This is a genomic window from Halorubrum sodomense (assembly GCF_900111935.1).
Classification (GTDB): Archaea; Halobacteriota; Halobacteria; order Halobacteriales; family Haloferacaceae; genus Halorubrum; species Halorubrum sodomense.
The window spans coordinates 531,111-643,304 of the sequence record NZ_FOYN01000003.1 but is presented as its reverse complement, the minus strand read 5'-3'; the positions used below and the strand labels follow the sequence as shown (position 1 = coordinate 643,304).

General features: G+C 69.9%; 108 protein-coding genes and 1 tRNA gene (1 of these 109 cut by a window edge). 65 read left to right on the top strand and 44 right to left on the bottom strand.

The annotated features are described in order from the left end of the window. A protein-coding gene (locus tag BM286_RS12570) for a glycoside hydrolase family 10 protein (RefSeq protein ID WP_092922856.1) crosses the window boundary here: on the top strand, nt 1-632 show its 3' portion. The gene continues 229 nt to the left of window position 1, outside the view; the window shows 632 of its 861 coding nt (coding positions 230-861); the start codon falls outside the window, past its left edge; the stop codon is at nt 630-632. A 180-nt stretch (nt 633-812) separates the two neighbouring features. Here BM286_RS12570 and BM286_RS12565 read toward each other — a convergent pair whose 3' ends face one another. Next, nucleotides 813-2,642, bottom strand: coding sequence for a cation:proton antiporter domain-containing protein (locus tag BM286_RS12565; protein ID WP_092923292.1), 1,830 nt, complete (start codon nt 2,640-2,642; stop codon nt 813-815). Between the two features lie 305 nt (nt 2,643-2,947). Here BM286_RS12565 and BM286_RS15870 point away from each other — a divergent pair, with 305 nt between their 5' ends. Then, on the top strand, nt 2,948-3,124 hold the full coding sequence (locus BM286_RS15870; RefSeq protein WP_245779355.1) for a helix-turn-helix domain-containing protein: 177 nt from the start codon (nt 2,948-2,950) through the stop codon (nt 3,122-3,124). Between the two features lie 101 nt (nt 3,125-3,225). Here the strand turns inward: BM286_RS15870 and BM286_RS12555 are convergent, their stop codons facing one another. Continuing rightward, nucleotides 3,226-3,969, bottom strand: a complete 744-nt coding sequence (locus tag BM286_RS12555; protein WP_092922853.1) for a ThuA domain-containing protein — start codon at nt 3,967-3,969, stop codon at nt 3,226-3,228. A 131-nt stretch (nt 3,970-4,100) separates the two neighbouring features. On the opposite strand from BM286_RS12555, the gene BM286_RS12550 reads away from it, so the two are divergent. Then, on the top strand, nt 4,101-4,319 hold the full coding sequence (locus BM286_RS12550) for a hypothetical protein (protein ID WP_092922850.1): 219 nt from the start codon (nt 4,101-4,103) through the stop codon (nt 4,317-4,319). Nucleotides 4,320-4,334: 15 nt separating this feature from the next. On the opposite strand, the gene BM286_RS12545 is transcribed toward BM286_RS12550, so the two are convergent. Further along, a complete protein-coding gene (locus tag BM286_RS12545) occupies nt 4,335-4,721 on the bottom strand; it encodes a TlpA family protein disulfide reductase (protein ID WP_092922847.1) in 387 nt (128 codons plus the stop codon). A 441-nt stretch (nt 4,722-5,162) separates the two neighbouring features. Between BM286_RS12545 and BM286_RS12540 the strand changes: the two genes are divergently transcribed. The 4 genes from BM286_RS12540 to BM286_RS12520 all read left to right on the top strand — a co-directional run bounded on the left by BM286_RS12540 (nt 5,163) and on the right by BM286_RS12520 (nt 9,343). After that, the gene (locus BM286_RS12540) at nt 5,163-6,080 is read left to right on the top strand and encodes a PLP-dependent cysteine synthase family protein (protein WP_092922844.1); all 918 of its coding nucleotides are present in this window, start codon (nt 5,163-5,165) and stop codon (nt 6,078-6,080) included. Continuing rightward, nucleotides 6,077-6,628, top strand: coding sequence for an MOSC domain-containing protein (locus BM286_RS12535; protein WP_092922841.1), 552 nt, complete (start codon nt 6,077-6,079; stop codon nt 6,626-6,628). The genes BM286_RS12540 and BM286_RS12535 overlap by 4 nt, the downstream gene beginning before the upstream one ends. Nucleotides 6,629-6,827: 199 nt before the next feature. Then, entirely contained in the window at nt 6,828-8,045 is a 1,218-nt protein-coding gene (locus tag BM286_RS12530; RefSeq protein ID WP_092923287.1) for an MFS transporter, read from the top strand. Between the two features lie 512 nt (nt 8,046-8,557). Further along, complete coding sequence (locus tag BM286_RS12520; RefSeq protein ID WP_092922838.1) at nt 8,558-9,343, top strand: PHP domain-containing protein; 786 nt, start codon at nt 8,558-8,560, stop codon at nt 9,341-9,343. Nucleotides 9,344-9,509: 166 nt separating this feature from the next. Here BM286_RS12520 and BM286_RS15865 read toward each other — a convergent pair whose 3' ends face one another. Together BM286_RS15865 and BM286_RS12510 are read right to left on the bottom strand one after the other, a co-directional pair. Continuing rightward, a complete protein-coding gene (locus BM286_RS15865; protein WP_245779354.1) occupies nt 9,510-10,157 on the bottom strand; it encodes a hypothetical protein in 648 nt (215 codons plus the stop codon). Nucleotides 10,158-10,402: 245 nt separating this feature from the next. Further along, on the bottom strand, nt 10,403-11,641 hold the full coding sequence (locus tag BM286_RS12510) for a mandelate racemase/muconate lactonizing enzyme family protein (RefSeq protein WP_092922832.1): 1,239 nt from the start codon (nt 11,639-11,641) through the stop codon (nt 10,403-10,405). A 95-nt stretch (nt 11,642-11,736) separates the two neighbouring features. Between BM286_RS12510 and BM286_RS12505 the strand changes: the two genes are divergently transcribed. Beyond that, on the top strand, nt 11,737-12,219 hold the full coding sequence (locus tag BM286_RS12505) for a TRAM domain-containing protein (RefSeq protein WP_092922829.1): 483 nt from the start codon (nt 11,737-11,739) through the stop codon (nt 12,217-12,219). Nucleotides 12,220-12,262: 43 nt separating this feature from the next. Here BM286_RS12505 and BM286_RS12500 read toward each other — a convergent pair whose 3' ends face one another. Further along, nucleotides 12,263-13,363, bottom strand: a complete 1,101-nt coding sequence (locus BM286_RS12500; protein WP_092922826.1) for a geranylgeranyl reductase family protein — start codon at nt 13,361-13,363, stop codon at nt 12,263-12,265. Nucleotides 13,364-13,460: 97 nt separating this feature from the next. Beyond that, on the bottom strand, nt 13,461-15,689 hold the full coding sequence (locus BM286_RS12495) for a thioredoxin domain-containing protein (protein WP_092922823.1): 2,229 nt from the start codon (nt 15,687-15,689) through the stop codon (nt 13,461-13,463). A gap of 153 nt (nt 15,690-15,842) precedes the next feature. Between BM286_RS12495 and purD the strand changes: the two genes are divergently transcribed. Together purD and BM286_RS12485 are read left to right on the top strand one after the other, a co-directional pair. Further along, complete coding sequence (gene purD, locus BM286_RS12490) at nt 15,843-17,126, top strand: phosphoribosylamine--glycine ligase (RefSeq protein WP_092922820.1); 1,284 nt, start codon at nt 15,843-15,845, stop codon at nt 17,124-17,126. Nucleotides 17,127-17,210: 84 nt separating this feature from the next. Then, entirely contained in the window at nt 17,211-17,792 is a 582-nt protein-coding gene (locus BM286_RS12485; RefSeq protein ID WP_092922817.1) for an acyltransferase, read from the top strand. On the opposite strand, the gene BM286_RS12480 is transcribed toward BM286_RS12485, so the two are convergent. Next, the gene (locus BM286_RS12480) at nt 17,789-18,136 is read right to left on the bottom strand and encodes a DUF5798 family protein (RefSeq protein ID WP_092922814.1); all 348 of its coding nucleotides are present in this window, start codon (nt 18,134-18,136) and stop codon (nt 17,789-17,791) included. The genes BM286_RS12485 and BM286_RS12480 overlap by 4 nt on opposite strands. A 134-nt stretch (nt 18,137-18,270) precedes the next feature. Between BM286_RS12480 and surE the strand changes: the two genes are divergently transcribed. Next, entirely contained in the window at nt 18,271-19,065 is a 795-nt protein-coding gene (gene surE / locus BM286_RS12475; RefSeq protein WP_092922811.1) for a 5'/3'-nucleotidase SurE, read from the top strand. A 58-nt stretch (nt 19,066-19,123) separates the two neighbouring features. Here surE and BM286_RS12470 read toward each other — a convergent pair whose 3' ends face one another. Continuing rightward, nucleotides 19,124-19,828, bottom strand: coding sequence for a nucleotide exchange factor GrpE (locus BM286_RS12470; protein ID WP_092922808.1), 705 nt, complete (start codon nt 19,826-19,828; stop codon nt 19,124-19,126). A gap of 120 nt (nt 19,829-19,948) precedes the next feature. On the opposite strand from BM286_RS12470, the gene BM286_RS12465 reads away from it, so the two are divergent. From BM286_RS12465 to BM286_RS12455, 3 genes are all read left to right on the top strand, one after another. Beyond that, entirely contained in the window at nt 19,949-20,887 is a 939-nt protein-coding gene (locus BM286_RS12465; RefSeq protein WP_092922805.1) for a DUF1028 domain-containing protein, read from the top strand. A gap of 84 nt (nt 20,888-20,971) precedes the next feature. Further along, complete coding sequence (locus BM286_RS12460; RefSeq protein WP_092922802.1) at nt 20,972-21,568, top strand: class I SAM-dependent methyltransferase; 597 nt, start codon at nt 20,972-20,974, stop codon at nt 21,566-21,568. An 86-nt stretch (nt 21,569-21,654) separates the two neighbouring features. Continuing rightward, on the top strand, nt 21,655-21,978 hold the full coding sequence (locus BM286_RS12455; protein WP_092922799.1) for a BolA family protein: 324 nt from the start codon (nt 21,655-21,657) through the stop codon (nt 21,976-21,978). A 146-nt stretch (nt 21,979-22,124) separates the two neighbouring features. Here BM286_RS12455 and BM286_RS12450 read toward each other — a convergent pair whose 3' ends face one another. Beyond that, on the bottom strand, nt 22,125-22,715 hold the full coding sequence (locus BM286_RS12450) for a hypothetical protein (RefSeq protein ID WP_092922796.1): 591 nt from the start codon (nt 22,713-22,715) through the stop codon (nt 22,125-22,127). A gap of 194 nt (nt 22,716-22,909) precedes the next feature. On the opposite strand from BM286_RS12450, the gene BM286_RS12445 reads away from it, so the two are divergent. From BM286_RS12445 to BM286_RS12420, 6 genes are all read left to right on the top strand, one after another. After that, nucleotides 22,910-24,319 (top strand): class II fumarate hydratase, encoded by a 1,410-nt coding sequence (locus tag BM286_RS12445; RefSeq protein WP_092922793.1) that lies wholly within the window; start codon nt 22,910-22,912, stop codon nt 24,317-24,319. Between the two features lie 95 nt (nt 24,320-24,414). Continuing rightward, complete coding sequence (sucC, locus tag BM286_RS12440; RefSeq protein WP_092922790.1) at nt 24,415-25,560, top strand: ADP-forming succinate--CoA ligase subunit beta; 1,146 nt, start codon at nt 24,415-24,417, stop codon at nt 25,558-25,560. A gap of 79 nt (nt 25,561-25,639) precedes the next feature. Next, on the top strand, nt 25,640-26,509 hold the full coding sequence (gene sucD / locus BM286_RS12435) for a succinate--CoA ligase subunit alpha (protein ID WP_092922787.1): 870 nt from the start codon (nt 25,640-25,642) through the stop codon (nt 26,507-26,509). A 115-nt stretch (nt 26,510-26,624) separates the two neighbouring features. Further along, entirely contained in the window at nt 26,625-29,222 is a 2,598-nt protein-coding gene (locus tag BM286_RS12430) for a hybrid sensor histidine kinase/response regulator (RefSeq protein WP_092922784.1), read from the top strand. Between the two features lie 85 nt (nt 29,223-29,307). Continuing rightward, a complete protein-coding gene (locus tag BM286_RS12425) occupies nt 29,308-29,634 on the top strand; it encodes a helix-turn-helix domain-containing protein (protein ID WP_092922781.1) in 327 nt (108 codons plus the stop codon). Between the two features lie 114 nt (nt 29,635-29,748). Continuing rightward, nucleotides 29,749-31,059, top strand: a complete 1,311-nt coding sequence (locus BM286_RS12420; RefSeq protein WP_092922778.1) for a tRNA (N(6)-L-threonylcarbamoyladenosine(37)-C(2))-methylthiotransferase — start codon at nt 29,749-29,751, stop codon at nt 31,057-31,059. A gap of 33 nt (nt 31,060-31,092) precedes the next feature. Here the strand turns inward: BM286_RS12420 and BM286_RS12415 are convergent, their stop codons facing one another. The 4 genes from BM286_RS12415 to BM286_RS12400 all read right to left on the bottom strand — a co-directional run bounded on the left by BM286_RS12415 (nt 31,093) and on the right by BM286_RS12400 (nt 36,161). Further along, nucleotides 31,093-33,171, bottom strand: coding sequence for an AMP-dependent synthetase/ligase (locus BM286_RS12415; protein ID WP_092922775.1), 2,079 nt, complete (start codon nt 33,169-33,171; stop codon nt 31,093-31,095). Between the two features lie 194 nt (nt 33,172-33,365). Further along, on the bottom strand, nt 33,366-34,349 hold the full coding sequence (locus BM286_RS12410; RefSeq protein ID WP_092922772.1) for a DUF7260 family protein: 984 nt from the start codon (nt 34,347-34,349) through the stop codon (nt 33,366-33,368). Nucleotides 34,350-34,477: 128 nt separating this feature from the next. Continuing rightward, nucleotides 34,478-35,320: a translation initiation factor eIF-2B gene (locus tag BM286_RS12405; protein WP_092922769.1), complete on the bottom strand. Its 843-nt coding sequence runs from the start codon at nt 35,318-35,320 to the stop codon at nt 34,478-34,480. A gap of 85 nt (nt 35,321-35,405) precedes the next feature. Beyond that, complete coding sequence (locus tag BM286_RS12400) at nt 35,406-36,161, bottom strand: DUF726 domain-containing protein (protein ID WP_092922766.1); 756 nt, start codon at nt 36,159-36,161, stop codon at nt 35,406-35,408. Nucleotides 36,162-36,422: 261 nt separating this feature from the next. On the opposite strand from BM286_RS12400, the gene BM286_RS12395 reads away from it, so the two are divergent. From BM286_RS12395 to BM286_RS12375, 5 genes are all read left to right on the top strand, one after another. Further along, nucleotides 36,423-36,920 (top strand): hypothetical protein, encoded by a 498-nt coding sequence (locus tag BM286_RS12395; RefSeq protein WP_092922763.1) that lies wholly within the window; start codon nt 36,423-36,425, stop codon nt 36,918-36,920. A gap of 241 nt (nt 36,921-37,161) precedes the next feature. Continuing rightward, complete coding sequence (gene mch / locus BM286_RS12390) at nt 37,162-38,100, top strand: methenyltetrahydromethanopterin cyclohydrolase (RefSeq protein ID WP_092922760.1); 939 nt, start codon at nt 37,162-37,164, stop codon at nt 38,098-38,100. Between the two features lie 45 nt (nt 38,101-38,145). After that, complete coding sequence (locus tag BM286_RS12385) at nt 38,146-38,673, top strand: hypothetical protein (RefSeq protein WP_092922757.1); 528 nt, start codon at nt 38,146-38,148, stop codon at nt 38,671-38,673. Nucleotides 38,674-38,773: 100 nt separating this feature from the next. Further along, nucleotides 38,774-39,967 (top strand): potassium channel family protein, encoded by a 1,194-nt coding sequence (locus tag BM286_RS12380; RefSeq protein WP_092922754.1) that lies wholly within the window; start codon nt 38,774-38,776, stop codon nt 39,965-39,967. Next, entirely contained in the window at nt 39,951-40,334 is a 384-nt protein-coding gene (locus BM286_RS12375; RefSeq protein ID WP_092922752.1) for a nuclear transport factor 2 family protein, read from the top strand. Before BM286_RS12380 ends, BM286_RS12375 begins: the two co-directional genes overlap by 17 nt. A gap of 37 nt (nt 40,335-40,371) precedes the next feature. Here BM286_RS12375 and BM286_RS12370 read toward each other — a convergent pair whose 3' ends face one another. Further along, on the bottom strand, nt 40,372-41,583 hold the full coding sequence (locus BM286_RS12370; protein WP_092922749.1) for an iron-containing alcohol dehydrogenase family protein: 1,212 nt from the start codon (nt 41,581-41,583) through the stop codon (nt 40,372-40,374). Nucleotides 41,584-41,758: 175 nt separating this feature from the next. On the opposite strand from BM286_RS12370, the gene gyrB reads away from it, so the two are divergent. From gyrB to BM286_RS12350, 4 genes are all read left to right on the top strand, one after another. Continuing rightward, a complete protein-coding gene (gene gyrB / locus BM286_RS12365) occupies nt 41,759-43,675 on the top strand; it encodes a DNA topoisomerase (ATP-hydrolyzing) subunit B (protein ID WP_092922746.1) in 1,917 nt (638 codons plus the stop codon). Beyond that, complete coding sequence (gene gyrA, locus BM286_RS12360) at nt 43,672-46,170, top strand: DNA gyrase subunit A (protein WP_092922743.1); 2,499 nt, start codon at nt 43,672-43,674, stop codon at nt 46,168-46,170. Before gyrB ends, gyrA begins: the two co-directional genes overlap by 4 nt. Nucleotides 46,171-46,257: 87 nt before the next feature. Next, nucleotides 46,258-46,638: a hypothetical protein gene (locus BM286_RS12355; protein WP_092922740.1), complete on the top strand. Its 381-nt coding sequence runs from the start codon at nt 46,258-46,260 to the stop codon at nt 46,636-46,638. Nucleotides 46,639-46,686: 48 nt separating this feature from the next. Then, nucleotides 46,687-48,786, top strand: a complete 2,100-nt coding sequence (locus tag BM286_RS12350) for an AMP-binding protein (protein WP_092922737.1) — start codon at nt 46,687-46,689, stop codon at nt 48,784-48,786. A gap of 38 nt (nt 48,787-48,824) precedes the next feature. On the opposite strand, the gene BM286_RS12345 is transcribed toward BM286_RS12350, so the two are convergent. Continuing rightward, the gene (locus BM286_RS12345) at nt 48,825-49,295 is read right to left on the bottom strand and encodes a redoxin domain-containing protein (protein WP_092922734.1); all 471 of its coding nucleotides are present in this window, start codon (nt 49,293-49,295) and stop codon (nt 48,825-48,827) included. A gap of 183 nt (nt 49,296-49,478) precedes the next feature. Between BM286_RS12345 and BM286_RS12340 the strand changes: the two genes are divergently transcribed. From BM286_RS12340 to BM286_RS12330, 3 genes are all read left to right on the top strand, one after another. Next, complete coding sequence (locus BM286_RS12340; RefSeq protein WP_241989406.1) at nt 49,479-50,360, top strand: hypothetical protein; 882 nt, start codon at nt 49,479-49,481, stop codon at nt 50,358-50,360. Nucleotides 50,361-50,441: 81 nt separating this feature from the next. Beyond that, nucleotides 50,442-50,717 carry a Sec-independent protein translocase subunit TatA/TatB gene (locus BM286_RS12335; protein ID WP_092922728.1) on the top strand — a complete coding sequence of 92 codons (276 nt, stop codon included), beginning with the start codon at nt 50,442-50,444 and terminating at the stop codon, nt 50,715-50,717. Nucleotides 50,718-50,768: 51 nt separating this feature from the next. After that, nucleotides 50,769-50,841, top strand: a tRNA-Arg gene (locus BM286_RS12330). 248 nt (nt 50,842-51,089) lie between these two features. On the opposite strand, the gene BM286_RS12325 is transcribed toward BM286_RS12330, so the two are convergent. Both BM286_RS12325 and BM286_RS12320 read right to left on the bottom strand, forming a co-directional pair. Then, nucleotides 51,090-51,404: a nucleoside triphosphate pyrophosphohydrolase gene (locus BM286_RS12325; RefSeq protein WP_092922725.1), complete on the bottom strand. Its 315-nt coding sequence runs from the start codon at nt 51,402-51,404 to the stop codon at nt 51,090-51,092. 50 nt (nt 51,405-51,454) lie between these two features. Beyond that, nucleotides 51,455-52,153 carry a DUF1405 domain-containing protein gene (locus BM286_RS12320; protein WP_092922722.1) on the bottom strand — a complete coding sequence of 233 codons (699 nt, stop codon included), beginning with the start codon at nt 52,151-52,153 and terminating at the stop codon, nt 51,455-51,457. Between the two features lie 107 nt (nt 52,154-52,260). On the opposite strand from BM286_RS12320, the gene BM286_RS12315 reads away from it, so the two are divergent. Genes BM286_RS12315 through BM286_RS12285 form a run of 7 tightly spaced genes read left to right on the top strand, consistent with a single transcriptional unit; the run spans nt 52,261 to nt 61,648 of the window. Beyond that, nucleotides 52,261-56,220, top strand: a complete 3,960-nt coding sequence (locus BM286_RS12315) for an ATPase, T2SS/T4P/T4SS family (protein WP_092922719.1) — start codon at nt 52,261-52,263, stop codon at nt 56,218-56,220. 27 nt (nt 56,221-56,247) lie between these two features. Continuing rightward, the gene (locus BM286_RS12310) at nt 56,248-58,275 is read left to right on the top strand and encodes a type II secretion system F family protein (protein WP_092922716.1); all 2,028 of its coding nucleotides are present in this window, start codon (nt 56,248-56,250) and stop codon (nt 58,273-58,275) included. Continuing rightward, nucleotides 58,265-58,792 carry a DUF7287 family protein gene (locus tag BM286_RS12305; RefSeq protein WP_092922713.1) on the top strand — a complete coding sequence of 176 codons (528 nt, stop codon included), beginning with the start codon at nt 58,265-58,267 and terminating at the stop codon, nt 58,790-58,792. Before BM286_RS12310 ends, BM286_RS12305 begins: the two co-directional genes overlap by 11 nt. Before the next feature lies 1 nt (nt 58,793). Next, nucleotides 58,794-59,408 (top strand): DUF7288 family protein, encoded by a 615-nt coding sequence (locus tag BM286_RS12300; RefSeq protein WP_092922710.1) that lies wholly within the window; start codon nt 58,794-58,796, stop codon nt 59,406-59,408. Next, nucleotides 59,396-60,400, top strand: coding sequence for a DUF7261 family protein (locus BM286_RS12295; protein ID WP_092922707.1), 1,005 nt, complete (start codon nt 59,396-59,398; stop codon nt 60,398-60,400). Before BM286_RS12300 ends, BM286_RS12295 begins: the two co-directional genes overlap by 13 nt. Continuing rightward, nucleotides 60,393-60,878 carry a DUF7266 family protein gene (locus tag BM286_RS12290; RefSeq protein WP_092922704.1) on the top strand — a complete coding sequence of 162 codons (486 nt, stop codon included), beginning with the start codon at nt 60,393-60,395 and terminating at the stop codon, nt 60,876-60,878. Before BM286_RS12295 ends, BM286_RS12290 begins: the two co-directional genes overlap by 8 nt. Then, the gene (locus tag BM286_RS12285; protein ID WP_092922701.1) at nt 60,875-61,648 is read left to right on the top strand and encodes a DUF7289 family protein; all 774 of its coding nucleotides are present in this window, start codon (nt 60,875-60,877) and stop codon (nt 61,646-61,648) included. Before BM286_RS12290 ends, BM286_RS12285 begins: the two co-directional genes overlap by 4 nt. A 32-nt stretch (nt 61,649-61,680) precedes the next feature. On the opposite strand, the gene BM286_RS12280 is transcribed toward BM286_RS12285, so the two are convergent. Beyond that, nucleotides 61,681-63,519, bottom strand: coding sequence for a DUF7289 family protein (locus BM286_RS12280; protein ID WP_092922698.1), 1,839 nt, complete (start codon nt 63,517-63,519; stop codon nt 61,681-61,683). A gap of 165 nt (nt 63,520-63,684) precedes the next feature. Between BM286_RS12280 and BM286_RS12275 the strand changes: the two genes are divergently transcribed. The 3 genes from BM286_RS12275 to BM286_RS12265 all read left to right on the top strand — a co-directional run bounded on the left by BM286_RS12275 (nt 63,685) and on the right by BM286_RS12265 (nt 65,491). Continuing rightward, the gene (locus BM286_RS12275; protein ID WP_092922695.1) at nt 63,685-64,485 is read left to right on the top strand and encodes an alanyl-tRNA editing protein; all 801 of its coding nucleotides are present in this window, start codon (nt 63,685-63,687) and stop codon (nt 64,483-64,485) included. Nucleotides 64,486-64,553: 68 nt separating this feature from the next. After that, nucleotides 64,554-64,874 (top strand): transcription factor S, encoded by a 321-nt coding sequence (locus BM286_RS12270; protein ID WP_092922692.1) that lies wholly within the window; start codon nt 64,554-64,556, stop codon nt 64,872-64,874. 74 nt (nt 64,875-64,948) lie between these two features. Beyond that, nucleotides 64,949-65,491, top strand: coding sequence for a hypothetical protein (locus BM286_RS12265; RefSeq protein ID WP_092922689.1), 543 nt, complete (start codon nt 64,949-64,951; stop codon nt 65,489-65,491). Nucleotides 65,492-65,495: 4 nt separating this feature from the next. Here the strand turns inward: BM286_RS12265 and BM286_RS12260 are convergent, their stop codons facing one another. The 3 genes from BM286_RS12260 to BM286_RS12250 form a co-directional block, all read right to left on the bottom strand. After that, nucleotides 65,496-66,035 (bottom strand): DUF7332 family protein, encoded by a 540-nt coding sequence (locus BM286_RS12260; RefSeq protein ID WP_092922686.1) that lies wholly within the window; start codon nt 66,033-66,035, stop codon nt 65,496-65,498. Between the two features lie 50 nt (nt 66,036-66,085). Further along, nucleotides 66,086-66,466 carry a methylglyoxal synthase gene (locus BM286_RS12255; RefSeq protein ID WP_092922683.1) on the bottom strand — a complete coding sequence of 127 codons (381 nt, stop codon included), beginning with the start codon at nt 66,464-66,466 and terminating at the stop codon, nt 66,086-66,088. A gap of 113 nt (nt 66,467-66,579) precedes the next feature. Next, nucleotides 66,580-67,920, bottom strand: a complete 1,341-nt coding sequence (locus BM286_RS12250; RefSeq protein ID WP_092923284.1) for a hypothetical protein — start codon at nt 67,918-67,920, stop codon at nt 66,580-66,582. A 231-nt stretch (nt 67,921-68,151) separates the two neighbouring features. Here BM286_RS12250 and BM286_RS12245 point away from each other — a divergent pair, with 231 nt between their 5' ends. From BM286_RS12245 to BM286_RS12235, 3 genes are all read left to right on the top strand, one after another. Next, entirely contained in the window at nt 68,152-68,526 is a 375-nt protein-coding gene (locus tag BM286_RS12245; RefSeq protein ID WP_092922680.1) for a cupin domain-containing protein, read from the top strand. 123 nt (nt 68,527-68,649) lie between these two features. Next, entirely contained in the window at nt 68,650-70,758 is a 2,109-nt protein-coding gene (locus BM286_RS12240; protein WP_245779353.1) for a hydantoinase/oxoprolinase family protein, read from the top strand. Then, nucleotides 70,755-72,365, top strand: coding sequence for a hydantoinase B/oxoprolinase family protein (locus BM286_RS12235; protein WP_092922677.1), 1,611 nt, complete (start codon nt 70,755-70,757; stop codon nt 72,363-72,365). The genes BM286_RS12240 and BM286_RS12235 overlap by 4 nt, the downstream gene beginning before the upstream one ends. A 30-nt stretch (nt 72,366-72,395) precedes the next feature. Here the strand turns inward: BM286_RS12235 and BM286_RS12230 are convergent, their stop codons facing one another. Next, the gene (locus tag BM286_RS12230; protein WP_092922674.1) at nt 72,396-74,321 is read right to left on the bottom strand and encodes a beta-CASP ribonuclease aCPSF1; all 1,926 of its coding nucleotides are present in this window, start codon (nt 74,319-74,321) and stop codon (nt 72,396-72,398) included. 228 nt (nt 74,322-74,549) lie between these two features. On the opposite strand from BM286_RS12230, the gene BM286_RS12225 reads away from it, so the two are divergent. Then, nucleotides 74,550-75,104 (top strand): hypothetical protein, encoded by a 555-nt coding sequence (locus tag BM286_RS12225; RefSeq protein ID WP_092922671.1) that lies wholly within the window; start codon nt 74,550-74,552, stop codon nt 75,102-75,104. Between the two features lie 13 nt (nt 75,105-75,117). On the opposite strand, the gene BM286_RS12220 is transcribed toward BM286_RS12225, so the two are convergent. From BM286_RS12220 to BM286_RS12200, 5 genes are read right to left on the bottom strand one after another with little or no spacing between them, the layout of a single operon-like run. Continuing rightward, the gene (locus BM286_RS12220) at nt 75,118-76,023 is read right to left on the bottom strand and encodes an SDR family oxidoreductase (protein ID WP_092922668.1); all 906 of its coding nucleotides are present in this window, start codon (nt 76,021-76,023) and stop codon (nt 75,118-75,120) included. A gap of 53 nt (nt 76,024-76,076) precedes the next feature. Continuing rightward, complete coding sequence (gene psmA / locus BM286_RS12215) at nt 76,077-76,847, bottom strand: archaeal proteasome endopeptidase complex subunit alpha (protein ID WP_092922665.1); 771 nt, start codon at nt 76,845-76,847, stop codon at nt 76,077-76,079. Nucleotides 76,848-76,851: 4 nt separating this feature from the next. Further along, complete coding sequence (locus BM286_RS12210) at nt 76,852-77,331, bottom strand: Rpp14/Pop5 family protein (protein ID WP_092922662.1); 480 nt, start codon at nt 77,329-77,331, stop codon at nt 76,852-76,854. 10 nt (nt 77,332-77,341) lie between these two features. Beyond that, entirely contained in the window at nt 77,342-77,965 is a 624-nt protein-coding gene (locus BM286_RS12205; RefSeq protein WP_092922659.1) for a class I SAM-dependent methyltransferase, read from the bottom strand. Continuing rightward, a complete protein-coding gene (locus BM286_RS12200; RefSeq protein ID WP_092922656.1) occupies nt 77,949-78,719 on the bottom strand; it encodes an RNase P subunit p30 family protein in 771 nt (256 codons plus the stop codon). Before BM286_RS12200 ends, BM286_RS12205 begins: the two co-directional genes overlap by 17 nt. A gap of 112 nt (nt 78,720-78,831) precedes the next feature. Between BM286_RS12200 and BM286_RS12195 the strand changes: the two genes are divergently transcribed. The 10 genes from BM286_RS12195 to ftsY all read left to right on the top strand — a co-directional run bounded on the left by BM286_RS12195 (nt 78,832) and on the right by ftsY (nt 85,288). Continuing rightward, nucleotides 78,832-79,116, top strand: a complete 285-nt coding sequence (locus BM286_RS12195; RefSeq protein ID WP_092922653.1) for a DUF357 domain-containing protein — start codon at nt 78,832-78,834, stop codon at nt 79,114-79,116. Nucleotides 79,117-79,225: 109 nt separating this feature from the next. Further along, nucleotides 79,226-80,344 (top strand): M20 family metallopeptidase, encoded by a 1,119-nt coding sequence (locus tag BM286_RS12190; RefSeq protein ID WP_092922650.1) that lies wholly within the window; start codon nt 79,226-79,228, stop codon nt 80,342-80,344. A gap of 93 nt (nt 80,345-80,437) precedes the next feature. Next, nucleotides 80,438-80,590: a 50S ribosomal protein L39e gene (locus tag BM286_RS12185; protein WP_004050128.1), complete on the top strand. Its 153-nt coding sequence runs from the start codon at nt 80,438-80,440 to the stop codon at nt 80,588-80,590. Continuing rightward, entirely contained in the window at nt 80,591-80,869 is a 279-nt protein-coding gene (locus BM286_RS12180) for a 50S ribosomal protein L31e (RefSeq protein ID WP_092922647.1), read from the top strand. Nucleotide 80,870: 1 nt separating this feature from the next. After that, the gene (locus tag BM286_RS12175) at nt 80,871-81,536 is read left to right on the top strand and encodes a translation initiation factor IF-6 (protein WP_092922644.1); all 666 of its coding nucleotides are present in this window, start codon (nt 80,871-80,873) and stop codon (nt 81,534-81,536) included. A 76-nt stretch (nt 81,537-81,612) separates the two neighbouring features. Then, nucleotides 81,613-82,587 (top strand): ABC transporter ATP-binding protein, encoded by a 975-nt coding sequence (locus BM286_RS12170; RefSeq protein WP_092922641.1) that lies wholly within the window; start codon nt 81,613-81,615, stop codon nt 82,585-82,587. Continuing rightward, on the top strand, nt 82,584-83,399 hold the full coding sequence (locus tag BM286_RS12165; RefSeq protein WP_092922638.1) for an ABC transporter permease: 816 nt from the start codon (nt 82,584-82,586) through the stop codon (nt 83,397-83,399). Before BM286_RS12170 ends, BM286_RS12165 begins: the two co-directional genes overlap by 4 nt. 144 nt (nt 83,400-83,543) lie before the next feature. Then, nucleotides 83,544-83,720: a 50S ribosomal protein L18Ae gene (rpl18a, locus tag BM286_RS12160; RefSeq protein ID WP_092922635.1), complete on the top strand. Its 177-nt coding sequence runs from the start codon at nt 83,544-83,546 to the stop codon at nt 83,718-83,720. Further along, nucleotides 83,720-84,175 carry a prefoldin subunit alpha gene (pfdA, locus tag BM286_RS12155; protein WP_092922632.1) on the top strand — a complete coding sequence of 152 codons (456 nt, stop codon included), beginning with the start codon at nt 83,720-83,722 and terminating at the stop codon, nt 84,173-84,175. Before rpl18a ends, pfdA begins: the two co-directional genes overlap by 1 nt. A gap of 15 nt (nt 84,176-84,190) precedes the next feature. After that, entirely contained in the window at nt 84,191-85,288 is a 1,098-nt protein-coding gene (ftsY, locus tag BM286_RS12150; protein WP_092922629.1) for a signal recognition particle-docking protein FtsY, read from the top strand. A gap of 164 nt (nt 85,289-85,452) precedes the next feature. Here the strand turns inward: ftsY and BM286_RS12145 are convergent, their stop codons facing one another. From BM286_RS12145 to BM286_RS12120, 6 genes are all read right to left on the bottom strand, one after another. Further along, nucleotides 85,453-86,313, bottom strand: coding sequence for a phosphatase PAP2 family protein (locus BM286_RS12145; RefSeq protein WP_092922626.1), 861 nt, complete (start codon nt 86,311-86,313; stop codon nt 85,453-85,455). 211 nt (nt 86,314-86,524) lie between these two features. Next, nucleotides 86,525-87,556: a tyrosine-type recombinase/integrase gene (locus tag BM286_RS12140; RefSeq protein WP_092922623.1), complete on the bottom strand. Its 1,032-nt coding sequence runs from the start codon at nt 87,554-87,556 to the stop codon at nt 86,525-86,527. Beyond that, the gene (locus BM286_RS12135) at nt 87,549-87,929 is read right to left on the bottom strand and encodes a DUF5805 domain-containing protein (protein ID WP_092922620.1); all 381 of its coding nucleotides are present in this window, start codon (nt 87,927-87,929) and stop codon (nt 87,549-87,551) included. Before BM286_RS12135 ends, BM286_RS12140 begins: the two co-directional genes overlap by 8 nt. Nucleotides 87,930-88,289: 360 nt before the next feature. Beyond that, nucleotides 88,290-89,195, bottom strand: a complete 906-nt coding sequence (locus BM286_RS12130; protein WP_092922617.1) for a hypothetical protein — start codon at nt 89,193-89,195, stop codon at nt 88,290-88,292. A 98-nt stretch (nt 89,196-89,293) separates the two neighbouring features. Beyond that, on the bottom strand, nt 89,294-91,054 hold the full coding sequence (locus BM286_RS12125; RefSeq protein WP_092922614.1) for an alanine-zipper protein: 1,761 nt from the start codon (nt 91,052-91,054) through the stop codon (nt 89,294-89,296). A gap of 94 nt (nt 91,055-91,148) precedes the next feature. Next, complete coding sequence (locus tag BM286_RS12120) at nt 91,149-91,982, bottom strand: MBL fold metallo-hydrolase (RefSeq protein ID WP_092922611.1); 834 nt, start codon at nt 91,980-91,982, stop codon at nt 91,149-91,151. Between the two features lie 354 nt (nt 91,983-92,336). Between BM286_RS12120 and BM286_RS12115 the strand changes: the two genes are divergently transcribed. The 4 genes from BM286_RS12115 to BM286_RS12100 all read left to right on the top strand — a co-directional run bounded on the left by BM286_RS12115 (nt 92,337) and on the right by BM286_RS12100 (nt 96,891). Continuing rightward, entirely contained in the window at nt 92,337-94,436 is a 2,100-nt protein-coding gene (locus BM286_RS12115) for a NosD domain-containing protein (RefSeq protein ID WP_092922608.1), read from the top strand. Beyond that, nucleotides 94,433-95,305: an ABC transporter ATP-binding protein gene (locus BM286_RS12110; protein ID WP_092922605.1), complete on the top strand. Its 873-nt coding sequence runs from the start codon at nt 94,433-94,435 to the stop codon at nt 95,303-95,305. Before BM286_RS12115 ends, BM286_RS12110 begins: the two co-directional genes overlap by 4 nt. 14 nt (nt 95,306-95,319) lie before the next feature. Continuing rightward, nucleotides 95,320-96,183, top strand: a complete 864-nt coding sequence (locus tag BM286_RS12105) for a copper ABC transporter permease (RefSeq protein ID WP_092923277.1) — start codon at nt 95,320-95,322, stop codon at nt 96,181-96,183. 135 nt (nt 96,184-96,318) lie between these two features. Beyond that, nucleotides 96,319-96,891, top strand: coding sequence for a nitrous oxide reductase accessory protein NosL (locus BM286_RS12100; protein ID WP_092922602.1), 573 nt, complete (start codon nt 96,319-96,321; stop codon nt 96,889-96,891). 81 nt (nt 96,892-96,972) lie between these two features. Here the strand turns inward: BM286_RS12100 and BM286_RS12095 are convergent, their stop codons facing one another. After that, the gene (locus tag BM286_RS12095; protein WP_394327280.1) at nt 96,973-97,332 is read right to left on the bottom strand and encodes a DUF7471 family protein; all 360 of its coding nucleotides are present in this window, start codon (nt 97,330-97,332) and stop codon (nt 96,973-96,975) included. Between the two features lie 113 nt (nt 97,333-97,445). Here BM286_RS12095 and BM286_RS12090 point away from each other — a divergent pair, with 113 nt between their 5' ends. Next, entirely contained in the window at nt 97,446-97,949 is a 504-nt protein-coding gene (locus BM286_RS12090) for a winged helix-turn-helix transcriptional regulator (RefSeq protein WP_092922599.1), read from the top strand. Nucleotides 97,950-98,045: 96 nt separating this feature from the next. Further along, nucleotides 98,046-98,732: an SCO family protein gene (locus BM286_RS12085; protein ID WP_092922596.1), complete on the top strand. Its 687-nt coding sequence runs from the start codon at nt 98,046-98,048 to the stop codon at nt 98,730-98,732. Nucleotides 98,733-98,837: 105 nt separating this feature from the next. Here the strand turns inward: BM286_RS12085 and BM286_RS12080 are convergent, their stop codons facing one another. Both BM286_RS12080 and BM286_RS12075 read right to left on the bottom strand, forming a co-directional pair. Beyond that, nucleotides 98,838-99,638, bottom strand: a complete 801-nt coding sequence (locus BM286_RS12080; protein WP_092922593.1) for a sulfite exporter TauE/SafE family protein — start codon at nt 99,636-99,638, stop codon at nt 98,838-98,840. A gap of 186 nt (nt 99,639-99,824) precedes the next feature. Further along, on the bottom strand, nt 99,825-100,478 hold the full coding sequence (locus BM286_RS12075) for a potassium channel family protein (protein ID WP_092922590.1): 654 nt from the start codon (nt 100,476-100,478) through the stop codon (nt 99,825-99,827). Between the two features lie 207 nt (nt 100,479-100,685). Here BM286_RS12075 and BM286_RS12070 point away from each other — a divergent pair, with 207 nt between their 5' ends. Continuing rightward, nucleotides 100,686-102,140 carry an APC family permease gene (locus tag BM286_RS12070; protein WP_092922587.1) on the top strand — a complete coding sequence of 485 codons (1,455 nt, stop codon included), beginning with the start codon at nt 100,686-100,688 and terminating at the stop codon, nt 102,138-102,140. 4 nt (nt 102,141-102,144) lie between these two features. After that, complete coding sequence (locus BM286_RS12065; RefSeq protein WP_092922584.1) at nt 102,145-102,798, top strand: potassium channel family protein; 654 nt, start codon at nt 102,145-102,147, stop codon at nt 102,796-102,798. Between the two features lie 27 nt (nt 102,799-102,825). On the opposite strand, the gene BM286_RS12060 is transcribed toward BM286_RS12065, so the two are convergent. The 5 genes from BM286_RS12060 to BM286_RS12040 all read right to left on the bottom strand — a co-directional run bounded on the left by BM286_RS12060 (nt 102,826) and on the right by BM286_RS12040 (nt 107,863). Then, nucleotides 102,826-104,187, bottom strand: coding sequence for a glutamate-5-semialdehyde dehydrogenase (locus tag BM286_RS12060; protein WP_092922581.1), 1,362 nt, complete (start codon nt 104,185-104,187; stop codon nt 102,826-102,828). Beyond that, complete coding sequence (proB, locus tag BM286_RS12055) at nt 104,171-105,046, bottom strand: glutamate 5-kinase (protein WP_092922578.1); 876 nt, start codon at nt 105,044-105,046, stop codon at nt 104,171-104,173. The genes BM286_RS12060 and proB overlap by 17 nt, the downstream gene beginning before the upstream one ends. Next, complete coding sequence (gene proC, locus BM286_RS12050) at nt 105,039-105,815, bottom strand: pyrroline-5-carboxylate reductase (RefSeq protein ID WP_092922575.1); 777 nt, start codon at nt 105,813-105,815, stop codon at nt 105,039-105,041. The genes proB and proC overlap by 8 nt, the downstream gene beginning before the upstream one ends. Nucleotides 105,816-105,903: 88 nt before the next feature. Then, entirely contained in the window at nt 105,904-106,941 is a 1,038-nt protein-coding gene (locus BM286_RS12045) for a glycosyltransferase family 4 protein (RefSeq protein ID WP_092922574.1), read from the bottom strand. Between the two features lie 58 nt (nt 106,942-106,999). After that, complete coding sequence (locus tag BM286_RS12040) at nt 107,000-107,863, bottom strand: hypothetical protein (RefSeq protein ID WP_092922570.1); 864 nt, start codon at nt 107,861-107,863, stop codon at nt 107,000-107,002. Nucleotides 107,864-108,011: 148 nt separating this feature from the next. On the opposite strand from BM286_RS12040, the gene BM286_RS12035 reads away from it, so the two are divergent. Then, a complete protein-coding gene (locus BM286_RS12035) occupies nt 108,012-109,025 on the top strand; it encodes a lysylphosphatidylglycerol synthase transmembrane domain-containing protein (protein WP_092923270.1) in 1,014 nt (337 codons plus the stop codon). Between the two features lie 158 nt (nt 109,026-109,183). Here the strand turns inward: BM286_RS12035 and BM286_RS12030 are convergent, their stop codons facing one another. Together BM286_RS12030 and BM286_RS12025 are read right to left on the bottom strand one after the other, a co-directional pair. Beyond that, the gene (locus BM286_RS12030; RefSeq protein ID WP_092922567.1) at nt 109,184-110,950 is read right to left on the bottom strand and encodes a DUF2070 family protein; all 1,767 of its coding nucleotides are present in this window, start codon (nt 110,948-110,950) and stop codon (nt 109,184-109,186) included. Next, entirely contained in the window at nt 110,951-112,015 is a 1,065-nt protein-coding gene (locus BM286_RS12025; RefSeq protein ID WP_092922564.1) for a glycosyltransferase, read from the bottom strand. Nucleotides 112,016-112,194: the final 179 nt, after the last annotated feature.

Here is a 112,194-nt window from a genome sequence, read left to right as displayed (position 1 = left end):
CGTACATCTGTCCGACGCACCCGGAGTACCGCGAGGGCTTACTGGAGATCATCGCGGACTGCGCGGCCGAAAATGGGGACGTCCGGCTCGACGACGTGGGGTTCCCCCGCGAGGGGTTCTGTCACTGCGACCGCTGCGAGCGCCTGTTCGCCGAGAGCGACCGCGACGACTTCGCCGACTGGCGCGCTGACGTCATCACCGAGTTCGTCGCGGAGGCGGCCGAGCTGGTCCCCGGACGGCTCCTGCTCACGCTGTACCCCGACCCCTACCCCGACCACCTCCGCGAGCGTGCCGGTCTCGACCTCGACCGGCTGGCCGATCACGTCGACGAGTTCGTCGTCCCGCTGTACGACACCGAGTACGCGACGACGTACTGGGTGGAGACGATCGCTCGCGGCTTCCGGTCTCGGCTCGGCGGCGACTACGACCTCCACGGCGCGCCGCCGGAGCCGCCGTTCTCGCTGGAGCTGTACGCGGTCGACATCGACGTCGACGACCTGATCCACGCGACCGAGGTCGCCGAGACGTACGCGAAGGACGTGTTCTTCGGTTACGACGCGAACAACGCGGCCGCCGCGGTCCGCCGGAAGGACGCCGATTCCCGCGACGGCGAGGTCCACCGTCCGGAGTGAGCGTCAATCGGCGGGACATCTTCTCACTCCGCGATCGAGGGGGTTCGGACGACGGGGGCTCGACTGGGTCACCGCGTTCGTGAGTCCCGCTCGACCGATTCAGCACGCGGCTGCCCGGTCGATACGCCGACTCGGCGTGCGTCTCTCTCGCGGCCGTCGACGCCTCCTCCCTCCGAGCTCTCAGCCACCATCCTCGAGGAGCGACACGCCCGCCTGGACGTCCTCGTACTCGCCCACCAGCGTGAGGTGGTCGCCGCCCTCGAGCGTATCGGCGGCCTCCGGCACGAACGTTTCCCCGTCGTGCGTGACGAGAACGACGAGACAGCGTCCCGGGAGTTCGGCCCCTACCTCGCTGAGCGGCCGCCCGACGAACGCCTCGTTCCGGAGTGTCACCTCTTGGACGTCCCCCTCCTCTCCGAGCATATCCACCCACTCCGCCATCGCCGGGCGTTCGATGACGTCGTCGATGGCCTGTGCCACCGTGAACGTCGAGGAGATGGTCGTCACGCCGAGTTCGTCGAACGCCTCGACGTTGTCCGGATCGTTGGCGCGGCAGATCACCTGTTCGACGTCGAAGTTCGTGGCCGCCTGCTGACCGATGAACAGATTGACCTCGTCGCTCCCGGTCGCGGCGACGACGGTCTTGGCGTTTTCGATGCCCGCCGAGCGAAGCGCGTCCACGTCGGTTCCGTCTCCGATTCGAACGGTTAACCCCTCGCTTCGGGCCCGCTCGACGGCTGTTTCGTCGTTCTCTATCACGACGACGTTCTCTCCTCGACTCTCGAGGCGAGCGGCGACCTCGCGGCCGACCCGCCCGCTGCCGATGATGAGTACACGCATTGGTATCACGTCTAGGTATTCCGCGATCCGGCGAGCCAGTCCGCCTTGTAACGCGACGGTCGAGAATATGACGAGAAAGACGGTCCCCACCAGAAGCGTGGCGGCCTCGGACTCGCCGGCGTTCTGGAGTTCGACCGCGAACAGGGTCGCGACCGACGCCGGGATGATACCGCGCGGACCGACGAAGCTGACGAACAGCCGCTCCGAGGACGTGAAATCGGTCCCTCTGGTCGAGACGAGCACGTCAAGCGGTCGGATGACGAGAATGACGGCGGCGGCGACGATCACCCCGCCGACCCCGAGAGAGAGCAGATCGCCGAAATCGAGCAGCGCCGCCAGCGCGATGAAGACGAACGAGAGGACGATGAGCGTGACGTCGCCCTTGAAGTCCGCGATCTGTTCTTCGTACGGGATGTCCGCGTTGCCCAGGATGACCCCCGCCGTCGCCACGGCGGCCACGCCGGCCTCGCTGGCGACGGTGTCGGCGGCAGCGAACGCGACGAGCGCGCCGGCCAGCACGACGAGCCGAGCGTTTCGCGGCGCGTCGCCCGGCGAGAGGTCGATGTATCGGAGCACGATCCAGATGATCACCGCCACGATCACTCCGATTCCGACGCCGGTTCCGATCCGGCCGATGAACAGCTCGAGGAACGCCCCGAGCGTCGGCTCCTCGAGCTGCATGATCTTGAACACGACGACCGCGAGGATGGCCGCCGTCACGTCGTTGACGATCCCCTCGGTCTCTAACGCGGTCGCGACCCGGTCCCGGACCGGGACGACTTGGAGGATGGGCGAGACCACCGTCGGGCCGGTCGCGACCAGCAGCGCGCCGATGAGAAACGCGATGTCCCAGCCGGTACCGAGAGCGAACCGGACGGCGAGCGCCGTCCCGAGAAGCGAGATCGCGGCGCCGATCGAGACGAGCCGGATGCTCACTTTCGTGGCCCGCCGAATGTTCTCGATCCGGAGATGGAACGCCCCCTCGAAGACGATGATCGCGACCGAGAGGCCGACGATGGCGGGAAGCGACGCGAACGTGTTCGGCGTGATGACACCCAGCCCCTCCGGCCCGAGGATGAGTCCCGAGATCAGCAGAAAGACGATGCTCGGGACCGCGAACCGATCGGCGAGAAGCTGTGCGAGCACGCCGATAGCGATAATCGCCGCCACCAACGGAATCAGCTGACTCGTCACAGTTTGGTCTCGACGAACCTTCGGCCAACCGACGAATAAACCTACTGAACATCGCCAACGGCTCGTCGTTCCGGGCGTCGCGTCCGACCGATTCGCGAACGCCCGTTCGGGGGTCGCGGAGGGGCTCTCCGTCGTGAGCCGATTTTCGCGACGTGAACGAGGGTTTATCAGTGGCGACCGCAGAGGGGTATCCGACCGGCCGCCGGCGTGCGACACAACCGGTCGTCTCGCGTTCGCGTGAGGCGGTCGCCTTTCAACGTCCGCGCCGTAGCGGCGGTCACTTGAAACCGCTGAGCCGCCGGCTCGTCGAGATCGGGCACGACGAGTCCCCGCGGGCGGCGAGCGTCGAGGCGGTCGCAGAGCGCATCGACGCCCCCCCGAGCACCGCGTCGGAACACCTCGGGAAGGCGGAATCGACCACGATGACTGCGTTCATGGAGCTGCGCGAGGTGGCGTGAGGACGTCGGTAAGGGGTTCGCGAGGCGTCGCCAGTGCCCTCCTCGCGAGGCGCCGCTAGTGACCCGCTCGCGAGCCGCCGTTAGTGAACGTCGGACCGTCGCTAGTGGACCGTCCGGTCGTCGCTCGTGTCGATGTCCTCGACCGGCTCGGCGTTGCCGAACGTCGGCGTCGGGCCGTCGCCCGGTTCCGCCCAGTCGACCGCGTTGCGAAGCACCCGCCGAACGTCGTCGTCGTGATAAATCGGGTACGTCTCGTGGCCCGGGCGGAAGTAGAACACCTTCCCGCTCCCGCGGCGGTAACAGCAGCCGGATCGGAACGTCTCGCCGCCCTCGAACCAGGAGGTGAACACGAGCGAGTCGGGCGCGGGGACGTCGAAGCGCTCGCCGTACATCTCCGTCTCCGCTAGTTCGATGGACTCGCCGATCCCGTCGGCGATCGGATGGCTCGGCTCGATCGTCCACAGCCGCTCTCGCTCGGCGGCCTCACGCCACTTCAGCGAGCAGCTGGTGCCCATCAGCCGCTTGAATATCTTCGAGTAGTGCGCGGAGTGGAGGACGATGAGGCCCATCCCGTCGAGGACGCGCTCGCGGACGCGCTCGACGACTTCGTCTCGCACCTCGTCGTGGGCCGCGTGGCCCCACCACGTGAGCACGTCGGTGTCGTCCAAGACGTCCTCGGTAAGTCCGTGATCCGGTCCCTCGTCGAGCGTCGCGGTGCGGACCTCGTGGTCCGCCTGCACCAGTGCGTCCGCGATAACCGCGTGGATCCCGTCGGGATACACGTCGGCGACGACCTCGCTTCGACGCTCGTGTCGGTACTCGTTCCAGACCGTGACGCGTGCCATACGCGGGGTCGACGCCGAACGGACTTGAGCGATCCTCTCCTCGCCTCGTCTCGTTCTGCCTCGTCTCGCCTCTCCTCTCATCGTCCCGTCCCGACCCGAAGACACTTGTTCCGCCCAAGATGCGAAACCCCATGGCAGGTCCCCGAGGGCTGTACCGCCGGATCGACGGCTGGGCGCGCGGGCTCTCTCGGCTTCGGTACGCCCTCCTCACCGGCGTCGTAGTGACGACGTCGGTCCTCGCGGTCGGCGTCCTCCTCGACGCGTCCACGACGGTTCAGGCGGTCACGATGGGCGTCGTGATGGCCGTCCTCTACTACGCGGGCGACGTGAACTCGGCGGACGACGATTGACCGGCGACGATCCGGTCACGCGGCGGCCTCGGCGTCCGTGAGACGGCCGGCCAGGTACTCCGCGATAGAGACGTCCTCGTCCTCGACGAACCGCGCGACCTCCTCGCCGTCGGGCGACTCGACGACGACGGTGGGGATGAGTTCGACCCCGTACTCGTCGACCAGTTCGCCCTCCTTCCCCTCGGGGCCCTTCGTCACCGGGAACGCCTCGATCCGGTCGTCCGGGACGCCGGCGGCCGCGAGCGCGGCGCCGAACTCGGGGAGCTGGCGCTGGCAGTCGCCGCACCAGTCGCCGCCCCAGACCTTGAACACGTAATCGTCGGCCGCGAGCGCTTCGAGAACGGACTCGTCGAACGCGTCCGCGTCGAGGTCGGCGGCGGGCGCGAGGGTTTCGAGCGTCATGGGCGGCCGTAGGTCGCCGAGGCACGTAAACGGCGCGTCGGTGGCAAGACGAAACCTCGATCGTTCGCGACGGGAACTTTTCGGTGGCGTGTCGCTCGGTCGATCTGACCATTTTCAAGGCGTGACTCGACACGGACCGCCCCTTCGAGTCCCGCCCCACGCCGCACAGCGACCGCACCTCACACCTCCCCAACCTCGTCGCCGGACTACGTCCGGCTGCAAGCGAGAGCTTCGCTCTCGCCCTGTCAGTCGCCGTCGCTTCGCTCCGGCGACTGACTCCCTCGCGCGTGCTCCTCACGCCCTGCGGGCGTTCGGAGGCACGCGCCACCGCGTCAGCGTCCGGCTCCGGCCGTCTATTTATAAATAGACTCGGTCGTCACGGCCGACATCGATTGCCGGAGTCCGCGGGGCCTTTGGGTCGCGGCCGCCTCCGGTCGGGTAATGGACGACGACATCCTGTCGACGCTCGGCTCGCCGCTGGTGCGGGTCGACGCGCCCGCGGGAACCGCGGTGGCGGCGAAAGTCGAGTCCCGGAACCCGGGCGGCTCGGCGAAGGACCGCCCCGCGCTGTACATGATCGAGGCGGCCGAGGCGGCGGGCGACATCGAGCCCGGCGACCGCATCGTCGAACCGACCTCGGGCAACACCGGCATCGGGCTCGCGATGGTCGGCGCGACGCGCGGCTACGACGTCACCCTCGTGATCCCGGAGGGGAAATCGATCGAGCGCCGCCGCCTGATGAAGGCGTACGGCGCCACCGTCGAGCTCGTCGACGGCGACATCTCCGACGCGAAGGACCGCGCGGACGAGCTCGAAGCGGAGCCCAACACCGTCCAGCTCCGGCAGTTCAAGAACCCCGCGAACCCCCGCGCCCACTACGAGACGACGGGTCCGGAGATACTCGATCAGGTCGGCGACCGAACCGTCGACGCCCTCGTCGCCGGCGTCGGCACCGGCGGCACGCTCTCCGGGATCGGCCGCCGCCTGCGCGAGGCGTTCCCCGAGGTCCGGATCGACGCCGTCGAGCCCGCCGACAACGCCGTCCTCTCCGGCGGCCCCGCGGGAACCGACGGCTTCCAGGGGATGGGACCGGGGTTCGTCGCGCCGAACCTCGACGTCGACCTGATAGACGAGGTCCACGCCGTCGAGCTCGAAGCCGCCGAGGCCGAGTGCCGCCGCCTCGCCCGCGAGGAGGGGATCCTGGTGGGACAGTCGTCCGGCGCCTCGAACCTCGCCGCGAAGGATGTCGCGGCCGAACTGCGCGAGACCGGTGCGTTCGCCGGCGAGGAACCCCTCGTCGTCACCGTCTTCTGGGACAGCGGCGAGCGCTACCTGACGGCGGGCACCTTCGACGCGTGACCTCGGAACCGGAACGGGCCGGCACGGTCGAAAGCCTGGTCACGGCGCCCGAGGGCGGCGCCCCGCCCGTGCTCCGCGACGCGGTCGAGGTCCGACCCGACGGCGTCGAGAGCGACCGGTACCGCCGCGGCGACGGGCACTTCCAACTCGACGGCTGCGCGGTCACGCTCGTCGCCGCGGAGGCGCTCGCCGCGGTCCGCGAGGAGACCGGCATCGACGTGCGCGACGGGCGTCACCGGCGGAACGTCGTCGTCGACGGGTTCGGCGCCGAAATGGACGGGCTCTTCGACGCGACCGTCGCGGTCGGTGACGCCCTCCTGCGACCGACACGACGTCGACCCCCCTGCGCGCACGTTGAGGAGCTCGCCGGCGAGGACGGGCTTGCGTCGGCGCTCCGGAACCGCGGCGGACTCTGCTGTGACGTGGTCGAACCCGGCCGCGTCGCCGTCGACGACGCGGTGCGAGTCCGAGAGGCGGACCCGCGGAGCGCCGGCGCGGCCATCGCGGAGCGGCTCGCGGACCGAGAGCGACCCCCGGATCGGGAGTGAACCCCCCGATCGCTCTCCGCGAGAGGACGGTTTATACGGGTCGCGCGCGACGGCGGACACGAGACGTGAACCGCGCAGTCGACGCCACGGGGTCGCGAACGCCGGCGTCGCGGAGTCGAACGGATCCAGCGCCGACGAGTCGAACGGATCCGGCGCCGACGAGTCGAACGGATCCGGCGTCGCGGAGTCGGTGGTCGGCGTGAACTGGGACTACCGGCACACGGTGTTGACGCTGTGTATGCTCGCCTTCTTCGTGACGTACTTCGCCCGCCTGGCTATCAGCCCGGTCGTTCCCCTGATCATCGACGATCTCGGGGTCTCGAACACGGCGATCGGGGTCGCCCTCTCCGGGATGTGGTTCGCCTACGGACTCTCGCAGTTCCCGAGCGGAATCTTAGCGGACCGGTACGGCGAGCGCCGGATCATCCTCGTCGCGGTCGGCGGGACGACGGCGATGAGCCTCGTGTTGGCCGTCGTCCCGGTCTTTCCCGCGTTCGTGTTGGCGGCGGTGCTTCTGGGACTCGCGGCGGGGCTCCACTACGCGGTCGCGACCACGCTGCTCTCGCGGACGTTCGACGACCTCGGGACGGCCGTCGGGCTCCACTCGATGGGCGGGCCGCTGGCGGGGCTCGTCGCGCCCGTCGCCGCGGCCTGGGTCGGGGTCCGCTACGGCTGGCGTCCCGGCGTCGCGCTGGCCGCGCTCGTCGGCGTCCCGATATTCGTCCTGTTCGCGCGGGGGGTCCGTCCCACCGAGCCGCGGCGCCCGGACCAGCCGATGGCCGAGCGACTCCAACTCGGACCGCTGCTGGAACTGGTCGGGCGCCGCGAGATCCTCGTCCCGCTCGCGGTCGCGACCCTCGGCACGTACGTCGCGCAGGGCGTCATCTCCTTTCTCCCGACGTTCCTCGTCGAGTTCCGGGGATACACGCCCGCGTTCGCCGGCGGCGTCTTCTCGGCGTTCTTCGTCGTTCGCGCCGGCGCGCAGGTCGGGCTCGGCCGACTCTCCGACCGCGCCGGCCGCGACGCGAGCATCGCCGCGGCGCTCCTCGGCGGGGCGCTCGGCCTCGCCGGGCTGGTCGCGCTTCCCGACCTCGTCCGCCTGCCGGCCGCCGTCGGGCTGCCGGCGCTCCCGACGGTCGCCGGGCTCGGGGGCGCCGTGTTCCTCGCCGCGCTCGGGTCGAGCTTCTTTTCGGCCATCGACCCGCGGTTCATGGACGCGCTCGACGACGCGGAGCGAGGCGCCGGTTTCGGGCTTATCCGGACCGTCTACACGGTGCTCGGCTCGGCCGGCTCCGTCGGCGTCGGCCTCGTCGCCGACCTGTTCGGCTGGGGCGCGTCGTTCGCCGTCATCGCCGGGATGGCGGGGGTCGCGTTCCTCGTCACCGCGGTGAACGCGATCGCCGGCGAGCGGCGGTGACGCGGTCCGGCCGCGCCGCGCCCGCGACGCGCGAGGCTCTCAGCGGTCAGCCGACGTAGCGTCGCCTCGTTCCCGTCCGGTCGGTCTCGCCGTCGGACCGGCTCCGCATCGCCCCCGCCGGCGGGGTTCCGAACCGTGAACGAGACGTCGTCCACGTCGACGCCGCCATCTGATTCGAGGGTGAACCCCCCCGTCGTCGCCGGTCGTCCAGTAGCCGATCCGGTCCCCGTCGCCGCCCCGCCGCTCGCCGACCACGACCCGGCCCGCCAGCGGCCGATAGTCGCCGTCCACGACGCGACAGTGTCTCTTGGGAGTAGTACTCATGGAATCATACACCAATCATCAGTAGGAAAAAATTCCTAAATGAAGTTTCAACGAGATTCGCGGAGCATGTTGCTGGTTCGATCGCGGCGCGCCGGGGGTTCGATCGCGGCGCGCCGGGACTCGGTCTCCCGTGCGAACGCGTTCCGTGCGACCCGAACCTTCGAGTCGGGCCGGGCCGTACGGCCGCCGTGTACGATTACCACGCCCACACGAACTACTCGGACGGGGCGTTCCTCCGCTGGATGGTCGAGGCCGCCGCCGACGCCGGGCTCGACGGGATCGGGTTCGCAGACCATTGTAACGTCTCGCCGGAGCCGAGCGCGCGGCGCCACAAGCGCGCGTTCGGGTTCAACCTCGACCTGACCTACGAGCGGCGCCGAGAGGCGATCGAGGCGGTCCGCGAGGACGTCGACGTCGAGGTGTTCGACGCCGCCGAGATGGACTACGACCCCGCCCACGAGGAAGCGATCGCGGCGTTCCTCGACGACGCGGGGTTCGACTACGCCGTCGGCAGCGTCCACGACCTCGACGGCGCGAACGTCCACACGCGCTCGCACTTCGCCGACAAGCCCGAGTCGGAACGGCGAGCCCTCGTGGACCGGTACTTCGAGAAGCTGGTCGCCCTGGTCGAGTCGGAGCTGTTCGCGGTCGCCGCGCACCCGGACCTGATCGAGCGCAACCCCCACCTCCGCGGGTTCGCGACCGAGGACCACTACGCCTCGGTCGTCGACGCCTTCCGCGACTCGCGGACCGTCCCAGAGATCAACGCCGGACGGCTGCTCGACGACTACGGGGAGTTCCACCCGGCGCCCGCGTTCCTCGACCGGCTCGTCGACGCCGGCGTCGAGGTGACCGTCGGGACCGACAGCCACGAGCCGGACGCGATCGCGCCCCGCGTGCGAGAGATCGAGGCGGAACTCGACCGGCGGGAACTGGAGGCGGTCCGGCTCGACCACGCGGTGAACCGATCCTGACACGCTCTCTACCGATCTCGACGGCGTTTCGGTTCGCCGGACGACGCGGCTCTGTTGACGCTCACCGACTCACTACCCGTCTCCTATTGGCGAGCGGGCGGCCGAGCCGACGGGAAGGAATCGGGGCCCTCCCGCCGACTGTAGGCGCGTAGTGGTCCGACAGTAGTCACCGTCCCGGGGCGATCCGTGCGACGACCATATAGAATGCGAACGCGGCCACGAGCAGTCCGGCGAACTGCGTCCCGGCGGTGGCGAGAAACCCGACTTCGGTGTACAACAGCGGCGCAGCCATGAACCAGACACCGAAGACGAGCGTGAGTGCCGCCGGCGCGAGTGCGACCGCTCGGTCTCGGCGGAACAGCCGGAGGTTCTGGACGGCGAACAGCGTCCCCAGCAGCCCGCTCGTGACGATACTTCCCGTGAACGCGGCCGATGTCTCCGCAGCGATCGGCGTCGCCGTCGCCAATAAACACCCGAGTGTCGCGGCCACCGCACAGGCCGACAGAAATCGTTCGTCGCGCCGCTCAGCGCTCGTCGACCGTGTCGGCTCTCTCGTATCGGACATCGAGTACGTGTACGCGGGGGACCGGTATGAAACACCGTGGCGAGCCGCCGGCTCGCCGCTGACTGCGCGCTCTACGCTCCCGGCGGTGGCGATTGACCGACAGTCGATTCGCGCGTCGTCTCCGGCACAGTCCCTCCGAGCTATCGGGGACAGAGGGAAGTAACGGGGTACCGACAGGAGTCGGAGATCCGCTTCCCCGAGGCTCACACCCGATGGCACATCAGCAAACGCGCCGTGCTCGTCGAACACCGATAGGCTCGCTGCGCTCGCCTATCGAGTTCGACTTCGCTTCGCTCAGTCGAACAACGCCTGACAGGGTCAGGCGAGCACGACGAAGCGTAGATTCGTCGAACTGCGGAAATCAAAGATTTCCGCGCTTGACTTCGGCTTACGCCTCGTCAAACACCGATAGGCTCGCTGTGCTCGCCTATCGAGTTCGACTTCGCTTCGCTCAGTCGAACAACGCCTGAGAGGGTCAGGCGAGCACGACGAAGCTACGCTTCGTCGAACAACGTCTCACCGTCGACCATGTGTTCCTCGACGGTGTCCATGTCGAGCGTGAGGCCGAGGCCGGGCTCCTCCGGCACCTCGATGTAGCCGTCCTCGATGACGTCCTCCTCGACGAGGTCCTCCCACCAGCCCAGCTCGTAGGAGTGGTACTCGATCGCGAGCGAGTTCGGGATGGAGGTGCCCACGTGGGCCGCCGCCATCGTCGCCACCGGCGAGGCGACGTTGTGCATCGCGACCGGGACGTAGTACTGGTTCGCCACGTCCGCGATCTTACGGGTCTCGCGCATGCCGCCGACCTTCGGGAGGTCGGGCGCGACGATGTCGACCGCCTGGTTCTCGATGAGGCGGCGCAGCTCGGTGACGCGGTAGCGGTTCTCGCCGACCGTGATCGGCGTGGTCGTGCTCTTCGTGACCTCCTCTTGGACCTCGAGGTTCTCCGGGGGCACGGGGTCTTCGAGCCACCAGACGTCGTACTCCTCGATGGCGTCCGCGAGGCGCTTCGCGGAGCCGCCCGAGAACGTCCAGTGGCAGTCGAAGGAGACGTCCGCCTTGTCCTTCACTCGCTCCGTGACCTTCTCGACGATCTCCGCCTTGTGGCGGATCTCGCCGGGGCGGAGGTGGCGGTTCGCGCGGTCCTTCTCGAAGCCCGAAGGAACGTCGAGGTCGAACTTCAGGGCGTCGTAGCCGAGCTCGTCGACGACGCGCTCGGCCTCGTCCGCGCACGCCTCGGGGTCCGCCTCCGACTCGGTGTGGCAGTCGCAGTAGACGCGCATCTTGTCGCGGTACTTCCCGCCGAGCAGCTGGTAGGCGGGCACGTCGAGGATCTTCCCGGCGAGGTCGTGAAGCGCGACCTCGATGCCGGAGATGGCCGTGACGGTGACGCCCTCGACGGAGCCCTCCCCGGACATCTTCTGGATCAGGTGCTCGTAGAGGCGGTCGATGTCGAGCGGGTTCTCGCCGACGACGAACGGCTTCATCCGCTCGATGAGCTCGGGGACGCCGGCGCCCCAGTACGCCTCGCCGGTGCCGACGACGCCCGCGTCGGTGTAGACGCGGACGAGCGTCCACGGGAAGTTCCCGTCGACCATCGTCGTCTGGACGTCCGTGATCTCGACGTCGCGATCGCCGCCGCGCGTCCCCGTCGTGCCCATCGTCTCGGCGGAGAGCTCCCGCATCGTGTACTCCGCGTTCGGGTCGTGGAGCGACTCGTAGTTTCGGCTCATAGGTTCCGATTCATTCGGAACAGGGTAAACGTTTACCTTCGTCAACCGTCCGTCCGAACAGGTGGCTTTTCATCCCCGTACGCGCAATACGACCCATGGTCGAGATCACTGATTCTCTCGCGTGCCTGTACACCGGACGGGTGGAGTCTCGCGGCGACGACTACGTCGTCACCGTCCCGGCCTCGGAGATCGAACACGGCAGCGTCAGCGTCGGGGAGACGTATCGGATCGCCGTCTTGGACCGCGCCGGCCCCGACGACGGGTCGACCGCGACGGTCGACGGCGACGGCGCGTCCGTTCCCGACACGGACGGTGGCTCGGGCGGGGCCCGGTCCGACGACGGACAGCGCCCCTCCTCCCGCGGGGCCGCCGGTGCCGTCCAGCCGGACCCGCCCGTCTCGGAGGGGGAGGTACGGGACGTGACGATCGAGACGCTGGGCGACAAGGGCGACGGGATCGCGAAGATCGAACGCGGCTACGTCGTCATCGTTCCCGACGCCGAACCGGGCGAGGAGCCGACCGTCGAGATCACGAGCGTCCGCGAGAACGTCTCGTTCGCGAACGTCGTCGAGGAGTAGCGCCGCGGCCTCGGAGCTCCCGTCCGCGCCGTCGCGCCGCTTCTCACTCGGGCGGCTTCCCCCGCGAGAACAGCGCCCGGAGGTTCGACGGCGAGAAGAACGACGACGGCTCGTCCATGTGGACGCCGATCTCGCCCGACAGCGCCCGCAGCCCGACCCGCTGAACCGGTTCCGGGAGCGAGTAACACCGTCGGATCGCCTTCCCCAGCCGGATCTCAGCGGCGAGTTCGTCGCGCCACCCGGACTCGTACTCGGCGAGCGTCGCCGGGTCGCGCGGGTCGATCGTCGCCGCGGCGACGTCGGCCGCGCGCGTCCCGTAGAGGATGCCGCCGCCGGTGAACGGCTTCGTCTGCGCGGCGGCGTCGCCGATCAGGAACCCGCGCTCGCTCGTCGCGCGCGCCGGCGGCCCGATCGGAATCGCGCCCGAGCAGCGCCGGTCCGTCGTCGCGCCGTACGCGTCCGTGAGCCGGTCGAACATCCCCGACACGTCCTCGCTCGGCGGCGCCGCCAGCCCGTACTCGACGCCCGCGTCGCCGCGGGGGATCCGCCACGCGAAGAACGTCGGCGCGGTGAGGTGGACGTCGACGAAGTCGTCGGCGTCCGGCTCCGGGTCGAACCCGAGGACGCCGTGGAGCAGCTCGTCCGGCTCCGGGAGGTCGAGCGCGCGGCGCACCCGCGAGGTCGGCCCGTCGCAGCCGGCGACCATCCGGGCCTCGACGCGCTCCACGTCGCCCGCCGGCGTCCGGACGTCGACGGCGACCCGGTCGGACCGCTCCTCGACGCCGACGACCGTGTGGTCCTCCCGGACGTCGGCGCCGGCCTCGCGCGCGCAGTCCGCCAGCGTCCGGTCGAGTCCGACCCGGTCGATCACGTTCGACACCGGCTCCCGCTTGTAGAACGGATACGCCCGCGATCCCGGACCGCCGACGTGGAAGCGCGCGCCGCACACCAGGTTCTGGAGGAGCTCGTCGCGGGCGTCGTCGGGAACGTACTCCCACACGTCGTCGGAGACGTGGCCGGAGCAGGCGAGCGGCTCGCCGACCGAGCCCTTCTCGAAGGCGACGACGTCGCGACCGTCCTCGGCCGCGCGCCGAGCGAACCGAGAGCCCGGCGGCCCCGCGCCCACGACGACGAAATCGTACATGGGGGAAGCGAGGTGACGGGGATATTTAATTACGACGCGGCTGATCGGCCGCGCCCGGCGGGAAACGAGCAGAGCGGGGACCGGTTAAGCGTCGTCGCTACGACGACGGCTCCCGCGTCTCCAGCCACGTCAGCGCCGCGTCGAGGTCGGTCCGCGGCGGCGAGCAGGTGAAGCCCTCGCAGACGTAGGCGGTCGGCTCGCCGTCGGTCGCGTCGCGGTCCGCCCAGACCGGCGGCGCCTCGGCCATCCCGAGGCGGTCGAGCCACTCGTCGAGTCCGGCCTCCGTCGCCGGCCGCGGCGCGACGAGCGCGCCCGGCAGGTACCGCTCGCCGAGCGTCTCGCGCCACTCGTCCGGGACCTCGTCGGCGGCGACCGTCACCTCGATCCCGCCGGTCTCCACCAGGTCGGCGGCGCGGACGAGCGAGGCGTGTTCCAGCGGGCTCCCGCGGATCCGGTCGGCGTGCGTCGTCACGACGCGCTCGGCTATCTCGCGGAACTCCCCGTCCGTTCGGAAGCCGTCGAGGAGCGCGAGCGTCTCGGCCGCGACGCCGAGGCTCGACGGCGTCGACCGGTCGGTGAACTCCTGCGGCCGCGCGATGAGGGGGCCGGCGTCGTCCGTCTCCGAGCCCTCCGCGTCGAGGTCCCGAGTGAAGTAGATCGTCCCGTCGTCGGCGTCGTAGAACTCGTCGACGAGCGCGTCGGCCAGATCGAGGGCGAAGCCGAGCGGCCCCGGGTCCCCGGTCGCGGCGTAGACGTCGAGCGCGCCGCGAGCGAGGAACGCGTAGTCGTCGAGGTACCCCGGCCCGCGCACGTCGCCGTCGAGCCAGCGACGGGCGAGCGCGCCGGTCTCCGCGTCGGCGTCGTAGAGCCGCTCGCGGCAGAAGTCGAGCGCCTCGCTCGCGATTTCGGCGTACGGCTCGCCGAGGGCGTCCCCGGCCCGCGCGAACGCGGAGACCGCCCGTCCGTTCCACGACGCCAACACCTTCTCGTCGCGGGCGGGACGCGGCCGCGACTCCCGGGCGTCGAACAGCGCCGTTCGGGCCTCGGTCAGAATCTCTCGGACCTCGTCGGACGAGAGGTCGCGCTCCGCGGCCAGCTCCGCGACCGACGCCGCGATCGTCGGAACCGTCGTGCCGCGCTCGAAGTTGCCGCCGGGCCGGATCCCGTATCGCTCCTTCGCGAGCGACGCGGCGGGCTCGTCGAGGACGGCGTCGACCTCCTCGGGGGTCCAGACGTAGAACGCGCCCTCGACGTCCTCGTCCTCGGCGGATTCGCTCTCGTCCTCGCCCCGCCGACTCGCCGGCGGGCGGCTCCGGGCGGCGAGGGTGCTGAAGAAGCCGCCGTCCGCGTGGCGCAGTTCCCGATCGAGGAAGGCGAGCGACTCGCTCGCGACGCGGGCGTACGCGGGGTCGCCCGCGAGCCGGTAGCCGTCGAGGTACGCCATCGGCAGCTCCGCGTTGTCGTACAGCATCTTCTCGAAGTGCGGGACCGTCCACTCGCGGTCGACCGCGTAGCGGTGGAACCCCCCGCCGACCTGGTCGTACATCCCGCCGCGAGCCATCCCGTCGAGGGTGCCCGTCGCGGCCGAGAGGAGCGCGTCGCGGCCGCGGCCGGCGTACGCGCGCATGAGGAGGTCGATCCGTCCCGGCATCGGGAACTTCGCGCCGCCGCTCCCGAAGCCGCCGTACTCCTCGTCGTAGCCGCGCAGCGCCGCCGCGGCGGCCGTGTCGAGCAGGTCGTCCCCGGGCGGGGAGGAGCCGCCGTCCCCGTCCGGGCCCGCCTCGTCCGGCGACGGGACCGACTCCAGCTCGTCGCGCGCGCTCTCGGTCCACTGGTCGGCGCGCCGCTTCATCTCCTCGCGCTGCTCCGGGTCGCTCCAGGAGTCGGCGATGCGCTCGCAGAGGTCGCGGAAGCCGGGCTGGTTCCGGCGCGGTTCGGGCGGGAAGTAGGTCCCGACGTAGAACGGCTTCCCCTCGGGCGTACACCACGCCGAGAGCGGCCACCCGCCCCCGCCGGTGACGAGCTGGCAGACGGTCATGAACGTGCTGTCGACGTCCGGGCGCTCCTCGCGGTCGACCTTGATCGGGACGAACGACTCGTTCACGACGCTCGCGACCGACTCGTCCTCGAAGCTCTCCTCCGCCATGACGTGACACCAGTGACACGAGGAGTAGCCGATGGAGACGAACACCGGCACGTCGTGTTCCCGGGCGCGCTCGAACGCCTCGTCGCCCCACGGCTGCCAGTTGACTGGGTTGTCCGCGTGCTGTTGGAGGTAGGGGCTCGCCTCCCCGCCGAGGCGGTTCCGCTCGGTCGGCTGTGGCATACGCCCGATTCGACCCGGCGGGCCAAAAGGCGTCCGGGCCGCGCCGAGCGCCGCCGTCTCTCCCGTCACCACCGCCGCGAATGTCCACGAACGCGCATATATCGGGTCGAACAGAGAGTAAGGTTTACACTACCGTGCGGACACCCGTCGGGCATGACGGAGACCGTACTCCTGGTGGGGGGCGGCGGCCGCGAACACGCGATCGCCCGCGCGGTGGCCGACGACTGCGCGCTGTACGCCTGCGCGAGCGTCCGCAACCCGGGGATCCGACGGCTCGCGGACGGGTTCGAAGCGATCGAGGAGACCGACCCCGCCGCGGTCGCCGACTACGCGACCGCGGTCGGCGCGGACCTCGCAGTCATCGGCCCGGAGTCGGCGCTGGAGGCCGGGGTCGCGGACGCGCTCGACGACGCCGGCGTCTACGCCTTCGGTCCGCGCGCGGCGGAGGCGCGCCTGGAGACGGACAAGGCGTACCAGCGCGAGTTCATGGAGGAGCACGCGATCCCGGGCTGTCCGGACTACGCGGTGTTCGACGACACGGCGGCGGCCTGCGAGTACATCGACGAGTACGACGGCGACCTCGCGGTCAAGCCCGCCGGCCTCACCGGCGGGAAGGGCGTGAAGGTGATCGGCGACCAGGTGACCGCGGACGAAGCAAAGGCGTACCTCCGCGACTCCGACTACGACCGCGTCGTCTTAGAGGAGCGCCTCGTCGGCGAGGAGTTCACGATTCAGGCGTTCGTCGCGAACGGCGACGTCCGGACGACGCCCGCGGTCCAGGACCACAAGCGCGCCTACGAGGGCGACGAGGGCCCGAACACCGGCGGGATGGGGTCGTACACGGACACGGGCCTCTCGCTCCCGTTCATGGCCGATGGCGACTACGACGCCGCCGTCGACGTACTGGACGCCGTCGTCGACGCGCTCCCCGACTACAAGGGCGTGCTCTACGGGCAGTTCATGCTCACCGACGACGGGCCGAAGGTCGTCGAGTTCAACGCCCGCTTCGGCGACCCGGAGGCGATGAACACGCTGCCCGTCCTCGAGACGCCGTTCGTCGACGTGTTGACCGCCGCGCGCGACGGCGAGACGCTCCCCGAACTCGCCTTCTCGGGCGAGGCGACCGTCTGTAAGTACGCGGTGCCCGACGGCTACCCGACTGACCCCGACGCGGGCGCCGAGATCGCGGTCGACGAGGAGAGCGTCGGCGACGCGCTGCTCTACTACGCGAGCGTCGACGAGCGCGACGGCCGCCTGTACACGACCACGTCGCGGGCGTTCGCGGTCGTCGGCCGCGGCGACTCCATCGCGGCCGCCGAGGCGCAGGCGGAGGACGCGCTGGCGGCCGCCGGCGACCGCGTCCGTATCCGCCACGACATCGGCACGGCCGACCTCGTTCGGCGTCGGATCGACCACATGGACGAACTCCGGCGCTGACCCGCTCGCGTTCCCGAGCCCCCGCGACCGCTCGCGCCGCGACCGGGAGCGATCCTTTTACCCTCGCCGTCCGAACGGAGCGACGTGACAAACGACGACGCGGAGGCGACGCGCGACGACGCGGAGGCGGACGCGACACGCGAGGGCGCCGATCCCTCCCGGAGCGACCGCCTCGAACGGGTTCCGACGCCGGGGTCACGAAACTCCCTGTGGTCGTGGCCGGACGCGAAGTCGCCGCTCGCGGTCGTCCGCAACTACGTCGTCATCGTCCTCGCGCGGGTCTGCCCGAGCCTCCGGCTGAAGAACTGGCTGCTGCGCCGGATCGGCGTGACCGTCGGCACCGGCGTCGCGTGGGGGTTGGAGTCGACGCCGGACGTGTTCTGGCCCGAGCGGATCCGCGTCGGCGACGACGCGATAATCGGGTACGACGCCACGCTGCTGTGCCACGAGTTCCTCACCGAGGAGTACCGGTTGGGCGACGTGGTCGTCGGAGACGAGGCGATGATCGGCGCGGGGGCGGTCGTCCTCCCCGGCGTCACCGTCGGCGAGGGCGCGCGCGTCGCCGCCAACTCCCTCGTCGCGGAGGACGTGCCGCCGGGCGCGACGGTCGCGGGCGTCCCCGCCGAGGTCGTCTCGCGGGCGGACCCGACCGCGAGCAGCGATTAAGCCGAGTTCCCGTCGTTCGCACCGCTCTCGTCGGCGGGCGATTCGGCGTCGGCGCCCGTCTCGTCGGCGGCGCCGCTCGCGGCGGCGGCCGTCGCTTCGGCGTCCGTGATGTGCGCCTCGGTGCTCACGCGGTCCAAGTCGACGCCGACCTCCTCGGCGATGGCGTCGAGGACGGCCCGCTGTTCGGCCATCTCGTTTTCGAGCCCCTTGACGCGGTCGGCGGTGTCGACGACGGTTTCCTGCGTCTCGTCGACCTCGTCGCGGAGCTCGCTGATCTTCTTGTAGGTGCGTTCCGCGCGGTCGGCCAGCGTCTGGATCTTCTTGGCGGTGTCCCCGAATCCCATACCGAACGGTCGGCCCGGCGATACGTGTGCTTTTCCGTTCGGTTCGGGCGTCGCGGTCGCTCCGCGCTCGTCCGCCGACGCGCGGCCCGCCCGCCCGACGGTGGACTTTTGCCCGACTCGCCCGTGAACAGGGTATGAGCGTCGACCGGATCCTCTTGACCAACGACGACGGCGTCGACGCCGCCGGGCTGCGCGCGCTGTACGACGCCCTCGCGACCGAGTACGCGGTGACCGTCGTCGCCCCGGCGGAGGACCAGTCGTCCGTCGGCCGCCTGCTCTCCGCCGACGTCGCCGTCGACGACCACGAGTTGGGGTACGCGGTCGACGGGACCCCCGTCGACTGCGTCGTCGCGGGGCTGGACGAACTCGTCCCCGACGCGGACCTGGTCGTCGCCGGCTGTAACGAGGGCGCGAACCTCGGAGCGTACACGCTCGGCCGGTCCGGCACCGTCTCGGCGGCGGTCGAGGCGGCGTTCTTCGACGCGCCCGCGGTCGCGACCTCGATGTACGTGCCGGGCGGCGACGACTGGTGGAAACGGGAGTTCGAGGCCGAGGACTTCTCGCACGCGGTCCGCGCGACGCGGTTCCTCGTCGACGAGGCGGTCGAAGCCGGGGTGTTCGACCGCGCGGACTACCTCAACGTCAACGCGCCGATCGCGGACGCCGACCGCGCGCCGCTCAGGGTCACGACGCCCTCGACGTGGTACGGGATGCGCGCCGAGCGCAACGGCGACGGCCGCATCGGGTTCTCGGACCCGATCTGGGGCCGGATGAACGACGGCGACGTGCCGGACCCCGTGGGGACCGACCGGCGCGCCGTCGTCGACGGCGAGGTGTCCGTGTCGCCGCTGTCGGTGCCCCACGCGGCCGAGGCGGACGCGGGGCTCGAGGAACTCGTCGACGCCTACGAGACGGCGGTTCGGTCCTGACGCGAGACAGCGGTTCGGTCCTGACGCGAGACGGCGGTTCGCTCGGGGAAGCGCCGCGCTACTCGCCGCCGGTGCTCACGGTCACCTTCGCCTCGCTCAGCACGCGGTCGCCCATCTCGTAGCCGGGCTCGTACACCTCGTGGATCGTTCCCTCCGGGCGGTCGCTGTCGACGCGGAGCATCACCTGGTGGCGCGCGGGGTCGACCTCCTCGCCCGGGTCGGGGTCGATCGCCTCGACGCCCTCGTCGGCGAGCACCTCGTCGAACTTCTCCAACGTCGACTCGACGCCGGGGCGGAGGTCGCTCCCCTCGTCCTGGTCGAGCGCGCGCAGGAGGTCGTTCCGGACGGGCGCGAGCCGTTCGACGAGCGCCTCGGAGGCGCGCTCGCGGATCTCCTCCTGCTTCCGCTTCGCGCGCTCCTTGTAGTTGCTGAAGTCCGCCTTCACGCGGGCGAGCTTGCTCGTCAGCTCATCGACCGCCTCGTCGCGCTCGCGGAGTTCCTCCCGGGTCTCGGCGAGGTCCGCCTCCAGCGCCGCGACCTCGCGGGCGAGCGCCTCGTCGTGCTCGGCGACGGCCGCGGCGAGCGCCTCCTCGCTCCGTCTGGCGTCGCCGTCGCCGGCCGTCCGCTCGCGCCCGTCGGCGTCGCAGTCGGCAGATTCGCCGGTCGATTCCTCGGCGGTCGCCTCCGCCGTGCCGTTCGTTCTCGCCGCGTCGCCCTCGGCGTCGTCGGGAGACTCGACATCGACGGCGTCGTCGTCGCTCATACCCGATCGAAGTCGGTCGGCGGGGATAAGCTTGTAGAACCCGGTCGGCGGCGGGCCGGTCGAGCCCGGCCGCCGCGCGGCGGCGGATTTTTGATCGCGGCGCCCGACGATCGGTCCCGTATGCCACCTCGACCCTCGACCTTCTCGATCGCCGCCCGCGACCCCGAGACGGACGCGGTCGGCGTCGCGGTCCAGTCGAAGTTCGTCGGCGTCGGCGCCGTCGTCCCGTTCGTCAGCGCGGACGCGGGCGCGGTCGCCACGCAGAGCTTCGCGAACGTCGCGTACGGGCCCGACGGGCTCGACCTGCTCCGAGAGGGCCACGCGCCAGCCGAGGCGATCGACCGGCTCACGGCCGACGACGACGAGGCGCCCTCGCGACAGGTCGGGATCGTCGCGGCCGACCCGGAGGATCCGCCGGCGGCGTTCACCGGCGACGAGTGCCACGACCACGCGGGCGACCGGCAGGGAAACCACTACACGGTCCAGGGGAACATCCTGGAGAACGCCGACACCCTCGACGCGATGGCGGAGACGTTCGAGGGGACCGACGGCGGCCTCCCGGAGCGGCTGATCGCCGCGCTCCACGCGGGCAACGAGGCCGGCGGCGACAGGCGCGGCGAGCAGTCGGCGGCGCTGTACGTCGCCAAGCCCGAGGGCGGCTACGACGGGAAGAACGACCGCTGGGTCGACGTGCGCGTCGACGACCACGAGCGCCCGATCGACGAGCTGGAGCGCGTGTTCAAGATCTACGACGTGACGCTCCTCGAACGCGAGGTGCCGGCGGAGACGCGAGAGCTGACCGGCGAGACGGCGACCGCGGTCGGGTCGGCGCTCGCAGACCTCGGCTTCTACGACGGCGAGCCGACGGACGCGTTCGACGACGAGGCGCGCGACGCGCTGGAGACGTTCCGCGGGATGAACAACTTCGAGAACCACTCGCTCGCGGTGCTGGAGGACGCGATAGCGCGCGGGTGGAACGGGACCGACCCCGACGACGACCCCGAGTCCCGACTGGTCGACGCGATCTGGCGCGGGCTCTCGCGGCTCGACCGCGTCTGACCCTTGCGTCGGCTCCCGTCGCAGAGCGCGGTCAGCGTCGCCGCACTCGCAACGCATAACGGTCGGCTGGCGGCTACGAATCGCATGGAACGCTTCCGAAACACGGGACAGCCGGACTGGGACTGGTGGGGCCGCGTGTGGCCGACGCCGGGCGCGACGCTGCGCGATTTGGGCGTCGCGCCGGGCGACCGGGTGGCCGAGGTCGGCTCCGGCAACGGCTACTTCGCGCTCCCGGCCGCGCGGATCGCGGCCCCGGGGACGGTGTACGCCCTCGACGTCGACGCCGACCTGCTCGCCGAGCTCGACGCCCTGACGACCGCACAGGGGATCGAGAACGTCCGGACCGTCGCCGGCGACGCGCGCGACCTCCCGTCGCCGCTCCCCGAGCCCGTCGACGTCGCACTTCTCATGAACGCGTTCCACGGCGTTCCCGAGCCGGAGGCGGTCGTCGCGGGGGTCGCCGACTCGCTGGCCGACGGCGGCTCGCTCGTCGTCGTCAACTGGCGCGACCGCCCCCGCGAGGAGACGCGGATCGGCGGCGAGCCGCGCGGGCCGCCCACGGAGCTCCGCATGTCACCGACCGCGACGCGCGAGGCGGTCGAGGCGGCGGGGACGGACCTCGCCTTCGAGCGCGAGGTCGACCTCCCGCCGTTCCACTACGCGCTCGTGTTCGAGCGGTGACGGCCCGCCGCTCCGGGTTCGCTCCGGGCCGGCGCCCCGCCGGACCGGGCCGGTCGACTTTTGCCCGTTCGCGTCCGAGCGGGGACATGACCATCGAACCCGACGCGGTCGCTGACCTCATCGAGGAGAACCTCCCCGACGCGGTCGCGCGCGTGACGGCGCCCCGGATCCACGACGACGAGGACGAGGACGCCCACTTCGCGGCGGTCGTCGTCTCGCCCGCCTTCGAGGGCGAGTCGCTCGTCGACCAGCACCAGCGCGTGTACGACGCGGTCGGCGACCACATGACGCGGTCGGTCCACGCCCTGGAGATCAAGACGTACACCCCCGAGGCGTACGCGGAACACGGCGACGGCACCCTCGACGAGGACCTCCGCGAGGCCGGGCTGTTCCCGGTCGACGAGGCCTGATCGCCGGTCGCGCACTCGTCGAAAAAACCGCTTCACTCTCCGCACCGCTGCGAACCGCTTCTGCTGCTCGCGCTCTGACTCGACGGCGCGCTCGCGACACCGGCGCTCGGGATAACAGAACGCGTAGGCGACTCGGGATATTCCGCTCAACCGTCGTCGTCGGCCGGGGTCGGCTCGTCCGCGTCGCTGGCTTCGCTGCCGGACGCCTCGCCCGCGACGCGGTCGGCGACCAGTTCGGCCAGCGGGTCGACGGTGACCGTCAGACGGGCAACGAGGAACACCACGGGGACGAGCGCGACGAACAGGAAGGCGGCGTCGTACGCCCAGGCGGCGCCGTTCAGGACGGGGACCGCGACGCCCGCGAGCCCGCGGTACGCGACGAGGACCGCCCCGAAGACGACGAGCCAGTGGACCACGCCGCCCGCATTCTCGACGATCCGGTCCGATCGGGTGTCGCTTTCGGCGTCGGCTCCCCGCCGGCCGAGCGCCAGCCGCGTCAGCAGCGCGAACTTGGGCGCGGCGTACAGGAGGATACCGGCGACCGCGAGCGCGACGACGGCCGTCGCCACCGCGGCGAACGTCACGGGCGCGAACGGGACGAGGCGATCGACGCCGGGCAGCAGCGTGACGACCGCGAGGACACCGACTATCGCCAGCGCACCGATTAGGAGCTTGCTCGTCGACCGGACCGTGTCGCGGTCGAGCGCCGTTCCGATCGCTGAGTCGTTCGGGCTCATGTGCGCCGGGGCGTTGGCGACGGACGATGATATAACGGGTACGCCGTTGAACCGAATTTCGGCTGTTTTACGCGATTTAATCCGGCGGTCGGCTCGCGGTCCGCGACGTCGACCGGAGTGTTACCGATCCGCACGATTTCGCTGCGCTGGCGGCTTCCAGTACCTTTTACAGCGTCTCGCGGGAAGGTCGGCACATGGGTGACGACTACCGCACGGAGGAGGACAGCCTCGGCGAGATGCGGGTGCCGGCGGACGCCTACTGGGGCGCACAGACCCAGCGCGCCGTCGAGAACTTCCCCGTCTCGGGGATTCCGATGAGCCGACGGTTCGTCCGCGCGCTCGGCGTCGTGAAGAAGGCGGCCGCGCAGGCGAACCGCGATCTGGACCTCGTCGACGACGACACCGCGGAGGCGATCGTCGCCGCCGCGGACGAGGTGATCGCCGGCGAGCACGACGACCAGTTCCCGGTCGACGTGTTCCAGACCGGCTCCGGCACCTCCTCGAACATGAACGCCAACGAGGTGATCGCCAACCGTGCCGCCGAGATCGCGGGCGCGGAGATCGGCGACCGCGTCGTCCACCCCAACGACCACGTCAACTACGGCCAGTCGTCGAACGACGTGATCCCCACGGCGATGCACGTCGCCGCGCTCGAGGCGGTCGAGAAGGACCTCGTGCCGGCGCTGGAGACGCTCCACGCCGAGCTGGAGGCCAAGGAAGCGGAGTTCGACGGCGTCGTCAAGACCGGCCGCACGCACCTCCAGGACGCCACCCCCATCCGGCTCGGCCAGGAGTTCGGCGGCTACCGGACGCAGGTCGCGAAGGGGATCGAGCGCGCCGAGGGCGTCCAGTCGAACCTCCGCGAGCTCGCGCTCGGCGGCACCGCGGTCGGGACCGGGCTCAACACCCACCCCGAGTTCCCGGAGCTCGCCGCGGAGTACATCTCCGACGAGACCGGGACCGAGTTCCGCGAGGCGGCGAACCACTTCGAGGCGCAGGCCGCCCACGACGCGATGGCGGAGGGCCACGGCGCGCTCAAGACGATCGCCGGCAGCCTCAACAAGATCGCCAACGACCTCCGACTGCTCGCGTCCGGCCCGCGGAACGGCCTCGGGGAGGTCGAGCAGCCGGAGAACCAGCCCGGCTCCTCGATCATGCCCGGGAAGATCAACCCGGTCGTCGCGGAGTCGGTCAACCAGGTCCACAAGCAGGTCGTCGGCAACGACGCCGCCGTCTCCGCGGGCGCGGCCCGCGGCGAGATCGACTTGAACCTCTACAAGCCGGTCATCGCGCACAACTTCCTCGAGTCGGCGGAGCTGCTCTCGAACGTCGCGGCGACGTTCGGAGAGCGCTTTGTGGCGAAACTCGAGGCCAACGAGGAGTTCGCCCACGAGCGCGTCGAGCAGTCGATGGCGCTCGCGACCGCGCTGAACCCCGCGATCGGCTACGACAAGGCGAGCAAGGTCGCGAAGAAGGCGCTCGCCGAGGGGAAAAGCGTCCGCGAGGTCGCCGTGAGCGAGGGGTACCTCACCGAGGCCGAAGCGGACGAAGTCCTCGACCCCGAGGCGATGACGCACCGCGTCATCCTCGGCGACGAGGACTGACCGGCGGAACTCTCGTTCTGTCAGAACCCGCTGGGAGCCACCGTTCGCACCGAATCGGAACCATTTAAACCGGTGTCGGTTCCGATCCCACACGGATGAAACTTCACGAGTATCAAGCGAAGTCGCTCTTCGCGGACGCCGGGATCCCGGTTCCGGACTCCCGGCTCGCGACGAGCGTCGACGAGGCGCTCGACGCGGTCGACGAGATCGGCTACCCGGCCGCGATCAAGGCGCAGGTCCACGTGGGCGGCCGCGGCAAGGCCGGCGGGATCAAGATCGCGACCGACCGCGAAGAGGCGGCGCGGTACGCCGACGAGATCCTCGGCATGGACCTCAAGGGGTACACGGTCGACCGGGTCCTCGTCGAGGCCGGCGTCGACTTCGTCGACGAGCTGTACGTCGGCGTCACGATGGACCGCGGCGAGGGGAAGCCGGTCCTGATGGTGTCGACCGAGGGCGGCGTGAACATCGAGGAGGTCGCCGAGGAGAACCCCGACGCCATCGCGCGCGAGCACGTCGATCCCGCGTTCGGGCTCCACCCGTACCAAGCCCGCAAGGTCGTCTACGAGGCCGGCGTCGACGCCGACGTCGCGCTCGATGTCGCCTCGATCCTCTCGACGCTGTACGACCTCTACGAGTCCAACGACGCCTCCGAGATCGAGGTCAACCCCGTGATGATCACGAGCGACCGCGACGTGGTCGCCGCGGACGGCGTGATGAACATCGACGAGGACGCGCTGTTCCGCCAGCCCGAACTCGAGGCGATGGCCGAGGCCTCCTACGAGGACGACCTCGAGCGCAAGGCCGGCGAGTACGGCTTCGACTACGTCCGCCTCTCGGGCAACGTCGGCATTATCGGCAACGGCGCCGGCCTCGTGATGACGACGCTCGACCTGGTCGACTACTACGGCGGCGCGCCCGCCAACTTCCTCGACATCGGCGGCGGCGCGAAGGCCGAGCGCGTCACGCAGGCGCTCGACATGGTGTTCTCCGACGACAACGTCGACGCCGTCGTCTTCAACATCTTCGGCGGGATCACCCGCGGCGACGAGGTCGCCAAGGGGATCAACGAGGCCCTAGCCCAGTTCGACGAGATCCCGAAGAAGGTGGTCGTCCGGCTCGCCGGCACGAACGCCGAGGAGGGGATGGAGATTCTGAACACCGACCTCGTCGAGGTCGAGAAGACGCTGGAGGACGCGGTCCAGCGCGCGGTGAAGAACGCGGATGAGGTGACCCAATGAGTTCTATCGTACGTTCACTCGCTCCCGACGGTCGCTCGTTCACGAACGATAACCTCACGTTCACCACGGGGTGGTTCGCGTGAGCATTTTCGTCGACGACGACACCAGGGTGGTTGTCCAGGGGATCACCGGCGGGGAGGGGAAGTTCCACGCCGGCCAGATGATCGAGTACGGCACCAACGTCGTCGCCGGCGCGGTGCCCGGCAAGGGCGGGCAGGAGGTCCACGGCGTCCCCGTCTACGACACGGTCGACGAGGCCGTCGCGGCGGAGGACGCGGACGCCTCCGTGGTGTTCGTGCCGCCGGCGTTCGCCGCGGACGCCGTCTTCGAGTCGCTCGACACGGACCTCGACCTCGCGGTCGCGATCACCGAGGGGATTCCGACCCAGGACATGGCGAAAGTGAACAAGCGCCTGGGCGAGACCGACACGCGCCTGCTCGGCCCGAACTGTCCCGGGATCATCACGCCCGGCGAGGCGAAGCTCGGCATCCTCCCCGGGAACATCTTCTCCGAGGGGAACGTCGGGCTCGTCTCCCGCTCCGGCACGCTCACCTATCAGGTCGTCGACAACCTCACCGAGCGCGGCATCGGGCAGACGACCGCCATCGGTATCGGCGGCGACCCGATCATCGGGACCTCCTTCGTCGACGCCCTCGAGGCGTTCGAGGCCGATCCCGACACCGACGCAGTCGTGATGTGCGGCGAGATCGGCGGGGAAGACGAGGAGCAGGCCGCGAGGTTCATCGGGGAGTACATGGACACGCCGGTCGCCGGCTTCATCGCCGGGCGCACGGCCCCGCCGGGCAAGCGCATGGGTCACGCGGGCGCCATCGTCTCCGGCTCCGGCACGGGGACCGCGCAGTCGAAGATCGACGCGCTCAACGACGCGGGCGTTCCGGTCGGCGACACCCCCGAAGAGGTCGCAGACCACGTCGAGGAGTTCCTGTAGCCGCCGCGCGCGGTCGGCGTCGCCGCGGTTCGACCGTCGGTTTCGCCCCGGTTCCGGTTTTCAATATCGGTAGCCGGAGCGAAAGCTAAACTTACCGGTAGGGTAACACACGCACATGAACTCAGGTCCCGACGACCCGCCGCCGGACGCCGGCGCGGCCGCAGGCGACGTGACGGGACCGACCGACGGCGCCGCGAGTCGCGTCCTGTTCGTCGACGACGAGCCGGGCGCGGCCGATCTCGCCGCGACCCACGTCGAACGGCTCGTGGACGGCATCGAGACGGTCACGCGGCTGTCGCCGGACGAGGCGCTCGACGTGGTCCGCGAGGGGCGCGTCGACTGCGTCGTCAGCGACTTCGACATGCCGGGGGCCGACGGGCTCGAACTACTCGAATCGGTCCGCGAGATCGACTCCGGACTCCCCTTCGTACTGTTCACCGGAAAGGGGAGCGAAGAGATCGCGAGCGAGGCCATCTCCGCCGGCGTCACCGACTACCTCCAGAAGGGCGCCGGGCGTGACCGCTACGAGATGCTCGCGAACAGCGTCGCGAACGCGCTCGGCCGCCGCCGGGCCGAGCGCGACCTCCGCGAAGTGAACGCGAAGGTCACGGCGATCCACGAGTTCGCGACGGAACTGGCGTCCGCGACCGACATCGCGACCGTGCTCGAACGCACCGTCGACGCGACCGAGGAGATACTCGAGTTCGACCGCTGCGTCACCGCGCGTCGACGCGGCGACCGCGTCGTTCCCGCGGTCCTCTCAGAGAGCGTCACCGAGGAGGAGGTCCGCGCGTTCGATGTCGGTGAGGGCGTCGTCGGGACCACGGTCGCCGAGGGGGAGACGATGGTGGTCGACAACCTCAGCGTCGACCCCGCGGACCCGGACGAGCTGGAGGACCCCTCGTCTCCGGGTCGGCCGACTGCCGGGGCCGACCGGCGACGGGGATCGGAGGTGGCGGACCCTGTCGCCGACGACATCCGGTCGGCGATCAGCGTCCCGATCGGCTCGCACGGCGTGTTACAGGCCGTCTCGAACGGCTACGCCGCGTTCGACGAGCGGGACGTCGAGTTCGCGGAGCTGCTGGCGGCCCACGCGGCCAACGCCGTCGAGCAGATCGAGACGGAGAACGCGCTCCGCCGGGAGCGCGACCGGCTGACCGCCCTGTTCCACGACCTCCCGCTTCCGGCGGTGCGTACCGTCGCGCTCGGCGGCGGCGAGCGCCGCCTCGACGCCACCAACGAGGCGTTCGAGGACACGTTCGGCTACGGCGCCGACAGCGGGTACGAGGAGGTCCGCAGCGAGGTGGTCCCGGAGGGCGCCGACCGGCTCGGCCCGGAGGCGGTACTCGAACGCGACGAACCCTCGCGGCTCGAGGTGCGTCGCCGGACCGCCGACGGAATGCGCGACTTCATCCTCCACGTCATCCCGGTCAAGCAGCCGGACGAGACGGTTATCTACAGCGTCTACGCCGACATCGAAGACCAGAAGCGCGTCGAGCGGACGCTGCGTCGGCTCCACGCGACGACCCGCGAGATGTTCGGCGGCGAGGACCGCGAGGAGATCGCGGGGCTGGCCGCCCGCGCGGCGATCGACATCCTCGAGTTCCCGAGCAGCGGGGTCCGGCTGTACGACCCCGAGGCGAACGTCCTCTGCCCCACGGCGATAAGCGCGGAGGCGACGGCGGCCTTCGGCGACCGGCCGGCGTTCGGTCCGGGCGACGGGCGCGTCTGGGAGGCGTTCGAGACCGGCCAGCCGGTCGCCGTCGACGACCTCGACGCGGTCGACACCGCGGTCGGGTACGGCGACCTCCGGAGCCTCCTCGCCGTCCCGCTCGCCGACCACGGCGTCATGCCGCTCGGCTCGGAGGAGCCGGGGTTCTTCGACGAGACCGACGTTCAGTTGGCTCGCGTCCTCGCCGCGAACGTCACCGTCGCGCTCGATCACGCGGAGCGGACCGAACAGCTCCGCGACCGCGACGCGGCGCTCCAACGGGAGATCGACCGCCTGGAGAAGTTCGCGGGGCTCGTCTCTCACGACCTCCGGAACCCGCTCAACGTCGCGTCCGGCCGGACCGACCTCGCCCGATCGCTGACCGACGACGCGGCCGTCGTCGACGAACTCGAACGGGTCGGGGACGCCCACGATCGGATGGCACAGCTGATAGACGACCTCCTCGCCCTGGCGCGGCAGGGACGGACGGTCGACGAGATCGAGTCGGTCCCGCTCGACGAGGCCGCCGAGCGCGCGTGGCGAACCGTCGACACCGCGGAGGCGACCCTCGACGTCTCGGCGGCGACGGCGGCGGTCGACGCCGACCCGGAGCGACTCCGGACGCTGCTCGAGAACCTGTTCACGAACAGCGTGGAACACGGTTCCACGAGCAGTCGGGCGGAGCCCGACGACAGCGTCGAGCACGGCTCGACTGGCAGCCGGACGGAGTCCGGCGACAGCGTGGAGTACAACTCGGAGCCCGAGGCCGGGGGCGACGAGGGACTCACGGTCTCCGTCGGGTCGCTCCCGGACGGATTTTACGTCGCCGACGACGGGGTCGGCTTCGACATCGACCCGGAGGAGGCGACGGAGTACGGCCGTTCGAGCACGGCGAGGGGAACGGGGTTCGGCCTCGCCATCGTGCGGGAGATAGCGGCCGCGCACGGCTGGGAGCTCTCGATCGACGGCGACGACGGCGCTCGGTTCGAGTTCGGGATTTAAGACGCTATATAAAAACCCGGGTGGCGTGTGTTCCGAGCGCACAGGCGGGCCACGGTTATGCGCGATTCGCCCGTGTAACTCACGTATGGACGAAGGAACTCGCGAGCTGCTCGAACCGCTCCCGCCGAGCGCCAAGCTGGTCTACTACGTGCTCGACGCGGAGGGCCGGTTCGACCAGACCGGCCTCGCCGAGGAGACGCGCCTCTCGACCCGAACGGTCCGGTTCGCGGTCGAGAAGCTCACCGAGGTCGGGCTCGTCGAGGAGGGGCTGTGTCCCCGCGACGCCCGCCGCTCCGTCTACCAGGCCGTTCCGCCCGCGGAGCGCGACGGCGCCGGCGAGCCGGAGGCGACCGCCGAGTCGGCCTCCGACGCCGAGGCCGACGCGCCGACCGCCGCGGTCGCCGAGGACTGACGCAGGCGGTCCCGGTCCGCCCCGCTGCCCCGCCGCCCCGCCGCCCCGCCGCCCCCCGCCGACGCCCCGATCCGTCGCGCTTTTGCCCCCGGGACCGGTAGTGGAGGCACTCCGATGGCGACGTACCACATCGAAACCTACGGCTGTAGCTCGAACCGGGGCGAGAGCCGGGAGATCGAGCGCGCCCTCCGCGACGGGGGACACCGCCCGGCCGACGGCCCGGACGACGCGGACGTCGCCATCCTCAATACCTGTACCGTCGTCGAAAAGACGGAGCGGAACATGCTCCGTCGCGCCGAGGAGCTGTCGGAGACGACCGCCGAACTCGTCGTCACCGGCTGTATGGCGCTCGCGCAGGGCGACCTGTTCGAAGGGGCCGACGTCGACGCCGAGATCCTCCACTGGGACGAGGTCCCCGCTTACGTGCTCAACGGCGAGTGCCCGACGGTCACCCCCGACGCCGAACCGGTGTTAGACGGCGTCGTCGGGATCCTCCCGATCGCGCGCGGCTGTATGAGCAACTGCTCGTACTGTATCACCAAGTTCGCCACCGGCCGGGTCGACTCCCCGCCGATCGAGGAGAACGTCGAGAAGGCCCGGGCGCTCGTCCACGCCGGCGCGAAGGAGATCCGGGTCACCGGCCAGGACACCGGGGTCTACGGCTGGGACGACGGCGACCGAAAGCTCCCGGAGCTCCTCGACCGGATCTGCGACATCGACGGCGAGTTCCGGGTCCGGTTGGGGATGGCGAACCCCGGCGGCATCCACGGGATCCACGAGGAGCTGGCCGACGTGTTCGCCGAGAACGAAGAGCTGTACGACTTCGTTCACGCTCCCGTCCAATCCGGCTCCGACGACGTGCTCGCGGACATGCGCCGGCAGCACCGGGTCGAGAAGTTCCGCGAGGTCGTCGAGACGTTCGACGACCGGCTCGACCACTGGACGCTCTCGACCGACTTCATCGTCGGCTTCCCCACCGAGGACGAGGTCGACCACGAGCTGTCGATGGAGCTCCTCGCGGAGGTCCGCCCCGAGAAGATCAACGTCACCCGCTTCTCGAAGCGCCCGGGCACCGACGCCGCCGACATGAAGGGGCTCGGCGGGACCGTCAAGAAGGAGCGCTCGAAGGCGATGTCCGAGCTGAAGATGGAGGTCGTCGGCGAGGCGTACGGGTCGATGGTCGACGATCGGTTCGAGGTCCTCGTCGTCGAGGAGGGAACCGGTGACTCCGTGAAGTGCCGCGACGGCGCGTACCGACAGATCATCGTCCAGAACGCGACGGAGCGCGGGGTCGACGTGGGGGACTTCCTGGAAGTGGCGGTGACCGGCCACAACACCGTCTACGCGTTCGGAGAGCCGGTCGACGGGACGCCGGCCGAGGCCGCCGGGGCCGACGACGCGGGTCGGGTACCGGGCGACGACTGACGGGTCTGACCGAGTGACGGCCGACCGGTCGGGTCACTCCTCGTAGATCATCTCGACCTCGTCCCCGAACCGGTCTAAGATGTTGCGCCGTTTCTTTTTCATCGTCGGCGTGAGCAGGTCGTTCTCCTCGCTGAACTCCTCCTCGACGAGCCGGAACTGCTTGATCTGCTCGTAGGGCTCGAACGCCTCGTTCACGCGGTCGACCTCCGCCTGAATCCGCTCGCGGACGCGGTCGTCGCGGCAGATCGCCGCCCGCTCCGCCGGGAGGTCGATCCCGTTGGCGTCGGCCCACGCGTCGATCCGCTCGACGTTCGGGACGAGGAGCGCGGAGACGAACTTCCGGCCGTCGCCGATCACGACGCACTGCTCGACGAACTCGTTGGCGGCGAACCGGTCTTCGATCGGGCCGGGGGCGACGTTCTTCCCGGTCGAGAGCACGAGCAGCTGCTTGGCGCGCTCTCGGAAGGCGACGTAGCCGTCGGGGCGGAGCTGGACGATGTCGCCGGTGCGGAACCACGGCTCAGTGGCCGCGGCTTCGGCGTCCGGGTCGACGTCGCCGGATCCGACGCGCTCGTCGGGCGGCGTGCCGGCGGTCACGGCGTCGTCGGGGAGATCGTCCGCATCGACGAACGCCTCCGCGGTCGCGTCCGGACGGTTCCAGTAGCCGTCGGTCACCTGCGGACCGCGGACGAGCAGTTCGCCGACGTCCCCGGCCAGGTCCGCGACCTCCTCGCCGACGACCGCGCCGTCGATCGCGATCTCCGTGTCGACGACCGGCGGACCGATGGTGCCGACCTTCGGATCCTCGGGCGGGTTGACGCTGACGACCGGAGACGTCTCCGTCAGGCCGTACCCCTCCAGAATGGGCAGGTCCATCGCGTGATACAGCGCGCAGAGCTCGGCCGACAGCGACCCGCCTCCGGAGATGAAGAAGTCGACGTTGCCGCCGATCGCCTCCCGGACCGACGAGAAAACCAGTCTGTCCGCGACGGCGCGCTTGGCGTCGAGCAGCGTGCCGGGGTCGTCGGCCTCGTGATGGGCGCGGCCGACGCCGACCGCCCACTCGAAGACGCGTTCTCTGACCGGCGACTCGGCCGCCTGCTCGCGGATCGCGTCGTACAGCTTCTCGTAGACGCGCGGGACGCTCGTCGTCGTCGTCGGGCGCACCAGTCCGAAGTCCTCGCGGAGCGTGTCGGGGCTCTCCGCGTACGCGACCGTCGCCCCCGCGGCGAACATCATGTAGTGGCCGGCCATCCGCTCGAAGACGTGCGCGAGCGGGAGGAAGGAGAGGGTGGTCGTCTCCGCGGAGATCCCCGGCACGTCCGGGTCGCGGTCCGGTCGGTCCGCGAACCGCCGGTAACACTGCGAGACGTTGTCACGGAAGTTCGCGTGGGTGAGCCGGACGCCCTTCGGTTTCCCGGTGGTCCCGGAGGTGTAGATCAGGCTGGCGAGGTCGTCGACCTCGGCGGCGTCGATCCACCCCTCGTAGGCCGCCTCGTCGAACGCCGCGGCGCCGCGACCGTGGACCTCGCCGAGGGTGTACACGTCGTCGAGTGCGCCCTCGCCGTCGGCGGCCTCGGCGGCGCGACCGTCGGTGTCGACGTCGTCGAGGGTCACGATCGCGTTCAGCTCGTGGTCGAGGTCACCGCGCACCGCGAGCACGTCCTCGAGCATCTCCCGATCCTCCGCGACGACGACGGTCGCCTCCGGGTCCGCCAACAGGTACCGCAGCTGACTCGGCGACGACGAGGCGTACACCGTCGTCACGACGGCGCCGGCGGCAAGCGCCGCGAAGTCGGTCTGGGCCCACTCCATGCGAGTCTGCGAGTACATCGCCACTCTCGTGTCGCCGTCGACGCCCAGGTCACGGAGCCCCGCGGCGAGGTTCCGAACGACATCTCGCATCTCGGCGTACGTCAGATCGGCGTACTCGCCCGCTGGCGCCTGCGGAACGACCCCGTCGGTAACCAGCGATCGGTCGTGGATCCCCCCTTTGTATCGCTGTGCGATCCGGTCCGCGTGCCGCTCCGCGGTGCGTTCGAAGGTGCGCGGGAGCGTCTCTCGGGCGATGGCGTCGTCGGTGAACGCCCGTTCCGCCGCTTGCCAACTCATACCGCCTAGTCCCGCCCGACCGTCATAAACAATCCGGTAGTTTTGAGTTTCTCTCCGATCGACCCCTCGATCGGATCCCGAGCGCCGTCGCCGCGGTGCGCCCGCCCGCCACGACGAGAGCGAGCGCAGGAGCGATACCGCTCGTGACGGGGGTATCGGGAAAACGTGCCGTTCGTGCTCCAGTCGGGGGAGGGCTAGCGGCCGTCTGCGATCCGCGCCTCGACCCCGTCTTTGTCCGCGCGGATCCGGTCGGCGAGCTCCGCGATCTGCGCTAACACCGGGTAGCGTGGGCCGTCGGTGGGACCGTAGAGGTACTCGTAGAACGTTCGGTCGGGATCGGCGTCGAAACGCGGGGTCATCGGCGGCTCGTCGAGCGACCGCTGCCGGTCGGCCGCGAGCTCGTCGCACTCGCCTTCGAGCTCCGTCAGTCGGTTCCAGACGTCGATCGCCGCGTCGATCTCGCTGTCGGATCGGACTCCGTCCAGGTGGTCGATCAGCCGCCCGCGACGGCGGTCGATCGACGACAGCGTCGTCTCCCGGTCGGCCAGTTCGTCGGTCTCCTCCTCGATGGCGTCGGCCAGTCGGTCTCGCGCGTCGACGGCGCGCCGACTCCGGTCGACGAGCGCGGACTGCGCGCCGCTCGACAGCCCGCCGTCGGTCGCCAGCGCGGTCGCCGTGTCCGGGCCGAGTTCGGCCGCGAGACTCTCCGCGGCCGTCTCGTCGTACTCGGTCCGGTAGTGCGGCAGCGACAGCACGGTGTCCTCGTACGCGGCCATCACCCGCCGGAGCGTCGCGTCCCGGCCCCCGCCCGGGCCGCCGCCCGGAGGGCTCCCGTTTCGGGCCGAGCCGAGGCCGCGGAGGGCGCCGGCGGGCACGCCGGTGGGACCCGGCTCGGTCGCGACCGAGACGGTGTCCATCTCAGCTACCCGGTCGGCGAACGCCTCGAACGCGTCTCGCTCGTCGAGGACGCGGCGTCGCTCGCGGCGGCAGGCCGCCTCGGCGTCGCGGACGTACGCGAACGCGAGGAGGGCGAGAACGCCGGCGAGCGCGACCGCCGTTACGACTCCCGGCTCGGTCGCGACCGCCCACAGCTCGCACCACGTGCTCGCACATCCCGCTACCGTCACCCCCTGATCGGGGATCTGAAAGACCGCCGTCGAACCCGTGTGAACGCTCATTAGGTCTGTTAACACGGTACACACACAAAGCGTTTTCGTCCGGGCTCGGTTCGGCGCCGGTTCGCTGCTCGTTTCCTGCTGGTTCGCTACGCTTCGTCCGAGTAGGGGGATTCGTTCCGGCTTTCGCGTCAGTTTCGGACGCCGTCGTCGGTGATCACGGTGTCGATCATCCCGATCGGGGTGGCGTCGTAGCTGGGATTTTCGATCTCGACGTCCTCGACCGGCTCGCGCATCACCTCGACGGCGTCGCGGAACTCGTTTTCGAAGCGGAACTCCTCGATGGTCTTCGCCCCCGAGCCGACCGCGGTGACGGGGACGCCGAGTTCGCGGGCGGTGACGACGAGCGGGAACGTGCCGATCCGGTTGTAGTAGGTGCCGCCGGTGATACAGGTGATGCCGAGCAGAACGCGGTCGCAGTCGCGAAGCGCGTACCCCATCGCGCTGTCGACGACCATCCGCGTCTCGACGCGGGACACGCCGGCGAGGACGCGCGCGGTCTTCCGACCGAGGGTCCGCGGGCGCGCCTCGGTGACGTAGACGGTGAGGTGCGCGCCGTCGCGGGCCGCGTTCTCGACGGCCTCCAACACCGTCGTCGAGTAGTCGTGGACGAGCAGCGTGTCGCCGTCCTCGATGTGTTCGGCCGCGTTGGCGGCCGCCTCGCCCTTCGCCGTCTCGATGTCGTCGACGACGCGGGCGATGACGTCCTCGAGCAGTTGTTTCGCGCCCTCGACGCTCGTCGCCTCGCCGACGATGGAGCGCTCGACGTCGCGCATCGCGTTGTGGAGCGCGGCGTGGGAGGGGTTCGACCGGCGCAGCACCCCCGCGTTGTGTTCGAGGTCGCGCTCGAACTCGTCGACGGTCACGTACTCGCGGTCGAGCAGGTCCGCGAGCGACCGCGTCGCCTTCACGGCCACCGCCGACGTGCTGTGGGTTCGCATCGCCCGGATCTCGGCGACGGTCTCGTCGATCATGCCCGAATGGTCGACCGCGCCGGTAAAAGGGGTTCCGGGGGAGAACCGGCGGCGAGGCGCCGTGGCGATCCGCCGCGCCGGCTGACTAGTCGAACCCGAGCCGGCCGACCGCGCGCGGCAGACATCCCTCCTCCGGCTCGACGTACGAGTAGTGGTCCGCGACCAGGTCGGTGACGTCGACGTCGGCGTAGCCGTCGGGCGCGGTCGCCCCGTCCGGGAGTCCGACGTGCCCGACTGCGCGGGTCCGGTCGGAGGCGCGGTACACCCACCCGAGGACGCGGTCGTTCCGGCTGTGGAAGTTGCGGACGGGCGCGTCCAGCGCCGCGATCGCGGACCCGTACCGACCGCCGACGCCGGCGCTCTCGTCGGGGATCGCGCCGCCGAACAGCGAGACCGACGCGAGGACGTCCGTCCGCCCGCGGTCCGCGAGTTCCCGGAGCGCGGCGCCCGTTACGCGAGCGCCCAGCGAGTGCGCGAACAGGTGGACGGGTCGCCCGTCCTCGTCGGCCCACGCCGCCAGCCAGTCGGCCAGCGGGACGGCGTTGGCGTCCGCGGTCTCCTTGGCCAGCCCCCAGTCGACGTTCGACGCCCACGAGTAGCCGACCACGGGGCGGGCGCTCTCCGTGGTACCGTCGTCCGTCGCCGCCGCCTCGCCCGCCGCCGCCTCGCCCGTCGCCGCGGCGAGTCCCAGCCGCGCGGTGTAGGCCTGATTCCGAGCCGACTCGGCGTCCGCGCCGAGCCCGTGAACGAACAGGACCACGGAGTCGGCCCCGCCGAACGCCCACGAGCCCGACCGCTCCGTCGGATCGCCGTCGTCGAGGCGCCCGCGGGTCGATACCATCGGCTGCGTCTCGGGCGCCTCGTACCCGCCGAAGTCGCCGTCGAGCGCGTTCGCGACGTAGAGGCCGCCGCCGCCGAGGAGCCCGACGCCGCCCGCGACGCCGTAGAGGACCCGTCGTCGGGTGACGAGTTCGGCGGGGCCGTCCGATCCGTCTGAGCCGTCTCCAGAGGTGTCCGGTGAGATATCGGATCGTCGCCTCGGACGATCAAATACCTGACGCGGCGGCGACGGCTGTTTATCGATCGATCTCCTACGAGGGGTATGAGCTACCCGGTCACGTACTACTGTCCGCACTGCGGGACGCTCGTCGCGCTCGAACGCGAGGGGTACCTCGCGGACAAGTCGGTGACGCCGTACCCGCTGGAGGGATGGACGTACGTCGCGCCGACGGAGCCGTTCGACGCCGAGGAGGGCGGTGGGAGTGAGGACGGCGGCGAAGGCGGCGACGCGGTCGAGCCGGACGGCGTCCGGTTCGTCTGCGGGGAGAGCGACGGCGTCGACTGGGACCCGCACGACGGCGTCCGCGGCACCGACGTGGGCGGCGACGAGCCGTACCGGGAACCGGACGCGGACGGCGTCGGCTGCGGCGAGCCGTTCTACCTCTCGTTCGTCCGCTACGCGGAGGGGCGCGAGATCGATCCGAAAGCGGAGTCGGAACCGGTCGAGATCAACCCCAACTCGCGGCCGAGCGGGCCGCGCGGTCCGACCGGTCCGGGCGAGGCCGGCGGTCCGAGCGACTCCGACGGCGGCTTCTGGTGACTGCGCGGTGGGCGATTTACGAATCGAGTCCGACACCGGGAACGCCCCGGACGCTCGCTGATACCTGATTGACCGGCGGTCGACGGTGAACTCCTCCAAAGCCCCGGTCGCCGCCGTCGAGGGCGGCCGCTCGCAGGCACGCGCCACCGCGTCTCCCGTGACTGATCGGGTTCGGCTGATTCCCGAGCGTCCCTGAGCCGAACAGCCAAACCCCTTAAACGGGGAGCGAGTAGGCCCGGACATGGAGAGCATCAACCGGACCGCGATCGAGCTGGTCGACGAGGCGCTCGACTTCGCCGGCGAGCTGGACGTCGTCGGCTACGAGCTGGACAACGGCGCCACCGTCGTCGACTTCGGGGTCGACGCGGCCGGCGGGGTCGAAGCTGGCCTGCTGCTCGCGGAGATCCAGACGGCCGGGCTGGCGAACCTCCAGACCCGGATGGGCGAGCTCGCCGGCGCGCCGCGCCAGCACGTCGAGCTGTCGACCGACCACCCCGCGATCGCGTTACTCTGCTCGCAGAAGGCCGGCTGGGAGCTGACGACCGAGGGCGGCTTCGAGGGGCTCGGCTCCGGGCCGGCCCGCGCGCTCGTCGGCCGCGAAACCGAGTTCGAGCGCGTCGGCTACTACGACTCCTCCGAGTTCGCCACGCTGGCCGTCGAGTCGACGACGCTGCCCGACGAGGCGGTGGCCGAGCAGGTCGCGGAGATGGCCGAGGTCGACGCCGACGGCGTGTTCCTCCCGACGTTCGCCACCGGCTCGACCGCCGGCTCCGTCACCACCGCGGCCCGCGCCGCCGAACTCGCCGTCTTCCGCCTGCTGGAGGTCGGCTACGAGCCCACCGACGTGCTCCACGCCTCCGGGTCCGCACCGCTCGCGCCCGCGACCCGAGACGAGGCCGAGGCGATGGGGCGGACGAACGACGCGCTGGCGTACGGCGGCGAGGTCCACCTTCAGGTCGCCCGCGACGACGACCGCTTCGACGAGATAGTCTCGACCGCGGACGAGGAGTACGGGACCCCCTTCGTCGAGGTGTTCGAGGACGCCGACTGGGACTTCTACGACGTGCCCGAGAGCGTGTTCGCCCCGGCGCAAGTCACCGTCGACGTCGTCGACGGCCCCGTCTACACGGTAGGCGAGACGAACGAGGAACTGCTCGCGGAGTCGTTCGGCTACCGCTGAGCCGACCGCTCGACCTCTCACTCCACCGGCTACGCCCCGAATCCCGTGCGACTCAAACCAGTCCCCGAACCGCCGTCGGACCTCGACGCGCTCCGCGAGTACCAGCGCGCGGTCCCGCTCGTCCCCGGCGACACAGACGACTGTTGCGCTCGACTCCGTCGGCGCTGTGACCTCCCCGACCGCCGGACCGCCAACGACTGGCTCGCGTTCCTGCGCGCGCTCGGCCTCGTCGAGGAGACCTCCCGGGGGTTCGTCCGGGCCGACGCCGAGCCGACCCGGGAGCGCGTCCGCGCGGGACTCGAGGAAGGGGTCCTGTTCGTCCCGGAGGCGCTCGCGGCGCTCGACGAGGCCTCGCCCGGCGACCCCCTGACCGCCGCCGACCTCTTCGCGGCCACTCGCGACGCGGTCCCCCGTCACGACAGAGCTCGGAACCCCGACTGGGAGACCGCGTGGCGTGAGCGCGCGTCTCGGCTGCTCGGCTGGCTCGCGCTCGTCGGCCTCGCGGCGCCCGTCGACGGCGACCCGGAAGCGTCGGGGAGCGACCCCGGCTACGTCGCGGGCGACGCGCTCTGACTCGGCCCGCTCGCCCGCGAGCCGTTCTCGCAACAAACCCCGCTCGCCCGCGCGTCGTCCCCGCAACAAGCCTTTTACTCGGTGCCGGAGACGGAGTCACATGGGACGCTTCGACGGGCGCACGGTCCGCTACGAGCCGACGAGCGTCAAGGACCTGCTCGTCGAGATGAAGGACACGGCGGAGCTGCTGATCGACCTGTCGTACTCGGCGGTCCTCCACGGGAGCCCGACGATCGCCCACGAGGTCGTCGAGCTGGAACACCGGATGGACGCGCTCCAGATGCGCGCCCGGATGAGTCTGATGCTCGCGGCGCGGAACCCCGGCGAGGCGGAGACGCTCGCCCCCGTCCTCGGCGTGATCGCCGCCGCGGAGAAGGTCGCGGACGCCGCGGGCGACATCGCCAAGATCGTCACCGAGGAGATCGGGATCCCGAGCGCGATGCGGAGCGCGCTCTCCGAGGGCGTCGAGACGCTCGTCCGGGGGACGGTCGCGGACGAGTCCGCGTACGCCGGTCGGACGCTGAAGGCGATCGACCTCGAATCGAAGACTGGCGTCCGCGTCATCGCGGTCCGCCGCGACGAGGACTGGATCCTCAACCCCGGACCGGGGACCCGGCTGGAGGCGGGCGACGTGACGCTGTTGCGCGGGCCCGAAGGGGGCGTGGCCGACGTGTACCCCGAACTGAGCGGCGAGCCGTTCGAGCCGGCGCCGTCGCCCGAGCCCGCGATCGACGACCTCGAACGCGCGGTCGACTCGATCGTGTTGATGAAGAACCTCTCGGAGCTCGCCGTCGACCTGGCGTACGGCTCGGTCCTCTTCGACAACGAGGAGCTGGCCGAGGAAGTGAGCAACCTGGAGATCGAGGTCGACGCGCTCCAGTCGCGCTTCGAGGCGTGGACGCTCCGGGCGGCGGCCGAGGCCGACGACCCGGTGTCGCTGCGCGGACTCATCCACCTCGGCGTCGCGACCGAGGAGATCTCCGACGCCGCGCTCGCGATCACCGAGGGGGTCCGCCGCGACCTCGACGTCCACCCGGTCGTGGAGATGGCGGTCCAGGAGTCCGACGAGATCATCACCCGCACCGAGGTCGCCGCGGGGAGCGACCTCGACGGGACCGCGGTCGTCGACGGCGTGCCCGCGACCGACATCTCGACGAGCGTCCTCGCGATCCGGCGCTCGGACGACGAGTGGCTGGTCGGGCCCGACATCGACACCACGCTCCGGGGCGGCGACGTGATCATCTCGAAGGGGACCCGGACCTCCGCCGAGGAGTTCGATGCCCTCGCGGCGTGAGGGCGGAGAGGAGGAAGCGGCGCCGCTCGCGGATTCCGACCCCACCGCCCTCGCCCGGGCCTACTACGACGCGCTCGACGCGGGCGAGTACGATCGGCTGCGATCGCTGCTCGACCCGGATTTCGTTCAGCGACGCCCCGACCGAACGTTCGAGGGACGCGACCGCTTCGTCGCGTTCATGCGCGACGAGCGGCCGAACACCGACACCACGCACGTCGTCGACCGCGTCTACCCGTCCGGTCCCGGCGTGGCGGTCCGCGGCCGACTGCTCGACGCCGACGGCGAGGAGCTGTTCGCGTTCGTCGACGCGTTCGATTCGGACGGCGAGACGCTGACCGCGCTGGAGACGTACGCCGCCGAGTCGTAGGGCGGCGCGCGGGCGGTGTCGCCCGCCGGATCGGCGCCTACCAAGCCGCGCGCAACACGCCGAGGATCCCCTCCGGGGTCGCGTCGAGGTCGGCCGGCGCGCGCTCCATCGGCGGGTCCTCGGCGACGAACTCGGCGACCGCCGGCAGGTCGGCCTCGTCGGTCTCGGGGAGGTCCCGGAGCCGGCTCGGCACGTCGAGCGCGTCGCGGACCTCCGCGACCGCCTCGACGACGTCCTCGGCGATCGCGTCGTCGTCGCGGCCGTCGGTCCGGACACCGAGGCCGGCCGCGAGCGCCCGGCGGCTCGCGTCGACCTCGTCGAAGAGGTACGCCAGCGCGTGGGGCGCGACGACCGCGTGGATCGCGCCCTGCTGAACGTCGTAGCGCCGGGCGAACCCGTGGCCGAACGCGTGGATCACCGATATCTTCCGGTCGAGCTGGACCAGCAACGCCCCCACGACCGCGCGGTCTGTCGCCGCCTCGCCGCCCGGCCGGTCGCCGGCCACGCGCGGGAGCGCGTCGGAGAGGAGCCGGAGCCCGTGGACAGCGGCCGCGTCGCTCATCGGGTCGGCGTCGCGGGCGTAGGGCGTCTCGATCCCCTTGTCGAAGCCGTTCATCGCCGATCCGGCCAGCACCGAGGTCGGCGTCGTCTCGAACAGCGCCGGGTCCGCCACGTCCGCGAGCGGCCACGCGCCGCTCCCGCTGACGTTCACCGGCTGGCCGGTCGGGGACTCGTCGGCCGAGAAGACCTCCAGCGACCCGCCGGTGGAGACGTCCGCGCCCGCGAACGTCGTCGGCACGACGACGGACGGGAGCGCCGGGTCGCTCCCGGGGGCGAGGTCGCCGAGCGCGTCCGGCCCGTCCTCCGCGTCGGCGCGGAGCTCGCCGAGGTCGCGGCCGTCGGCCGCGAGCAGCGTCGCCTGCCGCGCGATGTCGAGGCTGGCGCCGCCGCCGACCGCGACGAGGACGTCCGCGCCGACCTCGGCTCTCGCGTCGAGCAGGTCGTACGCGGTCTCGATCCGCTTGTCGGGGGAGGTCCCGTCGAAGACGCCGGCGAGCCGGTCGCCGAGGCCCTCTCGAACCGGGTCCATCAGCGCGTCGTTCGCGCCCGTGTTCGAACCGCAGACGACGAGCGCGTCGTCGAGGCCGCGGTCGCCGAGCCAGCCGCCGAGGTCGGCGATCCGGCCTCGACCGTACCGGATCTCGCAGCCGCGGTGAACGTGTTCGAAGGAGTCCGCGATCGGTAGCATCGGAGGGCGATACGCGCGGCGTCGGTTTGTAGCTGTGGGACGTGCCGTCACACCGCCGTCGTGGTCCGGACCGGGGCCGGACCGCGTGGCGAATCTGCGTCGCTGGCGTCTCTCTCACGCCCGCGCGCGTGCGCCGGCTTTATAACCCGACGGCGATTAGCGACGGTAAGTTCCTATGTCAGAGCAGAGCGAATACGGAGCCGGCCAAATACAGGTCCTCGAAGGCCTACAGGCCGTCCGTAAGCGACCGGCGATGTACATCGGGTCCACGGACGGTCGAGGGCTCCACCACCTCGTCTACGAGGTCGTCGACAACTCCATCGACGAGGCCCTCGCGGGCCACTGCGAGGAGATCGAGGTGCGGATCCGCGACGACGGTTCCGTCTCCGTCAGCGACGACGGGCGGGGAATTCCGGTCGACACCCACGAGGAGTACGACCGGCCCGCGCTGGAGGTCATCCTGACCGTCCTCCACGCCGGCGGGAAGTTCGACTCCAAGTCGTACCAGGTCTCCGGCGGCCTCCACGGCGTCGGCGTCAGCGTCGTCAACGCGCTCTCCGAGCGGCTGGAGGTCGAGGTCAGACGCGACGGCGGCGTCTTCCGTCACGAGTTCGCACGGGGCGAACCGGCCGAGGACGGATTCGAGCGCGTCCGCGATATGGGACCGGACGAGTCGACCGGGACGGAGATCCGTTTCTGGCCCGACGAGGAGATATTCGAGACGACCGAGTTCCAGACCTCGACGCTCGCGAACCGGCTCCGCGAGCTGGCGTTCCTCAACTCCGGCGTCGAGATCCGCCTCGTCGACGACCGCGACGACACCGAGGAGACGTTCAAGTACGACGGCGGCATCCGGGAGTTCGTCGCGTACCTCAACGAGACGCGCTCGCCGATCCACGAGGAGGTCATCTACTTCGAGGACGAGACCGACGGCGTCCACGTCGAGGTCGCGATGCAGGCGACCGAGGAGCTCCAGGGCTCCGTCCACGCGTTCGCGAACAACATCAACACCCGGGAGGGCGGCACCCACCTCACCGGGTTCAAGACCGCCCTCACCCGGACGGTCAACGACTACGCCAACGAGCACGGACTCGTCGACGACCTCGACGCCAACCTCAAGGGCGAGGACGTCCGCGAGGGGCTCACGGCGGTCGTCTCGGTGAAACACCCCGACCCGCAGTTCGAGGGGCAGACGAAGACGAAGCTCGGCAACAGCGAGGTCCGCGGCGTGGTCGAGTCCGCCACCCACGAGAAGCTCGGCACCTTCTTCGAGGAGAATCCGGACACCGCCGAGAAGGTCGTCCATAAGGCCGCCGAGGCCGCCAGAGCGCGGAAGGCCGCGAAGAAGGCCGAGGAGCTCACCCGCCGGAAGTCGGCGCTGGAGTCGACCGCGCTCCCCGGCAAGCTGGCGGACTGCCAGACCCGCGACCCCACCGAGGCGGAGCTGTTCGTCGTCGAGGGCGACTCCGCGGGCGGCTCGGCAAAACAGGGCCGCAACCGCGAGAACCAGGCGATCCTCCCGCTGAAGGGGAAGATCCTCAACGTCGAGAAACACCGCCTCGACCGCATCTTGGAGAACGACGAGATCCGCGCGCTGATCACCGCGATCGGTGCGGGGATCGGAGAAGAATTCGACATCGAAGATGTCAGATATAATAAAATAATTCTCATGACGGATGCGGATGTCGACGGAGCCCACATCAGAACGCTCCTTCTCACGCTCCTCTACCGCCACATGAAGCCCCTCTTGGAGGCCGGCTACGTGTACGCGGCCCAGCCGCCCCTCTATCGCGTCCGCTACCGCGGCGAGACGTACGACGCGATGACCGAGGAAGAACGCGACCGCATCGTCGAGGAGGAGTGCGACGGTAACCCCACCCAGGTCCAGCGGTTCAAGGGCCTCGGCGAGATGAACCCCGAGCAGCTGTGGGACACCACGATGGACCCGGAGAACCGCCGCCTCAAGCGGATCAACATCGACGACGCGGCCGCCGCCGACCGGATGTTCAACGTGCTGATGGGTGACGCGGTCGAGCCGCGGAAACAGTTCATCAAGGAGCACGCGACCGACGCGGAGTGGGTGGACATATGAGCTCGGAGACGCCGGACGCCGACCCGGGCGACGTGCGCGCCGCGCAGGTGACGAACGCCCGCATCGAGGACGAGATGGAGCAGTCGTACATCGACTACGCGATGTCGGTCATCGCGGGCCGCGCGCTCCCGGACGTGCGAGACGGGCTCAAACCCGTCCACCGCCGCATCCTCTTCGCGATGAACGAGGCGGGCGTGACGAGCAACTCCGCGCACCGCAAGTCCTCGTCAGTCGTCGGCGAGACGATGGGTGACTACCACCCGCACGGCGACAGCGCCATCTACGACACGCTCGCGCGGATGGCGCAGGACTTCTCGATGCGCTACCCGCTCGTCGACGGGCAGGGGAACTTCGGTTCCGTCGACGGCGACCCGCCGGCCGCGATGCGGTACACGGAGGCCCGGATGGCCCCCATCGCGGAGGAGCTCATGGCCGACATCGAGCGCGACACCGTCGACTTCCAGGCGAACTACGACGATCGCCTGGAGGAGCCGGAGGTGTTGCCCGCGGCGTTCCCCAACCTGCTCGTCAACGGTTCGTCGGGCATCGCCGTCGGGATGTCGACGAACGTCCCGCCGCACAACCTCGGCGAGGTGATAGACGCCACCGTCGAGCTCATTCAGACCCCGGACGCGACCGTCGAAGACCTGATGGAACACGTCAAGGGGCCGGACTTCCCGACCGGCGCGAACATCGTCGGCCGGAACGCGGTCCACAAGGCGTACAAGACGGGTCGCGGACGGGTTCGCGTCCGCGCCGAGTTCGAAGTGATGGAGGAGGAGGGCCGGATCGTCATCTCGGAACTCCCCTTCCAGCAGAACAAGTCGCGGCTCGTCGAGCGGATCGCGGAGGACGTCAACGAGGGCGCGATCGAGGGGATCCGCGACCTCCGCGACGAGTCCGACCGCGACGGGATCCGGATCGTCGTCGAGCTCAAGCGCGACGCGATGGCCGAGGTCGTCAAGAACCAGCTGCTCGAGAGCCACCTCGAGCGGACGTTCGGCGTCATCAACCTCGCCTTAGTCGACGGCTCGCCGCAGGTGTTAGACCTCAAGCAGACGCTCGAACACTACGTCGACCACCGCCGCGAAGTGGTCCGGCGGCGCTCCGAGCACGAGCTCGCGGAGCGCGAGGACCGAGCGCACATCCTCGAAGGGCGCCTGAAGGCGCTCGACAACGTCGACAGCGTCGTCGAGACGATCCAGGACTCCGACGACCGCGACGCCGCGAAGGCCGCGCTGGAGTCGACGTTCGACTTCACCGAGGCGCAGGCGGCCCACATCGTCCGGATGCAGCTCGGCTCGCTCACCTCGATGGAGACGGCCGAGATCGAGGAGGAGTACGAGGAGGTGAACGCGCGGATCGAGCGGCTGGAGACCATCCTCTCTGACCCCGACGAGCTCGACCAGGTGATCGTCGACGAGCTCCGAGAGATCAAAGCGGAGTACGACGACGAGCGCCGCACGAGCTTCATCGAGGACGTCGGGGACGTGACCCACGAGGACCTCATCCCCGAGGAGGAGTGCGTCGTCGTGATGAGCGAGGACGACTACATCAAGCGGATGCCGCTCGACGAGTTCCGCGCGCAGAACCGCGGCGGCAAGGGGATCATCGGCACCGGACTCAAGGAGGGCGACCGCGTCTCCTCCGTGTTCGCGGCCAACTCCCACGACTACCTCCTCGTGTTCACGAACCACGGGCAGATCTACGAGCTGAAGACCTACGAGATCCCGGAGATGTCACGCACGGCGCGCGGGAAGTCCGCGGTCAACCTCCTCGACCTCGACGACGGCGAGGAGATCGAGTCGGTGGTCAACACCGATGACCTCGACGACGACGAGTTCCTCACCATGGTCACCCGCGACGGCTACGTCAAGCGGACCGCGGTCGACGAGTTCGGCAACATCCGGTCGACCGGGATCCGCGCGATCCGGCTGGAGGACGGCGACGAGCTCGTCGACGTGGAAGTGACCGACGGCGACCGCGACATCGTCATCGGCAGCCGGCACGGGATGGCGATCCGCTTCGACGAGTCGGACGCCCGCGCGATGGGTCGCACGGCCCGCGGCGTGATCGGGATCGACCTCCGCGAGGACGACGCCGTCGCCGGCGTCGCCGCCATCGACGACGCGTACCACAACTGGGTGCTCACGGTCACCGAGAACGGCTACGGGAAGCGCTCGGACCTCGACGAGTACCGCCCGCAGTCGCGGAACGGGAAGGGGCTCGTCGACATCAAGACCGGCGACCGCAACGGCGAGGCCGTCGCCATCGAGGCGGTCACCCACGGCGACCACCTCGTCGCGATGAGCGCCGACGGCCAGATCATGCGGACCCGCGTCGAGGAGATATCCACGGTGAGCCGCAACACGAAGGGTGTCATCGTGATGAACCTCGAACCCGACGACGAGGTCGCCTCCGTCGACATCGTCCCCGAGTCGGTCCACGCCGCCCCGGACGGAGACGAGGCCGCCGAGACGGACGACTCGGCGTAGCCGTCCCCGACGGCCCGATCCTCGACGGCGTCGACGACCGCGAGTCGCGTGTGCGGGGTTGAAGTTCCGACGCGACGAGCGACCGGCATGAAACGACGCACGCTCCTCACCGCGAGCGCCGGAACGGTCGCCGTCGCGGCCGCCGGCTGTCTCGGCTCCGACCCCGACCCGAGCCGCCTCGACCTGACGGTCCGCAACGACGGCGACGCCCCCGTCGACGTGGAGGTGACCGTCACGGGCGACGACGGAACGACGTACGAGGAGACGTCCGACCGCGTCGACGCCGGCGTCGCCCGGGCGTTCGAGGTCACCGTCGGCGCGACGGGGCGCCACGAGGTCGCGGTGACGGGCGCCGACTGGGAGGGACGGCTCGCGTGGGACGCGGGCACCTGCGCGTTGTACGACGGGCGGGTGACGGTCGACGCCGAGACCGTCGCGGTCGCGGGCGAGTGCGTCGACCCCCGGTAGGTCTCTCAGGAAAATTACTTACTGTCGCCGCGAAAATCACCGGCCGAGATGGACGAGTACGAGGGGATAGACGAGGTCGTACACGAACCGAGCGAGGCGTTCGCCGAGTCGACGAACGTCGCCGCGTTCATGCGCGAGTACGGGATCGACGACTACGAGGAACTGATCGAGCGCACCACATCGACGGTCGACGGCGAGCCCGCGTCCGGCGTCGACTGGTTCTGGGACGAGATCGTCGACTACCTCGACATCGAGTTTTACACGGACTACGAGGCGGTCCGGGACAGCGCGGAGCGACGCTCCGCGGGCAACCGGACGCAGTCCGGTGACGACGCCGACGGCCCGCAGTTCTCCGACTGGTACCCGGGCGGCGAGATCAACGTCGCGCACAACGTCGTCGACCGCCACGCAGCCGTCGACTCGCCGAACCGGAACCGGGTCGCGCTGATCTGGGAGGGCGAACCGGGCGACGTCCGCGAGGTCACCTTCCACGAGCTCCGACGACAGACAGATCGCGTCGCCAACTACCTGACGGAGGCCGGGATCGAGACCGGCGACACGGTCGGGCTGTACATGCCGATGGTGCCGGAGGTCGTCGCGATCCTCTACGGCTGCCTGAAGGTCGGCGCGATCGCGGTGCCGATCTTCTCCGGGTTCGGCCGCGAGGCGACCGCGACGCGGATCGACGACGCGGAGCCCTCGGTACTCTTCACCGGCGACGGCTTCTACCGCCGGGGGGACGAGGTCCGGCTGAAGGCGACCGCGGACGAGGCGATCGCGGACGCCGGCCACGTCGAGGAGGTGGTCGTGTACGACCGGCTCGGGGCGACGCCCGCCGGGGGCGGCGACGACGGCGGCGGCGAGGCCGACCCGAGCGACGGCGCCGACGCAGACCCCGTCCCCTGGGACGGCGATCGCGACCGGACGTGGGACGAGGCGGTCGGCTCGCAGCCGGCCGACTACGAGACCAAACACCTGCCGAGCGACCAGGAGTCCATGCTGCTGTACTCCTCGGGGACCACCGGCGAGCCCAAGGGGATCGTCCACACCCACGCGGGCGTCCTCACGCAGTGCGCGAAGGAGATCCACTTCGGCTTCGACCAGAAGCCCGCCGACCGGTTCTTCTGGGTCTCCGACATCGGCTGGATGATGGGTCCGTGGACGCTGATCGGCAACCACGCGTTCGGCGGGACGGTGGTGATGTACGAGGGCGCGCCGGACCACCCCGAGCCGGACCGCTTCTGGGAGCTGATCGACCGGCACGGAATCACGCAGTTCGGCATCTCCCCGACCGCGATCCGCGCGCTCCGCAAGCAAGGAGATGAGTGGGTCGAAGACCACGACCTCTCCTCGCTCCGGATCCTCGGCTCGACGGGCGAGCCGTGGGACCCCGAGTCGTGGCGCTGGTTCTACGACGCGGTCGGCGGCGGCGACTGCCCGATCATCAACATCTCCGGCGGGACGGAGATCTGCGGCTGCTTCCTGATGCCGATGCCGAACCAGCCGCTGAAGCCCTGTACGCTCGGCGGCCCCGGGCTCGGGATGGACGTCGACATCGTCGACGAGACGGGCGAGTCGGTGACGGAGTCGGGCGAGCGCGGCTACCTCGTCGCGCGCGACTCCTGCCCGTCGATGACGAAGTCGCTCTGGTCGGGCGACGAGCGCTACCTCGACGAGTACTGGTCGACGTGGGACGACCTGTGGGACCACGGCGACTTCGCGCAGAAGGACGAGGACGGCTTCTGGTTCCTCCACGGCCGCGCCGACGACGCCCTCAACGTCGCGGGCCGGAAGGTCGGGCCGGCGGAGATCGAGGGCGTCCTCATCGACCACGACGCCGTCAACCAGGCGGCCGCGGTCGGCGTCCCCGACGACACCACCGGGACCGCGGTCGTCGCGTACGTCGTCCTCGAACCGGGCGTCGAGCCGGGCGACGACCTTCGCGAGGAGCTGCGGGCCCTGGTCGGCGAGGAACACGGCAAGCCCTTCCGGCCGCGCGAGCTGCTGTTCGTCGACGCGTTCCCCAAGACGCAGTCCGGGAAGATCATCCGGCGCGCGATCGAGTCGGTGTACGTCGGCGAGGATCCGGGGGACCTCTCGTCGATGGAGAACCCAGAGGCCCTCGACGCGCTCCGCGACCCGGCCTGAGCGCGACCGGTCCCACGGCGATCCGTCCGGCGAGCGCCTCAGGCGGTCGCGTCCGCGACCGCCTCCTCGACCGCGTCGTAGTCCGGCTCCTGCCCGGCGTCGTCCGCGAGCCAGCGGTAGGTCACGACGCCGTCGGCGTCGATCACGAAGACGGCGCGCTGCGCGACCGTCTCCACGCCGTAGTGTTCGAACTCCTCGATCACGTCGTACGCCTCGATCGCGCGGTGGTCGGGGTCGCCGACCAAGGCGAACGGGAGGTCGTACTGCGCGCGGTACGCCCCGAGCGCGTGTGGCAGATCGGTGCTCACGCCGAACAGGGTACAGTCGTCGCGGTCGAACTCGTCGCGCAGCGCCTCCATCTCGTCGGTACAGGTGTTCGAGAAGGCGGCGGGGAAGAAGGCGAGCACGACCGGCTCGTCGCCGAGGCGGTCGGAGAGGTCGAACGGCGCGATGTCGCCGTCCACGAGCGATCCGGTGAAGCCGGGCGCGTCGTCGCCGATGTCTGGCATATCGGATCGTCGTCGGCCGAGCGTATCACCGTTTCGGCGGCGGAGCCCGGCCGGAACCCCGATCCTCCGAACCGCGTCACCGAACGACGGACGGCGGCGCGGTCGGCGTTGGGGGGAATCAAGTGCGCCGCCGACGAACGCTCGCGCATGTCAGGCCCTCCACGCCGCCCGACCCGCCGACGGATGGCACTGTTCGCGGCGACCGCCTCGCTGACGGCGCTGTCCGGGTGTCTCGCGGACGACTCCGGAGACGGCGCCCGCCAGGAGACGGCGCTTCGGCTCGACGAGGCGTCGCCCGTGGGCGTCTCGAACGAGTTCAGCACCCCTGTCGACGCCGTCGACCACGCCGGACGGGCGGCCGTCCGGACCGCGGTCGACGGCGGTGAGGCGACCGTCAGCGGCTACTACGCGCCGGGCGTCTCGGCGCCGTACGTCGTCACCGACGACGCCGAGTACTACCGCGTCCGGACCGAGACGGTCCACTCCGTCCCGGCGACGGGCTACGCGTACACGGTCGCCGTCGACTCCGTCGACTCCTTCCTCCTCGGTCCGCCGTCGAGCGTCCCCTTCGCGGACCTCCCGGAGCACGACCGCGACGCCGTCCGCGACGCGATCGGGAACGCGTCGCTCGTCCACGCACCGCATTATCCGCCGTTCGAGGTCACCTTCGCGTACGCGTCCGCCGAGCGACGGGAGCGCTCGCGGTTCGTCCCGGGGAACGACGGGCAGCGGGTCGAGTGGGACGGCGAACTGCTCCGGTTCGCGTTCGACGGAGAGCGGTCGGCCGAGATCCCGACCGTCGCCGTTCGCGCCGACCGCGTCGCCTCGTCGCAGGGGGGCTTCCGCCGCGCAGTCGGGGAGGCGCGCGGCCGATCCGTCGAGGGCCTGACCCCGGACCAGCGTGCGATCCTCGACGCGACGATCGAGTCGGAGTACGCGGAGGTCGCGCCGCACTCGGACGCGTTCGCGGCCGTCATCGACGCGCTCTCGACGGACGAGGGCGTCGCCCCGCTCGTCCGCTACGACGGTGAGTGGTACTTCGCACACCTCGATCGACCGGACTGACTCGGTCGGCTCGCGCGCCGACCGCGGCGATCCGGCGAGGCAAAAAGACTATAATCGCCACAGGGTTACTGCGAGACAGACATGGTAACTGCGACACCACTGATCGGCGGCATTCCGGCGGGGCCGGAGCTCCTCATCATCCTGCTCGTGTTGGTCCTGCTGTTCGGGGCGAACAAGATTCCGAAGCTCGCTCGGTCGACCGGCCAGGCGATGGGAGAGTTCAAGAAGGGCCGCGAACAGGTCGAAGAGGAACTGAAAGACATGCAGGAGAGCGAGACGGCGGACTCGACGCTCGACGACGAGGACGACGACCTCGACGACCTCGAGACCGAGACCGACAAGGAAACCAGCGCGTAAGCCGCCCCGCCGCCGACCGATCTCCGCCGTCCCGTTTTCTTCACCCCTTCTGGGCGCGTGGCCTAGCGGACAGGGCGAGAGGTTCCTAACCTCTCGATCGCGGGTTCGAATCCCGCCGTGCCCGCTACCTGCGAACGAAGTGAGCAGTAGCGGGCCGAGGATTCGAACCACGCGAGACGAACAAAGTGAGTCTCGCCACCGGGTTCGAATCCCGTCGCGCCCGTGACCGAACGTAGTGAGGGAACGGGCGCGACTGGCTCCACGCTCGCTTCGCTCGCTCACGTGGATCCCGCCGCGCCCGCTATCTGCGAGCGGAGTGACTGAGGTTCGAAGCCAGTCGCGCCCGTCGGCGGCGAAACCAGTTCGGGGAGGTTACTCCGTAACCCGTTCGAGAACGATCCGGTCGTCGAATCGTCCGCGTCGCTCGGCCTTCTCGGACCGGAGTTCCTCCAGTTGCTCGGCCGTGAGCCCGTCGAGTTCGCGGAGCGCGTGGACGACCTCCAACACGTCGGCCAGTTCCTCCGGGTCGCGGCTCTCCCGGTACTCCGCCGTCTCCTCGGCTAACTTCTCGGCGAGGCGATCCGCGAACTCGTCCTCGTCGGCGACGTGCGTCCGCGGCCGCTCCCCGTCCGCCTCGATGATCCCCGGGATCTCGTCTCGTACCAGCTTGTCGTATTCGCCGGCCATGTCGGTCGATCGGCGCCAACCCATTTGGCTTCAGGGGGCGTTCGAACCTCTCAGTCCGTGTCCTCTCCCAGCCGCCGGAACGAGCGCGACGCGAGCGCGACGGAGCCGACCGCGATGGCGAGCGTCGCGCCCGCGAGCAGCGCGCCCGGCTCGTACAACAGCGGCGGGTGGTAGCCGAACCCGTAGTCGACGACGACGTTGACGACGCCGAGCGCCAGCGCCGCCGCGAGCGCCCCGCGCGTCGTGCGGCCGAACGCGGGGAACAGCAGCGCGAGCCCGACGAACAACAGGTGCGTGCCGATCACGCCCCAGTAGTAGATCCAGGCGTCGGGCGCGGCGACGTACCGGCCGAACGCGAGGTTGAGCGAGACCAACGGCCAGACGCCGAACTGGATCAGCCAGACGAACGCGAGCGTGTGGAGGTACGCCAGTCCCAGCGACGCGGGAGCGTCCGCGGAGACGTCGCCGCCGCGCCGAACGGTCGCCACGAGGGTCGCGAGGACGGCGCCGCCGAGCGCGACCGCGACCGCCGAGTCCGCGTACAGCGGCCAGAGGAATCGCGGCACCGCGCCGGCGGTCGGCGCGTAGTACCCGACCCCCACCGCGAGCATGAAGACCGTGAATCCGCAGACCGCGGCGAGGCTCCGAGGCGTTCCGAGCAGCTCCTCGGCGATCGCCGCCCGGACCCGCTTCCTGACTACGGGCCGTCGGAGCTGCCGAACTCGTCGGAACCGTTCGGAACGTGACACGGCCGCCGGTCGGAGCGCGAGGACCTAAAATCCGCCTGTCCCGGTCGATTATCAATCGCGGTGTTTTGCGAGACACCTTTTTCAACGGATGAGGAGTCATCACGACTATGACCGACGAGGACGCCGAGCGTTCCGCCCCCCGATCCGAACCCGCGGGGGAGCGCTCGCCGTCCGATGCGTCCGCCGAGGAGAGGGCGGCGGACTCCGACGGAGCGGAAGGCGGGACAGAAGCGGAAGACGGGACAGAGGCGGAAGGCGAGACAGAGGCAGAAGGCGAGACAGAGGCGGAGGACGGAGAGGGGATACCAGGCGAGACGCGGAGGGAGGAAGCGGACGCGACGGACGAAGAGACCCCGGTGACGACGGAGGCGGATGCGGAGGCGGAACCGGTAGATCAGACGGGGTCCGGCGATTCGGACGAGCCGACGTTCGAACCCTCGGAGTTCGGCGCGAGAGACGGACCGACCGAGGGCGGACCGGTCGTCACCGACAGATACAGTTGGCGGTCGCTGCTCGCGGAGTACGGCCGAGCGGACGCCGCGGAGCGCGTGTACGCCGACGTACCGGACGTGCCGGTGGTTCCGGCCGACGCGGTCGCCCGCCACCTCCCGAACGGCGTCGACGAGGTGGTCCGGGCCGCCGGCGTCGACGAACCCTTCGAGGCCGACGGGGAGACCGCCGTTCCCGGTCACGGCACTCCCGATCGGGGCACGCTCGTCGTCGGTCCCGACGCCGTCGTTCTCGACGGCGCCGCCGTCGTGCCGACCGGCGAGCGACGGGCGTCGCCGCCGGCACCCGTCGCCGCCGGAGACGCCGACGGCAGTGAAGTCGACGACGGAGCGGGCGCCGACGTCGAGGGCGACTCCTCGGCGGCAGAACCCGACGAGGCAGGGGCGGCCCCCGACGATGACGACGGGCCGAGAGACGCCGGCGATTCCGCCGATTCCGCCGATTCCGGCGATTCCGCCGACAGCGTGGATTCCGCCGACGCCGCGGATCTCCGTCCGGACACCGTTTTCACCGGTCCGGTCGGTCGCGGCGGCGTCTCCGGGGTCGTCGTCGCTCTCGGGGACGGCGTCGAGTCGGTGCCGTCGCGCGCGCCGACCCCGGAGGAGTGGGACCGAGTCGACTTCGATCCGGCGGCACTCCTCGGGTTCGACCCGGACGAGATCGGCTACCGGTTCCGCGCCGCCGCCGCGGTCGGCGGCGTCCTCTGGGACCGGTGCGCGGCCCGGTACGACCCCTACTCGGTCCCGGTGTTGAAGGGGTACTACACGTGGGACGACTACCGCGAGGAGTTCTTCCTCGACGAGGACGGGAATCCGCCGACCGAGGAGAACGAGGAGGGAGAGGCGGTGCCGCTCGAGTTCACCCACGAGGACAAGACGGAGGCGCTCGGATTCGATCCGGACCGGACCGAGGAGCTGCTCGGGGCGGGCGGGGGCGCCGCGGCCGACCTCGCCGACCTCGTCGAGGAGCGAACCGTGAACGTCAATCCCGAGGTCGACGAGGACGCGTTCTTCTCGACCGGGGAGGGTCGGACCACCCTGACGAACCGGTACGACCTCGAGAAGGCGGTGCCGATGCCGAAGAAGACGCACTTCCGCGAGGAGGAGCGCTACTGGGTGAACAAGCCGTACGCGTTCGTCATCGTCTTCCGGTCGACGAAGGAGAACGAGGCGAAGTACTACGCCGTCCAGCCGTACCGCACGGAGATCGAAACGGACCTGACGGAGTTCCTCACCGGGAAGCTCCGCACGTCGATCAAGTACGCCGACGAGTCGATCGCGGGCGGCGACGAGGCGTTCCGCGAGGAGGTGATCGTCGAGGAGACGCGCTCGCTGCTCGACCGCTACGGGCTCTACGAGGACGACGGCGACGATCGCGGGCTCGCGGACACGCTGGTCGACCGGTTCGGCATCGACCCGACGGAGGGCATCGCGGGACGGATCGCGGAGTCGCTGGGGTACGAACCACCGATCGAGTCGCCGTCCGACCCGCCGTCGATCAGCGCCCGCCCGGAGCCGGCCGTCCTCGCGGAGGACGCCCGGACGCTCTCCGCACACCAGGTCGAGAAGCTGCTGTACTACCTCAAGCGCGACTTCATCGGCTACGAGCGGATCGACCCGATCAAGTACGACATCAACGTCGAGGACATCTCTTGTGACGGGTACAACTCCCCCGTCTTCGTCTACCACTCGGAGTACGAGCAGATCATCACGAACATCCACCACGGCACCGACGAGCTCGACGACTTCGTCGTGAAGCTCGCCCAGCGCTCCGGGAAGGGGATCTCGAAGCGCAGACCGCAGGTGGACGCCACGCTCCCGGACGGCTCGCGCGCCCAGCTCACGCTCGGCCGCGAGGTGTCCGACCACGGGACCAACTACACGATCCGGCAGTTCAACGACGTCCCGTTCACCCCCATCGACCTGATCAACTGGAAGACGTTCTCGCTCGACGAGATGGCCTTCCTGTGGCTCTCGATCGAGAACCACAAGAGCCTGATCTTCGCGGGGGGCACCGCCTCCGGGAAGACGACGAGCCTGAACGCCGTCTCCCTGTTTATCCCCTCGAACGCGAAGATCGTTTCCATCGAGGACACCCGCGAGGTGGAGCTCCCGCAGCGCAACTGGATCGCCTCCGTCACGCGCCCCTCGTTCTCCGACGACGACAAGGGCGACATCGACGAGTTCGACCTGCTTGAGGCCGCGCTCCGCCAGCGTCCCGACTACATCGTGATGGGCGAGATCCGCGGCGAGGAAGGGCGGACCGCCTTCCAGGTGATGTCGACGGGCCACACCACCTACACGACGTTCCACGCCGACTCGGTCGGCGAGGTGCTCAAGCGGTTCACCACCGACCCGATCAACGTCTCGAAGACGATGTTCACGGCGCTCGATTTAGTCTCCATCCAGACGTCGACCCGCGTTCAGGGGAAGAAGGTGCGCCGGAACAAGTCGATCACCGAGATCAACCACTACGACGCCGAGAACGACGAGATCAACGTTCAAGACGTGTTCCAGTGGCAGGCGGAGACGGACGAGTTCCTCCAGATGGGCGACTCGAACACCCTCGAGGACATCATGTTCGACCGCGGCTGGAGTCGGGCCATCCTCGACGAGGAGCTCCGCAAGCGTCGGGTGGTGTTGGCGTACCTCATCGACCGCGGGTTCAACAGCTACGCGCAGGTGGCGGCGACGTTCCAGGCGTTCATCAACGACCCGGAGACGGTGCTGGCGCTGATGGCCAACGACGAACTGGAGCGGTCGCTTGAGGACCTCCGCGAGATGGAGTCGGTGCTGATCAACGTCGACCGCGAGAAGGAGGCGCTGGTCCCCCGTCCGAAGCCGGACGAGGAGGGCAAAAGAGAGGCGAAGGAGATACTCGAATCCGCCGACGACCTCTTCGAGACGTACCGCGGCGAAGTGCCGGACTCCGTCGCGAACGCCCTCCTCGAGATGGACCGCGTCCCCGATGTCGAAGCCCGTCCGACGGACGACCGCGAGGCCCTCGCCGAGACGGCGCGGGAGGCGGACGCCGCCGAGCCGGACGCGATCGACGCGGACGCGGGCGACGCGGACGCCGCCGAGTCGGACGCGGCCGAAGCGGACGCGATCGACGCGGGTGAGACCGACTCCGGCCCTTCGGCCGCCCCGTCGCCCGGTCCCGCGCACGGTGATTTCGAGGGGGTTTCCGAGGCGGTCCCGGCGGGCGACGGCTCCGGCGAGGGCATCGACTTCGACGAATCGTTCGACGAGGGGGTCGACGTCCTCTCGTCGCCCGCGGGACCGCCCGATCGGAGCGCGACGCCGGACGTGAGCGAGGGGTTCAGCGCCGGCGGCCCCGTCGCGAGCGACGCGCCCGACGAAACCGACGGCGACGAGTCGAGCGCCATCGACGACGGGGAGAGAGACCGCGTCGACGACGCGGGCGCTGACGGAGATGGAGACACGGAGACCGACGACGGGGACACGGGCGCGAGCGACGGCGGTTTCGACGACAAATCGAGCGACGACATCGACGACTGGGGGTTCGACGCCGTCGAACCCGAGGAGGACGACTGACGCGATGTCGGTCGCGAGGGCCGAGCCGTGAGCCTCGACCTGGACGCGGGCGAGAGCGGCGTCGACGCGAACGTCCTCGCCGGGCTCTGTTACCCGGTGTTCGAGCGACTGTTCGACGCCGACGGCGACTTCGTCGGAGACGTCGAGCGCAAACTCGTCGAAGCGCGGATGCCCGATCAGGTCGAGATGTACGTCTCGCTGGCGCTCGCCGTCGGACTCTCGGTCGGCGGCGCGCTGTGGGCGCTCGGGACGGCGGTCGGCTACGGGGTGTTCTCGCTCGGGCTGATCGACCCGTCGACGCTCTCGCTCGGCGTGCCGGCGCCGACGCCTGCGGTCCAGGAGCTGCTCCGCTCGCTCGTCGTCCCGACAGCGGTGCTTCTCAGCGGGCTCGTCTTCGGATCGATCGGGTTCGCGGTCGGGTTCGGCGGGGTCGTCGCGGTCCCGTACTCGCGGGCCTCGGCGCGGAAACGGGAGATCAACCTCCTGCTCGCGGACTCCGTCTCGTTCATGTACGCGCTCTCCGTCGGCGGGCTCAACCAGCTCGAAATCCTTCGCGCGATGGCGACCGCGGAGGACACCTACGGCGAGGTGTCCCGCGAGTTCCAGAGCATCGTCAACGAGACGGAGTACTTCGGCACCGACTACCGCAACGCGATCCGCCAGCAGTCGATGGAGACGCCCTCGGACGAGCTTTCCCAGTTCCTCTCCGACATGCTCTCTATCGTTAACTCCGGCGGCGACATGGAGGGCTTCCTGAAGGACAAAAAGGAGAAACACCTCCGCACGTCGAAACAAGAGCGCGAGATGACCTTGGAGACGCTGGAGCTGTTCGGCGAGATGTACATGACGCTCTCCTTGTTCCCCTTGCTTCTCATCATCATCCTCGTCATCATGGGAATGATGGGCGAGGCCGACGACCGGCTGTTGTACGCGACGGTGTACGTCCTCATCCCGCTGGTCGGCGTCGGCTTCCTCGTGTTGGTCTCGACCGTGAAACAGGACGACCCGGGCGACGGCTTCCTCCAGCCCGACGGCGGGAGCGAGCGGCTCCGACAGACGAGCAAAGAGGGGCTGCTCCACTTCGGGCTCGTCGAGGCGTTCGTCGGGACGTCCGGCGTCTTCGACCGCATCCGCGACCGCGAAGGGACCCACAAGACGGTGGAGATCCTCTCCGCGCCGCACCTCTTCCTCCGCGAGAACCCTCCGTACACGCTCGCGTTGACCGTTCCCGCGTCGCTCGCGATCGTCGGCGTCGCGGTCGCGTCCGGCTCGGCGCCGACGACGTTCGACGGGTGGGTCGCCCGTCCGGTGTGGTCGGCGTTCGTGTGGGTGTACGTCCCGGTGTACGTCGTACTGATCCCCCTCGGGTTCTTCTACGAATGGCACCAGCGCTCGCGTCGGGCGGTGACCGGGAAGCTCTCCGATACGCTTCGGAAGCTCTCGTCCGCGAACGACACCGGGCAGACGCTGCTCGAGTCCGTGCGCACGGTCTCGGAGACGTCGACCGGGAAGCTCGCCGAGGAGTTCGAGGTTATCCACGCGAAGGTGAACTACGGGATGAGTCTTCGCGACGCCCTCGTGGAGTTCAACAACGCCTACGCGGTCCCGCGGCTCGCCCGGACCGTGAAGCTGATCACCGAGGCGCAGGAGGCGTCCTCGCAGATCACGGACGTGTTGACGACCGCCGCACAGGCCTCGGAGAACCAGGACGACATCGAGCGCGAGCGCAAGTCCCGGACCCGGATGCAGGTGGCGATCATCGTGATGACGTACGTCACGCTGCTCGGCGTGATGGCCATCCTCCAGACGCAGTTCATCGCCGTGATGGGCGACCTGGTGAGCCAGAGCGACGGCGGGGGCGGGGCGGGCTTCGGTGGCGGCGGCGGCGTCGACCCGGACGTCCTCTCGATGCTGTTCTTCCACGCGGTGACGATTCAGGCGATCCTCTCGGGCTTCATCAGCGGCTACATCCGCGACGCGGAGCTGATCTCCGGCGTCAAGTTCGCCGTGATCCTGATGACGCTGGCGCTGGGGGTGTGGATCTATGTCGGGTGACCGCGGGCAGACGGTCCTCGACTTCGTCGTCGGGATGTCCGTGTTCCTCGTCGCGGTCGGGTTCACCTTCTCGTTCGTCCCGTCGCTGTTGGAGCCGTACGCCGTCGGCGAGGGAGCGACCGTCATCGTGGCCGAGCGCGGCGCCGCGCGGCTGGCGGAGTCGTCGCTCGCCGGCGGCGGGTCGGCCGCGACGCTGTCGCACGCCTGTACGCTCGCGTTCTTCGACGGGACCGATCCGGAGACGGCCGCCGACGAGTCGGACTGTACCTGGACGGCGAACGCGAACGACCTGCACGCCGAACTCGGCGTCGACGACCGCCGGGGACTCAACCTCACCGTCACGCGACGCGGGGCCGTCGGGACGCTCGACCCCGACGGCGCCGCGGTCGCGATGCGCGCCGGGCCGGCGCCGCCGCGGAGCGAGAGCGTCTCGTCCGCCAGTCGCATCGTCACGATCGACGACCCCGAGGACCGGCGGGGGCCCGAGACCTACCGGCTCACGCTGCGGGTGTGGTGAGATGTTCGTCGAACGCTTCCCCGACGACCGGGGGCAGGCGCACACGCTGGAAGCGTTCACCGCGTCGTTGCTGTTGGTCACCGGGCTCATCTTCGCGACGCAGGCGACGGCCGTGACGCCGCTCTCGGCCAGCACGTCGAACCAGCACGTCGAGAACCAGGCGGCGATCGCGGCCCAGGACCTGCTTTCGACGGCAGACGCGAGCGGCGACCTCGAGGCGGCGCTGTTGTACTACGAAGACGGGAGCGGGTTCGTCGGCGCGGACGACGGGGGCACCTACGCGGGCGTGCCGCCCGACTCGCACCCGCTCCACGACCCGCTGACGGAGGCGTTCGGCGACCGACAGATCGCGTTCGACATCGACGTGTACTACCCGGAGGAGGGGGGCAACGAGACGGGCGACACCGCGATGGTCGACATGGGGTCGCCCAGCGACAACGCGGCCACTGCGAGCGTCCGCGTGGCCCTGTACGGCGACGATCGGTTCGGCGTCGACGACGGGTACACGCTCGCGGAGAACGGCTCCGCGTCGTACTTCGCGCCCCCGGTCACCGGGGGGTCGCCGGAGGTCCTGTACACGGTCGTGGAGGTGAGGATCACCGCATGGCAGATGTGAACTCTCCCCTCGGTCGCGGCCGAGCGAGCGAGGACGAGGACCGCGCCCAGATCATCCTGATCACCGGGCTGACGCTCGCCGTCCTCTTCGTCGCGGTCGTGCTCCTGTTGAACACCGTCATCTACACGCAGAACCTCGCGACGCGCGGCGCCGACGCCGGCGGGGCGGAGGCGATCGAGTTCCGCGAGGGCGTGGTCGACGACCTCGCCGGGATCATGTATCGCGAACACCGGAACCGGAGCAGCCCCGACGGCGTGGTCGACGACTTCGCCGCGAGCGCGGCGACGTACGCCCGGACCGTCGGGGACTTGCGCGCGCGAGACGGGGTGATAGCGGACGTATCGGTGAATCGCTCGACCGTCGAGACGGGCTACTTCGTCGCCCAGAACGAGAGCGACACCGGGTTCCGAAACATGACGTCACCCGGCGGCTCGGCCGCCGACTGGACGGTCGCGGGCAACGCCACTCGGACGCGGAACTACCGGTTGACGGTCGCTCCCGGCTCGCTGTCGGACTCGGGGGGCGGCGCGTTCACCGTCGTGGCCGACGGGACGACCGGCGGCACCAACGCGACGTGGTCGGCGGCGCTGTGGCGCGCGACCGGCGACAACCTCACCGTGGCGGTGGAACGGGAGACGCCGAACGGGACGAACGCGGCTTCCGAGACGTTCGCGCCGCGTCCGGACGGGAATCACACCGTCGACTTCACCGACGGGACGGTCAACGGCGAGCCGTTCGACGCGCTCGTCTGGGCCGAGGGCGTCCAGACCGGAACCGACCCGTACGATGTCCGGTACGAGAACGGCGACGAGGCTCGGGGGACGTACCACCTTGTCGTCGACGACCGCGACGACGGCGCGAACCCGGGCCGGGGCTCGCGGCCGTACGTCGTCGAGGGGATCTACAGCGTCGAGGTCGAGGTCCTCCACCGGACACCGGAACTGACCTACCGCGACGTGGTCCGGCTCGCGCCGGGTGAGCGCGATGCGTGACGGGTCGGAGGGTTCCGACCGCGCCGTGTCGGTCACCGTCGGCTACGTCATGACGCTCGCGATCTCGACGCTCTTGCTCTCGGGGCTGTTCGTCGCGGGCGGGTCGTTCGTCGAGACGCAGCGCGAACGCGCGGCGCAGGGTGAGCTCACGGTCGTCGGCGAGCGGATCGCCGCCGACGTCGGCACCGTCGACCGGCTCGCAGCGAGCGCGTCGTCGCGGGAGGAACTCACGGTCAACCGGTCGCTGACGCTTCCGAACAGGGCGGCCGGAACCGGCTATCGGATCCGCGTGACCGCGAGCGGCACCGAGGGGACGATCGCGCTCGAAAGCGGGCAGACCGACGCGAGCGTCGCGGTCCCGTTCCGCACGAGCGAGGGCGTCGCGGTCCGCAACGTGACCGTCGACGGCGGCGACCTCCTGATATTCTGGGACCCGGACGCCGGCCCGAACGGCTCCGTGGTGGTGAGCGAGCGATGACGCCGCTCGACCGCGGCGACGGGTTCCGCTCGGCCGACCGCGGCGTCAGCGAGACCGTCGGGTTCGTGCTGGTGTTCGCGCTGATCACGTCCACCATCGCCGTGACGTTCACCGTCGGGCTCGGCGGGCTGGAGGACGCCCGGCTCGCCGAGCGCGACGACAACGTCGAGCGCGCGTTCGACGTCCTCCACGACAATCTTAACGACCTCAGCCAGGACGGCGTCCCGAGCCGGGCGACGGAACTCCGACTCGGCGGTGGCGAGCTCGCGTTCGAATCGGCGTCCGAGTTCCGACTCAACGGCAGCGGCATGGAGGGCCCGGTCACCGAACGGGGATCGCTCACGTATCGCGGCGCCGGCGACACCCGCATCGTCTACGAGAACGGCGCGGTGTTCCGGATGCAAGGCGACAACGGCGTCATGATCAGAGAGCCCGACCTGCTCGTCGGCGAGACGATCGTCTACTCACTGTACGGGCTCTCCGGTCCGCCGCAGACGGCGAGCGGCGAGCGAACGGTTCTCGTCGTCGGGGAGCGCACGGCCCGAGCGGTCGCCGTCGACGACCGGACCGCCGCCGCGAACGTCACGCTGACTATTAACTCCACGCAGGCGACCGTCTGGGAGCGTTACTACCGCGACCTCGCGGCCGACCACGACCGGATCTCGGTGACGACGAACGGACCGTCGGACCTCGCCGTAACGTTCGTCGCCGACCGCTACGACCGGTTCGTCCTCCATCGGACCGTCGCGCGCGTCGAGTTCTCCGACTGAGCCGATGAAGGCGAGCGAGACGGGTTCCGAACTCAGTCCGACTCCACGACCACGCCGTGCGTGGAGACGTGGAGGTAGCTCACGACGGGGACCGTCTCGCCGTCGAACGGTTGGTGCGTGCGCAGCGCCTCGTCGTAGTGGATCTCGATGTCGCCGTCGTCGAACGAGAACCGCCGGAAGGTGAACGACCCCTTGATCGTCATCCCGTCTTCCAGTTCCACGTCGCTTTGCGGGGCGTAGAACACGCCGGTGAACCGGATCCGGTCGCCGTCGTCTTCCCCGCCGGCCATCTCCACTTCGTCGCCGCTCGAATACAGCCAGAGGTTGCTCGCCACGTCGCCGTCGGCAGCGACCGTCACCTGTCCGTTCAGGTCGATATCGCCGGTGTTGTAGATGTCGAGCCGGGTGTTCTCAGCCGTCGCTATCGAGGCCGTGCCCTGAACGGTGATCGAGTCGTCGACGTACAGTTCCGCACGCCCGCCGCCGGAGGCCCTGACCGAGGCGCTACCGCTCAGATCGAGCCCCTCGTCGACCAGCACCGTGACGTTCCCGCTCCCGGTCTCGACGTCGAGCGTCGCCGTCTCGTCGCCCTCGACCGTCACCGAGCCGGCGACGTGAATCGTCGCTCCGTCGGTGACCCGGAGCGTCGCGCGCTCGGAGACGGAGACGTCGCCGTCGACGTACGTGTTCTCGTCGATCGTCAGCGTCTCGTCGCCCGACAGATCGATGCCCGTCGACTGATTCGGCGCGTTGTCCGCGAGGTTCCGCTCTCTCACGCCGTCGATCCGCTGTCTGATCCCGCCCTCGACCGGTGCGAGCTGGTCGAACGCGGTCTCGATACGGCGCTCGCCGCTGACGTTCAGCTTGGCCGACTGTCCGGGCGGAATGTTGTACGACTCGGCCGTCAGGTTTCCGCGAATTCTGACCGTCTCGGTGTTTCCGCCGCCGCCCTTAGTGAGCGCGAAGTCGCCCCGGGTCTGGATGCTCGCGCCGTCGCCAGGCGTCTGGGAGCCGTAGGTCCCGTTACTCGAGTTGTAGCTGTCGGCGTACAGCCAGTCGACGTCCCCCATCTGGAGCTCGGAGCGCCCCGTCGCCGAGACGCTCGCGCTGAGCGTCGGGTGGACGGTCGCGGTGCGGAGCAGAATCCGCACCCGGTCGTCGTCGAGTTCGGCCACCGCCGCGTTCGTCCGCGACTCGAAGAACCGCCCCCACGCGTCGGCGTACTCGCTTTGAACCGTAATCTCGACGGTCACGTTGCTGTCGGAGAGCGGGTTCCCGTAGTCCGCGTTCGGGAACACCGACGCGGCGCCGGACGCGCTCTCGGTGATCCGAACGGTGTCGCCCAGCCGCCCCGACCCGTTCTCGATCGTCACCAGCGGGAGCGTGAGCGTCTCGGGCCCGTCGGTCCCGCGGTAGTGGAACTCCGGCGGCGACACCATCTCCGAGCCGCCGTCGCCGTTCGAGCGCCACACGCCGCCGCCCTGATACGCGACGGTGCTGCCGCCGCGCTCGTAAACGATCGCGCCGAGCGCGATCCGGTTCGCGTACGTCCCGTTCTCGCCGCCGCTCACCTCGATCCGCAGCCAGCCGGCGCCCTCGTCGACGCGGAGGCCGGCGCTCCGGCCGACGTCCACCCGGACCCGCTGCGACGGCGACCCCCCGTGCGCGACGAGGCTGGCCTTCGAGTCCAGCTGCGTCATCGCCCCCTCGACGCGCTGGAGGTCCGCGGTCCGCTGGGCGTCGTCGAGCGCGGCGCCGCCGAGCGCGACCGTGGTGCCGACGACCGCGACCGTCAACCCCAACAGCAGCACCGTGCCGAGCACCTCGCTCTGCGCGCGCTCGGTCGGCGCTCCCCGCTCTCCTCGTTCCATGCCCCTCCGTAGGTCCGAGCCGCTCATAAACGTGGACACCCGGCTATCAGTCGCGATAGCCCGAGACGGGACCTTCGGCGGTCGACGACCGCCCGACGGCTCCGCACGGCGATCGGCCCCTCGTGGAACCGTACATATTTCTCGCCGGCGACCGTTCCCGCACCCGTGACCGAGCGACTCTACCTCGCGGACGACGCGGTGACGACGTTCGAGGCGACCGTCGAGCGCGTCCTCTCGAATCCGGACCGGCTCGTCCTCGACCGGACCCACTTCTATCCGACCGGCGGCGGCCAGCCCCACGACACCGGGGCGATTCGGGCGGTCGACGGAGGCGGCGACTTCCGGGTCGTCGACGTCGAAATGGCGGACACGGTCCACCACGAGGTCGAGCCGCTGTCCGAGGGCGACGACGCGGGCGACGCGGGCGAAGCGCCCGCGCTCCCGGAGCCCGGAACCGACGTGACCTGCGAGATCGACGCCGACCGCCGCGAGGCGCACTCGCGATACCACACCGCACAACACCTGCTGTCGGCGCTGCTGCTCGACGAGTTCGACGCGCCGACGACCGGCAACCAGCTGTATCACGATCGAGCGCGCATCGACGTCGCCTACGACCGGTTCACCGACGACGACCTCGACCGCGTCGAGGCGCGACTCAACGACCTCGTCGACGACGGGCGCGGGGTGTCCAGCTACACGATGGACCGCGAGACGGCGGAGGCGACGCTCGACACCGACCGGACGCGGATCGACCTCCTCCCGGACTCGATCGAGGAACTCCGGATCGTCGAGATCGCGGGGGCCGACGGCGACGACGACCCCTACGACCGAACCGCCTGCGCCGGGACGCACGTCGCGAACACGGCCGACATCGGCGAGGTCGTCGTCACCGGCCGGGAGACGAAGGGCCCGGACGAAGAGCGCGTCCGCTTCGCGCTCGCCGAGCACGTCGACGGCGGCGAGTGAGGGTCTCGGGGACGCTCTCGGTCGTCCGCGATCCCGCCGCTTATATACGATCCGCGGTAGGTTCGGGCATGAAGTTCTGCGACGAGTGCGGCTCCATGATGAAATCCGGCGAGGGCGAGGACCACTGGGTGTGCGGCTCCTGCGGCTCCGAGATCGGGCGCGACGACGGCGACGACGAGTGGACGACCCAGTCGCAGGTCGAGTCCGAGATCGTCGACGTGAGCGACGCCGAGGACAAGGGGCTCCCGACGACGACGGCCCGGTGTCCCGAGTGCGACAACGACCAGGCGTACTGGTACATGCAGCAGATCCGCGCGGCCGACGAGTCCGAGACCCGCTTTTTCGTCTGTACCGAGTGCGAACACAAGTGGCGCGAAGACGACCACTGAACGGCCCGCCTTCGTCCGAGCACCGCGCCACCCGTCGCCGTCCGTTTTATTTCCGTCCGGAGAGAGGTGCGTCCATGGAGCCACCGGTCGTCCCGCGCGACCGCCTCGACGGGTGGACGCTCGTCGCGGAGACCACGGAGCGTCCCTTCGAGGCGGGCCCGGTGTCGGTCACGGCGGGAACGATCCGGTACGAGCGCGAGACGCCGCCGCCGCGCCCGTTCTTCTTCGCGAGCCGACTCCGTATCTCGCCGGGCGCCGGACCGAACCCCGCCCTGACCCGACTCGTCGAGTCGCGGGCCCGAGAGGGGTTCCGCGACCGACTCGCAGACCGGCGTATCACGGGCCTCGAACACCGAGACGACAGGCCGCTCGACGTCGACGACCCGAACGCGTCGCGCGCGACGCTTTCCGTGTTCCACGGGCGCTGCGCGGTCGACGGCGAGCGGGTGCCGGTGGAGGCGCCGCTCGCGGTGTGGACGTCGGGAGAGTACCTGCTCGCCGGCGGTGCGTATCCGACCGGCGACGGGTCCGAGGCGACGCGGCGGGAGTTGCTGGCGCTGGTGCGCGGCGTCCGGCCGCGATCCGACGCCGGCGACGGCTCGGAACGCTCGGACTGACCGATCAGCAGGCGACCGCGCCCGCGCTCGACCCGATCGGCGACCCGTCGTCCTCGTACTCCGCGTCGCCGACGGCGCCCTCGAACATCGGCAGTCGCAGCTCGTAGGTGTACAACACGTCGAACGCCGCGAACGGGTCGACCCCGTTCGCGAACGCCTCCCGGGCGGTCAGCCTGACGCCCGCGGCGAGCGTCACGATCGATTCGTCGCCGAGCCGACCGGCGGTTTCGAGACCGAACTCGTTGCCTGCGGCGGGATCGGTCAGCACGGAGAGGTGGATCACCGCCGCCATCGTCGCGCCTCCCTCGCCGCCGATCGAAATCGGATACCCCTCGCCGCTGAAACACCGCGTGATCGGGGTGACGGTCCCCTCGTTCGCGTCGACGCCCGGCCCGACGGTCGCGGGACCGCCCGAGGAATCCGCGGCCGACGGCTGAGCGAGCGACTCCACTCCCGCGGTCTGCCCCGCGGCCGCGCCGACGCCGGCGGTCGCTACGACGACCAGTAGCGACAGCGCGACGGCCCGAGACCCCGGGCGATCCATTATCACTCCCTCCTTCGCCGGACTCACTTAAATCGTCGCCGGCGCCGGTATCAGTCGAGAGAATCGGGGCCAAGCAGCCCTTCGACCAGCAGCTCCGCGGACGCGACGTTCGTCGCCAGCGGCACGTCCTTCACGTCGCAGACGCGCAGCAGCGCCGAGATGTCCGGCTCGTGGGCCTGTGCGGTCAGCGGGTCGCGGAGGAACACGACCCCGTCGATCCGGTCGCTCGCGATCATCGCACCGATCTGGAGGTCGCCGCCGAAGGGCCCCGAGGCCTGGCGGTTCACCGAGAGGCCGGTCGCCTCCGAAATCCGCTTGCCCGTCGTGCCGGTCGTCACCAGTTCACACTCGTCGAGGGCCTCGGCGTGCGTCTCGACGAACGCGACCATCTCGTCTTTCAGCTCGTCGTGTGCGATGAGCGCGACGCGCATACGGTGCGCTCATCGCGGGGTCGCTTAAACGCTCGCCTCGACGCGGTCCTCGAAACGCTCGCCTCGACGCGGTCCTCGTCCCGGCTCACGCGTCGCGGCCGCGACCGACTCGCTTAGCCGTCGCTCGCGTCCGCACCGGCGACCGCACCGCGCGGGGCGAACCGCCCGAGCGCGACGCGGACCAGCGTGCCGGGACTGTGGCGGCGGATCACCGAGAGCGCGTTGACCGCGAAGACGACGACGCCGAGCGTCACCAGCGACATCCCGGCGAGCGCCGGTCCTCGGGCCCCGCCCCCGAGCGTCGTCCCGGACGCGCCCGCGAGGAGGTCGGCGGCGACGACGAGCGCGGTCCCGGCGAACAGCAGCGTCCCGTCTGCGGCCGCGAGCCGGTCGTCGTAGAGGTCGTCGACCATCGGCACCGCCTCGAAGCCGAGCCGGTCGCTGTACCGGCGGACCCAGACGACGAACGGGACGACGTGGTACAGCGTTCCGAGGATCACGAACCCGATCACGCCGAGGAGCAGCAGCGGCGCGCTGCCGGGGCCGCCGAGGACGTGATCGGGAGCGGTCGGCGACCGGAGCCACGCGGGCGCGGCGGTCGCGGCCCACGCCGCGAGCGCGAGCGCGACGACCGCGTACCGCGCGTGCATCGGCGTGCGCTCGACGCGCATCTCGTAGAGCCGACGGACGAGGACGACCGCGAACGCCAGCGCGGCGAGCAAGATCAGGGCCGCGCCGACGCGAGCGAGCGCGACGACGCCGACCAGCCGACCCGCCGCGAGCGCGACGACGCCGACCGGGTGGCCGACCTCCTCGACCGCGCGGAGCCCGCCGTCGATCCCGTGGAGCTCGGTCTGCGTGAACATCGTGCCGAGCTGATAGAGGGCGCCGTAGATGGTCGTGAGCACCGCGCCGAAGACGGCGAGGGTGACGTGCGCGCCGCGGACGCCGGCGTGCGAGACCCCGACCCCGGCGAGGAACCCGGACCCGAGGTCCGCCGCGAGGAGGACGCCGAGCCCGGTCAGGCCGACGAAGAAGGCGAGCGCGACGGCGAAGTGGCGCTCGGTCACGTCGAACTCCTCGACCGTCGCGAGCGTCCGCCCGACGTTGTAGACGAACGCCCAGAAGCCGACGAGCATGACGGCCCCGAACGCCGCGAGCCACGGGAGTCGGCCCAGCGCGAGCGCGGCCGCGAACCCGACCAGCCCGCCGACGACGAGCGCGAGCTGGACGCTCGCGAGCCGCCGCGAGCGGAGCGTCGTCCCCGACCACACCGGGACGAACTGCGTCATCGCGCCCATGATCGTCACGCACACCCACCCGACCAGCAGGAGGTGGACGTGGACGAGGCCGCCGAGCCCCGGCACGCTCTCGACGACGAGCCCGATCCCGACGAGCAGGGCGCCGACGAGGAGGGCGAGCCCGACGAGGAAATGCCGAAGCGGCACCGTCATCGGCGGCCCCTTCGCCGCGTCGATTCCGCCCGGAACTGCGCCCATGTTCGGATCACGAACCGCCGCCGCCCTCCGACTGTTCCCGAAGATGTTCGCGGGCTCGTCGGAGCGCGGGAGTACCCCGTCGCCGGACGCGACGCGCGTTGTCGCCGGTTCCCCGTCACCGGGTCCCCGTCGACGGGGAAGATGTTCGGCACAACGCGGGTACCGGCGGGACGCGGACGGTGGGGCATGACCGCGACCAGCGTCGAGGCCGAGCGCGAGTACGACGACCAGCGCTTCACCGCCCGCGAGGTGTCTCGCACGGAGCGATCGAAGACGGTCTGCGGCTACTTCGAACCGGACCAGTTCATTCCCGTCCACGCGCCCGACAGCGACGTGACCGTCGTCGTCCGGTCCGGCGAGGGAGTCGTCCGCGACGGCGACGAGGAGCATGCCGTTTCCCCCGGGTCGGTGGTCACGGTCCCCGCCGGCGAAGACCGGGGCGTCCGGGCCGACGGGACGCGACTGGAGGCGGTCCTCGTCACCGCGCCGCCTCCGACGGACCAGGAGCACGAGCCGGTCCGACGGGGGCTGAGGACCGGGACGTTCGACCCCGACGGGTGAGCGGAGCGCGCGCGACGGCACGCGCTTAAGTCCGTCCGGTAACGAGGGGGCTCCATGCCACGCGACCGAGACACCGCGCCGCTCGGCGTCCGGAGCCCCCGAGGCGCCGTCGGGGTGTCGTAGATGGGCGGACGATCGACGGACGACCGGGCGACCGGTGGACGATCGACGGGCGACCGGGCGACCGGTGGACGATCGACGGGCGACCGGGCGACCGACGGACGACAGACGGACGGTCGAGCGATCGGCGTCGACGTCGGCGGGACGTTCACCGACGTGGCGCTCTCGCTCGGCGGCGACCTCGTCACCGCGAAGGTGCCGAGCACCGCGGACCAGAGCGAGGGCGTCGCGGCCGGCATCGAGACGGCCTGCGAGGCGGCTGGGATCGACCCCGAGAGCGTGACGGAGTTCTCCCACGCGATGACCGTCTCCGTCAACGCGCTGTTGGAGGGCGACGGCGCGCGGACCGCCCTCGTGACGACCGAGGGGTTCCGCGACGTGCTGGAGATCGGCCGGCAGACCCGACCGTCCCTGTACGACCTCGACGCCGAGAAGCCGGCGCCGCTCGTCCCTCGACGCCGCCGGTTCGAGGTCTCCGAGCGGTCGACCGTCGACGGGGTCGAGCGTCCGGTCGACGACGCGGCGATCGAGTCGGTCGTCGCCGACCTCCGCGACGCCGAGGTCGAGTCCGTCGCGGTCTGCCTGCTCCACGCCTACGCGCATCCCGACAGCGAGGAACGCGTCGCGGACGCGCTGCGCGACGCGCTCGACGTCCCGGTGTCCGCCTCCCACGAGGTGCTCCCGGAGTTCCGCGAGTACGAGCGCACCTCGACGACGGTCGTCGACGCCTACGTGCGCCCGGCGATCGACGGCTACGTCGGTCGCCTCACCGAGCGAGCGCGGGACCTGGGCCTCCCGCAGCCGCGGATCATGCAGGCCAACGGCGGCGTCACCGACGCCGACACGGTCAGGCGAAACGCCGTGACGACCGTCCTCTCGGGCCCCGCCGCGGGCGTCGTGGGCGCGAGCGCGACGGCGGCGACCGCCGACGACCGCGACGGGCTGATCACCTTCGACATGGGCGGCACCTCCAGCGACGTCAGCCTCGTCCGCGACGGCGAGGTCGAGCGGACGACGGAGGCGACCATCGCCGACCGACCGATCGGCACGCCGATGGTCGACGTCGAGACGGTGGGCGCGGGCGGCGGCTCGATCGCGTGGGTCGATTCCGGGGGCGCGCTCCGGATCGGCCCGCGCTCGGCCGGCGCGGATCCCGGGCCCGCCTGCTACGGCAAGGGCGGTACCGAGCCGACCGTCACGGACGCGGACCTCGTGTTGGGGTACGTCGGGGCGGACACCGACCTCGGCGGCGACCTGTCGCTCGACGCGGCGGCCGCCCGCGACGCCCTCGCCCGCCTCGCGGACGAGGCCGGGATGGAGGGCCCGGTCGCGGCCGCGCTGGGCGTCCACCGCGTCGCGAACGCGGACATGACCCGGGCGATCCGATCAGTCACCGTCGAGCGCGGTCACGACCCGCGTGAGTTCGGGCTCGTCGCGTTCGGCGGCGCGGGGCCGATGCACGCGGTCTCGATCGCCGACGGCCTCGACGTCGAGCGCGTCGTCGTCCCGCACGCGTCCGGCGTTCTGTCGGCCTACGGGCTGCTCGCGGCCGACGAGACCCGAGACGCGGTGCGGACGCACCAGGGACCGCTCGCCGAGGTCGACCCGGACGCGGTCGACGCCGTCTACGGGGAACTGCTCGACCGGCTGCTGAGCGAGGTGAGCGACCCGGACGCGGCGCGGCTGGAGTACGCCGCGGACTGCCGGTACGCCGGGCAGAGCTTCGAGCTCACCGTCGACGTCGAGCGATCGTTCGACCCCGCGGCGGTCGGCGAGCGGTTCGCGGCGGCCCACGAGTCGGCGTACGGCTACCGGGCCGACGAGCCCGTCGAGCTCGTGAACTGTCGCGCGACGGCGACCGTCCCCCGGAGTGCGCCGGCGATCGAGTCGGTCGGCGGCGACGACGCCGCCCCCCGGACGACGCGCGAGGCGGTGTTCCCGGACGGGCGCCGCGAGACGCCGGTCTACGACCGAGAGCGGTTCCCGGCCGCCGAACCGATCGAGGGGCCAGTCGTGGTCGAGGGGCCGGAGAGCACGGTCGTCGTCCCGCCCGCGTGGCGCGTGCGACTCCGCGACGACGGCGCGCTGGTGGCGGAGGTGAGCGACGCGTGAGCGACGCGGAGACCGGCCCGGACGTCGACCCGGTCACGCTGGAGATCCTCCGCAACCAGCTGGAGAGCGTCGCGGCCGAGATGGGACACGTGCTGATCCGCGGCGCGTACTCGCCGAACATCAAGGAGCGACAGGACTGCTCGACGGCGCTGTTCGACGCCGACGGCCGGATGGTGGCACAGGCCGAACACATCCCCGTACACCTCGGCGCGATGCCGGACGCGGTCGAGGTCGTCCTCGAGAAGGACCCGAAACCGGGGGACGTGTTCGTCGTCAACGACCCGTTCGCCGGGGGGACGCACCTCCCGGACGTCACGCTGGTCTCGACGGTCGCGCCCGACGACGAGATCGTCGGGTACGCGGTGTCTCGCGCGCACCACGCCGACGTCGGCGGGAGCGCGCCGGGGAGCATGCCGCCCGGCGCGCGCGAGATATACGAGGAGGGGCTCCGGCTCCCGGCGGTCCGGCTCGTCGACGGCGGCGAGCCGAACGAGGCCGTCCGCGACCTGATCCTCGCTAACGTCCGCACGCCGGACGAGCGCGAGGCGGACCTCCGGGCGCAGCGCGCCGCGAACGCGCGCGCCGAGGAGCGCGTCGGGGAACTGCTCGACGAACACGGCGACGCGCTCCTTGACGCCTTCGACGCCGTCATCGACTACTCCCGCGAGCGTGTCGAAGGCGAGCTCCGGGAACTCCCGGACGGCACCTATCGGGCGCGCGACGTCCTCGAAGGCGACGGCGTGACCGACGCGGAGATTCCGGTCGCGGTGACCGTCACCGTCGACGGCGCCGCGATCGACGTCGACTTCGCCGGCACCGCCGACCAGGTCGACGGCAACCTGAACGCCCCCTTCTCGGTCGCGAAGAGCGCGGTCTACTTCGTCGTCCGCGCGGTCACCGACCCGGAGATCCCGCCGAACCACGGCTGTTACGAACCGGTCTCCATCTCGGCCCCCGAGGGATCGCTGCTCGACCCCTCCTCCCCGGCCGCGGTCGTCGGCGGGAACGTCGAGACGAGCCAGCGCGTCACGGACGTGACGCTGGCCGCGCTCGCCGAGGCGGTACCGGACGCGATCCCCGCCGGCGGACAGGGGACGATGAACAACCTGATCGTCGGCGACCGCGGGGGCGAGTTCACCTACTACGAGACCATCGGCGGGGGCTTCGGTGCCCGTCCGAGCAGAGACGGAATGGACGGGGTTCAGGTCGGGATGACCAACACGCTCAACACCCCGGTCGAGGCGCTGGAGGCGGCGTACCCGCTCCGGGTCGAGCGGTACGCGCTGCGCCCGTCGAGCGGCGGCGACGGGCGGTACCGCGGCGGTCTCGGCCTCGAACGGACCGTCACCGTCGAGACCGACGCGACCGTCTCGCTGCTGACCGAGCGTCGCCGAACCGCCCCGCGGGGGCTCGACGGCGGCGAGGACGGCGCGACCGGTCGGAACCTGATCGACGGCGAGGCGGTCCCGGCGAAGACGGCCGTCGACGTCGCGGCCGGGACGACGGTGTCCGTTCTGACGCCGGGCGGCGGCGGGCACGGCGACCCGACCGAGCGCGACCCGGAGGCTCGCGAGCGCGACCGGCGAGACGGGAAAGTCGAGGACTGACGGCTGGCGGGGTCGAACTCGCCGGTCGGCCTACTTGAACCGGAACGTCTCCAGGTTCTTCGGCGAGAACGTCCGCATGTTGTAATCGTGGTACAGCGCCGAGGAGAGGTCCTGAACGGAGCTCTCGTCGCCGTGGACGCACAGCACCTTCTCCGGACGCGGGTTCATGGTCTTCACGAAGTTCTCTAACCCCTGTCGGTCGGCGTGGCCGGAGAAGCCGTCGACGACCTCGACGCCCATCTCCAGAGTGAGCGTGTCGCCGCGGCTCCCGCCGCCCCAGCCGTCGACCGGGATCTCGTCCCAGCCGTTCTGGATCCGGCGGCCGAGCGTCCCCTGCGCCTGGTAGCCGACGAACACGAGGTTCGAGTCCGGGTCGGGGCCGATGTGGCGGAGCCACGACATGATCGGCCCGCCCTCGATCATCCCCGAGGTGGAGATGATGATACACTCGTCGCCGTCGGTGACCTCCTGCCGCTCGTCCTCGCCGGCGTCGATGTGGTTGAACTGCTCGGCGAGGAACGGGTTCTCGTCCTCGTGGAAGATGCGGTCGCGGAGGTCGTCGCGGAGGTACTCGGGGTAGGTGGTGTGGATCGCGGTCGCCTCCCAGATCATCCCGTCGAGGTGCACCGGCATCTCCGGGATCTCGCCCTCGCGCATCGCCTCCTCCAAGACGAGCATGATCTCCTGGGAGCGCCCGACGGCGAAGGCGGGGATGACGACCTTCCCGCCCTGCTCGTACGTCTCGTTGATGACCTCCTTGAGCGCCGCCTCGGAGTCCTCCTGGTCGGTCTGGTAGTCGTTGCGGCCGCCGTAGGTGGACTCCAAGACGAGCGTCTCGACGCGCGGGAAGTCGTTGACGGCGCCGTTGAACAGCCGGGTGTCCTCGTAGTGGATGTCGCCGGAGAAGGCGACGTTGTAGAGGCCGTCGCCGATGTGGAAGTGGGTGACCGCGCTGCCGAGGATGTGGCCCGCGTTGTGGAAGGTGAGCTTCACGTCCGGGGCGACGTCGGTCACGTCCCCGTACTCGAGCGGGATGGTGTGTTTGATCGCGTCGCGGACCTGCGCGGACTCATACGGCGGCGTCCGGCCGTCCTTCGCGGCGACGTCGAGGTAGTCGAGCGTGAGGAGGCCCATCAGGTCGCGCGTCGGCTCCGTCGTGTAGATGGGGCCGTCGTACCCGTACTTGAACAGCAGCGGCACGAGCGCCGAGTGATCGAGGTGAGCGTGAGTCAGGACGACCGCGTCGAGCGTCGCCGCGCCCGCGCCGAGCGCCTCGGGCACCTGGAGGTACGGCACCTCGCCCTCCGCGCCGGGCTTGTCGCCGCAGTCGATGAGGATCCGGGTCTCGGGCGTCGAGAGGATGAAGGCCGCGCGGCCGACCTCGCGACAGCAGCCGAGCGTCGTGATCCGGACCCACTCGTCGTCGGACATCTCCTCGCGGTGGATCTGTCGGCCGACGCGCTCGAGGATGTCGCGGCGCTCCTCGCGCTCGTTCTTCAGGAAGCCGCGGACGTTCGAGACGGTGGAGGACTCTATCGGCGGCGTCCGAACGACCTCGGGCGTCCAGCCGACCTCCTGGGTGATGTCCCGTAACGTCGAGCCCCGGCGGCCGATCACCATCCCGGGCTTTTCGGCCTCGATGACGACCTCTCCGGTGTCCTCGTGGAAGTCGAGGTCAGTCACGCCGGCCTCCTCCGGGATCACCTCGCGAACCGCCTCCTCGGCGCGCGCCGGCGGGGAGAGGGCGCTGGGGTCGGGGCGGACCGTGATTCGTTTCCGGAGCTTGGAGGCGAGCCGGCGGATGAGGTCGCCGTCGCCGGCGAACTGCTTCGGGTCGCGCGTGTAGACGACCAGTTCCGGGCCCTCGTATTTCACGTCGGTGACCGTGATGCCGTTCGGGATCTCCTGTTCGATCTCTGATTTCAGGGTATCGAGCTGCTTGTCGACTTGACTCATATCTTACCGCGGGTAGTTGGGGTCGCCGCCGCCGTCGAACGCGTCCGCGCGCCGGTCCGTGGCTCGTCGCCGAACGGTCGACCGTGACGGGGTAGGCATAGTGGAAGTACTGTCCGTACTGGTTCCGTGCGCGGGAACAGCCAGCGAAAACCCGCTTGGATCACGCTACTGCCCCGCCGTTATAAAAGCCTTCGCAAAGGGCAAGCCTCGGCCGGCCCAAGACGGGCCATGCGCGTCACGCCGCAGACGGTCCGCGACGAACACGCCTGGGTCCGCGACCGCGCCGACGTGATCGTCCCGGTCATCAACGACACCCGCGACCGACTCGGCCGACTGTTCGAGACCGACGTGGACGCGGTCGCGCCCGACGGCTACCGTCGCGAGGTCGACGCCGTCTTCGCCGACGGCGAGGTCGCGGTCAACGTCGCCGGCTGCGTCGCCCTCCTCCGCGACCTCGACGTGGCGGGCGACTACCCCGGGTTCGTCGTCGACGAGGTCCTCGGCCGGGAGCTGGCCGCGACGATAGCCGGCGGGCGTCCGCTCTCGCTGCTCGCGCAGGCGACGTTCCACGTCGCGGACCCCTACGTGGACCGGGATGCCACGGCCGAGGTCGACCGGGACGCGGCGGCCGACGCGGACCGGGCCGGCGCCGGCACCGCCGGCGCGGACGACCTCGACGCCGCGCTCGCGGCGGGGTTCCAGACGCGGCTCCCCGGCTGGGACTGGCGAGAGGGAGAGAGCCCGTTCGCGGTCGACGACGAGGCCGGGGAAGGGAGTCCGTGAGAGCGGCGACCGACTACGACGTGACGTTCCTGACGAGCCCGTACGCCTTGTCGAGCAGCGCGTCGGGCAGGAACCGCGCCAGGACGCCCACGCGGGCGACCGTTCCCGGCTGAACTCGGGCCGGCGGTCGGGTCGCGCTCGCGGCGTCGTAGATGGCGTTCGCGACGAGCTCAGGCTCCACGGCGCCGGGGCCGTCGCCGCCGATCAGCTGTGCGTCCTCGAACAGCTCGTAGAACCCCTCGTACGCGGCGGTCCGGTCGATACCGTCGCGCTCCCCGGCGTCGGCCTCGCGCTCCCCGTCGTCACCCTCCGGATCGACGCCCGCCTCCGCCTGTGCGCGCTTCGAGAAGTTCGTCTTCACCGGGCCGGGCTCGACGACGACCACGTCGACACCGAGGTCCGAGACCTCGTTGCGGAGCGCGTCGGACATCGCCTCCACGGCGAACTTCGATCCGCTGTACACGCCGCCGCCGGGCATCGATACCCGGCCCGCGACCGACGAGACGTTGACGATCGTCCCGTCGCGCTCGCGGCGCATCCCGGGGAGGACCGCCCGGATCAGCCGATGCGGGCCGTACACGTTCACGTCGAACTGCTCGTGGACCCGCTCCGTCGAAACGTCCTCGATCGGCCCGAACTGGCCGTAGCCGGCGTTGTTGATCAGCGCGTCGATCGCGCCCGCCTCGTCTAGGATCCGCTCGACGACGCGGTCGACGTCGTCCTGATCGGTGACGTCGAGCGTGGCGAGCTCACAGCCCGCCTCGCCGAGCGCTTCGATGTCCGCGGGGTTCCGCGCGGTGGCGTACACGGTCCATCCCTCGTCGACGAAGGTGTGTGCCGCGGCGCGACCGATGCCCGAGGAACAGCCGGTGATGAGTACCGTCTTCTGCACGCCTCTCCGGTCTGTCTCCGACGGCATAACTCTCCCGACCGGCGGCGGGACGCCCGCCGGCGATCGGGGGAAAAGAAGCGCTACTCCCCGTCGCTTTCGCCGTCCGCCTCGTCCTCGTCGGCCGGGAGCAGGTCGCGCTCCTCGAGGACCGCCTCGATCTCGTCGGTCGGCCGCTCGGCGTACTCGGGGTCGTCGACGGTGATCGTGGCGACGCCGACGCCCTCCGGGGACAGTTCCCCGTCGTTCGACCGCGCGAGGGTGTCGAGCGCGAGCCCGACCGCCTCGTCCGTGGTGAGGCCCTCCTCGTACGTCTCCTCCAGGTACTCCCGGAGGTCGCTTCGGTCCGAGCCGATCGACAGCGCCTGCCACTCGTAGGGGGTGCCAGAGGGGTCCGTCTCGAACAGGTGCGGTTCGCCGTTCTCGATCCCGCCGACGATGAGCGCGACGCCGAACGGGCGCGCGCCGCCGACCTGCGTGTACTGCTGGATGTGGTCGGTGATGCTCTTCGTCAGCGTCTCGATGCCGACGGGCTCCCCGTAGCGGAGCCGGTTCACCTGCGCCTGGCGGCGCGCGAAGTCGATGAGCTGGCGGGCGTCGGCGACGTGGCCCGCGCTCGCGACGCCGACGTGGTCGTCGGCCTTGTGGAGCTTCTCGACGCTCTCCGGTTCCATCAGCGGGGAGCGGGCGCGCTTGTCGGCCGCGAGGACGACCCCGTCCTCGGCGCGGATCCCGACGCTCGCCGTCCCCCGTTTCACCGCCTCCCGGGCGTACTCGACCTGATAGAGTCGGCCGTCCGGAGAGAAGATGGTGATGCCGCGGTCGTACGCCTGTTGTTGAGATTGGCCCTGCATGATATCACTCGGTGTCGAACGTCGTCGCGCCGACACGACCCGACTCGACCCGCAGGTCGCACGCGTCACCGCGCACGGTCGCGGACCGTTCGGCGCCTTCGAACGCGACGTCTCGCTGTGTCGAACTGGCGGTCGCGCGACCCATATATCTTTCTTCACAGGCACGCACCGTCCCCGAAATCCCCCTGACGAGGATTCCGACGGGCTCGCCGTCGACCTCGCTCACGCAGGCGACGGCGGCGCGCGCGTCGTCGACGTGGCCGTGTCTGACGCGGACGACGGCCTCGCCGGTCCCGTCCGCGTGCGCGAACGACAGCAGCGTGAGGTCGGCGTCGGCGCTGCCGGCGTCCCCGAGGAGGTTGCCGGCGCTGTACCATAGCGCGCGCTGGAACGCGCGCCGGCCGACCTCGGCGTCCGTCCACGTCTCGATCCCGACCGCGAGGTACCGCCACCGCGGGCGAAGGTGTTTCGGGAGGTGTTTCATCTCGGCACCCTCACGCCGGGAGTTCGCGGAGCCGCTCCGCGACGATCACCGCCACCTGGTCGTGGACGCGCTCGACGGCGGTTACCGCGAACCCCTCCTCGGTGAACGCCTCGACCAGCGTGCCGACGGTCGCGGGGTCGTCGACCTCGGGGCTGTAGAACGGCGCGTCCGGGTCCGGCCCCTCGAAGAAGGCGACATCGCCGAGGGCGATCCGCCGCGCGCCGGTCTCGCTCATCACCCGGATCGCCTCGCGCTTCTCGTCGTCAGCGAGGTGGTGAAGCGCGAAGTTCGAGGTGACGACGTCGACCCGCTGGTCCGGGTCGAGGTCGGGGTCGCGGAACTCGCCGTACGCGAACTCCACGTTGTCGAGGCCGCGGTCGGCGGCCTTCCGACGACCCTCCTCCATCATCCCCTCGCTGATATCGCGCGCCAGGACGCGCTCGGCGTCCGCCGCGACCGCGAGCGCGATGGCGCCGGTCCCGGCGCCCAGATCGAGGACGACGTCGTCCGACTCGGGCGCGGCGTGGTCGATCACGAGGCTCGCGCAGGCGTGGTACTCGTCGCTCTTCGAGTCGTCGTACGCGGCCGCCTTCTCGGAGAACCGCTCGGCGTGTTCCTCAACCGTCTTCTTCATACCTGCCACGTCGGACCCCCGGCTCTATGAAGCTCTCGGAGCGGCGCTCCCGATTGCGCTCGACGATGTCACCCCACGCTCGGAGCCCCTTGCGGACCGCCTCGGCGTCGAACCCGACCGCCTCTCCCACCGAGACCAGCTCCCGCGGAGCGCGCAGTTGGAGGTGCGAGCGGGCGTTCGCGCTCACGACGTACGGCGCGTCGTAGTGGTCGACGATCTCGCGGAGCTTCCGGAGGTCCGCGAGCGCCCGGACGCGCTTCCCGCCCGTCTCGCGCAGCGCCGGGCCGAAGTCGAACTCGACGTGAACTCCGTTGTCGCGCGCCGCCTTCGCGAGGACGTGGTTGACGTCCCCGCCGCCCGCCATCGGACGGACGAGGGCGTCGACGCGCGCCTGCTCGACCGCGAACCGGTTCAGGGCGTCGTCGCCCCCGACGACGCAGACCACGGTCCGGTCGGACCGGTAGTTCCCGACCGCGCCGGATGCGCTCGTCGGGTCGTCGGCGTCGATCTCGACCGCGTCGACGACGTCGATCCCGTACTCCTCGGCGAGGGCGTTCGGGTCTCGGACGGGGCTCTCGCCGCGGTCGCCGGCGGCCGACCCGCCGTCGCCGCCCGATCGCCCCCCGCCGGTGGCCGGATCCAGCGCGTCGCGCGAGCGGACCACGATCCCGTCGTAGCCCTGTCGTGCGGCGGTCGCGGCGTGGCGCGCGACGGTCGCCTCGCCGTCCGGGTGGGCGTGAACGGCCTCGTACATGGACCCCCGTTTCGCGGCCGAGCGTATCGGCGTTGCGCTTTCGGGACCGGGAGCGGTACAGCGCCCCCGGTCCGACCCGGCCGCTTTTGTCCGCCCGTCGGAACACTCGGGTATGCCCGCCGATCTGGAGGAGAAAACGGACCGCTACGAGCGGATGCTCGCGGACGCGCTCTCCGTCGCAGAGCCCCGTCTGCCGGCCGACACGCCGCTGGGCGAGGCCGCCGCGGACGTGACGGAGATGGCCGAGTCGTACCTCGACGACGGCCGGCACTTCCGCGAGGACGGCGACCCGGTGAACGCGCTCGCCTCGTACTCGTACGGGTACGGCTGGCTCGACGCCGGGGTCAGGCTCGGACTCTTCGCGGTGCCAGACGACACGGAGCTGTTCACGACCTGAGGCCGGCTCGGGCGCCCCGCGTCGCTCGCGTCGCGGCCCCTCGCGGCTCACGTCAGGGCGCCCTCGCCCCGAGGGACGCCCTTATGCGGTGCGGCGTTTCAGAGGGCGCATGGACGAACTCGGGGCCCTGACCGAGCGGCTCGTCTCGATCCCCTCCCACGAGGACGAGACGGCCGCGGGCGACGCGATCGAGGAGTGGCTGCGCGCGGAGACGGACGCGACCGTCGAGCGCGACGACGCCGGCAACGTCCTCGCGTTTGCCGGCGCGACCGACGACCCGGACGCCGACTCGCTCGCCCTCGTCGGCCACCACGACGTGGTGCCGCCCGCGCCCGAGCAGACGACCGGCGACGGCCTCGACGGCGAGTACGTCGTCGAGCGTCGCGACGGCCGGATCTACGGGCGCGGGACCGCCGACATGAAGGGGTCGGTCGCGGCCGCGATGCTCGCCTTCCGCGACGCGACGCCGCCCGCCGACCGCGAGCTGATACTCGCCTCGTTCGTCGGTGAGGAGGTCGGCGGCGAGGGGGCGCGCCACGCCATCGACGCCGGGTTCGCCCCCGACCGCGCGGTCGTCGCGGAGGGGTCGACGAACTACTCGAAGCCGGGCGTCACGGACGTGGTCGTCGCCCACCGCGGCCGGCGCGGGTCGCGGCTCGTCGCGCACGGGGCGGCCGCGCACGCCTCGGAGCCGGAGGCGGGCGAGAACGCGATCTACCGCGCCTGCGACGCGATCGACGGGGTCCGCGACCTCGACGCGCCGCGGGCGACGGTCCTCGGCAACGACGTCTCCGGGTCGCTCGCGGTCACGATCGTCGACGGCGGCGACACGTGGAACGTCATCCCGGAGCGCTGCGAGGCGACGGTCGACGAGCGCACGGTTCCCGGCGGTCGCGCGGACGTGGCGGGCGTCGCCGACGCGACGCCGGGCGTCGAGCTCGTCGTCGATCAGGACCTCCCGCCGATGGCCTGCGGGGACGCGGCCTTCGCCGACGCCGCACTCGACGTGGCCCGCGCGGTCCACGAGGAGCGCGGCCTCGACGCGCCCGAACACGTCACGAAGCCGCACGCGACCGACGCCGGATGGCTCGCCGAGGCCGGGACCGACTGTCTGGTCTGTGGCGCCTCCGAGCCGGGGCAGGCGCACACCGACACCGAGAGCGCGAGCCTGGACGTCCTCGACCGCTGCTACCGGATCTACGCGGATATCGCCGAGCGGGAACTGTAGCGGTCGCGACGGCGGCCTCGGTCGGGGTTCGGCGGCCCGGTGGCGACCCGTATGGAAGGGGTTTTATGCGCCCCGCGGAAAGTGTGCGCCACTATGGGAGACAAGTCGAAGGCTCAAAAGAAGCGTCTGGCGAAGGCGGAGCGCCAGAACACCCGCGTCCCCGCGTGGGTCATGATGAAGACGGACATGAACGTGACGCGAAACCCCAAGCGGCGCAACTGGCGCCGGAACGACCTGGACGAGTAAATGTCGACGAACGACTTCGAGGAGCGCGTCGTCACCGTCCCGCTCCGCGACGCGAAGGAGAAGCCCGTCCAGCAGCGCGCCGACTACGCGATGAAGATCACGCGACAGCACCTCGCGCAGCACTTCTCCGTCGACGAGGACGACGTGATCATCGACGGCTCGGTCAACGAGGCCGTCTGGACGAACGGGCGACAGAACCCGCCCAGCACGGTGCGGGTCCGCGCGGCTCGGTTCGTCGAGGACGGCGAGCCGGTCGTCGAGGCCGAACACGCCGAGTAACGTGTTACGGGCGACCTTCACCGGATCGTCGTACGTGGGCGTGTTCGCCCGCGCGGTCGACGACCTCCTCCTGGTTCGGCCGGACGTCGACGAGGGCCTCGCCGAGGACCTCGCGGCGGAACTCGGCGCCGAGCCGCTGCTGACGACCGTCGGACGGTCGAACACGGTCGGGGCGCTCGCGACGGGTAACGAGCACGGCGTGCTCGTCTCCTCGCGCGCGACCGAACGCGAGAAGGACCGGATCGCGGACGTCGCCGGCGTCCCGGCCGCCGAACTCCCGGGCGAGATCAACGCCGCCGGCAACGTCGTCCTCGCGAACGACTACGGCGCGTACGTCCACCCGGACCTCTCGCGCGAGGCGGTCCAGACGGTCGAGGACGCCCTCGACGTCCCCGTCACCCGCGGCGACCTCGGCGGGGTCAGGACGGTCGGCACCGCGGCGGTCGCCAACGACACGGGCGTGCTCTGTCACCCCCAGTCGACCGAGTCGGAGCTTCAGGCGGTCGAAGAGGCGCTCGACGTCCGCGCCGACCTCGGCACCGTCAACTACGGCGCGCCGCTCGTCGGCTCCGGCCTCGTCGCCACCGACGAGGGGTACGTCGTCGGCGAGGACACGACCGGCCCCGAACTCGGCCGGATCGAAGAGACGCTCGGCTTCATCGATTGAACCAGTCCTCCGTTCCCCCGTTTTCAGTTCGTCGCCGGCTCCCACATTTATAAGCCCCAGCGGAGTTGCGTGCGGCATGCCCGCTATCGAGTGCCGAGACCTGAGCAAGTACTACGGCGACGTCCGCGGGGTCGAAGACGTCTCGTTCACCGTCGAGGAGGGCGAGGTGTTCGGTTTCCTCGGGCCGAACGGCGCGGGGAAGACGACCGCGATCCGCACGCTCCTGGGATTCCTGTCCCCGACGAGCGGCGGCGGAACGCTCCTGGGACACGACGTCACCGACCCCGTCGAGTCGCGCCGCGCCCGGGAGCGGATCGGGTACCTCCCCAGCGACCCGGGGCTCGACCGCGACCGCACCGCGGCGGCGTTCCTCGACCACCAGGCGGCGCTCCGCGGCGAGTCGAGCCGCGACGGCCTCGTCGACCGGTTCGACCTGGACGAGTCGCGTCGGATCGCAGACCTCTCGCGGGGCAACCGGCAGAAGGTGGCGCTGGTGGCCGCGTTCATGCACGACCCGGATCTCCTGTTGCTCGACGAGCCGACCTCCGGGCTCGACCCGCTGCTCCAAGAGGAGTTCGCCGCCCTGGTGCGCGAACGCGTGGACGACGGGGCGAGCGTCCTCCTCTCCTCGCACGTCCTCGGCGAGGTGGCGGCGCTGTGCGACCGCGTCGGCGTCCTCAGGGATGGTCATCTCGCCGCGGTCGAGTCCGTCTCGGACCTCCGGTCTCGCGGCGGCAAACAGGTCCGCGTCCGCGTCGCGGAGGACGTCGACCGGGACGACTTCGAGGTCCGCGGCGCGATGAACCTCCGCGTCGGCGAGACCGTCTCGTTCACGTGGACCGGGGAGTACGACGCGCTGATCGACCTGCTCTCGGGGTACACCGTGCTGGACCTCGACGTCGTCGACGCCCCGCTCGAGGAGGCGTTCATGACCTTCTACGACGGCGACGTGCCGGGGCCGAGCGGGGGCGGCGGACCGAGACCGACCGGCAGCGGCGGGAGCGACGCGTCGAGGGACGCGACCGCGGGATCGGGGGGTGACGCCCGATGAGCGACCGCCCGGCGCCGTGGCTCGCGATCGCGCGCTACGACGCCGCCGGCCGGGCCCGCGGGTCGCTCGCGGTGGCGGGGCTGCTCTCGGCGGCGCTACTCCTCTTTTTGGCCTTCTACCCGTCGCTGTCGACGTCCGGAGTCGACCTCGACGCCTACGTCGAGGCGTTTCCGCCGGCGGTCCGGGAGGCGTTCGGGATCATCGCCATCTCCTCCGTCGAGGGGTTCCTCGCGGTGGAGTTCTACCAGTTCGCGTGGCTGCTCTTGGTCGGCCTCTACCTCGCGTACCTCGCCGGGGGGACAATCGCCGGCGACGTCGCCTCCGGCCGGATGGACCTCACGCTGTCGGCGCCGGTCGCGCGCCGCGACGTCGTGATCGGGCGGTTCCTCGGACTGGTGCCGCTCGTCGCCCTACTGAACCTCGTGGTACCGGTCGTCGCGTACGTCGGCGTCCTCGCGGTCGGGGAGACGATCGCGGTCGAGCGGCTCGTCGCGGTCCACGCGCTCGCGGTCCCGTACCACCTGACGTGCGTCGCGTTCGGCATCGCCGTGTCGACGCTCGTCTCGCGGCCGGGGATCGCTCAGCGGGTCGCGCTCGGCGCGCTGTTCGCGCTGTTCATGCTCGAGTCGGTCGCGGCGAGCACCGACTACGCGGCGGTCGGGGATCTCAGTCCGACGGCGCACTACGACCCGTCCGCCGTCCTCGTATCGGGCGAGTACGATTCGACGGGCGCGGCGGTCCTGCTCGCGGCGACGGTCGTCCTCGTCGCGCTCGCCGTCGTTCGGTTCCGGCGCGCGGATCTCTCGGGGTGACTCGGAAGGCGGAGCCGCTCGGGAGACCTCTCGCTGGGAGGGTCCCCCGCTGGGAATATCTCCCGCTCGGAAGCCCCCCTCGTCGACGCGGCGGCCTGTCCCCCTTTAGGAAGATACTTCCCTGTCCCTGCCACATCGGGAAACATGAGTACGTACACGGTGAGTGGACGGTTCCAGAGTCGAGACGGCGATCAGCCGTTCACGAAGGACGTCGAGGCGGAAAACGAGGACCTCGCCCGCGAGCGAATCTACACCAACGTCGGGAGCCAGCACAACCGCAAGCGCACCCAGATCGACATCGAGGAGGTGTCCGAGGCATGATGGGTGGCGGACAACAGCAGCTTCAGCAGCTCTCCCAGGAGATCCAGGCGCTCGACGAGGAGATCGAGGCGCTCGAAGCCGAGATAGCCGACTACCGCGAGGAGAAGGCCGACATCGACGACGCGGTCGAGGCCATCGAGACCCTCGACACGGGCGCGACCGTTCAGGTCCCGCTCGGCGGCGGCGCGTACCTCCGCGCCGAGGTCCAGGACATCGACGAGGTCATCGTCTCGCTCGGCGGCAACTACTCCGCGGAGCAGGAGCAGGACGACGCCATCGACGTCCTCCGGCGCAAGCAGGAGGCGCTCGACGACCGCATCGAAGAGACGCAGGCGGAGGTCGAAGAGCTGGAGTCCGAGAGCGACGAGCTCGAACAGCAGGCCCAGCAGATGCAACAGCAGATGCAGCAACAGCAGATGCAGCAGATGCAGCAGACGCAGGACGGAGAGGAGTAAGACGAGGGTCAGACCGTGTTCGACGGACTGAAAGACAAGCTCTCGGGCTTCCGAGAGGACGTCGAAGCGTCGACCGAGGTCGACGAGGAGGCGTCCCCCGAGGAGGGAGCGGCCCCGGGGAGCGACGCCGACGCGAGCGACGAGGCCCCCGAAGGCGGCGCTGCGGCGACCGCCGCCGAAGCCGACGCAGTCGAGGCCGACGAGACGACCTCGGACGACGACGAACCGAGCACCTTCCAGCGCGCGAAGGCGTTCGCGACCGGGCGAATTATCATCGAGGAGGAGGACTTAGAGGAGCCGCTGTGGAACCTCGAGATGGCGCTGCTCGAAAGCGACGTGGAGATGAGCGTCGCCGAGCAGATCCTCGACAGCGTCCGCGAGAGCATGCTCGGCGAGTCCCGCAAGCAGGTCGAGACCACCGGCGAACTCGTCGAGTCGGCGCTTCACGACGCCCTCCTCGACGTCATCGCCGTCGGGCAGTTCGACTTCGAGCAGCGGATCGCCGAGGCGGACAAGCCCGTCACCATCGTCTTCACCGGCGTCAACGGCGTCGGGAAGACGACGAGCATCGCGAAGCTCTCGGAGTGGCTCGCAGACCGCGGCTACTCGTCCGTCCTCGCGAACGGCGACACCTACCGCGCGGGCGCGAACGAGCAGATCCGCGAACACGCCGACCGGCTCGGCCGGGACCTGATCAGCCACGATCAGGGCGGCGATCCGGCGGCCGTCATCTACGACGGCGTCGAGTACGCCGAGGCGAACGACATCGACGTCGTCCTCGGCGACACGGCGGGGCGGCTCCACACAAGCGACGACCTGATGGCCCAACTGGAGAAGATCGACCGCGTCGTCGACCCCGACATGACCCTCTTCGTCGACGAGGCGGTCGCGGGCCAAGACGCGGTCAACCGCGCGAAGGAGTTCGACGACGCCGCGGCGATCGACGGCGCGATCCTGACGAAGGCCGACGCCGACTCCTCGGGCGGCGCCGCCATCTCGGTCGCGTACGTCACCGGCAAGCCGATCCTCTTCCTCGGCACCGGACAGGGGTACGACGACATCACCCGGTTCGACCCCGAGGCCCTCGTCGAGAGCCTGCTCGACGAGGAGTGACCCCCGAGACGAGCTCGGTCCGGACGCTCTCCGTCTGAACGGTCTCTCCGCTCGCGTTCATCGGGATTCGGAACACCGGCTAGTCGGGGCTCGCGGAAGCGGTGACCGCCGTCTCTCGCTCCGGCCTCGTCGTCGCGGTCCGTGGTCGGAGGACCGTCGTTCCCCTAATCGTCGCCGGCCCGGCCGGCCGGTTCCTCGTGGGTGTCGTCGCGAGCCGTGAGCGACCGCGACTCCGCCCGGTCCACGATCCGCACCGCGGCGAACACCGACCCGACGCCGAGCGCGGCGCCGGCGACGACGTCGGTGAGCCAGTGGATGCCGAGGTACATCGTCGAGAACACCACGGCGACCGCGACCGCGGCGGCGACGGGCGTCCAGCGCGGATGCGTCCGTCGCGAGCGCCAGGCGACCGCGACGACGGCCACCGACAGGGAGGTGTGGAGCGACGGAAACACGTTGGTATTCGACGCCACCGCCGCGGTGAGGTCCTGCGTCTGCGGGTACACCCGGTACATCAGTCCGGAGACGGTCTCCAAGTGGTTTCGCGGCCCGTACGAGATGAACAGGGTGTAACAGACGGTGCCGACGGCGTAGTTCAGCATGTACGCGACGAGCAGTTCCTTCAGGTGTCGCTGTCGGCGTCCCGCCGAGAGGAAGTACGTTATCGGTCCCGCGACGAGGAGGAACGCGAACCCGACCATGTAGCTCACGGTGAAGAACTCCAGCGTCGCCTCCGGCGTCACGTCTTGGAGGCCCGCCACGAACCCGCCTTCCAGCGCGTACAGCTCGTCGGTGATGTTCCAGCCCAGCGCGCGAGAGAAGCGCAGCCGATACCCCTGCGTGAGCTGTTTGACCGCGAGGAGCGCGACCGCCGCCCCGAGGTAGGGGGCGACCCCGCGGATGCGCTCGTCGACATCGGTCATCGCCCGCGACACCTGTCGAGGCCCGACACAGAGGAGGGCTGTGACCGCCGTTCCGGCCATTACCGAGAGGCCGGTAGCGGCGGTCACTTCGAGGAGCGCCATCGTCGTCTTTACACGGATCGTCGCGACATATGAGTGACACGGACGGCGGTCGTTCCTTCGCGTCTTGTCGTTCGCGGCTGATAGAACCGACTGGGGCAATTAGATATAGCGAAATACTATTTACGCGTTCTCGTGCGAACAGGATACGTTGGTATTTGGACAACACATACCTGATCCGTTGACACCCGACCAACGCGACGGGACGGCTGGTTCACGAAACCAGTCGGTAGACGTTCGCCTCGTACGTCTCCCGGACCTGATCGCCCCAGTTGTGGGTGTACGTGTCGATCACGTCGTCGGCGACGTCGCCGCGCAGGTACTTCACCACGCCGCGGTCGCCGGTTCTGTCTCTGAGGTGCGTCGTGAAGAAGTGCCGGAAGTAGTGAGGCGTAACGTTCTCGTCGGCGCCGCCGCCGGTCCGATACCAGCCCTCCTCGCGGGCGTACCGCTCAACGACGTGCCTGACCGCCTGCGGCCGGAGTCGCTCGCCCCATCCCTCCGCGGTGCCGACGAACAACGGGTCCGCGGGCGACGGAGAATCCGGTCGGACCGCGAGCCACGCCTTCAACGTCCGCCGAAGCTCGTCGTCGACCGGGATCACCGTCCCGCGCTTCCGCTTGTTGGCGGCCGTCCGCGCCTCGCCGTTCAGTTCCTCGCCGACGGTCGCCTCCGCGGTCACGAATATCGAGTCCGGTCGCTCGGACAGCGCGGGGCGCCCGCCGAGCGCGTACGCGGCGTCGAGCTCCGGGTCGGAAACGGCCAGATCGCGGAGGTCAAGGTTACACAACTCGCCGACCCGCATGCCGGTCTTCAGTAGCGTCACCACGAGCGCGCGGTGGAGGGGATGACGGATCCCGGCGACAAACGACCGCATCGCCGGGATCGAGACGTCGCGACGGGCGGGGTCCTTATCGACGGTCTCGTCCATCTCCTCCATCACCAGCGTCATCGGATTGTCGTCGAAGGCGCCCACTTCCGTCATATACCCGTAAAACCGATGCAGGTACGCCGCGTACGTCGCGACGGTGCTGTCGGCGGCGTCGCCCCGCAGCGAGTGGACGAACGACATACAGTCCCGGTGCGTCGCGGCGTTCGGTTCGGTCTCGTCGAGAAACGCCTCGAACCGACGGAGGACGCGCTCGTACGCCGCTCTGGTTCGGTCGGTCTTCCCGTGATACGTGAGGTCTTCGAGGAAGTAGCCGATCGGGTCGTCCGGATCGGGAGCCGCTCTGGCGCTACTCATCGGTCAACACGTATCCCCCGTCCCGGCCGCTGTATCGGACGCGGTTGCGATCCTGTAAGTCGTCCAGCGTCGCCTCCAGTTCGTCTTCCACGTCACCGACGACGGCCTGGACGAGTTCGTCCCACGAACGAGGCCCGGATTCGAGAGCCGCGTGGACCCGCCTTTCGAGGTCGTGACCCTGGGGGTCGGAGGCCTCGGGAGCGGGTTCGTCGTGCCCCGCCGACTCGGTCGGCGTGAACCCCCTGCGCCCGGCCTGTACCATCGTCCTGACGAACTCGCTCAGCGACATGTCGAGTTCGTCGGCGTGGTTTCGCCAGACGTCCTTCTGTTCCGTCGGGACGTACGTCTTCACCGACTGTCGATCGCCTCCCATCGTTCGAACGACGTTTCTCGCGCGTGTGACTTTAATCTATCCTAGATTTACGGATAAGTGACCTTATCTTCTTTTCTAGTGCTCTTAGCCGACCGCCGTGTATTGAATATCTCGTAATCTAGGGCTACTACTATGAAAATCTAGTACTACATCTTCGGATATACTTTTCGTGGATAACCGTGCGAAACACCCGCGCGAGTTCGAGCCGAATCGTCGGTCGCTCACTCCGATCGGAACGACTCGATCAGCTGCTACCGTTTTCTCGCGGCATCGAGACGGTCAGTACGGGGTAACGTGCCGGGGTCGATACCCGTCTCACCACTACCGCATATATCGCATCCCGCGATATCGTATCCGGCGTCAGACGCGAATCTCCGAGTCGGCGGCTTCGCGGTCGAGCGCTCGAAGCACGCGCGAGACCGACTCCGCCGTCTCGGCCGCGTTGCGCATCAGAACCGTCTCACTGGGGAACAGCTGTTCGCCGACCGAGAGCCCGTGTTCGCGGGCGGTCGAACCGGTGACGGTGAGGTACACGCCGAGGCCGACTCGGGCGATAGCGGCCTCCTCTTCCTCGTCGGCCTCGGGATAGACGAACTCGACGCCGTCGAGCGCGTCAGTCCCCAGCACCGCGGTGACGAGACGCTCGTACCGGGGCGAGATACACAGCGGCCCCTCGTAGTCGACGAGGAACGCGCGGTCGAACGTCTCGCTCGGAGCCCGGCCGTTCTCGCGCCCCATCAGAGTGTGATACACCGTGTCACCGAGTCCGCCGACGACGCGGACGTCGGTGTCGACCGGATCGATTCGGTCGTTGATGTCGGAGATGTTACCGAGCCCGGTCGCTCTTATCCCGACCACCTCCTCTAACACGAGGTCGGCGGAGTCGAATCCGAGCGCGAACTCGTGGGTCCGGAGCGCTCGAAACGGTTCCTCGCGGCCGACGAGCGTGACCGTCACACCGCCCAGATCGACCGTTGCGGCGTCGAAGACGATCCGGCGGGGTTTCCCGTTCCGGTCGTCGCGCAGCAGCGTGAACTCCGGTTTCGCCTCCGTCGTCGGGTCAGAGTACTCGGCGAGCCGTTCGTAGGGACCGTCGTCGGCGTCGACCGCGCCCTTCGTGACGGCCTTCTCGTACCGGAGCGTGTTGCTCACGGTGTCCGCGAGCCGGTCGATGCGGTCGTCGTCCGCGACGGCCGCGACCCGCTCTAAGACGGCCTCGAGCGGGCGTCCCTTGCGAGGAACCGCGACCGGAACCGGATCTGTCATTGGGCGAGATGGGGTCGCGCGCGTGAAACGGATTGCGTTTTGGAACCGATCGGACAGAGCCGGACGACAGGAGTCGTGTATCGTCGTAAACGGTCGAATTAGGGCCCGAAGGCCTCGTTGAGACGAGTTCGGAACTCGTCGAGTTCGTCGAGGTGATCGTTGATCTCGTCCAACTCGGCGGCCACGTCGTCGAGGTCCTCGCCGAGGCGGTCCTCGATGTCGGTGAGCCGCGCGTCGATCTCCGCGAGGTCGTCCCACAGGTCGTCGAACTCCTCGTCGAAGCGGTCGAGGCCGGACTCCACGTCGTCGATGCGATCTTCGGCGTTTTCGGCGCGCTCCGCCGCGTCTTCGGCCCGACCCTCGGCGTTTTCGGCGCGCTCCGCCGCCTTGTCGACCTCCTCGTACAGCGTCTCGACGTCGTCGCCTAGGTCGTCGACCGTCTCCGCGACGGCGTCCGCCTGGCCGTCGATCCGCTCGACGTCCGCGGTGAGGTCGTCGACGTCGGTCTCGACCGTCGAAACGGCGTCTCGGACGGACTCGACCGTCTCGTCGACGGACGCGACCTCGTCTTCGACCGCCCGCACGTCGCCCTCGACGTCGCGGACGTCGTCCTCCACGTTGCGAACGTCGCCTTCGACCTCCTCGATCTCGCCCTCGACGGCGTCGACGCGCGTTTCGACCGCGTCGACGGCGTCCGAGGTCGAATCGACCGCGGAATCGACGCGCTCGACGTCCGACTCGATCGCCTCGCGCTCCTCGTCCGCGACGTCGACGCGCTCGTCGAGCGCGTCCACCTCGGATTCGACGGCGTCGACGCGCTCGTCGATGCCGTCGAGGATCTCTCGGGCCGTCCCCTCCTCGTCGATGAACTCCGCGAGGGCGTCGGCGTACGCCTCGATATCGGCCACGCTCGACTGGAGTCGGGAGATGCGTACGTCGACGCTGCGGGGAACGGCCGCGTCGAACGCCTCCTCGATGGTCGCGATGTCTTCTTCGTCCGCCGCGCCCGTCCGGATCTCGGCCGCCAGCGCGGCCGCCAGACCCCCCTCACCCGGGAGGCTGCCGGCGGTATCGTCCGTTTCACCGGTGTCGACGCCCTCCTCTCCTCCCTCGGTGTCGACGCCCTCGTCCACCTCCTCGACCACGGCCTCCGAATCGTCGACTGCGGGCGATTCAGCGGGCTCGTCCTCGTCGGGCTCGGTCTCCGATTCGGCCGCGGCTCCGAGCGGCGCGCCCTCGTGTTCGGTCACTGCCGCCGCGCCGTCGTCGGTGACCGTCCGGGGTTCGGGCGAGTCGGTCTCCGCCTCGTCGGCACTGTCGCCTTCGGGATCCGCGCCGGTCGCTTCGGGCTCAGGCGCTTGGGGGGGCGATTCATCGGGCTCTTCGGGCGGCAGATCGTCGGATTCGGCCATGCCGGGAAGGGTCTCGCGGTCGCCGGAGAGGACCTCCCTGACCGCGTCCGTGTCGCCGGCGCCGAGCACGTCTTCTATCTCCTCGCCGACGGGCACGTGTTCGATCACCGGCGTGCCGAGGAACCCGTCGAGGTCGGGGTCGTCGTCCCGGATCCCGAACACCGTTTCGACGCTCTCGTCGGGGTCGATCACGCGCTCGAACTCCACCCGGTGGTCCTTGTACGCCGTCCAGTTCTCGCTCTCGTACTCCGGGTGGAACCCCACCCGGTCCATCGGGAACGACTCCGGAATCCGATCGACGATGCGCACCCGTACGGGGTCCTCGCGGTTCGAGGAGAGGAGATACCTCACCGCGGGCACGGGGAACGCGTCGTCCGTGAAGGATTTCTCGACGCGGATCCCGTCCTCGTCGACGGTCGTCGTCGCCTCTGCCGTCCGTTCGCTCATACCCGCACGGTCCCGGAGCAGGGGTTTAAATTCCACGGGCCGCGTTTCGTGGTTGATAACCGAAATCCCGCGAAAACGGCCGCTCGACTCCCGTTTAGAGGTCGATCCGGTCGCCGATCTCGACGACTTCGAGCTGGTCCGGCGACTCATAGCTCCGAACGTGGTCGTGGAGCGCGGTCGGGTCGGCGGTCAGCCCCTTCCACATGTCCCAGTGAGTCGGCACCAGCCGGTCGAGCCCGAGGTCGTTCGCGGCCGCGCTGATCTCGTTTTCGTCGCTGTACCACTTCGTCCGGACCGGTTCGCCCGTCTCCCCGTCGGGAATCGTCCCCTCGGAGCCGAACGCGAGGATTCCGAGGTCGATGTCGAACCGCTCGGCGAGCTCGGTGAACGACGGGGAAGGCTTGCTGTCGCCGGCGTGGAACACCGTCCCCGCCTCGTGTTCGATCACGTAGCCGACGGGATGTGTCGCGTCCGTGTCGTGCGTTTCGACGACGTGGACGGTGAACTCGCCGATCCGCAGTTCGTCGCCCTCCGTCACCTCCGTGAAGGCGGCCTCGCTCACCGCGTACTCGTCGGTCCACCGCTCCTCCTCTCGCGCGACCGCGAGCGAGTCGTCGGGCGCGACGAGGTCGGCGTCCGTGTTCTCGAGAATCGGGGCCTGTGAGGGGCCGTGAACGTGGTCCGTGTGCTCGTGGGTTGCCAGCACCGCGTCCGCGACGTTGACGTCGGCGGGATCGAAGGGGATCGGGATCATCCGGACCGTCCGCGGCGGGTCGCCGGTCCCGACGTACGGGTCGATCCAGAGGACGGTCCCCCCGCTCCCCTTGACCGCGAAGCCGTTACAGCCCAGGTACCACAGCGCCACCGTGTCGGGGTCGGCGGCCGCGACAGCGCGCGGCAGCCAGTCGCCCCAGTCGGAGTCGACCATGAGCGTCGCTGCGGATTCGGCGGGGGTAATTATTCCGGAGTCCTTCCGATCGGCCGGCGGCCGCAAATTCTGTCGGGTAACGAACGACGCATATCTGTTCTGATTCGAACGTATGTATCATATATCGCTATACGAAAACTCGCGGCCGCGTCGACACACAGTACAGGAACCGCGTCGGACGCGATCCCCTTTCGACGTGGACGGCAGACGATTCCACGGCCACGACCGTCTTCGTCCATCTGGTCGAATACCTCTCGTTCGGTGCTGGAGACCCGATTTTGCGATGAGACAATTCACACCGAGATTCGAAAATCGAACCAGATCAGATATATCCCGACGACGCGTACCTGTTCCGTGGCGATTCTCGACCCGTACAGCGACCGATCGCGGGCTGTGCTTGCCTGGGTTGCCGTATTCGCGGCCATCGGCGGGCTCGTCGTCGCCGGAGCGTTTCTCTCCGACCCTGCGGCGAACGCGCCCGACCCCGTCGCGTACGATGATACCGTCGAGCTCGGGCTGTCTACGGAGACGGACTCGCTAATGTCCGACTCGGGCCGAATCCCGCGCGTTCAGGTGTTTTACTCGCAGCTTCAGTACGTCATCGGATACAACGGCGTCGAATCCTTCGTCGATCGACTCGACGATGGCGACACCGAACGTCGGTTCGGCTATCCGCTCGTCGCGTACGTCGAAACCTTCGACGGAACCGAACCGGGGACGACTGAGACGGGGTTGTTCACGGCGGCCGAATCGAGACCGTCGTCGTGGACGCCCGCCCGGGAAGCGGTCTACGTCGTCGGCAGCGAGGCTCGGACGCCCGCCGGCGAGACGGTCATCCCGTTTGCCTCTCGGGACGCGGCAACGGCGTTCACCGGGAGTCACGGCGGGGAAACCGTCGATTGGGCGGAGCTTCAGACGCGGTCGTTCGACGTCGACTCCGGGGCGGTCGCGCGGGCGATGGCACCGGAACGGTGGGAGGTGGCGGACAGACGGGTCACGGCCGCGGAGCGAACCGCCGACCGCCCCGTCTCGGTAACCGTCGGTGCGGACGCCGAGACGATTTCGGCCGCGGTCGACGCGGCCCCGCCGAACACGACGGTCGTCGTGCCGCCTGGATCCTACGAGGAGCGGATCAACGTCACGAAACCCCTCACGATCGCCGGCGAAGGCGCACACGTCAGCGGCGGCGGGAACGGTTCGGTGATCACCGTCCGGGCTCCGAACGTCGCGGTCACAGGACTGACGATCGACGGCACCGGTAATCGGACCCGGGATCCCGAAGCGGCCCGACGACGGGCCGAAGAGGCCGCGCAAGGAAGCGAGACGGAGTCGTGGGACACGAACATCCAACTCGGATACGGCTACGGCGACGCCGGGATCCGCGGACTCAACGCGCCGGGGTTGTTCATAGACGACGTGGCGATCGATACGAACGCGAGCGGCGTTCTCCTGCGGGACGGATCGGACGCGGTGATCCGTGATATCGAGGTCAACGGAACGGGCGAGTGGGACGACGGCTTCATGGGAATCACCGGGATGGAGTCCCGGGTGACGGTCACCAACGGGACGTTCACGAACGGTCGCGACGGGATCTACCTCCACCGCGCCGACGGGTCGATCGTCAGGAACTCGACGTTCAGACGGAACCGCTACGGCGTCCATCTCATGTACACCGGCGACGCCCTGATCGCGGACAACTCGTTCCGAGATGAGATCTTCGCGGGGATCACGGTGATGACCCGGCCAGCCCGCAACGCGATCGTCGGCAACGATGTCCGCGGCTCGGCGGCCGGGATACAGTCATCCGGCACGCTGACGTACATCGGTTACAACACGCTCGCACACAACGGTCTGGGATTTTCGACCAGCTCCCGCGGCTCGCTGTACGAGCACAACGTCGTCGTGGACAACGAGGTGGGCGCCCGAGCGACGACGGTCGTGCCCGCGAGCCGCGTGGTCGCGAACGACTTTGTGGGGAATGACCACCACGCCGGGGCGGGAGCAGGACCGCTACGCGTGTGGGCCGACGGCGACTGCGGCAACTACTGGGAGGGAGCGAACGCGGGACTCCACGAGCCGGGCGAGCGCGCCTACCGCCCGACGTGGCCGATCGACGCCGCGCTCCACCGGGAACCCGCCGTCGCCGCGCTCCGCGAGTCGCCGGTGAACGAACTTCTCGAACGACTCCGTGGCACCGTCGCGGGAGCGCGTTCTGGGAGTATCATCGATCCGGCACCGGCGCCGGAGCCGTACGCTCCCGATCGGATCGCGGCGGCCGCGGACCCGAACGGGACGGCGGTCCACGCCGACTGGCGGGCGCAGATCGATAACCGCGGCCATGCTGCTCGGCAACTCGACGACCGACCCATGACCGCGGACGACCGAAACGCAACGCGACCGAACTGGGGTACCGAGCCGAACGAACGGGCAGCGGTCGAGGAGGCGTCTCCATGACCGAGCGCTCGTCGACGGAGGGGACGCCCGATGCCGGGTCGGCGGTCGACGGCGCTAAACCAGATCGCGTGGTCGTCGACGACCTCACCCGGACGTACGGCGGCGTGCCGGTGCTTGATTCGGTGTCACTCGCGTTCGGGCCGGGACTCACCGTGGTGATCGGCCCGAATGGCTCCGGAAAGTCCACGCTGCTCGGTGCGCTCGCAGGAACTGTTCCCCCGATCACCGGGGAGATCCGACGGCCGAACGTCGAGGACGGGAGTGGGAAGTCGATCGGTTACCTCCCCCAGCGGGTCCCGTTCCGGGAGGGGTTCACCGCTCGGGAAACGCTCGCGTTCTACGCGCGACTGGTCGACGGAGACCCCGACGCCGCGCTCGCGTCGGTCGGACTGTCGGACGCCGCCGACAGACCGGTCGAGGATCTCTCGGGCGGAATGCAGCGGCTGCTCGGCATCGCACAGGCGATGTTGGGCGATCCGCCGCTCGTCGTGCTCGACGAGCCGGCCAGCGGGCTCGACCCCGGAATGCGCGAGCGGGCGTTCCGGACTGCGGCCGCCCACGCGACCGACGACGTGACGGTCGTCGTGAGTACACACAATCTCGACCTCGTCGATGCCCACGCTGATCGCGTCGTCATGCTCGCCCGCGGACGGGTCGCGGCCGCCGGGGACCTCGACGCCCTCCGCGACGAGTACGGCGTCGACACGACCACGGCGCTGTACGAGGCCGCGGGACGCGACGCTACCCTGTCCGGGACCGACGACGACGCAGACCCAGCGAGAAGTGGTGCGGCGGCCGAAGACAAGCGAAACGGGCCCGGCGACGACGGCGACCGCGATGTCCACGTGACGGGGGTATCCGAACGATGACCGCGGATCTCGGCGTGACCGACGCGTTTGCCGGCGCAGGGACCGTGTTCCGGCGAGAGCTTGCGACAGTCCTGCGCACGCCCGGCTACGGCGTCCTGGGGGTCGGCTTACTCGCCGTGCTCTGGCTTCTGGTCGCCGTCGGCGGCGGTGGCGCGACGGGGTTCGTTCCGGCGGTTGTCGACCTCCTCCTGCCGGCCGAGCTGCTGGTGCCGCTGCTCGCGGTCGTGCTGGGGTATCGGGCGCTGTTGGCGGACGCGGTCAGCGGCGAGTTCGCCGTGATCCGGACGCATTCAGTTGGCGTCGCGGGCTACGTCGTCGGCGTCCTACTTGCACGGCTGGTCGCGTTGGTTGCGGTCGTCGGCCTCCCATTCGCCGTGATCGGCGGCTACGTCTGGGTGACCGCCGCCCCTGACACCGGAATCTTCGCGACCCACGCGGGCGTCGACTCGCCGCTGCTGTACGTCCGTTTTCTCGCACTGATCACGCTGTTCGGAGCGGCGTTCCTCGCCCTGTCGATGTGGGTGTCGGCGGCAGCGACGAGCCGGCGGGGCGCGGCCGCGGTCGCGGTCCTCGCGTTCCTCGCCGGAACGCTCGGGGGCGACCTGGCGCTCATTCAGTCGCTGATGGCCGGTGCCGACCCGTCGGCGGTCGCCGGACGAGCCGCGCTCACGCCGAACGGAGCCTTCCGCGGGCTCGTCTTCGAGACCGTGATCGGCGTTTCGTTCGCGCAGGAGGGGAACGTCGTCGACGTCGGCCGGGCGGTCGGCTCGCTTGCGGGGTGGACGCTCTTCGGAAGCCTCGCCTCGGTCGGAACGCTCGCCTTCCGGGAGCGCGTGAGTACCGTAATCGAACGGAGCCGATTCCGGTTCGCGGAGTGAGGAATCCGGTCGCCGGATCGTATCGGAATTCGAGTCGTCCGTTCCCTTCGCGGCATCAACGCACCCAATCGTTGCGTGAGGCAAATTCGACGTTCCCACCAGAACGGATATGATCGGGTGAGCGTACACGTGAGTATGAACCGACGCCGCGTCGTCGCCGCCGGGATCGGCGGTGCGGTCACCGGACTCGCGGGCTGTCTCGGCGGGAGCGCCTCCGAGGAAGCGCTCCCCGATCCGGTGGATCTCGAGGGAAAGTTCGACACCGATCACGGGATGGCGATCGGCCCCCACGGCGGCGCGAACGGGCAGATATTCTATCGAGACGCCGATCCGCGGGACGAGGGCAACCCGGCGTGGTTCCACACCCTCGTCCACAGCCTCTTTCCCTACCACTTCAATCGGCTGGACCGCGGCTGGGAGCCGCTCGTCGTCTACGTGACCGACTTCTCGCGCGTCGACTACACCGTGCGGCAGCGCGACGGGTCGCCGCGAATGCCGTCGCCGACGGCACCGGAGACGTTCGCCGACGCGACCGATCTCATCTACGTCGCCGAAAGCGACGTGATGGGTGGAATGGGCCCGGCGCTCCACCCGTTCTCGGACCAAGCGGAGGCCCAGTCGTTCATCGACACGCACGGCGGCCAGATGTTCGGCTACGAAGCGATCGACCGCACCCTGATCGAAGGGATCCGGCAATCGGGAAACTGAGCGGACGAACCGGACGGACCGGGAGGGAGGCGGTCACTGATTGCCGCAGCGCGGGCACAATCACGATCGGGTCTGATCGAGTCAGTCCGCGGTGGCGCTGTCATTCAGCGAGCCCGGCGCGTACGCGTACACGGCGTAGAGAACCATCGCGGCGATCAGGAAATCGAGGCTGTGTTCGACGAAGTGGTGAACCGGCATCGGGACGATCCCCAACACGGTCCCGGCACCGACCAGCGACCGCAGAACGAGCACGCCGACCGCGGCGCTGATCAGTCGGTACCGGCCGGTCCGGCGGCGTCGATACGCGACGAGACTCACGAGAAACAGCGCACCGGTTCCGATCCCGGCGCACGCGATGACGGCCAGCAGCACGGGCGACCCCTGGACGGTGAGTGGCACGAGCGCCGGGAGGACGACCCGCGAGATGAGCGATGCGATCACGACACCGGCCAGTATGCGTTGGGGGTGATAAGAAGACACGGGTGACGGTTCCCGGGCGAGTGGAACGCCCCGACAGGTTTTATTTCTCAGTCGATTACGGGCGAACACTCAGGATGGCGACGACCAGGGATCGGGTGCGACGACACGTCCGCGAGACGCCCGGCGTCCACTTCAACCGGGTGGAACGCGACCTGGACATCGCCACCGGACAGGCGCAGTATCACCTCCGACGGCTGGTGAACGACGAGGAGTTGGTCGTCGAACGAATCGCTGGTCGAACTCACTACTTCGACCCTGCCTTCGACCCGTGGGAACGGCGCGCGCTCGCGTTCCTTCGACGTGAGACCGCCCGCGAGATCGTACTGCGGCTCCATGCGGACGGTCCCCTTCGCCCGGAAACCCTAACTACAGAGTTGGACCTCGCGCGGAGCACGGTCTCGTGGCACGTCTCGAACCTCAGCGACGCTGGAATCGTCACGAAGTCCGACGACCGCCCGATGACGATCACGCTGGCCCGCCCGGACCGCACGGATGAACTGCTTGAGGCGGTGTCGCCCTCGCTGCCGGACCGGCTCGTCGACCGGTTCATTCGGACCGTCGACAGCCTCTTCGAATGAGGAGCGGACTGGCCGAACCCGCCCGGATCGGACGCGAGTGGCGCGTTCGAGGGTCACACCAGATACCTCAAGACCGCGGGACCGATACGTGAGCGCATGGACCGACGGAGTTTCTGTAAAACAGCCGGCCTCGCGGGAGTCACCGCCGGCACTGCCGGTTGTCTTGGTGTCCTTGGCAGTAGTGGCGCCGAAGGAACCGTTCTCGGACCGCCGGAGCGGGACCTCAGCGAGGCGTCATTCCCGAGCTACGGTGACAATATGCCCGATTTCACCGTCCCCGACCCGATCCACGGCGAGGAGATATCGACGGCCCAGTTCGAGGGGGAGCGCGCGGTGCTGTGGACGTCATTTTACACCAACTGTCCGGACGGGGTGTGTCCCGCGCTCATTCTCCGACTCCGTCGCGGGCAGGAGGCCGCCGCCGAGGAGGGGTACGGCGACCGGGTCGCGTTTCTCCCCACCACGTTCGACCCCGAGCGTGACACCGCCGAGGCCCTCCGCGAGTACGCCGGCCAGCAGGGGGTCGACTTCGACGCGGGTAACTGGCACTTCCTCCGCCCAGAGACCTACGAGCGGGCCCGAGAGATACACGACGAGCACTTCGGTCTGGAGATCGAGAAGCGACCCGCAGACGATGTCGAGAGTCTGGAGTATCGTTTCCCGCACTACGGGCTCATCATTCTCGCCAATAAGCAGGGGATCATCGAGCGGGCGTACGCTCGGGGACCGCGAACCGACATCGAACGGCTCGTCGACGACCTCGAAAGAGTGGCAACTGAGTGACAGCTCTTTGGTTCAGGGAGGCCAGCTACCGTCGTTTTCCGCATCGTAGTTGTTGATTGGAACCCATCGCCTGTATCGAGCCAGCGAAAAGGATCCAGTGCTCGGTCAGTGCCCCATCGCCCCCCCGAGGGGCTGGTAATGCGGGAACATCGGATGTGGGAGGTGAACACCGAGTGCCACCAGTCCGTGCGCGAACAGCACGTACCCCAGCACGACGAACGCCACGCCGAGTAGCCGATGAACGCGTCGCCGGTGGGCAACGTCGATCGACTGGATAGTCGTCCCATAGAGGAAGACGGCCGGAATCGTCCCGATACCGAGGGCACCGAGAGCGATTCCACCGGTGGTCGGAGAGCCGCTCGCGAAGGCGAACAGATACGCGGGATACAGCATCGGGCAGGGAAGAAACGCGTGGACGGCCCCGAGACCGACAATACTCGGGCTGTTGACGTGCCGGTGAACTCTCGTTGCGAGCCACGACGTAACGCGCTGGACGCCGGGTATTCGAATATCGCCTCCGCTTCCGCCAATGACATATCGAACGCCGGTCGCCACAATGAACCCTCCTACCGCGAGACCGACAGCACCCCGCAGGAGATCGGCGATCGGTGTTAGTTGGTCAGCGGTAACGAACACGACGCTCCCGAGCGCGCCGAAGAGGGTCCCGAGAATCGCGTACGTCGTCGCTCGGCCGACGTTGAACAGGAAGTGCTGGCGAACCTCGTAGGTCGTGAGATGACCGGCACGCCGGTCGTCGGCTGTCACCGTCCCGCCGTCTGGCTGCGGCGTCATTTGCTTCGAGTACATCGTCACTAACGGCCCACACATCCCGATACAGTGTGCGCCGCCGAGTACGCCGATGAGAGCGAAGAGGACGACGTCGATTCGGAGGAGTGACTCGATCACGGTCGCCCTCGGTTGCGTACGGGTTTGTGTCGTCTGGTGTCCCTCTCGAACGAGAGAGTACTGATGTCATCGGACGGGAGGCACGCATCGGTTTCCGTCCTCCGAGGTTGTCGTCGAGGGTGACTCGACCACGAACGTGCCCGGCGAGAACCGTCGCGGTCACCGGGTCCGTCCCGCGGGCGACGCTCAGCCGCGGAAGAGGTTGATAACCTCGTCGACGACATCCGACTCGACCGCGAGGATGTACCGCTCCGAGGCTTCCAGCATTGTCTCCGGCCCGGCGAGCGTCTCCCGGTCCGCGGTGGAGATGAGGAGGCTGCCCGCCGGAAGGGCGACGTCGTCGAGCCGCCGCCCGGCGACCGGGGCCGACTCGGCGACGGTCACCTCGATGATGTCGAGGTCGGCGGTGGGGTACACGAGCGTCCGGATCCCTTCGCCGGTGAGCATGTCGGCGGCGTGGTCGCCGCCGAGCGACTGCGGGAGCAGCGTCGCGTCGACGACCTCGTCGTGGTCTGGCTCGGTCGCCGTCTCCGAGCGGGCGAGCGTCCGGATCGACGGTTCGAGGTAGTGGGCCGTCAGACAGATCTCGGTGTTCGTCTCCGTGTCGTCGGTGAGCGCGGCGATGGCGTCGGCGTCACCGAGGTCCGCCTGCCGGAGGATCGACTGGCGCGTGGCGTCGCCGCGTATCACCGGGCCGAGATACGCGTCGGCCAACTCCTCGACGCGCTCCTCGTCGACCTCGATCAGCAGTACCTCGTGGCCCTGTTCCGTGAGGTTCTCCGCCGTCCGTAGCCCGACCCGACCTCCGCCGGCGATGACGAACCGCTTTGTCCGGGTCATCGTGCCGCGTCTCGGCGCGCAGCGACTTTAATCCGCCCGACGTTCCTACGCGGCCGGAACGCCGCTCGGAACCCCCCGTGGCGGATAAACGTTATCAGACCCCGCCACGATTACTACATCAAGAGAACTACCCCCGAAAATGAAGTGGTCGAATCCGTACAGATCGACGCGCACGATGGACAACGCCGGACACGAGGCCCTCGACCGATGAGCGGGAGCCAGACTCGGTCGCCGGACGCCGAGCTCGGACTGCTGGACGCGACGATGATCGGTATGGGAGCGATGATCGGTGCCGGAATCTTCGTGCTGACCGGACTGGCAGCCGAGATCGCCGGGCCGGCGGCCATCATCGTTTTCGCGCTGAACGGCGTTGTCACCGCGTTCACCGGACTCTCGTACGCCGAACTCGCCAGCTCGATCCCGAAGAGCGGCGGCGGGTACGCCTTCGTCCGCGAGATCTTCGACGACCTCTCCTCGTTCATTATGGGATGGATGCTGTGGTTCGCCTACATGATCGCGGGGGCGCTGTACGCGCTCGGGTTCGCCCCGAACTTCCTCGAACTCCTCCACGTGTACGGAATCGTTCCGCCGCCGGGAGAGGTCGGAGCCGTCGCCCTCCCGATCGTGGACCGAGCGATTTCGGTCGGGTTTCTGTTGGCGTTCGTCGCGGTGCTCGGACTGGTGGCGCTCAACGCCGTCTCCACGGCCGCCAGCGGGAAGACGGAGACGGTGTTCACGATAATCAAGGTGACGATCCTGCTGGTGTTCGTCGCCTTCGGGGTGGCGTCGCCGATGTTCTCCGGGGCGGAGTTCCAGCCGTTGTTCCCCGGGGGGAGCGGGGCGGCCGCCGTCCTCCCGGCGATGGGGCTCACGTTCATCGCCTTCGAGGGGTACGACCTCATCACGACCGTCACCGAGGAGGTGAAGAACCCGCGCGAGAACATCCCGAAGGCGATCTTCGTGAGCCTCGCCGTGACCGTGGTCGTCTACCTGGCCGTCGTGACCGTCGCCGTCGGGACGCTCGGGGCGGACGGACTCGCCGAGGCGGGAGAAGCCGGGATCGCGACGGCGGCGACCTCGTTCATGCCGACCGGCCTGCCGATCATTCAGAACGGCGGCGCGCTCGTCGTCTTCGGCGCGGTGTTCTCGACGCTGACGGCGCTGAACGCGGTCGTCATCGCCTCCTCCCGGGTCGCGTTCTCGATGGGTCGCGAGGGGCAGCTGCTCCCCTCGTTCGGCCAGATTCACCACCGGTACGGGACGCCGTTCGTCGCGATCCTCGCCAGCGCGGTGGTGATGCTCGGCTCGGTCGCGCTGCCGACGCAGAGCGCCGGCAACATGTCGAGCCTCTTCTTCCTGCTGTCGTTCGTCATCGTCAACGTGGCCGCGATCAGGCTGCGCCGCGAACGGCCGAACATGCACCGCCCCTACGAGATGCCGTTCTACCCGGCGCCGCCGCTTATCGGCATCGCGCTCAACCTGGTCCTGACCGGCGTGCTCGTCGAGTACCTGCTGCGGACCGACCCGTTGGCGCTGGGGCTCAGCGCCGGCTGGATCCTGCTCGGCGGGGTCGCGTATCTCATCCTCAACAGGCTGCGCGCGGAGCCGGAGGCGGGACCGGCGGTCACCGACACCGACATCACCCCGGAGACGGAGGACTGAACCAATGCCAAGCTCACTCGACGTCGTGATCGCGGGCGGCGGACGCGTCGGCTTCCAGACAGCGGAGATCCTCGCGGACCGCGGCCACGAGGTGACGATCATCGAGCGCGACGAGCGGATCGTCTCCGAGATCGCCGACGAGTACGTCGCGACGGTGATCCGCGGCGACGCGACGAACCCCGACATCATCGAACAGGCCGATATCGAACGGGCAGACGCGATCGCGGCGCTCACCGGAGAGACGGGGCTGAACCTCGCCGTCTGTCTGGCCGCCACGGAGCTTTCTCCGGGGGTCAGGACGGTCGCCCGCATCGACCGCGCCGCCGGCGAGTCGTACACGCGGTTCGTCGACGCGGTGCTGTTCCCCGAGCGGGCCGGGGCTCGGGTGGCCGCGAACGAGGTCCTCGGCAGCGACGTCCAGACGCTGGCCGACGTGACGGGGAACCTCGACATCATGCTCATCCGCGTCGCGGAGGAGGCGCCCGCCGCGGGCAAGGCGCTCTCCGAGGTCCGCTTCCCGGCCGGAACGGTGGTCGTCTCCGGAGCCAACGGTCGGCGGATCGCCCGCTCCGAGACGACGCTGACTCCGGGCGAGCGCTACGTCGTCGCCGTCGAACCCGATGTCGCAGACGAGGTATTGAACCTGCTCCAAGGCTAGGCGGTGGCTTGAGAGCGACGACTCACCCTACTCCCCGCCGAGCCCCCACTCCGCGTCGGGCTCGCGGTGGGTGAACGGGACCGCGTCCTCGCCGCTGTACGTCGCGACGAGGTGGCCGTCCCCCTCGAGGTAGTACTTGTACGTCGTGAGCCCCTCCAGGCCGACCGGGCCGCGGGCGTGGACCTTCCCGGTGGAGATGCCGACCTCCGCGCCGAGCCCGTAGCGGTAGCCGTCGGCGAACCGCGTCGACGCGTTGTGGAAGACGCTCGCGGCGTCGACGCCGGTCATGAACGTCTTCGCCGTCTCGGAGTCCTCGGTGAGGATCGACTCGGTGTGTTTCGAACCGTGGTCGTTGACGTGTTCGACCGCCTCGTAGGCGTCGTCGACGATCTTGATCGACAGTTCGAGGTCTCCGTACTCCGTGTCCCAGTCGTCGTCGGTCGCGGGGTCGACGTCGACGACCTCGCGGGTCCGCTCGTCGCCCCGAACTTCGACGCCGGCCGCCTCGTAGCGCGCGACGAGGTCCGGGAGGAAGGCCTCGGCGACCGACTCGTGGACGAGCAGGGTCTCGACGGCGTTGCACACCGCGGGGTACTGGACCTTCGCGTCGAAGGCGACGTCTGCGGCCATCTCCAAGTCGGCGTCGGCGTCGACGTACACGTGACAGATCCCTTCGGTGTGGCCGAGCACGGGTATCTGAGTGTTCGCCTGGACGTAGGAGACGAACGCGGAGGAGCCGCGCGGCATCACGAGGTCGACGCGGTCGTCGAGTTCGAGTAGGCGGTCGACCGCCTCGTGGGCCTCGATCAGCGCGGCCCAGCCGTCGGGCAGGTCGGCGGTCGCGTCGACGATCGCCTCGTACAGGACGCGATTCGACTCGGCGGCCTCGCTGCCCCCCTTGAGGACGACGGCGTTGCCGGACTTCAGGGCGAGCGCCGCGATCTGGACTAAGGCGTCGGGCCGCGACTCGAAGACGGTCGCGACGACGCCGATCGGCACCGACACCCGGTACAGCTCCAACCCCTCGTCGAGCTCGCGGGCCGCGAGCGTCTCGCCGAGCGGGTCGTCCTGTTCGGCGACCGACTCGACCATCGACGCGATCTCCTCGATCTTCGTCTCGTCGAGCTTCAGCCGGTCGACCAAGGCCTGCGTGTACTCCCCGTCCGCGAGCAGCTGTTCCGCTTCCTCGACGTCGACCGCGTTCGCGTCGAGGATCTCCGACTCGCGGTCGCGGATCGCGTCCGCGATCGACCGGAGCGCCTCGTTCCGGGTCGCCTCGTCCGCGTTCGCGAGCCGCAGGGCGGCGCGCTCGGCTCGCCGGGCCAGCTCGTCGGTGTCGGCTTCCACGTCGGTGTCCGGTTCGGTGTGGCTCTCACTCATAATCGTCACCCGTCTTCGGCACGAATAGCGTGCCCGTCGGCTTACCCGCTGCGATCCGCGCTAACACGTCGCGCTCGGCGGAGCCCGCGATGATCGCGGGGATCCCGTTCCGGCTCACGTCGTGAGCGCCCTCGACCTTCGTGCGGATGCCGCCGAAGTCGGTCTCGGTGCCGTCGCCGACGATCTCCCGCAGCCGCTCGTACCCGTCGTCGACCGCCTCGATCAGCTCCGCGTCGGCGTCGCGCTTCGGGTTCCCGGTGTAGACGCCGTCGACGTCCGTGAGCGTCACGAGGAGGTCGGCGTCGAGCCCGATCGCGATCGACGCCGACAGCATGTCGTTGTCGCCGATCCGCAGCTCGTCGGTCGCCACCGCATCGTTCTCGTTGACGACGGGAACGACCCCCCACGACAGCAGCGTCTCGACGGTGTTCGTGAAGTTGTCGAACCGCTCCGGCGCGTCGAGGTCGGTGCCCGTCACGAGTATCTGCGCGACGTCCTGGTCGAACCGTTCGAAGCTCTGCGTGTAGTGGCGCATCAGCAGGCCCTGGCCGACCGTCGAGAGTGCCTGGCTCTCCGCGATCGAGTCGACGCCGTCGCGCGACTCCGGGCCCTCGTCGAGTCGGCCCGTGCCGGCGCCGACCGCACCGGACGAGACCAGCACGACCTCCGTGCCGCGCTCGCGGAGGTCCATCACGTCCGCGGCGAGCTTGTCGAGCTTCACGCGGTCGAGCCGCGAGTCGTCGTCGGTCAGCGAGTTCGTCCCGGCCTTGACGATCACGCGGTCGGCCGCGGCCGCCCGCTTCCGAGCGGCCGCGACGCGGTCGGTGTCGGCCGCGCCCACGCGGTCGGCGCCCGCGTCCTCAGGCATCCTCGAACTCCGCGGCGAGCTCGCGAGACCGGCGCTCCGCGGCCGCGACGGCGTCCCCGACCGCGGCGTCGGCGTCGCTGTCCCACAGCACCTCCATCCCCTCGATCGTCGTGCCGTTCGGCGAGCAGACCGCGTCGATGAGCTCGTCGACGCTCCGGTCGTCGCGCAGCACCGTCTCCGCGGCGCCCTTGAACGTCTGCGCCGCCAGCGTCTCCGCCTGTTCGGGGTCGAGCCCGCTCTCGACCCCGCCCTGTTTCATCGCGTCGATCAGGTAGAACGCGAACGCGGGCCCGCTGCCGTTGACGGCCGTCGAGACGTGCATCAGCGACTCGTCGACCTCGACGAACTCCCCGACCGCGTCGAGCATGGCGCGGACCTCGTCGGTGAGGCCCTCGTTCGTCGCCGCCGCCGCCATGTCGCCCGTCTCGGCCGCGAGGTTCGGCATGATCCGGACGACCGACGCGTCGGTGCGGTCGGCGACGAACTCGCGGGGGAGCCCCGCGGCCAGCGTCACGAGCCGCTGGTCGGCGCGGAGGTCGAGGTCGTCGAGGACCGCCGGCGCCACGTCCGGCTTCACCGCGAGGACGACGACGTCGGCGTCGCGCGCCGCCGCCACGTCCTCGGTCGTCTCGTCGACGGCGTCTTCGATCGCGGCGAGCGCCTCGGGGTCGAGGTCGATCGCCGTGAGGTGGTACCCCTCCGCGCGGGCGAGCCCCCTGAGCAGGGCGCCCCCCATGTTCCCGCAGCCGATAACGCTCACTCGAGTCATTTGCCTCTACGGAGTCGGTGGGAGGACATACCAACTGCGGTTTTCGCAAGTTTCCGCGGACCGCCGAGCGGCTCGGCCTCGGCGCCCGCTACGTCAGGTCCGCGTACAGCGACCGGTACCGCTCGGCGATCGCGTCGAGCGAGAACGCCTCGCTGCGCTCCGCGGCGGCCTCGCCCAGTTCCGCTCGGCGGTCGGCGTCGCGGAGCTCGTCGATGGCTTGGATGAACCCCGACACGTCGTCGCCGCGGGCGTCGGTCTCGTCCGCGCTCGCGGCCGTCCCGTCGTCGCGCTCGTCGTCTCCCACCTTCAGGCAGTCTTCGCCGTCGTCGAGCCACGAGAACGTCTCGATGTCGCGGACGACGAGCGGCTTCCCGGCCGCCATCGCCTCCAGCAGCGCGATCCCCTCGTTCTCCTCGTGGGTCGGGAAACAGAAGACGTCGCCCGCGGCGTACGCGCCGCGGATGTCGTCGACGAACCCCGTGAACGTACAGTTCGACGGCGCTTCGTCGACCAGCCGCTTCGTCTCGCGGCCCTTCAGCGACCGGTCGATGGGGCCGAACCACGCGAAGTCCACGTCTGGCATCCGGTGGGCCGTCTCGACGAACGTCTCTAACCCCTTCCGCTTGATGACGTGACCGACCATGAACACCGTCGGCGGGTCGAGGTCGTAGCGCTCGCGGTACTCGGCTTCCAGCGACTCGAACCCCGTCAGCTTCTCGCGGTCGACGCCGTTCGAGACGACGGTCGCGGGCACGTCCGCGTACCCCTCGATCACCTCGCGGTTGTACTCTGAGGGGCAGACGAGGCGGTCGGCGAGCCCGTACGCACGGCGGAGGTACGGCCTGAGCGGCACCGCGAGCGCGTTCGTGAACCGGAAGCTGTCACCGAAGTCCTCGGCGGTGACGTGGGTGTGGGCGACGACGGGAACGCCCGCCTTCCGGGCGCGGCGCGCGTACCAGACCGAGCGCGGCCCCATCAGGTTGCAGTGGAGCACGTCGGCGTCCAGCGTCGGCTCCGTGGTGTACTCGATGCCGACCCGGTCGAACATCTTTCGTTGGTGGTCGACGGAGGCGGCCATCCCCCCGGTGACGTGGTCTTCGAACTCGAAGTAGTGGCTGACCTTCATCGGTGGGGAGCGGCTCCGGTCCGCGCGCCGACCGCGCCGTGGCCGTCGGTGCGGACGGCTACTCGACTTCCAGCCACGGGACCTCCATCAGTGCGGGAATGTACGTCTCGATGTGGTGTTCCCAGACGCCCTCCTCGCCGAACGCCTCGCCGTGGTCGGCGGTGACGACCACGTCGCCGTCGAGCTCCGCGACGAGCTCCGAGACGCTCTCTAAGGCGATCCGGAGGTTCTCCTCGTACATCGACAGCGCCGTCACGCGCGTGCCGTCCTTCACGAGGTCCTTCGGGTCGAGTTCGAGCCACAGCCCGGCCTTCTGGGCGAACTCGCTGTCGTCGAGCCGGCTCTCGATCTTCGGCCGGACCGAGTCGCTGAGCGAGGAGAGCAGCCCGCCGTCGTCGTCGCTTCCGCCCTCGGCCTCCTCCTCCTGGCGTTTGATCCCCTTCTGGATCTGCTTGAGCTTCTGGCCCTTGCCCCGCGAGAGGTAGGGGGCGTGCGGCTGCATGTAGTGGAGGACGGTGCGGTCGGCGCGCTCGACCGCGTCCCGATTGCGGTGGAACGCGTCCGCGAGCCCCTCCGGCGGGACGGTCCCGAGGTCGTCGTCCCAGTCGGTCTTCCACACGTCGTGGATGTCGCTGATGTGCTCTGACGCGGTCCACTCGTAGTCGCAGGACGCGCCCCACTTGAGCTCGTTCAGCGGGATCCCCAGGTCGTTGATGAAGGGGTTCCCGGAGAAGTACGCGATGTCGTGGTCGCCGGTGAACGTCCGGTAGGCCCACTCCGGGGTCGACGAGCCGATGCTCTTCCGCTTCTCGAGCGTCCCGTCGAGGTACTCGTCGTACACGTCTGCGAACACGTCGTACCGGCACGCGTCGAGCACCAGACAGTAATCCCACTCCGACTCGAGGAACCGCTGATCTTCCATTGGGTGGGTCGTCGGCCCGCCGGTACGTATGTATTCTCATTCGGTCGCTCCGGGCGCCGACCCCTCCGACACGACCGGCGCCGCCGACGGCTCGCACCCCGCAGAGACGAAGCAGACGTTTCAAGTTCGCTACCGCGTCACCTCGTTTATGAACGGCTCACAACGGCGCGCGCTGATCCTCGGGTCGGCCGGCGCCGTCATCCTCTTCGCCGTGCTGTTCGTCGTCGTCGGCGTCCAGCGCGTGGTCGACGCGCTCGCGGCCGCCGACCCGGCGCTCGTCGCGGCGACCGCCGGACTCGGCCTCTGCTGGCTCGCGTCGTGGAGCCTGATGCTGCGCGCCGTGCTGGGGGCGCTCGACGTCCGGCTGTCGGTCCGGACCGCGTTCCTCGTGTACAGCGGCGCCGCCTTCGCGAACAACGTCACCCCGTTCGGACAGGCGGGCGGGGAACCGGTCGCCGCGGCCCTCATCTCGAAGGTGGGCGAGGCGCGGTACGAGACGGGGCTCGTCGGCATCGCGAGCGTCGACGTGCTCAACGTCGTCCCCTCCGTCTCGCTCGTGTTCGTCGGCGTGGGGTCGTACGCGGCCACCACCGCCATCGGCGAGCGCGTCGGGTTCGCCGTCGCGAGCGCGGTCGCGCTGGTCGCCGCGATCGTCGCGGCGATCGCGTTCGTCTGGCGCTACCGCGTGGCGGTCGTCGACCGCGTGCCGGGCGCCGTCGGACCGTTCCTCGGGCGGTTCGACCGCTTCGACGCCGAGACGATCGAGGCCGGGCTGGCGGACCGGCTGGGGAACTTCTTCGCCGACATCGAGCGCGTCGGCACCGACCGACGGCGGCTCCTGGGGATCGTCGCGCTCTCGCTCGTCGGCTGGCTCTTTCAGGCCGCCGCGCTCACCGTCGCGTTCGCCGCGGTCGGGCACCCGATCTCGCCGCTGATCCCCGTCTTCGTCGTCCCGCTGTCGTACGTCGCGGGCGCGACGCCGCTGCCCGGCGGGCTCGGCGGTATCGAGGCCGCGCTCGTCGGCCTGCTCGTCCCGACGACCGGGGTCGCCGCCTCGGCGATCACCGCCGCGGTCTTGATCTTCCGCGGCGCGGTCTACTGGCTGCCGATGCTCATCGGCGGCCTCTCGGCGTCCGCGCTGGGCGTGCGCGTGCTGGAGTGACGAGGAGCGACGCGGCGACGAACGCGACCGCGACCGCTCCGAACGCGCGTTTCGGGGTCCGGTCGGTGCCGAGGAGGAGGGCTCGCGAGACCGTGCGGGCACGTCGACGAGGGGGCACAAACGCCACGGGGAACCGCTCGCTCGGAAACGCCCCGGTCTCAGAAGAAGAGCCACAGCACGAGCAGCACGTACAGCGTCACGAGGGCGATGAGCGTGAGGCGGATGAGGATGTTGACGCTGAACACGAGCCCGTTGTAGTCGTTCTTCAGGAGCTTCACCGGCTCCGTGCGGCGGCTCTCGAAGCCGACCGTCGCGGGCGCGACGTCGTCGACGGCGCTGTCGACCGCGCGCTCGATCGCGTCGGTGTCGGACTCGCGCATGTTCGCCAGCTCGTGGATCGACGCGTGGGTGTCCGTCGAGAAGGGGATCACCGCGTCGAACTCCTCGCGGTACGCGTCGGCCGTCGCCCGCACGTCAGGGGTGAGCCCGTTCGTGTCGACGCCGATCCAGAGGACCTCCTGGCCGTCGACCGACTCGACCATCGCCAGCGCGTCCTGCCCGGTCCGGGTCACCTCGAACCCGGCGGCGTAGTCGTCCGCGAGCTCGGCGGCCGCGAGCCGGTCGCGGAAGTCGTCGAACGCGCGCTTGAGGCGGTCGGCCTCGGCGGAGCCGTACTGGATCTCGACGTCGGGGCCGTTCTGGATGTCGTGTCTGTGCTGGTCGATCAGCAGCACGTCGTCGTGGTCGACGTCGCGCATGAACACGCCGGTGTCGTAGTCGTCGATCCCCTCGCCGTGGAGGACGATCACCTCCTTCTCCCCGATCCGACGGCCGTGGAATCGCACGTCCGCGTACCCCTCCCGCTCGCCGTACGACTCGGTGACGAGCCGGGATGCGCGCTCGGTCCGCTCCGGCTCCGCGATCGCGTCGAGGATCCGCTCCGCGTCCGCCGGGTTCGAGAGGTCCTCCTTATGCGTACACGGGACGTGAAAGAAGAACCCGGCCGAGCCGTCCGAGGCCGCGCCGGTCCCGCCGTCGATCGCAGCGGTCTCGGCTCCTCCGTCGGCGGCGACCTCGGCGGGATCGCGCCCCGCACCGTCCCCTCGACCCCCGTTCAGCGAGTCGATCAGGTTCCCGCTCAGCTGACCGCCGCCGAACCCGCCGAGGGGGCCGGGGTGGACCCACGGGGCCGCGACCGTGAGCCGGGCCCCGTTGTCGACGGCGAACGTCTCCACGGACGGGCGGGCCTCGACGCCCAGGTCCAGCGACTCGCGGTCGTTCCGGAGGAGCCCGGAGGTGAGCGCGAACGCGGAGACGTCGGTGTTGCTCTTGATCAGGTAGTCGACGACCACGAGGACCAACACGAGGAAGCCCGCCGCGATGAGCAGCGAGGCGAACGCGAACACGTGGCGGTACGTCGAGAAGCCGAAGTCGCTGCCGCCCAGCGCGTAGAAGGCGGTGATGAGCAGCCCCGGCTCCGCCAGCGACACGAGGAGGATCCGGTCGGAGCGGTCGATGCCCGTCGAGACGACGAGCACCAGGATGTTGACTAGGTACAGCGTGATGAAGCTGAGCCAGATGATGCTCCAGGCGTTCCCGACGTCGTTCGCGCCGGAGAGCACCAGCGCGTACACGAACAGGACGAACTGCGAGGTGAGCGCGAGGAAGTAGCTCCACGGCCGCGGGTAGCCGTCGAGGACGCGAGGGAACAGCTCCGCGGCGACGACGAACGGGACTAAGAAGATGAGTGCGGCCACCGGGACGATCCGAGACGGGTCCGGCGCGAACGGCGTGAAGAGCCAGATTCCGCCGAACGTGCCGACGGCGTACACGGCGCTGAGAACGACGAGCGCGGCCGCCTGAATCCTGAGGGGTGGAACCGAGAAAATGAACCGCTGGAAGGCGTCGACGTTGTCCGCGCCCATCTACGCGGTCACCCCGTAGATCGACTCGAGCTCGTCTATCGTCTGTTCCACCGAGAACTGCTGGACGGCCGCGCGGGTGTCCCTGTCCCCGTCGAGGCAGTCCCGGACCGCGCGCTCCATGTCGTCGAGGTCACCCAGCGCGAATCTGGCACCGTTCTCGGGGCCGATCGTCTCGTCGAACGGCGCCACGTCCGCGGCGGCCACCGGGGTGCCGCAGGCGTTCGCCTCCAGCGTCGAGAGTCCGAGCGTGTCGCAGGTGGAGGCGGTGACGAACACGTCGAGCGCGGCGTAGAAGTCGGGAAGTTCGTCCCGCGGGAGGAAGTCGTGGAACCGGACGTTCGCGGGCGCGTCCGCGAGCAGGTCCGCCCGGACCGGTCCCTCGCCGACCAGTTCGAACCGCACCTCGGGCAGCCGCTCCGCGAGCCGGAGGATCTGGTCGACGTTCTTCTTGTGGGTCATCCGACCGCTGTACCCGATCACCGGGGCGTCCGCCGCGGTCGGGCCGCCGTCGGTCGCGAGCGCGGCGACGCGGCCGTCCTCGCGCGGCCGGAACCGGTCCATCTCGATCCCGACGGGCAGGCGGTACGGCTCCACGTCCCGCCGGATCCGCGAGGTCGAGGCCGTGACGCAGTCGAACGCGTTCAGGAATCGGTTCTCGTAGGCGACGTACGCCTTCCCGGCGAGCGCGGCGAGCCGCTCGGACTTGAGCCCCTGGACGAAGTAGTCCTCGACGGGCGTGTGGTGCGTGTACACCGACCTCGCGCCGTACCGCTTCGCGTACCGGATCCCCATCAGGCCGGTCGACGCCGGGCCGTGGCAGTGAACGACGTCGAGGTCGGGGAGCGTCGACAGGCGACGGTACGTCGGCAGGCGGTACTGACGGTAGAAGGGGTTCGGCAGCGAGGGGACGGGTATCTCGTTGTCGTCGGGATCGTGGCTGCTCGCGGGATAGACGACGTACACGTCGTGGCCCCGGGCTTCGAGGCGCTCCCGCCACGCCTGGATGGTGTAGGTGACGCCGTCGATCCCGGGGAAGTAGCTGTCGGTGAAGAAGCCGATGTTCATAGTGGCGTCTGGCGGTCGATGGGGCGCGATCGGCCGCGGCCGTCGCGTCGGTCCCAGCGGTCGCAGCGGTCTCGGAGTGGAGGGGACGGGTCGGCCGCCTCGGCCGGGGAGGAGGGTAGCGGGGCGGCCGCGCCGACGTATAGTGCCGATACCACGGTTACTCGCGGGGTTCGCCACCT

What these genes read in the sequence shown, in the direction of transcription:
- BM286_RS12395 (WP_092922763.1), top strand. Translation starts at nt 36,423, where the DNA reads ATGAGCTACCCGGTCACGTACTACTGTCCGCACTGCGGGACGCTCGTC.
- BM286_RS12165 (WP_092922638.1), top strand. Translation starts at nt 82,584, where the DNA reads ATGAGCGACCGCCCGGCGCCGTGGCTCGCGATCGCGCGCTACGACGCC.
- gyrB (WP_092922746.1), top strand. Translation starts at nt 41,759, where the DNA reads ATGTCAGAGCAGAGCGAATACGGAGCCGGCCAAATACAGGTCCTCGAA.
- BM286_RS12135 (WP_092922620.1), bottom strand. Translation starts at nt 87,929, where the DNA reads ATGGGAGGCGATCGACAGTCGGTGAAGACGTACGTCCCGACGGAACAG.
- BM286_RS12510 (WP_092922832.1), bottom strand. Translation starts at nt 11,641, where the DNA reads ATGAGCCGAAACTACGAGTCGCTCCACGACCCGAACGCGGAGTACACG.
- BM286_RS12130 (WP_092922617.1), bottom strand. Translation starts at nt 89,195, where the DNA reads ATGACAGATCCGGTTCCGGTCGCGGTTCCTCGCAAGGGACGCCCGCTC.
- BM286_RS12025 (WP_092922564.1), bottom strand. Translation starts at nt 112,015, where the DNA reads ATGAACATCGGCTTCTTCACCGACAGCTACTTCCCCGGGATCGACGGC.
- BM286_RS12065 (WP_092922584.1), top strand. Translation starts at nt 102,145, where the DNA reads ATGCCAAGCTCACTCGACGTCGTGATCGCGGGCGGCGGACGCGTCGGC.
- BM286_RS12145 (WP_092922626.1), bottom strand. Translation starts at nt 86,313, where the DNA reads ATGGCGCTCCTCGAAGTGACCGCCGCTACCGGCCTCTCGGTAATGGCC.
- BM286_RS12085 (WP_092922596.1), top strand. Translation starts at nt 98,046, where the DNA reads ATGGACCGACGGAGTTTCTGTAAAACAGCCGGCCTCGCGGGAGTCACC.
- BM286_RS12550 (WP_092922850.1), top strand. Translation starts at nt 4,101, where the DNA reads ATGGCAGGTCCCCGAGGGCTGTACCGCCGGATCGACGGCTGGGCGCGC.
- BM286_RS12355 (WP_092922740.1), top strand. Translation starts at nt 46,258, where the DNA reads ATGAAACGACGCACGCTCCTCACCGCGAGCGCCGGAACGGTCGCCGTC.
- BM286_RS12500 (WP_092922826.1), bottom strand. Translation starts at nt 13,363, where the DNA reads ATGTACGATTTCGTCGTCGTGGGCGCGGGGCCGCCGGGCTCTCGGTTC.
- BM286_RS12110 (WP_092922605.1), top strand. Translation starts at nt 94,433, where the DNA reads ATGACCGAGCGCTCGTCGACGGAGGGGACGCCCGATGCCGGGTCGGCG.
- BM286_RS12345 (WP_092922734.1), bottom strand. Translation starts at nt 49,295, where the DNA reads ATGCCAGACATCGGCGACGACGCGCCCGGCTTCACCGGATCGCTCGTG.
- BM286_RS12455 (WP_092922799.1), top strand. Translation starts at nt 21,655, where the DNA reads ATGACCATCGAACCCGACGCGGTCGCTGACCTCATCGAGGAGAACCTC.
- BM286_RS12240 (WP_245779353.1), top strand. Translation starts at nt 68,650, where the DNA reads ATGGGCGGACGATCGACGGACGACCGGGCGACCGGTGGACGATCGACG.
- BM286_RS12315 (WP_092922719.1), top strand. Translation starts at nt 52,261, where the DNA reads ATGACCGACGAGGACGCCGAGCGTTCCGCCCCCCGATCCGAACCCGCG.
- BM286_RS12325 (WP_092922725.1), bottom strand. Translation starts at nt 51,404, where the DNA reads ATGGCCGGCGAATACGACAAGCTGGTACGAGACGAGATCCCGGGGATC.
- BM286_RS12415 (WP_092922775.1), bottom strand. Translation starts at nt 33,171, where the DNA reads ATGAGTTGGCAAGCGGCGGAACGGGCGTTCACCGACGACGCCATCGCC.
- BM286_RS12070 (WP_092922587.1), top strand. Translation starts at nt 100,686, where the DNA reads ATGAGCGGGAGCCAGACTCGGTCGCCGGACGCCGAGCTCGGACTGCTG.
- BM286_RS12335 (WP_092922728.1), top strand. Translation starts at nt 50,442, where the DNA reads ATGGTAACTGCGACACCACTGATCGGCGGCATTCCGGCGGGGCCGGAG.
- BM286_RS12430 (WP_092922784.1), top strand. Translation starts at nt 26,625, where the DNA reads ATGAACTCAGGTCCCGACGACCCGCCGCCGGACGCCGGCGCGGCCGCA.
- BM286_RS12410 (WP_092922772.1), bottom strand. Translation starts at nt 34,349, where the DNA reads ATGAGCGTTCACACGGGTTCGACGGCGGTCTTTCAGATCCCCGATCAG.
- BM286_RS12205 (WP_092922659.1), bottom strand. Translation starts at nt 77,965, where the DNA reads ATGAAGAAGACGGTTGAGGAACACGCCGAGCGGTTCTCCGAGAAGGCG.
- BM286_RS12290 (WP_092922704.1), top strand. Translation starts at nt 60,393, where the DNA reads ATGCGTGACGGGTCGGAGGGTTCCGACCGCGCCGTGTCGGTCACCGTC.
- BM286_RS12075 (WP_092922590.1), bottom strand. Translation starts at nt 100,478, where the DNA reads ATGACCCGGACAAAGCGGTTCGTCATCGCCGGCGGAGGTCGGGTCGGG.
- gyrA (WP_092922743.1), top strand. Translation starts at nt 43,672, where the DNA reads ATGAGCTCGGAGACGCCGGACGCCGACCCGGGCGACGTGCGCGCCGCG.
- BM286_RS12380 (WP_092922754.1), top strand. Translation starts at nt 38,774, where the DNA reads ATGGGACGCTTCGACGGGCGCACGGTCCGCTACGAGCCGACGAGCGTC.
- BM286_RS12225 (WP_092922671.1), top strand. Translation starts at nt 74,550, where the DNA reads ATGCGCGTCACGCCGCAGACGGTCCGCGACGAACACGCCTGGGTCCGC.
- BM286_RS12270 (WP_092922692.1), top strand. Translation starts at nt 64,554, where the DNA reads ATGAAGTTCTGCGACGAGTGCGGCTCCATGATGAAATCCGGCGAGGGC.
- psmA (WP_092922665.1), bottom strand. Translation starts at nt 76,847, where the DNA reads ATGCAGGGCCAATCTCAACAACAGGCGTACGACCGCGGCATCACCATC.
- BM286_RS12340 (WP_241989406.1), top strand. Translation starts at nt 49,479, where the DNA reads ATGGCACTGTTCGCGGCGACCGCCTCGCTGACGGCGCTGTCCGGGTGT.
- proB (WP_092922578.1), bottom strand. Translation starts at nt 105,046, where the DNA reads ATGCCTGAGGACGCGGGCGCCGACCGCGTGGGCGCGGCCGACACCGAC.
- BM286_RS12295 (WP_092922707.1), top strand. Translation starts at nt 59,396, where the DNA reads ATGGCAGATGTGAACTCTCCCCTCGGTCGCGGCCGAGCGAGCGAGGAC.
- BM286_RS12425 (WP_092922781.1), top strand. Translation starts at nt 29,308, where the DNA reads ATGGACGAAGGAACTCGCGAGCTGCTCGAACCGCTCCCGCCGAGCGCC.
- BM286_RS12285 (WP_092922701.1), top strand. Translation starts at nt 60,875, where the DNA reads ATGACGCCGCTCGACCGCGGCGACGGGTTCCGCTCGGCCGACCGCGGC.
- BM286_RS12445 (WP_092922793.1), top strand. Translation starts at nt 22,910, where the DNA reads ATGGGTGACGACTACCGCACGGAGGAGGACAGCCTCGGCGAGATGCGG.
- pfdA (WP_092922632.1), top strand. Translation starts at nt 83,720, where the DNA reads ATGGGTGGCGGACAACAGCAGCTTCAGCAGCTCTCCCAGGAGATCCAG.
- rpl18a (WP_092922635.1), top strand. Translation starts at nt 83,544, where the DNA reads ATGAGTACGTACACGGTGAGTGGACGGTTCCAGAGTCGAGACGGCGAT.
- proC (WP_092922575.1), bottom strand. Translation starts at nt 105,815, where the DNA reads ATGACTCGAGTGAGCGTTATCGGCTGCGGGAACATGGGGGGCGCCCTG.
- BM286_RS12555 (WP_092922853.1), bottom strand. Translation starts at nt 3,969, where the DNA reads ATGGCACGCGTCACGGTCTGGAACGAGTACCGACACGAGCGTCGAAGC.
- BM286_RS12450 (WP_092922796.1), bottom strand. Translation starts at nt 22,715, where the DNA reads ATGAGCCCGAACGACTCAGCGATCGGAACGGCGCTCGACCGCGACACG.
- BM286_RS12220 (WP_092922668.1), bottom strand. Translation starts at nt 76,023, where the DNA reads ATGCCGTCGGAGACAGACCGGAGAGGCGTGCAGAAGACGGTACTCATC.
- BM286_RS12180 (WP_092922647.1), top strand. Translation starts at nt 80,591, where the DNA reads ATGTCGACGAACGACTTCGAGGAGCGCGTCGTCACCGTCCCGCTCCGC.
- BM286_RS12370 (WP_092922749.1), bottom strand. Translation starts at nt 41,583, where the DNA reads ATGCTACCGATCGCGGACTCCTTCGAACACGTTCACCGCGGCTGCGAG.
- BM286_RS12035 (WP_092923270.1), top strand. Translation starts at nt 108,012, where the DNA reads ATGAACGGCTCACAACGGCGCGCGCTGATCCTCGGGTCGGCCGGCGCC.
- BM286_RS12255 (WP_092922683.1), bottom strand. Translation starts at nt 66,466, where the DNA reads ATGCGCGTCGCGCTCATCGCACACGACGAGCTGAAAGACGAGATGGTC.
- BM286_RS12540 (WP_092922844.1), top strand. Translation starts at nt 5,163, where the DNA reads ATGGACGACGACATCCTGTCGACGCTCGGCTCGCCGCTGGTGCGGGTC.
- BM286_RS12505 (WP_092922829.1), top strand. Translation starts at nt 11,737, where the DNA reads ATGGTCGAGATCACTGATTCTCTCGCGTGCCTGTACACCGGACGGGTG.
- BM286_RS12245 (WP_092922680.1), top strand. Translation starts at nt 68,152, where the DNA reads ATGACCGCGACCAGCGTCGAGGCCGAGCGCGAGTACGACGACCAGCGC.
- BM286_RS12170 (WP_092922641.1), top strand. Translation starts at nt 81,613, where the DNA reads ATGCCCGCTATCGAGTGCCGAGACCTGAGCAAGTACTACGGCGACGTC.
- BM286_RS12210 (WP_092922662.1), bottom strand. Translation starts at nt 77,331, where the DNA reads ATGAAACACCTCCCGAAACACCTTCGCCCGCGGTGGCGGTACCTCGCG.
- BM286_RS12375 (WP_092922752.1), top strand. Translation starts at nt 39,951, where the DNA reads ATGCCCTCGCGGCGTGAGGGCGGAGAGGAGGAAGCGGCGCCGCTCGCG.
- BM286_RS12030 (WP_092922567.1), bottom strand. Translation starts at nt 110,950, where the DNA reads ATGGGCGCGGACAACGTCGACGCCTTCCAGCGGTTCATTTTCTCGGTT.
- BM286_RS12090 (WP_092922599.1), top strand. Translation starts at nt 97,446, where the DNA reads ATGGCGACGACCAGGGATCGGGTGCGACGACACGTCCGCGAGACGCCC.
- BM286_RS12350 (WP_092922737.1), top strand. Translation starts at nt 46,687, where the DNA reads ATGGACGAGTACGAGGGGATAGACGAGGTCGTACACGAACCGAGCGAG.
- BM286_RS12230 (WP_092922674.1), bottom strand. Translation starts at nt 74,321, where the DNA reads ATGAGTCAAGTCGACAAGCAGCTCGATACCCTGAAATCAGAGATCGAA.
- mch (WP_092922760.1), top strand. Translation starts at nt 37,162, where the DNA reads ATGGAGAGCATCAACCGGACCGCGATCGAGCTGGTCGACGAGGCGCTC.
- BM286_RS12040 (WP_092922570.1), bottom strand. Translation starts at nt 107,863, where the DNA reads ATGGAAGATCAGCGGTTCCTCGAGTCGGAGTGGGATTACTGTCTGGTG.
- BM286_RS12265 (WP_092922689.1), top strand. Translation starts at nt 64,949, where the DNA reads ATGGAGCCACCGGTCGTCCCGCGCGACCGCCTCGACGGGTGGACGCTC.
- BM286_RS12185 (WP_004050128.1), top strand. Translation starts at nt 80,438, where the DNA reads ATGGGAGACAAGTCGAAGGCTCAAAAGAAGCGTCTGGCGAAGGCGGAG.
- BM286_RS12045 (WP_092922574.1), bottom strand. Translation starts at nt 106,941, where the DNA reads ATGAAGGTCAGCCACTACTTCGAGTTCGAAGACCACGTCACCGGGGGG.
- BM286_RS12120 (WP_092922611.1), bottom strand. Translation starts at nt 91,982, where the DNA reads ATGGTCGACTCCGACTGGGGCGACTGGCTGCCGCGCGCTGTCGCGGCC.
- BM286_RS12460 (WP_092922802.1), top strand. Translation starts at nt 20,972, where the DNA reads ATGGAACGCTTCCGAAACACGGGACAGCCGGACTGGGACTGGTGGGGC.
- BM286_RS12195 (WP_092922653.1), top strand. Translation starts at nt 78,832, where the DNA reads ATGCCCGCCGATCTGGAGGAGAAAACGGACCGCTACGAGCGGATGCTC.
- BM286_RS12200 (WP_092922656.1), bottom strand. Translation starts at nt 78,719, where the DNA reads ATGTACGAGGCCGTTCACGCCCACCCGGACGGCGAGGCGACCGTCGCG.
- BM286_RS12545 (WP_092922847.1), bottom strand. Translation starts at nt 4,721, where the DNA reads ATGACGCTCGAAACCCTCGCGCCCGCCGCCGACCTCGACGCGGACGCG.
- BM286_RS12300 (WP_092922710.1), top strand. Translation starts at nt 58,794, where the DNA reads ATGTTCGTCGAACGCTTCCCCGACGACCGGGGGCAGGCGCACACGCTG.
- BM286_RS12400 (WP_092922766.1), bottom strand. Translation starts at nt 36,161, where the DNA reads ATGGTATCGACCCGCGGGCGCCTCGACGACGGCGATCCGACGGAGCGG.
- surE (WP_092922811.1), top strand. Translation starts at nt 18,271, where the DNA reads ATGAGCGTCGACCGGATCCTCTTGACCAACGACGACGGCGTCGACGCC.
- BM286_RS12125 (WP_092922614.1), bottom strand. Translation starts at nt 91,054, where the DNA reads ATGAGCGAACGGACGGCAGAGGCGACGACGACCGTCGACGAGGACGGG.
- BM286_RS12495 (WP_092922823.1), bottom strand. Translation starts at nt 15,689, where the DNA reads ATGCCACAGCCGACCGAGCGGAACCGCCTCGGCGGGGAGGCGAGCCCC.
- BM286_RS12280 (WP_092922698.1), bottom strand. Translation starts at nt 63,519, where the DNA reads ATGGAACGAGGAGAGCGGGGAGCGCCGACCGAGCGCGCGCAGAGCGAG.
- BM286_RS12470 (WP_092922808.1), bottom strand. Translation starts at nt 19,828, where the DNA reads ATGAGCGACGACGACGCCGTCGATGTCGAGTCTCCCGACGACGCCGAG.
- BM286_RS12190 (WP_092922650.1), top strand. Translation starts at nt 79,226, where the DNA reads ATGGACGAACTCGGGGCCCTGACCGAGCGGCTCGTCTCGATCCCCTCC.
- sucC (WP_092922790.1), top strand. Translation starts at nt 24,415, where the DNA reads ATGAAACTTCACGAGTATCAAGCGAAGTCGCTCTTCGCGGACGCCGGG.
- BM286_RS12305 (WP_092922713.1), top strand. Translation starts at nt 58,265, where the DNA reads ATGTCGGGTGACCGCGGGCAGACGGTCCTCGACTTCGTCGTCGGGATG.
- BM286_RS12100 (WP_092922602.1), top strand. Translation starts at nt 96,319, where the DNA reads ATGAACCGACGCCGCGTCGTCGCCGCCGGGATCGGCGGTGCGGTCACC.
- BM286_RS12420 (WP_092922778.1), top strand. Translation starts at nt 29,749, where the DNA reads ATGGCGACGTACCACATCGAAACCTACGGCTGTAGCTCGAACCGGGGC.
- BM286_RS12250 (WP_092923284.1), bottom strand. Translation starts at nt 67,920, where the DNA reads ATGACGGTGCCGCTTCGGCATTTCCTCGTCGGGCTCGCCCTCCTCGTC.
- BM286_RS12260 (WP_092922686.1), bottom strand. Translation starts at nt 66,035, where the DNA reads ATGGATCGCCCGGGGTCTCGGGCCGTCGCGCTGTCGCTACTGGTCGTC.
- BM286_RS12405 (WP_092922769.1), bottom strand. Translation starts at nt 35,320, where the DNA reads ATGATCGACGAGACCGTCGCCGAGATCCGGGCGATGCGAACCCACAGC.
- BM286_RS12465 (WP_092922805.1), top strand. Translation starts at nt 19,949, where the DNA reads ATGCCACCTCGACCCTCGACCTTCTCGATCGCCGCCCGCGACCCCGAG.
- BM286_RS12140 (WP_092922623.1), bottom strand. Translation starts at nt 87,556, where the DNA reads ATGAGTAGCGCCAGAGCGGCTCCCGATCCGGACGACCCGATCGGCTAC.
- BM286_RS12480 (WP_092922814.1), bottom strand. Translation starts at nt 18,136, where the DNA reads ATGGGATTCGGGGACACCGCCAAGAAGATCCAGACGCTGGCCGACCGC.
- purD (WP_092922820.1), top strand. Translation starts at nt 15,843, where the DNA reads ATGACGGAGACCGTACTCCTGGTGGGGGGCGGCGGCCGCGAACACGCG.